Origin of the sequence: Antrihabitans stalactiti (genome assembly GCF_012932915.1) — a bacterium.
GTDB classification, from domain to species: domain Bacteria; phylum Actinomycetota; class Actinomycetes; order Mycobacteriales; family Mycobacteriaceae; genus Antrihabitans; species Antrihabitans stalactiti.
In genome coordinates this window covers 735,563-850,905 of record NZ_VCQU01000001.1, presented here as the reverse complement: position 1 = coordinate 850,905, position 115,343 = coordinate 735,563, and the positions used below count along the sequence as shown (strand labels likewise).

The following is a 115,343-nucleotide window of genomic DNA, read 5'->3' as shown; positions in this document are numbered from 1 at the left end:
CGCGCAGCCCCCGACTCCGGTCAGCCGCACCGCCCGCGACGAGGCCAAGCAGGACGACCTGTACAACCGCAGCGTCGCGCTCACCGGGATCGAGGGTTTGCCAATTCGTTAGAGCACCCTCGTGAGTCTTTTAGGAGTCCCTGGACTCCTAAAAGACTCACGAGGGGTGGGGGTCAGGCGCCGAAGATCACCAGATGCGCGAGTCCGACGACGAAGCCGAGGACTCCGCCGTGGAGGTAGAGCAGCCAGGCGTCCTGCTCGACAGCGCAGTAGAGCAGGTCGACGAATTCGGTGGGTGGCAGGTCACGCAGTTTCTGTGCGCAGAGACGATCGATCTTGTCTGCTTGGGTTCGACTGAAGTCGAGGTTGTCCGCGAGGGTCGGGACCAAGGCGATGGCACTCGTCGTCGACCCTTGGTGTATCGCAGTCAGGCGCCGACCACCGACGGCGACCTTGACCATCGGTCTCATTCGCCCGAGGATTCGATCGATTTCCTCGCGCAGGGCGATGTGGATTACTCGCTGTGTCTTGTCGGCGTTGGGACCGTGCACGAGGTGGTTGACGATCGTTTCCATCGTGACGATCTGGTGCGCAATCGCGTGGCCGAGGTCGGTGGCCGCTTCGTCTTGCCGTTTCGCGAAAAGTGCTTGGCGCCACAGACATAGGAACCATGGCTTCGCTATGGCCGGAGTGAACACCACCCGGACGGCAATGATGTTGACTGCGACGCCGATTGCCGCCGTCCCGAGCAGAACCATCACTGCCGCAGGGATCTGGCCGAGGAACGGCACAGCGTGGTGCACCTGCAGATAGAGAGCCAGCACGAGACCGAATGGGAATCCGAGCAATCCACTCCAGACCATGAACCGCAACTCCGGACCGCCGAGGTTGTAGATGATGTCTTTCATCATTTCCGGACGTTCTCGGAGGTAGTCGATGATCATGGTCTTGACGTTCATCAACTCGTCGATGTGCTCGCCGATGGCCGCGAACGACCGATCGGCGATTGTCGGAAGCTCTTCTGCAACACGGGCATACAACATCTCCCGCCATTGCGGCGGGAGGTCGTTCCACAGCTGCGGATAGCCTTGGGCCATCACGAAATCGATGGTCGGACGCAGATCGTCAGCGATCACGGCGGCGAATTGTGCTGCGATCGCTTCGGGTTCGAGTTGTCGATAGAAGTCGGCCGGACCGCCGATTTTGGCAATCGCTTTGTCGACGGTCAGCGATGCCATCTTCTCTGTCCGCGCCGGAATGAAGCCCTGGAACCCGAACTGCGTGCCTTCGGCGAAGATCGGCAGCACCTGGACCCTGCGGGGAAGGTAGGGGTAGATCATCTGCAGGCCGGGAAGGCGGAATCCTTTGAACGTCACCGGAGCGAACAACATCCAGACGCCGGTCCAGTTGGTGATCAGGCCCGCGACGGCGGAGAAGATCGGGATGGTCACCAGTTCGATGACCAGTTTCGATTGCCCGGTGACGTGCTCCCAGTCGATGAACATTCCGGACGACATCAGGTCGCGTCTTCGTCGGATTGCTCGAGCACGAACTTGGCGAGAAAGTCGCCGACGACGGATTCGATGGTCGTCTCGATCGACGCGGCGAGCGTCTCGGTGACCGACGTAAGGGCGAGTGAGCGGAATTGGACCAGCATCGTGACCAGTTCGGCGATGTCGGTGTTGTCGGGCAGTCCGCCCTTCGGGTCGAATCGTCCGGCGACATGGAGGGCGCCGGCCTCGACGAGAATGCGGCTGATCTCTTCCAGGCGCGGGGTGACTTTTTCGTGGACGTCGAGGACGAGGTCCGTGCTCAAGCCGTACTCGCGCATCTCACGAAACGCGTCGAGCAGTTTCGGCCGCGTGACCGTTGCGCTGGTGCCATCGATTCGCACGAGGCCGAGTGCGACGAGCCGATCGAGTGCATGCTGATCACCGGCCAGCCCGCGTACGTCGTCGACTGTCATGGTTACGGGCCGGTCCTCGGTCCACTTGCCGACCAACGCCTTTTCGATCCCGAGGACGTCGCCGAGTTCCTTGCCTTCTTCCCAAGCGGTAAGCATTTCGCGGACGTGGGAGATGCTGTATCCGCGGTCGAGCATCGACGCGATCAGAGTTAAGCGCGCCACGTGGGACTCGTCGTAGAAGGCGACTCTGCCGACCCGTCGCGGCGGCGGCAACAGGCCGCGTTCGCGATATGCGCGGACGTTTCGGGTCGTGGTGCCTGCCCGTCTGGCGAGGTCGTCGATGCGGTACTCGCCGCTACCGCCGACCGCCGACGGCTGCTGCGCTGCGGCGTCGACAAGTTGGCGCACCGCGGCGCGGATCGCGTCGCGTGATTGTCGACGAACTCGACGCGGTGCCTTCCGCACACTCTCGAGAGCGGCTGCCACCGGATTGAGATGCGACGGGTTGCTCGCACCCGATCCTCTTCGTGCCACGGCACTTAGTACAGCGTCAAATGTGCCAGTTGTCAATGGGTACAGTTAGCACTGCGCCTTTAGCCGAACGACGAGGTCGAGGCGAGATAGGCGAGCTTGCGGCGGATTCCGTTGATCTCGCGACCGACACCACGCAGAAGGGCACGGTCGTGCGGGGGCAGATCCGACAGGGTCAACTCCTCACGGAACGGCTGCTTGTCGAGCCAGGCGGGCGCGCGGTGATGCCACCGGATTCGAGTGGCTATCGTGTAGCACTCGCGTAGCACTTTGGCGTCGTCGGCGTCGAGGAACTTGGTACCCGACGCGTCCGTCAGCCGATCGACCGTCCTGAGAGCGGTCGAGCCACAGCTCAGCGCAGCCCACCGCGCGATCTGCACGACCGGTTCGATCGCGGCCGCTTTCAGGTCCATCACGTCGTCGCCACCTGCGAAGATTCGCAGCCGCCACGACGTCGGCGCACGGACCGCCAACGCATCGCTCAGCATGACCGGCAGCGCACGGTCGTGCTTTCGGATGTTGTCGCCGAGGCGAAGCGCGAGCACGTCGTCGCCGTCGGTGACGGCGCGTGAATCGGCAAGCAGACCGGCCATCACGACTCCGCGGTCGGCGTGCGGCGCGGTCGTCCAGGCTTTTATGCCCTCTGACCACTGTGTATAGGTCCGACAGAACCGTGCGCGCGAACCGATGGCGCCTTTGTCGTCGCCGCGCAGTCGGCAGCGGTCCAGAATCGCATGCACCGATGCGGCGTGCGCCATCGCTGTCGCCGGGTCGGTGTGGTCGTCGATTGCGAGCAAGGATTCGACGTCCGAACCGGGCAATGCTTCGTCGCGCGCTGTGCTGCCGGACACGAACCAGGTGATGTCGCTGCCGCCCGCAGGCACGCCGAACTGGGTCGCAGAGGCGATCGCGGTCCGGGCGATCGCGGACCAGGACGCTGCCAACCGCGTCGCAGGTATGCCGTCCCGACGAGCTTCGACAACGACTCGGCGAGCGCTTCCGACCGCCGCCACCAGTGCAGCGTCGTCGGATGCGTCGGCTATCCTGTCGCACACATCCACGACGCTCGCTGGCAATGCCATGAGGCGATTGTGGCATCGTCATGCCCCGATGCGAATTCGGTCGTTGCGCGCGACGCGCGTTTCGTCCGCTTTGCGCTCGGGTGTAACGGATTTGGCGCAAAAGGCGAAACAATGCATGGATATGTGAGCTGTGACGTCGTGCTGGGCTCGTGTGACTCCAGGCACTGTTGTTACTTAGGCCTCTTCGGGGAGGGGTCGTCAATCGGGAGTGTCGCGTCGTGAAGTCGGGTGTGGTTTGGTAGGCGAAACAGGTCGGTCGTTCCGGCTGTCGCCTGCGCAACTCGGGCTCTGGCACGCTCAACAACTCGCTGGCGATGTCCCGATCACTATCTCGCAGTATGTCGAGATCCGTGGCGACTTCGACGCCGACCTGCTCGCCGCCGTCGGACCGATCGCAGGCGCCGAGTTCGGAACGGCGACGCTGCGAATAATCGAGGAAGGCGGCGAGCCTCGGCAGATCTTCGACCCGAGCCTCGACATGACGGTCAGCCAGCACGATCTTCGCGCTGCCGCGGACCCCGAAAAGGCTGCGCAGGCGTGGTTGCGCGATGCAGCCGCCGCGCCGCTCGACCTCCTGACCGACCGGCTCGGCTCAGTGGCCATTCTTCGTCTCGCCGACGACCACTACTACTGGTTCGCGCGCATCCACCACATCGGCATCGACGGTCTCGGTGCGATGAACCTGATGCATCGCGTTGCCGAGCTCTACACGGCGGCCAAGACCGGCAGCCCCGCCCCGCCGAGTCGCGCGCTGCCGCAGTCGGCGATCGCCGAGAGCGAGCACAAGTACCGAATCTCGGACCGCTTCCTCAAAGACCAGCAGTACTGGATCGGGCAGACCGAGGGATTCCCGTCGCCCCCGAGCCTGTCACGACGTCCACCGGCCGGGCTGTCCGCCGAGTCCCTCGTCTGCACCGACGCGCTGTCCGCAGCTGCGTCGGAGTTGTTCGACCAAGTCGCCAAACGGTCCAGCGCGGCGCCGCTCGCGGTGGCCGGCTTTGCCGCGTATCTGGCGCGGATGACGGCGTCCGACGACATCGTCCTCGGCCTGCCCGTCACGGCCCGGAATTCGATCGCGTTGCGAAACTCGGGCGGGATGATGTCGAACATCGTGCCCTTGCGACTGCACGTGACGGAGTCCACGACCGTCGCTGAATTGATTACGGCAGCGCAGACGGCGCTGGTCGGGGCGCTGCGGCACCAGCGCTACCGGCACGAGGACATCCGAAACGACAGCGGCTACCCGCCCGCCGAGCGCGGCTTTTTCGGTCCGGTCGTAAACATCATGCTGTTTCACAGCGAGATCCGGCTCGGCGACGTCATCGGCGAATTCCATGTCCTGTCGACCGGCCCCGTCGAAGACTTCGCGGTCAACCTGTATCCGTCCGTCGCAGGCCAACGCACGCACATCGATTTCGAAGCCAATCCGCATCGGTACGACGTCGACGAGCTGACCGAACATCATTCGCGGTTCGTGCGGTTCTTCGAACAGTTCATGTCGGCCGACGAGACCGTCCGGGTCGCCGACCTGGACCTGATCGACGACACAGAGAGCGCACGCCTCGCGCCGCGGCTGGGTCGGCCCGGCGGTTCGACGCTGACTCTGCCCGAGCTCTTCGCCGCCGCTGCAGCCGAGCACGCCGATTCGATCGCAGTCACCAGTGCAGGCACATCGCTGACTTATCGCGAGCTCGACGACCGGTCGAATCGACTGGCCGCGCTCTTGGTCGAGCGCGGTGTGCGACCGGAAACCTATGTCGCGGTAGCACTTCGACGTTCCATCGAATCGATTGTGGCAATCTGGGCCGTCGCGAAATCCGGCGGCGCATTCGTTCCGGTCGATCCCGACTATCCCTCGCAGCGCGTCGCGCACATGCTCGACGACTCCGGGGCGATCATCGGCATCACGACCGCGGCCGACCATGACCTCCTGCCTGCGACCCTCGACTGGTTGGTCATCGATGACGGCGAAGGCTCAGGGGAGCCCAGCGCAGTCTCCGTCGATGTACACATGGACGCCGTCGCCTACCTCATCTTCACCTCGGGATCGACGGGTCGCCCGAAAGGTGTAGCGGTCACGCATTCGGGACTGCACAATTTCGCGATCGAGCAACGCGAGCGGTACGCGACGAGCAGCGAATCGCGCGTCCTGCATGTGTCCTCGCCCAGCTTCGACGCGTCCGTCTTCGAATACCTCCTGGCTTTCGGAGCAGGCGCGACGCTGGTGATCGCGCCGCCCGGTGTGTTCGGCGGCCACGAATTGCACGCTGTCATCACCGAGCACCAGGTGACCCATTCGTTCATGACGCCGTCCGCGCTCGCGTCTGTCGATCCGACGGGGCTCGACTGCCTGACTCATCTCCTGGTCGGTGGCGAAACGGTGCCGACGCACCTCATCGATCGGTGGGCGGGCGCGAGACGATTCTTCAACGCCTATGGGCCGACGGAGACGACGATCATGTCGGCGATCAGCGATGCCGTCGCTCCGGGTGATGGCGCCGCGATCGGCGGACCGATCGGCGGAACGGGCATGGTCGTGCTCGACTCGCGCTTGCGGCCCGTGCCGGTCGGTGCGGTCGGTGAAGTTTTCATTTCCGGCGCCGGACTGGCACGCGGCTACCACCGCCGTGCTGGATTGACTGCTGCGCGATTCGTGGCAAACCCGTGGGGTGCACCGGGGGAGCGGATGTACCGAACGGGTGACGCGGTCAGCTGGACCCGTGGCGCCGAATCGTTCGAATTCATCGGTCGCACAGACTCGCAGGTCAAGGTGCGTGGTTTCCGCATCGAACTCGGTGAGATCGACGCAGCGCTCGTAACACATCCCACGATCGGATTCGCGGCGACGGTGCTGCACACGCCGACGCGTGGGGCCGCCGGTCTGGTGTCCTACGTCGTCGCTGCCGACGGGTGCACGGTCGACGTCGGTGAATTGGGCGCCCATATCGCCGGTTCACTTGCGCCGCATATGGTTCCTGCGCACATCATCGAGATCGACCGAATTCCACTCACGCCGGTCGGCAAGCTCGACCGAAAAGCGTTGCCCGAGCCGGTCTTCACCACCGACGCACCGTATCGCGCGCCGCGCACCGTCACCGAGCGACTGATCGCAGACACGATGGCCGACATCGTGGGTGCGAGCGCCGTCGGTATCGACGACGACTTCTTCGAGCTCGGCGGAAACTCTTTGACCGCAACGCAGTTGGCTGCTCGCGCAAGCGCGGCACTGTCGGCCGACGTGGTCGTCCGTGACGTGTTCGAGGCGCCGACGGTTGCCGGTCTGGCGTCGCGCGTGGACGCGCAACTCGCATTGGGCGGCAGCTCCGCACGCCGGTTGGCGGTCGGTCCGCGCCCGAGCATCGTTCCGCTCTCACCTGCCCAGCGTCGGCTGTGGTTCCTGAACAGGCTCGATCCGTCGTCCGCCGCAGCCAATATTCCTTTCGCCGTGCGGCTGACCGGAGCGCTCGACGTATCGGCGCTCGCCACTGCGATGCGTGATGTCGTCGCTCGGCACGAATCGCTGCGGACGCTGTATCCGGATTCCGATGCTGGACCGCACCAGGTCGTCGTCGACGACATCGACCTCGCGCTGCCAGTCGTCACGGCAAGCGGCCCCGCGGAACTATCCGAAATCCTCCGTGAATTCGCTTCTCGCGGCTTCGATCTCGTGCACGAGGTACCGGTCCGAGCGCTGCTCGTCGCGTCAGGCCCCGACGAAAATGTCCTTGCGATCGTGGTCCACCACGTCAGTGCCGACGGCTGGTCGATGGGTCCGCTGGCCAAAGATGTCGTGGCTGCGTATGTCGCGAGATGTGCTGGTGTCGAACCGGTGTGGGCTCCACTTCCTGTGCAGTACGCGGATTACTCACTGTGGCACCATGACCTGCTCGGCAGCGACGAGGATGTCGACTCGCTCGCGGGTAGTCAGCTCGAGTATTGGAAGGCAACCTTGGCCGGGCTGCCCGACAGCATCGAATTGCCGACGGACCGGCCTCGGCCACCGGTCGCGTCGTACCGTGGCGCGAGCATCGAATTCGACATCGATCCGCATGCCCACCAGCTCATCAAAGTGCTTGCACAACAGCATGAGTCGACCGTATTCATGGTCATGCACGCTGCGTTGACGGTGCTGTTGAACAGGCTCGGCGCAGGTCGCGACATCGCAGTCGGCACGCCTGTCGCCGGCCGCGGCCAACGCGAATTGGACGATCTCGTCGGCATGTTCGTCAACACCCTGGTGCTGCGCACGCAGGTCGATCCCGGCGAGTCGTTTGCCACTCTGCTGTCTACGTGCCGCGAGGTCGCGCTCGGTGCTTTCGGGCACAACGATATCCCGTTCGAGCGACTGGTCGAGGTGTTGAATCCGGCTCGCTCGACTGCGCATCACCCGCTGTTTCAAGTGATGCTCGCTGCCGCGAACGTCGATACGACGGCGGTCGAATTGCCTGGATTGAGTGCCCAGACCGAGGAGATCGACACCGGACTCGCGCTGTTCGACCTGCGCGTCACAGTGACCGAACGGCCCGAGGTCGGCGGAATCGGTGTCGTGTTCAACTACGCCACCGATCTTTTCGATGAGCAGACCGTGCGTGGGTTCGTGCGGCGGTTCGGCCTGATCCTCGATTCGGTTGTCCAACAGCCACTTACCCCGATCGGTGACATCGCTGTCCTCGGAAGTGAGGAGCCCTCGGCGCTCGTCGGCGCTGCAGTCGAGGTGCCGGGCCTGACAATCCTGGACCTGTTCGACGAGCAGGTGCTGCGCAGTCCGGATGCCGTCGCCATCGTTGCCGAGGACGCGACCCTTACCTATGCCGAATTCGACAGCCGGGCAAACCAGCTGGCACGGCTGTTGATTGCGAACAGCATCGGTCCGGAGTCGACGGTCGCGGTTGCCATGGACCGTTCCGTCGAACTCCTCGTGGCAATCTACGCCGTCGTCAAGGCGGGCGCGGCGTACGTTCCGATCGACCCCGACCAGCCGGTCGAGCGGACGCGTTACGTTCTCGAATCGGCCACATGCGCTTGTGTATTGACGACGGCGGGCCGGTTCGCGGTCGACGGTTACGTCTCGCTCGAGGTCGACACTCTTGACCTATCGCAGGTCGACTCGACGCCGGTCCGCGATGTCGACAGAGTCGCGCGACTGCACGCGTCTAACGCGGCGTACGTGATCTTCACGTCGGGATCGACCGGTCGGCCGAAGGGTGTCGAAGTCTCCCATCGCGCGGCCGTCAACTTGCTGGGCTGGATGCAGACCGACCTGCCGATCACCGCAGCCGATCGCGTGCTGCTCAAAGCGCCGGTGACGTTCGACGTGTCGGTGTGGGAAGTATTCGCCGTGCTCGGGGTCGGCGGTCGGCTGGTTGTCCTGCGCCCCGACGGTCACCTCGATGCCGCCCACGTGATCGACGTGATCGACCGCGAGCGCGTCACGATCGCCGAGTTCGTCCCGTCGATGTTGGACATCGTGCTGACGACGCCGGAACTCACGCTGCCCGACAGCCTGAGCATGATCTACGTCGGTGGTGAGGCGATTTCGCCCACCACTGCCCGCAGCGCGACCGAACGGGGCCTTCGGCTCGGCAACTTCTACGGTCCGACCGAGGTCACCGTCACCGCGACTTACTTCGAAATAGCCGCTGACACAACCTATGCCACGATTCCGATCGGCGGGCCGGTCTGGAACACCGACGCGTACGTCCTCGACGAGCGGCTGCACCCCGTGCCGGTCGGCGTTGCCGGTGAACTGTATTTGGCAGGTGAGCAACTGGCGCGCGGCTACAAGGGCCGACCGGGCATCACCGCCGACCGTTTCGTCGCCGACCCAGCCGGACCTGCGGGTGAGCGCATGTACCGGACCGGTGACCTAGTTCGGCGTAACCGCGATGGCGCCCTGGAATACCTGGGCCGCACGGACTTTCAGGTCAAGCTTCGCGGTCTCCGGATCGAACTCGGTGAGATCGAAGCGGCATTGCTCGATCAGTACGAGATCGGTCAGGCCGTCGCGCTTGTTCGAGAGGACGCGCCGGGCCAGGCCAGGTTGGTCGCGTACGTCACGAGAGCGGGCGACGACATCGTCGTGGATGTCGGTGTGCTCCGCCAGCGCCTCACTGCGCGCTTGCCCAGCTACATGGTGCCGCCGGACATCGTTGTCTTGGAGCAGTTTCCGCTCGGAGCGACCGGCAAACTCGACCGCAAGGCACTGCCGGTTCCGCACTACTCGGCGCCGGAATACCGTGCGCCAACCAACGCGGTCGAGGAGGCCGTCGTCGCGACACTGGCCGAGGTGCTCGGTCGCGACCGCGTGGGTCTCGACGACAACTTCTTCGCAATCGGTGGAAATTCGCTGATCGCAACGAGAGTCGCCTCGCGGATCGGGGCGGCACTCGACATAGATGTGCCATTGCGGCTGTTGTTCGAATCGCCGACCCCAGGCGAACTCGCCCTTCGGCTTGCCGACGTTGCCAAGTCGGGCCGAAAGCGGCCGGTGCTCGGTCCGCGCGTACGGCCGGATCGCGTGCCGCTTTCGCCTGCGCAGCAGCGGATCTGGTTCCTCAACCGATACGACCCGGAATCTCCTGCGTACAACTTGCCGTTCGCCGTCCGGTTCGTCGGCGAACTGGATGTGGCTGCCCTGCGAGCGGGATTGGCCGACGTCGTCGCCAGGCACGAATCGCTGCGGACGACCTATCCTGAGACGGCGCAGGGTCCGTACCAGCTAATTCATGCTGCCGACGGCACTGTCGCCGACCTGGCCGTCCGGCCGGTCACTGCCGGCGAATTGCCGAGCCGGCTAACTGAATTCGCAATGCGTGGGTTCGACATCACCACCGACATGCCGTTGCGGCTGGCGCTGTTCCGCCTCGACTCGAACGAGCACGTCCTCGCTGTCGTGTTGCATCACATCGCATCGGACGGCGGTTCGATACCGCCCATGGCCATCGACGTCATGCGGGCGTTCAGCGCACGCGCGAGCCATGAAGCGCCGCAATGGGACCCGATCCCGTTGCAGTATGCCGACTACACGTTGTGGCAGTTGGAGCTACTCGGCAGTGAAGGCGAAGCCGGATCGGCGATGGCCGAGCAGTTGGCGTACTGGCGTCGGACCCTGGCCGGACTGCCGGACCGGACAGCCCTCCCGACGGACCGGCCACGTCCCGCCGAGCCGTCGCACCGCGGTGGCACAGTCGATTTCGCGATCTCGGCAGAACTCCATCGCGGCATGCGCGATCTCGCGCGCGACAACAACGCCAGCGTCTTCATGGTCGCGCATGCACTGCTCGCGGTGTTGCTGCGCCGCTTCTCCGACAGTGACGACATCGTCATCGGGACGGCAGTCGACGGTCGTGGCGATCCCGCACTCGATCAACTCATCGGCATGTTCGTCAATACTCTCGTCCTGCGGACCGAAATCGGTTTGGCAGCAGGATTTTCCGAGATAGTGGCACGAACGCGGGACGTCGATCTCGCTGCGTTGGGCAACAGCGCCGTGCCATTCGAGAAGTTGGTCGACGTCCTCGGAATGCCACGTGACCGTGGTCGGCACGCGCTGTTCCAGGTCGCACTCCTGCTGGACGAGGCGGCGCTCACAGAGTTCGATCTACCTGGGCTGCGTACACAGATCGAGCTGATCGATCCGCACGTCGCAAAGTTCGATCTGCAACTCACGCTGGTTCCGCACCGAACCGGTGACGGCTATCGCGGCGTCTTCACCTACGCAACAGACCTTTTCGACGACTCGACGGTCCAGTCCTTTGCCGCGATGTTCGTCCGGATTCTTGCTGCGGTCGTCGCCGAGCCCACAGTGCCGGTGGGTGACATCGACATCCTCGAAACTGCTGACCGCATGGCCCTCGCGCCGGTGCGCGGGGCGCCGTGTCTGGACGAGCGAACGTTGCCTGAGGTGTTTGCGGCTGCCGCGAACCGCGATCCCGACGCGATCGCATTGTGGGCCGACGGTGTGGAGACGACCTACCGTGAACTGGACGAGCGCTCGAACAGGCTCGCTCGCTGGCTGATCGGGTTGGGCGTCGGCTCCGACATGTGTGTGGCCCTCGGACTTGGACGCTCGGTCGAATTCGTCGTCGCGATGTGGGCCGTTACCAAGACGGGCGCGGCGTTCCTGCCGGTCGACGCGAGGTTGCCACAGGAGCGGATCGTTCGGATTCTCGCCGATTCCGCCGCGGCATTCGGACTCACGGAGGCGGGCGTAGACCTGCCGAGCGCCGTGCACTGGTCGACTTTCGACGAGGCCGACAATGCTTCGTCGAGCGAGTCGGCCGCACCGCTCACCGACAGCGAGCGCCGCGCGCCCGTGCTGCCCGGCAACCTGGCGTACGTGATCTTCACGTCGGGATCGACGGGGCTCCCCAAAGGCGTCGGCGTCACCCAACGCGGACTGGCGAACCTCGTCGACGAGCAACGCACCCGGTTCGCGGTCACGTCCGATTCCCGTGTCCTGCACGCGGCATCGCCCAGTTTCGATGCGACGGTTTTCGAGAATCTGATGGCGTTCGGTGTGGGAGCGACGGTCGTCTTCGCTCCGCAGGACGTGATCGGTGGGGCGCAACTCGGCTCGTTACTCGTCGACGCCGCGGTGACGCATGTTGTCGTCACGCCCGCCGTACTGGGGTCGGTCGACCATCGGGGCATCGACACGGTGACGACAGTCATCGTCGCCGGGGATGTCTGCCCGCCCGAACTGGTCGCCCGCTGGGCGCCCGGCAGGCACATGTTCAACGGGTACGGTCCGACCGAGACGACGGTGTGGGCGACCTGCACAGACCCGTTGGTCGCTGGCGCGCCCGTGTCGATCGGTCGTCCGGTCCGCGGATTCGGTGTTGCAGTACTGGATTCGCGGCTGCACCCGGTACCGGTGGGCGTCGTCGGCGAGCTGTACCTGGCCGGTCCGGCGTTGGCGCGAGGCTATTTGTCGCGAGCGGCGCTGTCCGCGGAACGATTCGTCGCCAGCGGCCTCGGCGACCCGGGCGACCGCATGTACCGAACGGGCGACATGGTGCGCTGGTCGGCGAGCGGCGAGCTGCAGTTCGTCGGACGCCGCGATTTCCAGGTGAAGGTCCGTGGCCTGCGCATCGAGCTCGGCGAGATCGATGCCGCGCTCTGCGCGCATCCGGGCGTGGAATTCGCGGTCACGGTCGGGCACGAGGTTGCGGGACAGACTGTGCTGGTGTCCTACATTCGCCCGTTCCCAGGTGCGACGGTCGACCCTGGTGCCGCACTCGAGGAGCTTCGCCGGGTGTTGCCCGCGTACATGGTGCCGGTGCAAATCATTCCTATTGCCGATGTCCCGCTGACCGCGACCGGCAAGCTAGACCGAAAGGCGCTGCCCGAACCCGTCTTCGGTTCGGCGACCCACAGTTTCCGGCTGCCGACCACCGACACCGAAATTGTCGTTGCCGGCGTGTTCGGCGATGTCACGGGAGCCGAGCGGGTCGGCTTGGACGACAGCTTCTTCGCCCTCGGCGGTAACTCGCTTTCGGCGACCCAGGTCGTTGCGCGCGTCGGAGCCGAACTGGGCCGCCATGTTTCGGTGCGGGTGTTGTTCGACGCACCGACCGTGCAGGCGTTCGCCGTCGCCGTGCACGAGGTCGCGCGCACCGATCGACCACGACTCGTCGCAGGGGAGCGGCCTGCTGAAATTCCGTTATCGCCTGCACAGCAACGGATCTGGTTCCTGGGCCGGCTCGACCCGACGTCGGGGGCCAACAACCTCCCGCTCGCGCTTCGCCTGACCGGCGCACTTGATGTGGCCGCACTGCAGGCGGCGTTCGCCGATGTGGTCGACCGGCACGAATCGCTGCGGACCGTCTATCCCGAGTCCGGGCACGGACCGCATCAGGTGATCAGGCCCGCAGCGGACGTGGTCCCGACCCTGACGCCGATCACGGCCGACGAGTCCCGGATTCGCCGTGCCACAGCCGAACTCGCGATGGCCGGGTTCGACCTCACCGAGCAAGTGCCGCTGCGTGCGGCGCTGTTCCAGGTTGCCGGTTCACCGGACGAGCACGTCCTGGTGATCGTCGTCCATCACATCTGTGCGGACGGCTGGTCGCTCGCGCCCCTCGCGACCGACGTCATGGCGTCGTACTTTGCGCGGTCGGCAGGCACCGCGCCGACCTGGCAACCGCTACCCGTCCAATACGCCGACTACAGCTTGTGGCAGCGACGCATTCTGGGCCGCGAAGACGACCCGGAGTCGCTCGCAGCCGAGCAGATCGCCTACTGGACAAAGCAACTCGCCGACCTTCCCGACCAGCTCGACCTGCCGACGGACCGCTCGCGACCGGCGTTGCAGAGCTATGCCGGCGCTACGGTGAACTTCGCCATCGACGCCGACCGGCACAACTCACTCCTCGCGCTGGCGTCGCAGCACAACTCTTCGTTGTTCATGGTTCTGCATTCGGCTCTCGCGGTGTTGCTCTCGCGGCTGACGGCCAGCACGGATGTGGCGATCGGTGCACCGGTCGCAGGGCGCGGCGAGCCCGAACTCGACCAGCTCATCGGCATGTTCGTCAACACGCTCGTGTTGCGGACCACGCTGGATCCCGCCGCGGGGTTCGCGGCAACGCTCGATCACGCCCGCGATGTCGACCTCGCAGCGTTCGGGCACAGCGATATTCCGTTCGAGCGGCTGGTCGAAGTCCTCAACCCGACCAGGTCGACGGCGCGACACCCGTTGTTCCAGGTGGCGTTGACCCTGCAGAACCTTCCCGTGGTCGCTGGCGAACTACACGGTCTTGCCGTCGCTCCCATCGAATTCGAGCTTCCCGTAGCCAAATTCGATCTGCACCTCACCGTGAGCAGCCGATTCGACGAGGACGGCAACCCGGGCCTGCTCGATGCTTCGTTCACCTACGCCACCGACCTGTTCGACGAGTCCACGGTGCGCAGATTCGCCGACATGTACGCGCGAATTCTCGACCAGGTCGGCACCGATGCGGCAACTCCGATCGGTGACCTCGAACTCACATCCGACGATGAGCGCTCGCACATTCTGTTGGACCGCAATGCGACCGACCACGCCGTGCCGGTGGCGACGCTGGTGGATCTGTTCGACGAACAGGTCAGCGCTGCACCGGATTCCGTGGCATTGGTGTGTGGTAGCACGTCGTTGACCTACGGCGAGTTCGACGCGCGTGTGAATCGCTTGGCGCGGCAGCTGATCGGGTCAGGGGCAGGCCCTGGAGAGTTGGTCGGCATCGCGATCGGTCGGTCCGTGGAGTTGCTGGTGGCCGTCTATGCGGTGATCAAGACGGGTGCCGCCTACGTGCCGATCGACGAGGATCAGCCGCACGAGCGAACAGCGTTGCTGCTCGAATCCGCGGAACCGATTGTCGTGCTTCATGCCTCGGACGTCGTTGGTCTCGATTCCTACGCCGGCTCGCCGATCACCGACGCAGACCGACGCAGTCCACTGCGGCCGGGCAATGCGGCGTACGTGCTGTTCACGTCAGGGTCGACGGGTCGGCCGAAGGGCGTCACCGTCAGCCATAGCGCTGTCGTGAACCGGCTCGCGTGGATGCAGCACGAGTACCCGATCGATCGCGACGATGCGGTGCTCTTCAAGACGCCCGCGACGTTCGACGTATCGGTGTGGGAGTTGTTCTGGCCGTTGCACACTGGCGCGCGCCTGGTGATCGCTGCCCCCGACGGGCATCGCGATCCCGCGTATCTGGTTCGTTTGATCGTCGACGAGCGCGTCAGTGTCGCGCATTTCGTGCCGTCGATGTTGGGTGCATTCCTGGCGGAACCGGCCGTGCTGGACTGCGTGTCGTTGCGGCACGTCGTCGCGTCCGGGGAGGCATTGCCGACGCACACGGCCGACGTGTTCGGCGCGGTGCTGCCGAATGCGGCTCTGCACAACCTCTACGGACCGACCGAGGCGGCAATCGACGTCACCTATTTCGAGCCGAACGGCACAGGCAGATCGTCGGTGCCGATCGGTGTACCCGTCTGGAACACACAGGTTTTCGTGCTGGACCAGCGATTGCGCCCAGTCCCGATCGGCGTGCCAGGAGAGTTGTATCTCGCCGGTGCGCAACTGGCGCAGGGGTACGTGGGCCGTCCTGATCTGACGGCTGATCGGTTCGTCGCAAGCCCGTTCCACGTCGGTGAACGCATGTATCGCACAGGCGATCTGGCCTTCTGGACGGCGAACGGTGTGCTCGAGTACGTGGGACGCACCGACTTCCAGGTGAAGCTGCGAGGGCAGCGAGTCGAATTGGGTGAGGTCGAATCGGCAATGAGTCGATTCGCAGGAGTGGTCCGCGCCGTCGCTGTGGTGCGCGACGATCCGAGACTCGGTCAGCAACTGGTCGGGTACGTCGGGGGGACCGACATCGACAAGGACGCTGTGACAGTCTGGCTGCGATCGGTGTTGCCGAGTTACATGGTGCCGTCGACGGTCGTCGTGCTGGACGAGCTGCCGGTGTCGTCGACCGGCAAGCTGGACCGAAAAGCCCTGCCGGAGCCGTATTTCGCCGTTGCGATCCATCGGGGTGCGCGCACCCCGCTCGAACATTCCGTCGCCTCGGCGTTCGGTGTGCTGCTCGGCGTCGAATCCGTCGGCCTCGACGACAACTTCTTCGCCCTAGGCGGGAATTCCTTGCTTGCAACGCGCCTCGTCGCGCAGCTTCGCGACGACGCTGGGATCGATGTGCCGCTGCTGTGGCTGTTCACCGACCCGACGCCGGCCTCGATCGCGCGCCGCATCAGCGAGGCCGACCAGACCGGTCGCGACTCGTCCCTGGATGTGGTGCTGCCGATGCGCGTCGGTGCGTCGGCTGCGGGTCCCTTGTTCTGTATCCATCCGGTCGTCGGACTGTCGTGGTGCTACACGGGTCTCATTCCGCATCTGAACCACGACCGGCCGATCTACGGGCTGCAGTCGCCGTCGGTGACCGAGGACGTCGTGAGCGCGCCGACGATCGATGAGTCGGCCGATCGCTATGTCCGCGAAATCCTCTCGATCCAACCCGCCGGACCCTATCGCTTGCTGGGTTGGTCGCTCGGTGGCGTGATCGCTCATGCGATCGCGGTCCGGTTGCAGGTGCTGGGGCACCAGGTGGCGTTCCTCGGGTTGCTCGACAGCGGGTTCGGCGTGGAGCTCGACGACATGTCCGCGGCAGCACCCGCGCCGACCGACCTGCTCGGCGGTCTCGGCATCGAGCTGGACGGTCTGGAGATCGACACGGCCGAGCTGCAACCGGAAACGGCTGCCGCGTTCCTCGCCCAGTTGCCCGGTCCGTTCGCAGCACTGACCGCGGGACGAATCGAGCGGATGTTGCGCACCGCGATCGGCACATCGGACGTACTTCGGCGGCATCAGCCGACCGTCTTCGAAGGAGACCTTGTGTTCTTCACGGCGGTCGAGGACGATCCGACGGGAACAAGATTGGCAGATCTTTGGCGTCCGTTCGTCAGCGGCGACGTTCGCAACCACGCGGTCGAGGCGACACACTGGCGGATGACGACGGTGGCGGCGTTGGCAACGATCGGTCCGATCGTCGACGCTTCGCTCGAACTCAGCAGTACAAGCAGTCCTGGCAACATCGGATCGAAGGTGGGTACCAACCTTGCATCGCGCTGATTTCACCCGCGCACTGAAGCGTGGCGCGCAGACCGCAGTGCTCGTCGCTGCCCTCGTGGCGCCGGTCGCTGCCGCTGGTGGTGCGTCCGCCGACCCGGCGCCCAACGTCATGGACGTGTCGGTCTATTCGCCCGCCATGGGTAGAGATATCCGTCTCAACATCATTCGGCCGAACGATGCGAGTGTGCCGCGGCCGACGCTCTACCTGCTCAACGGTGCAGCAGGCGGCGAAGAACCGCCGTGGGACTGGTTGGTGCATACCGACGTCGCGAGCTTCGTTGCCGACAAAAAGGTCAACGTCGTGATCCCGATCGGCGGCAAGCAGAGCTATTACACCGATTGGCTGCGCGACGACCCGGTTCTCGGCCGGAACAAGTGGACGACCTTCTTCACGCAGGAACTCCCGCCTGCCATCAATTCCATGCTCGGGACGAACGGTCTCAACGCGATCGCCGGCATCTCCATGTCGGCCAGCGCGTTGCTCTCGCTCGCCGAGCAGGCGCCCGGTCTCTATCGCAGCGCATCGGCGTACAGCGGGTGCGCCGGCACCAGCGATCCCCTCGGCTCCGCGTTCGTGCGTGCTGTCGTCGAGGTCCGTGGCGGTGGCAACACGATGAACATGTGGGGCCCCGAAGGAAGTCCGGAATGGCTACGGAACGACGCGCTGCTCAATGCCGACAAGTTGCGCGGTACGGCGCTCTACATCTCGGCTGGCAACGGGTTGCCTGGTCAGTTCGACAATCTCGGTGGCCGCAACGTCGAGGGCAGTCCAGGGATGCTGTTGAGCCAGATGCTCGTCGGCGGCAGCATCGAGACGATCGTCAACGCGTGCACCCGGGCGTTGCAAGCCAAGCTCGACTCGCTCGGCATCCCGGCGACCTACAACTTCCGGCCTGCAGGAACGCACTCGTGGGATTACTGGCAGGACGATCTCCATCGCTCCTGGCCGATCATCGCGGCGTCGCTGGGCGTTTAGCCTCGGCGGGTTGCGGATAGTCTGGTAGCCATGTCTGCTCCGACTGCCCGCAAACCGCTGGTCCCGGGCACGCCCACGCCGATACGTGAGGTACCCAAACGCATCGCGCGGCCCGAATATGTCTGGAAGCCGAAGGCTGTCGAAGGCAGCGAGCCTTGGGTACAAACGCCTGAGACGATCGCAGCAATGCGGGTCGCGAGCAAGATTGCGGCAGGGGCGCTCCAGGAAGCGGGTAAGGCGGTCGCGCCGGGAGTGACGACCGACGAGCTGGACCGCATCGCGCACGAGTTCATGCTCGATCACGGTGCCTACCCGTCGACGCTGGGTTATCGGGGCTTCCCGAAGTCGTGCTGCACGTCGCTCAACGAGGTGATCTGCCACGGGATCCCCGACTCGACGGTGATCGAAGACGGCGACATAGTCAACATCGACGTCACTGCCTACATCGATGGCGTGCACGGCGATACCAATGCAACCTTCCTCGCCGGCAACGTGTCCGAAGAGAACCGCCTGCTCGTCGAACGCACCCATGAGGCGACGATGCGGGCGATCAAGGCGGTCAAACCGGGTCGCGCGCTCAACGTCGTCGGTCGGGTCATCGAAGCGTACGCGAATCGGTTCGGCTACGGCGTGGTCCGGGACTTCACCGGTCACGGCATCGGAACGACATTCCACAACGGTCTGGTGATCTTGCACTACGACGAGCCGTCGGTAGAGACGATCATCGAGCCAGGGATGACGTTCACTATCGAGCCGATGATCAACCTCGGGAATATCGACTACACCATCTGGCCCGACCGCTGGACCGTCGTCACCAAAGACCGCAAATGGACTGCGCAGTTCGAACACACGCTGGTCGTCACCGATACGGGCGCTGAGATCCTGACCCTTCCATGATCGGTGGCGCCCTGCTCGTCGCCGGCTGCACGTCGGATGCGGGCAAGAGTGTCGTCGTCGCCGGGCTGTGCCGGTTGCTCGCGCGGCGGGGCTTTTCCGTCGCGCCGTTCAAGGCGCAGAACATGTCCAACAACTCTGTGGTGACGCTCGACGGCGGCGAGATCGGCCGCGCGCAGGCGCTGCAGGCGCAGGCCTGCGGTCTGGAACCGAGCGTCCGGTTCAATCCCGTGCTGTTGAAACCGGGCAGTGACCGCACGTCTCAGTTGGTGGTCCGCGGTCGGGCCGTGGGGTCGGTCGGTGCGCGCGACTACTTCACCCGTCGCGAGGAGCTGCGGTCCGTCGTAGCGGCTGAATTGGCTTCGCTGCGAGCGGAATTCGACATCGTGATCTGTGAGGGTGCCGGTTCGCCTGCCGAGATCAATTTGCGCGCAACCGATCTCGCGAACATGGGGCTGGCGCAGGAGGCATCGTTGCCCGTGATCGTGGTCGGCGATATCGACCGCGGGGGAGTGCTGGCCCACTTGTTCGGCACAGTTGCGATTCTCGACGAAGCAGACCAAGCGCTGATCGCCGGATTTGTGATCAACAAGTTCCGCGGCGATGTGTCGCTGCTGGAGCCGGGCTTGGTGCGCCTACGCGAGCTCACCGGTCGGCCCACGTATGGCGTCATTCCGTTCAGCAACGACCTGTGGCTCGACGCGGAGGACTCGTTGGGCACGGTCGCCGACACTGCCGTCGGTCGGCCCGGAAAGCCGTACGGGAGCGAGTGGCTGACCGTCGCTGCGATTCGGCTGCCACGGATTTCGAATTCGACCGATATCGAGGCCCTGGCGTGTGAGCCGGGAGTCTCGGTCCGTTGGGTGAGCGAAGCGTCTCGGTTGGCCGGTGCGGACCTTGTCGTGGTGCCTGGCAGCAAGTCGACCGTGGCCGACCTGGCATGGTTGCGCGCCAACGGGATTGCGGATGTGCTGGTCGATCGGGCGGCTGCGGGAAAGCCGATCCTCGGCATCTGCGGCGGGTACCAGATGCTGGGTCGCACGATCGTCGACGACGTCGAATCCGGTGCCGGTGAGGTGGCAGGCCTGGATGCGCTCGACCTGGCGGTCAAGTTCGAGGATGCGAAAGTCCTGGCCCGCGTCGAGGGGCACGCGGCCGGAACTCCGGTGCACGGCTACGAGATTCACCACGGTCGCGTGACGCACAACGGCGACACGGCCTTGCTCGAGTCCGACGGTCAGCCCGAAGGCAGTGTGCGCGGGGCGGTCGTCGGAACTCATTGGCACGGCCTTTTCGAGAGCGACGACTTTCGTCGCACCTTCCTCACCGACGTTGCACGGCACAGTGGCAGAACGGGTTTCACCGTCGCGCCGGATACCTCGGTCGCTGCGGTTCGCGAAGCCCAGCTCGATCTGCTCGCCGACCTGGTGGAGCAGCACGTCGACATCGACGCAATCCTCGGCCTGATCCACAACGGCCCGCCCGCCGACCTACCCACCCTCGTGAGTCTTTTAGGAGTCCAGGGACTCCTAAAAGACTCACGACTATGAGAGGCGCACCTCGGCAGTCGCGCGGCCGAACAGCTTTCGGCCACCGGCGGTTGCGCCCAACGCAATGACGGCGCTGCGTTGATCGGCGTCGAGGGATTTGACTCGCCCGCTGAATTCGAACGACACCGCCTCCTCCGCCTCGACCGGTGCAAATCCCGCGAACCTGACGCTGTACTTCGTCACCGCCGCGGGATCGCCCAACCATGAGGTGAGGTAGCCCGCAGCGAGGCCGGCGGTGAACATGCCATGCGCCACGACGGTCGGCAGGCCGACGAGAGCGGCAACGCTGTCGTGCCAGTGAATGGGGTTGGGGTCGCCGGATACGCCCGCGTAATTGACCAGGTCACCACGCGTAACCCTCGCAATCTGGCGTGGGAGTTCGTCGCCGACCGCGAGGTCGTCGAAGCGATGATCGGTGCGTGGCTCGTGCGGCGGCGGCTCGTGCGGCGGTCCGGGGTCGGCTCGCTCGGCGATCGGGACCGCACCTAGTGCCGCCTTGCGCCGGTCGTCGTGGGAGACGCCGGACATGATCACGTTCGCCGCTCTGCGCGAAATCGCAGGATCGACGATGTCACCGGTCCGGGCGACGATCGTCGTATAGGTCGTCTGAACGAGTTCGTTGTCCTGGGTGGTGACGACGTTCTTCGTCACGAAGAAATCGTTGCCCGCGTATTGCCGGTAGGACTCCATGGACACATCGCAGACCAGTCGATCGCCCGCCATGATCGGCCGATGCAATTCGAGGACCGCGTCTGCTTGCAGGAACTGACTGAAGTCGTAGCCGACCATCGCGTCGAGCAGCTTGCGATGGGCCAGCATGCTGACGATCGACAGGAAGGTCAGCGGCGCGAGTAGGGCGTCGTAGCCGAGTATTTTCGCATCGGCTTCGCGCCAGTGCGCCGGATGAAGGTCCTGGATTGCGCGCGCGAATTCGCGGATCTTTTCGCGCCCGACCTCGTAATAGTCATCGGACCGGTAGTGCTGGCCCACCAACGCTGCAGGATCGAACGCCGAATCTTCCACGAATTCAGTATCGCGCACGCACCGTCACCGGAGGCGTACCTCGGCTGTTGCTCGACCGAACAGCTTTCGCTCTTCGTAGTGCGCGGCGAGTGCGACGACGGCGGTACGTTTGTCGGCATCGAGCGACTTGATTCGGCCGGTGAATTCGATCGCTTGCGGCTTGTGCGGATCGATCGGTGCGATGCCGGTGAAGCGGACGCTGAATTTGGTCAGCGCTGCCGGATCGCCGAGCCAGGATGTGACGAAACCCGCCGCCATGCCCATGGTGAGCATGCCGTGCGCTACGACGTTCGGCAGCCCGACCAGCGCAGCAAGTCCGTCGTTCCAGTGGATCGGATTCGGGTCGCCCGCCACTCCGGCGTAGTTGACGAGGTCGCCGCGCGACACGCGGAGCGGTTTCGACGGCAACACATCGCCGACCGACAGGTCTTCGAAACGCATGCTCGTTCTCGGGATGTGCGTGGCAGGCGCGATCTGGGGTGCCTCGACTGTCTCGATCAGCTTCGCGCCGTCGGTGGCGCTGAGTCGATCGGCGAGCGAGACCCCATGCATGACAACGCTTTCGGCTGCTTCAGCGATCGCCGGGTCGACTTCGTCGCCGGTGCGCGCGACGACGGTGGTGTGCGAGACCTGCACGAGTTCGTTGTCTTGGGTGGCCAGGACGTTCTTGACGACGATGAAGTCGTTGTCGGCGACCCGCCGAAACGACGACAGTTCGACGCTGCAGACCAGACGGTCACCAGCGGCGACGGGTCGGTGCAGTTCGAGGATCTGATCGGCTTGCAGGAGTTGGCTCATGTCGTAGCCCGCCAAACCGTCGAAGAGTGCACGGTTGACGATCATGAAAATGATCGAGCCGAAGGTGACGGGTGCGATCAGCCGGTCGTAACCGAGGTCGGCAGCGGCGTCTTCGCTCCAGTGTGCAGGCTGGAAATCTTGCACTGCACGGGCGAATTCGCGAATCTTTTCCCGGCCTACCTCGTAGTAGTCCACCATCCGATAGCCCCGGCCCACCAGAGCCGCGGAATCGATCGTCAGGTTCTCCATCGGCGCGACAGTACTCGACCATGAAAAGGCCGACTTTCGCGTACCTTCGAATGTCATGGAACGTGTCCGGGTCGGGGCCGGTGAAGCTGGGATCGATGTTCGTCTGAACGGTCCGGAGAGCAGCCATGTGGTGTTGCTGCTCCCCGGTGCGGGGGATCCCGCCGATGTTTACGACGCAGTCGCCGCGCGACTGCACAACTCCGGGCTACGGACCGTGGCGCCCGAGTCGATCGAGGGCCTCGACGAGGCCGCCGTCCTGGCGATGCTCGATCAGCTCAAGGTCGGCTGGGCGAATCTCGTCGGCGCACGGGAAGGGGCGGAGCTCGCCTGGTTGCTCGCCGCCCGCAGCTTCGGCCGGTTCGCGAGCCTCGTCGTCACCGACCGGCCCCATCCCAAGGTCCTCGGTTCCGATTGTGCGCCAGTCGAACTGCCGACGACGGTCATGGTCGGCCACGCCGATGCCCGCCAGCAGGCGGACCAGAGCGGGCGGTACGTGTACTCCGATTTTCGCGTCGTCGCACTCGACGGGATAGCGAACATCCCGGCCGAGGCGAGCCACGAGATGGCGACCGAGATCGTGCTGCGGACTAGTTCCTGGTAGGCGGTCGTGAGTCTTTTAGGAGTCCCTGGACTCCTAAAAGACTCACGAGCGTTAATGCTTCAGTGCGCCCAGCAACGCGTTCTCGACCACCTCGGGAAGCGCGGGATGGATCCAGTACTGACCTCGTGCCATCGACCGCGCGTCGAGCCCGAACTGCATCGCCTGGATCAACGGCTGAATCACGGTCGGTGCCTGCGCACCCATGACGTGAGCGCCCAAGATCTTGCCGGTTCCGCGTTCGATGATCACCTTGCAGACGCCTTCGTGGTCTTCCATCGCCCAGCCGTATGCCACATCGGAGTAGTCCTGCACGTAGGTCGCGATGTCGAGACCAGCGTCGCGGGCCTGCTCCTCGGTCATGCCGACGTCGGCGATCTGAGGGTCGGTGAAGACGGCGGACGGGATGAAGCGGTGGTCGGCCCGGACCAAGCCGTCGGTGGAAGCCCACGCGTCGCGCAGCAAGTTGTCGCGCACCACCCGCGCCTCGTGATTGGCGACGTGCTTGAGCTGCTTCGGCGAGCACACGTCGCCGAGAGCGAAAATGCCTTTTGCCGTGGTCCTTTGGTACTCGTCGACGACGACACGACCGGCATCGTCGACGTCGACGCCCGTTGCCTGCAGGTCCAGCCGATCACCGTTCGGGACGCGGCCTACCGCAACGAGCAGAGCGTCGCCGTCGACTCGCGTGCCGTCGGTGAGTTCGACCGAAATGCCGCCGCCCTCGACCTTGTGTACGGTCCGCACCGTGTTGCCCAGATGGACATCCCACTTCTCTTGCGCGAGCGCAGTGAATCGGTCGGCGATGTCGTGATCGAGATGGCGCAGCAACTTCTCGCCGCGGGCGATGATCGAGACCGATACCCCGAACGCCGAGAACACGTGCGCGAACTCGGCTGCGATGTAGCCACCGCCGATGATCACCAGTCGCTCGGGCAATTCGGGCAACCGCATGATGTCGTCGCTGGTGTGGAAAGGCACACCGCTGTCGGCGATTTCGGGTGGGACGATCGCTCGTGAGCCTGCCGCGATGACGACCTGATCGGCAGTGATGATCTCGCCGGTGGCCAACGCGAGTTTCCGTGGCCCGACGAAACGCGCGTGAGCTGTGAACAGCGTCGTCCCAGGCGTTCCTGTGCTCCGGAACTGGGCACCGTTGACCGAGATCGGATCGATCCGGCCGAAGACGCGGTCGATGATGTCGGTCCATCGGACCTTGTCGAGACTGGAATCGATGCCGTAGCGCGCCGAGTGCCGAATGGTTTGTGCGACTTCGGCGGCGTAGACGAACATCTTCGTCGGAATGCAGCCGACATTGATGCAGGTGCCGCCGAACGTGCCTTCCTCGATCAGTGCGACCTTCTTGCCCGCGAACTGCTTCGTCAGGATCGTGTTGCCAGAACCCGTCCCGATGATCGCGAGCTCGAAGTGCTGATCGTCGGTCATGTATCCGCCTCGTCCAGATAGGTGTGCAGCCAGTCGAGCCAATTGCCGATCTCCGCGAACGCCTTGGCCCGCGGTTTTGCGGCGGACAGGAGCACGTCGTGGCGGGCGCCGGTGATCGGTACGACAGTAGTTCGATCACCGAGGCACCCCGCCCACCGCTGGATCTGCGTCACGTCGAGTACAGCATCGACGACGTCGATTTCGTCGCCGAACTGCTTCGCGCGGCTACTCAGCTTGGAGCGCAAGATCAACGTCGGTACGCCCACATCGAGACCACGCTGGACCGCCTTGTGCGCCCGCCGGACCGCGCGTAGCCAGCCGAACTGGACCGGGTAGCCGCCGAGCGGCTTCCAATCCAAGTCGTAATCCCATTCACCGCGCAGGCTGGAATGGATGCTCGCCCCGTAGGCGTCGTCGCCGCTGGTCCTGGGAATTTCGCTGTGGCTGCGCAGCCAACCGGCTCCTTCGATGAATGCGGTGAGCACAATGCTGCGCAGATATGCCGGACCCGGCAGATCGAAGAATGGACTGTTGAGAATCATCCCGGAAACGCCGTGCCCCGCGCTCGATCGGTTCTTCCGGTTCATCCACAGCGACACGGTCAGCGCTCCGGTGGAATGCGCGACGAGCAATACGGGTGCGCCTGCCGATTCGCCGCGAATGATACGCATCGCCTCATCGAGTTCGCGGTCGTAATACGCGAAGTTGGTCACATAGTGCGGCGTCTGACCCGGCCGCGTCGACCGGCCGCATTTGCGCAGGTCCAGGGCATAGAACGCATATCCACGCTCGGCGAAGTATTCCGCGACGTGGCGCTGGAAGAAGTAGTCGGATCTGCCGTGGATGTAGAGGACTGGACCGGCGCTCGCCGGCCGTGAATTGGCTGGCCGAAATCGGACCAGAGTTGCTTCGATCTGACCTTCGCCGTCCGGGTCTGTGCCGAGTGGAATGGTCGTTCGCTGATAGTCGTCGCCGAGAACGTCAGGAACCCATTCGGCTCGACCGGATGCGGATCGGACCGTTGACCCTGTGTCAGGGGTTTGCGTCACAATTCCAATCTAGCGGGCGGTGATACCGCATAGCGAGGTGCACAATAACGGGTGTATTGCCGCCGGGTACCGTAGCGCGTGCGCCCTAGACAACCCACGCACGAGGACGAGGATCGAAATTCCAGTGTCGAATGCAGCCGCAGTCCAGAAGACCGATGTTGTGCTCGTGGGGGCGGGCATTATGAGCGCGACCCTCGGAGCAATGCTGCGGCTATTGCAGCCTGACTGGGACGTGATGCTCTTCGAGCGGCTCGACGCCGCTGCTGCCGAGAGCACCGACCCCTGGAACAACGCAGGCACCGGCCACTCGGCGCTGTGCGAGCTCAACTACACGCCGCAGAACGCCGACGGATCGGTCGACGTGTCGAAGGCCATCACGGTCAACGAGCAGTTCCAGGTCTCGCGGCAATTCTGGGCCCACGCGGTCGAGAACGGCGTGCTCGACGACCCGAAGGACTTCGTCAACCCGATTCCGCACGTGAGCTTCGTGCATGGGAAAGACAATGTGACCTACCTGCGCAAGCGCTACGAAGCGCTGCGCGACAACCCGTTGTTTCCCGGCATGGAGTACATCGACGACCCCGCCGAGTTCACCCGCAGGCTTCCGCTGATGGGCAAAGGCCGCGATTTCAGCGATCCCATCGCGTTGAACTGGTCCGAGGGGGGCACGGACGTCGACTTCGGCGCACTCACCAAGCAGTACCTCAACTACCTGTCGTCGTCCGGTGCGAAGGTGTACTTCGGCCACGACGTGCGAAGCCTGAAGAAGCAGTCCGACGGCAGCTGGAATCTCAAGGTCGTCAACAACCGCACCGGTGCCAAGAAGCACATCAACGCGAAGTTCGTCTTCGTCGGGGCCGGCGGCGGCGCGCTACCGCTCCTGCAGAAGGCAGGCATCAAGGAAGCCAAGGGCTTCGGCGGCTTCCCGGTCAGCGGTGCGTTCTTCCGGAGCACCAATCCCGAACTCATCGCGCAGCATGGCGCGAAGGTGTACGGCAAGGCTGCAGTCGGCGCACCGCCGATGTCGGTTCCTCACCTCGACACCCGCGTGATCGGCAAGAAGCCTGGCCTGCTGTTCGGTCCGTATGCGGGTTGGTCGCCGAAGTTCCTCAAGGAAGGCAGCAACACAGACCTCTTCCGGTCAATTCGTGCGAACAACCTGACGTCGCTCATCGGCGTCGGACTCACCGAACTCGGCTTGACCAAGTATCTGGTGAGCGAATTGCTGGCGTCGAACGCGAAGAAGGTCCGCACGCTGTCGGAGTTCGTTCCCGAGGCGGTTGCCGAGGATTGGGAGCTGATCACCGCCGGTCAGCGCGTTCAGGTCATCCGCAAGAAGGGCGTCGGCGGTGTCCTCGAATTCGGCACGGCGGTCATCACGGCAGAAGACGGCAGCATCGCCGGCCTGCTCGGCGCATCGCCGGGTGCGTCCACCGCGGTCACCGCAATGCTCGATGTATTGAAGAGCTGCTTCTCGAAGGAGTACAGCGGCTGGGAGCCCAAGCTCAAGGAAATGATTCCTTCGCTGGGCGTGAAACTGGCGACGAATCCCGCGCTGTTCGACGAGGTGTGGGCCTGGACGTCGAAGACGCTTCAGCTTCGTGACGAGCCGGTCGCGGAACCACAGCCGGAGCCTGAGGCGGATGCCCAAGTCGCCGACTCTGCTCCGGTGTGATAGTCAAAGGCCATGATGGCTGATCTCGTAGCTCCGAAGGCAACCCTCAAGCGTTCGTGGGCATTCGACCTGAGTACGGAGACTTTGTACCGGCTGCTGAAGCTTCGTGTCGAAGTCTTCGTGGTCGAGCAGAAGTGCGCGTATCCGGAGTTGGACGGTCGCGACCTGCTGGTCGAAACACGTCACTTCTGGCTGGAGGAACAGGGCGAGATCATAGGCACCCTCCGGCTGCTGGAAGAGCACGACGACGGCGTGAAATCGTTCCGGATCGGTCGGCTGTGCACGGCCGCGACAGCGCGCGGACGCGGTCACACGACCCGGCTGCTGCAGGCCGCATTGGCCGAGGTCGGCTCGACGAACTGTCGCATCAACGCGCAGACCTACCTTGTCGACATGTACTCCCGGCACGGGTTCAAGCTCGACGGTCCCGAATTCATCGAAGACGGCATTCCGCACGTCCCGATGCGTCGGGGTGGTTTCTAATCGCCGGGGCGAGCGAAGCGACGGGGGATGTCGTCGGGGCGAGCGAAGCGACGGGGGATGTCGCCGGGGCTGAGTTTCCGTTCAGCGCGGTGGTCGGTCAGGATCGGCTGCGGTTGGCGCTGGTGCTGTGCGCCGTGCACCCAGGCATCGGTGGTGTTCTCGTGCGGGGCGAGAAGGGGACCGCCAAATCCACGATCGTCCGCGCATTGGCTGCGCTGTTGCCACCCGTCGCCGACGAGGCCGGTCCGCGTCGGTCGCGGCTGGTCGAGCTACCGATCGGCGCCACCGAAGACCGTGTGATCGGGTCGTTGGATCTCGAGAAGGTGTTGCGCGACGGCGAGCAGGCATTTCAGCCTGGTTTGCTCGCGGCCGCCCATGAGGGCGTCCTGTACGTGGACGAAGTGAACCTGTTGCACGACCATCTCGTCGACGTGTTGCTCGACGCCGCGGCGATGGGCCGAGTCCACATCGAACGCGACGGCGTCTCCCACTCGCATCCGTCGCGTTTCGTGCTGGTGGGAACCATGAACCCCGAAGAAGGGGAGTTGCGGCCACAACTGCTGGACCGCTTCGGCTTGGCCGTGGACGTCACTGCGTCGCGAGATGTGGACGTGCGAATGCAGGTGGTTCGACGTCGGCTGGACTACGAACGCGACCCCGACGCCTTCGCCGCCCGCTACGCCGAGGACGACCGTCTCCTAGCCAAGAAGATCGCAGCGGCGCGCGACGCACTCGACGAGGTCGAGTTGAGCGACATCGAACTGCGCCGCATCGCGTCGGTGTGTGCGGCGTTCGACGTCGACGGCATGCGTGCGGACCTCGTCATCTCTCGCACCGCGACCGCCCACGCTGCTTGGCGTGGTGCGACTGCAGTGGAGGAGGAAGACGTCCGCGTCGCCTGTGAACTTGCCCTCCCGCACCGTCGTCGCCGTGACCCCTTCGACGAGCCCGGCTTGGACCCCGAAGCTCTCGACGAGGCGTTGCGTGATGCAGACGAGCAACCACAGCCGCCTGAGCCGGAAGGCGACGGTGACGGTCCGGATGGCGGAGACGGTCCAGATGACGGTGGCCCCGACGGGGGCGGCCAGCCCCCCGTGCGCGCGTCTAACCCTCCCAAGGGTGAAAATCGCGCACAGTCTGTGAAGCCGCCGCGGCTGGAAGTGCCTGGCGTCGGGGAAGGTGCGCCCGGTCGTCGTTCGCGTGCCCAGGGGCGGCATGGTCGCGTCGTTCGCCCGACGACCGAGCGAGACAAAGGACTGCACCTCCTCGGCACTGTGTTCGCGGCTGCGTCGCACCAGCACGCGCGCGGACGTGTGCAGGGCCGGCTGGTGCTCGAACCCCAGGACCTCCGCGGTGCCCATCGAGAAGGCCGGGAAGGCAATCTCGTGATCTTCGTCGTCGACGCTTCCGGCTCGATGGCCGCGCGTGACCGCCTCAGTGCGGTCACCGGTGCGGTCGTGTCGTTGCTTCGCGACGCCTACCAACGCCGGGACAAGGTCGCGGTAATCACCATCAGAGGTCAGAAAGCGGCGCTTGTGCTGCCTCCGACCTCGTCGGTCGAGATCGCCGTGCGGCGGCTGGCCTCGATGCAGACGGGCGGGAAAACCCCGCTGGCACAAGGACTGTTGCGTGCGCGTGCGGTCGTCCTGCGAGAGCGTGTTCGCGATCCGCTTCGTCGCGCCCTCGTGGTGACGCTGACCGACGGCCGCGCCACGGGTGGGGTCGACCCTGTCCACCGCGCGAAGGTCGCCGGTCGACTGCTCGCGCGGGAGAACGTCGCGAGTGTGGTCGTCGACTGCGAACGCGGCATGATCCGGCTCGGCCTCGCGCGCGAACTCGCCACCGAACTGCGCGGCACCTACCTTCGACTGGACGAGTTGACGCCGCAGGCCGTCGTGAGCGCAACCAAGGCGGTCGCCTGACATGCCGAAGGGCGTACCGGAATCGGTCCCTGACGACGGCTTGACCACCCGGCAGCGGCGCAACCTGCCGATCCTCGCGGTCCATACCGGCCCAGGCAAAGGCAAGTCCACTGCGGCGTTCGGCATGGCCCTTCGAGCGTGGAATCAGGGCTTCGACGTGGGCGTCTTTCAGTTCGTGAAGAGCGCGAAATGGAAGGTGGGGGAGGAAGCCGCCTTTCGTGCCCTCGGTCGTCTGCACGGCGAAACCGGCGTCGGCGGTGCCGTCGAATGGCACAAGATGGGCGAAGGCTGGTCGTGGACCAGGAAGAAGGGCTCCGACGACGACCACGCGAGCGCGGCCCTGGAGGGCTGGCACGAAATCAAGCGGCGCATCGGCGAGGAAACGCATCGGTTCTATGTCCTCGACGAGTTCACGTATCCGCTGAAGTGGGGCTGGATCGATGTCGCAGACGTCGTCGCAACGCTGACCGATCGCCCCGGCAATCAGCATGTTGTGATCACCGGCCGCGACGCCCCGCAAGCTTTGCTCGACGCCGCCGATCTCGTGACCGAGATGACCAAGCTCAAGCATCCGATGGATGCGGGCCGCAAAGGGCAGCGGGGCATCGAGTGGTGACGAAGGCAGTTGTCATCGCCGCACCGGCATCCGGCAGCGGAAAGACCACTGTGGCAACGGGTTTGATGGGCGCGTTGCGTCGCGCCGGACACGTTGTCGCGCCCTTCAAGGTGGGTCCGGATTACATCGATCCCGGCTACCACGGACTCGCGGCCGGTCGTCCCGGGCGAAACCTGGACCCGGTTCTCGTCGGTGCGGACCGCATTGGACCGCTCTACCGGCATGGTTGCGAAGGCTGCGACATCGCGGTCGTCGAAGGTGTGATGGGGCTGTTCGACGGACGGATCTCCGATGCGAATCCGGCCCCTGCTGCCGAAGGCTCGACCGCGCAGGTCGCGGCGCTGCTCGGCGCACCAGTTGTCCTCGTCGTCGACGTGCGGGGGCACAGCCAGAGCCTGGCGGCAGTTCTGCACGGCTTCACGACATTCGACCCGGAGGTCCGCATTGGCGGGGTGATCCTCAACCGGGTTGGTAGCGCGCGCCACGAGCAAGTGCTTCGTGATGCTGCCGCACGCGTCGGGCTGCCCGTGCTGGGTGCCGTGCCGCGGATCGCCGAACTCGCTGTGCCGTCGCGGCATCTCGGGCTGATCCCCGCCGTCGAGCATGGTGCCGCGGCGGTCGCAGCAGTGGATGCGATGACGACGCTGATCGCCGAGCACGTCGATGTCGCCGCGATTGTCGAGTTGGCGACGGCGAACGTGACAGTCCCGGCGTGGGATCCGGGTGACGCGGAAGCAACGGAAAGTAAGCCGACGATCGCCATCGCAGGCGGCTCTGCCTTCACCTTCGGTTATGCCGAGCATCGTGAACTACTGGCTGCCGCCGGTGCGGAGGTCGTGTCGTTCGACCCGCTGCACGACGAATTGCCTTCTGGTACAGCCGGGCTCGTGCTGCCAGGCGGGTTTCCGGAGGAGTATGCGGAGCATTTGTCGGCCAACCGGTCGCTGCTGACGCACGTCGCAGACCTCGCCCGCCACGGTCTGCCGATCCACGCCGAATGCGCCGGGCTGCTATACCTCGCGCGGTCACTCGACGGTCATCCGATGGCGGGCGTCGTCGACGTCGACGCAGAATTCGGCCCCCACCTGACGCTGGGCTATCGCGACGCGGTCGCGTTGACCGACTCGCCGCTGTGGTCCGTCGGTGACCGCGTGACCGGCCACGAGTTCCATCGCACCCGAATCACCGGACCCGCGGCGTCGACCCCTGCGTGGGGTTGGCGCGGTCCGGCTGGTGGCTCGGCGCGCGAGGGTGTCGTCAGCGGCTCGGTCCATGCGTCGTACCTGCACACCCATCCGGCGGGAAACCCGGCGACGGTCCGCCGATTCGTCCGTGCTGCAGCGACATTCGCGACGGAGGCAGCTGGTGTCTGACCTCGTCATCGGAGTGGGTATGCGGCCAGGCGTCGACACGGCGGCGATCCTCGATGCGATACGCGACGCCGTCGACGGCCAGCGAATCGAGTGTCTCGCAACGATCGACAAGCGAAGCGCCGAGTGCGGCTTGATCCGCGCAGCCGAGTCGCTCGGCGTCGCGATCGTGTCGTTCACAGCAGCCGAATTGGCGACCGTGGAGGTCCCGAATCCCTCACCCCGCGTCGCCCAAGCCCTCGACACCGCCAGCGTCGCCGAGGCCGCAGCGATCCTCGCGGCCGGCGGCGGCGAGCTGGTTGTGCCGAAATGTGTGACCCGCGACGTCGTCGTCGCTGCTGCTCGGCGGGTGCGCTGACGCAGCCGAGCGCTCCCGTAATGTCTCTCCGGTGTCGGACGAATCGTCGAATTACCTGGTCGGGCTGAACCTTGCCGGTCGCCGCGTCGTCGTCGTCGGCGGCGGGACCGTCGCCCAACGCCGCCTCGGCCTGCTGATTTCCTCTGGTGCTCGCGTGCGAGTGGTAAGCCGGGTGGTGACGCCCGCGGTCGAGGGGATGGCGACCGCCGGTCAGATCGATGTGGTGCTGCGGCCATACCAAGACGGCGACCTCTCCGATGCCTGGTACGCGATCGCCTGCACGGACGAGCCGGAGACCAATGCCGCGATCGTCGCGGAGGCCGAACGCAACCGCATCTTCTGCGTCCGCGCAGACATCGCCCGCTTGGGGACCGCCGTCACACCGGCGACCGGGCGCTACGACGGACTGTCGGTCGGCGTCTTGGCGCAGGGTGAGCATCGACGGTCCGCAGCGGTCCGTACGGCGTTGCTGGAGGCGTTGCAGTCGGGAACAGTGGTAGCCGAGTCGGAACCAGTAGTGCCTGGGGTCGCCCTGGTCGGTGGCGGTCCGGGCGATCCGGACCTGATCACGGTCCGGGGTCGTCGTCTGCTCGCACGCGCGGACGTCGTCGTCGCCGACCGTTTGGCGCCGCCCGAACTCCTCGCCGAATTGGGTCCACACGTCGAGGTCATCGACGCGGCCAAGATTCCTTACGGCAGGGCGATGGCGCAAGAGGCCATCAACAACGCGCTCATCGACGGCGTCAAGGCGGGCAAGTTCGTCGTCCGCCTCAAAGGTGGCGACCCGTACGTCTTCGGTCGTGGCTACGAAGAGCTCGAAGCATGCGCCGCCGCGGGCATCGCGGTGACCGTTGTGCCGGGAATCACCAGCGCGATTTCCGTGCCCGCCGCCGCCGGGATTCCGGTGACTCATCGCGGCGTGACCCACGAGTTCGTCGTCGTCAGCGGTCACGTCGCTCCTGATCACCCGGATTCGCTCGTCGACTGGCCCGCCCTCGCCCGGCTGCGCGGCACAATTGTGCTGCTCATGGCAGTGGAGCGGATCGAACAGTTCGCAACCGCACTCGTTGCGGGGGGCCGCGACGCGCAGACTCCCGCGACCGTGATTCAAGAAGGCACGCTGCGTGGGCAGCGCGTTGTTCGGGCTGATTTGGCCACCGTTGCGGCACGAGTTCGCGAGGAGAACATCCGCCCGCCTGCCATCATCGTTATCGGGGCAGTAGCGGCTTTTTCGTGAACGCTCGGTAACGTAAACACCCGTGTCTGACCACAGTGCAGTGACTCATCCAGCGACAACGCGCGTCCTCGGCCTCGCGATCATCGTGTTGAGCGGTCTGCAGTTGATGGTGGTGCTCGACGGCACCGTCGCCAACCTCGCGCTCGCTCGGCTGCAAGACGACCTCGGTCTCTCCGATGCCGGTCGCAACTGGGTAGTCACTTCCTACGCACTGGCATTCGGTGGCTTGATGCTGCTCGGTGGCCGCATCGGCGACGCATGGGGCCGCAAAAAGATGTTCATCGTCGGCGTCGCCATGTTCACCGTGTCGTCGCTGCTGTGCGGTCTGGCTTTCAACGAAGCGACACTGGTCGCCGCGCGGGCACTCCAGGGCACTGGCGCCGCGATCGCTGCACCGACCGCGCTGGCCCTGGTTGCCACGACGTTCGCGCCGGGTCCGGCACGAAATCAAGCCTTTGCGATCTTTGCCGCCATGACGGGAATCGGCTCGATTGCCGGCCTGATCGTCGGCGGCGCGCTGACTCAAGTCTCGTGGCGCTGGATCTTCCTGATCAACGTGCCCATCGGCTTCGTCATCGTCGGCCTGGCCTTCTTGGCTTTGCGCGAGACCGATCACGAACGGCTGTCGCTTGACGTGCAGGGCGCAGTTCTTGCGACTCTCGGCTGCACGGCGATTGTCTTCGGCATTTCCGAAGGTCCCGAACTCGGTTGGCGAAGCGGCTGGGTGCTCGGCGCACTCGTCGCCGGCCTGGTCCTGCTCGCTGTGTTCCTCGTCGTCGAGCGCAACGCCGACAATCCACTGGTTCCCTTCTCGCTGTTCGCCAACCGCGACCGCGTCGCTACGTTCATCGCAATCTTCTTCGCCAGCGCGGTCATGTTCTGCATGGCGATCTACGTCGCTCAATTCGTGCAGAACATCCTCGGCTACAGCCCGTTGAAAGCCGGTTTGGCCTTCATCCCCTTCGCGTTCGGCATGGGTGCGTCCGCGTTCGTGGCGTCCAAGCTGGCGGTCCATATCCAGGCACGCTGGTTGGTGATCACGGGCGGCGCCATCATGGTGGCCGGACTGCTGTACGGGTCGACCCTGGACGGCACCGCCACCTACCTCGGCAACCTCTTCGTACCCATCGTCGCGATTGGTTTCGGCGTCGGCATGGCGGTCGTTCCGTTGCCGCTGTGTGCTGTCGCGGGCGTCGGACCTGCGGAAATCGGTCCGTTGACGGCCATCACGCAGGTTGCGCAGACCCTCGGCGGCCCGCTCGCCCTCGCCGTCATCGGAGCGGCTGCAACGTCGCGAACGTTGTCTTTGGGCGGGACGAACGGTCCGGCGTCGGATATGGACCCGCATCAACTCTGGGCACTCGGCGAGGGCTACACCTTCGCTCTCGTCGGTTGCGCGGGCTGCGCGGTCATTGCCGGTGCGGTCGCGCTGTTCATCCGATTCACTCCGCAGCAGGTCGCCCTGGCGCACGAGGCGCAGGAGGCGGCGCACCGCGGCTGACCCGTGCGCGCGTCTCACCCTCCCGGGGGTGAAAATCGCGCACAGTTGTGGCTCCCTCAGCGAACGCCTGCGACTCCGAGCAGTGTGCCTTCGGGGTCGGTGAAGTGGCCTACGACAAGGCCACTCGGTGACCGCGCCGGACCCATGACCCGCGTACCGCCGAGTTCTTCGGCCTTCTGCAACGCCGCCTCGACATCGTCGACGCCCACGTAGAACACCGCGTGGGGTTCATAGCTACTCCCACCGCCCACCCCGCCGCGAATTCCCGTGCCGTCTTCTGTCGCGACGAGGTCCAGGAACCCGTAGCTGTCGGGATCGGAGACCTCTTGCGCCACCGGAGACGGAACGTCGAACTCCCAGCCGAACAGTTCGCCGAAGTACTGGCGGAGCCGCGCGGGATCTTTGCCTATGACCTCGAAATGGACGACTGGATTCGGCATCTCACAAACCTAGCGTTTCGCGCCCGTGCGTGAGTTTGGCCCTCCTGGGGGCCAAACTCACGCACAGTTCTAGGTCAGCACGACCAATTCCGAGGCCGAGACGACCTCGACGCGCAGACCGGCTTTCGCGGCGATGCGTGCGACGCCGCGCACGTCGACCGGGTCGGCGCGGGTAAGGACGAGTGCGCGAGCGAGCAATCCCTTGTGGTGCTTGTTGAAATGGCTGACGACCGTGCGGGTTCCGTCGGGCGTCTCGGTAAGCACGGTGGCAGTGACCGCACCAGGGACCCGACCCAGCTGTTGGTACGTCCCGGACCGTAGGTCGACGACGAGCTGACCGTCGGCCTCGTCGAGCAGTGCGGCAGCGAGGTCGTCGCGCCAGACCGAGCTCAACGTTCCAAACCCTGGCAGCTTCGAGCCGCCGGACAAGCGGTAGGCGGGAATCGGGTCGTCCGCACGGACCGCACCGAACAACGCGGACCCGATTGCCAATCGGGCATAGGCCTTGGACCGTTGCACCCGGGTGAACGACTTCGCCGCCAGCGCGTCGTACAGGACGCCGGTGTAGCGCTCCAGCGCCGGTCGTGTCGCGCTGGTCCGCAGGGTGGCGTTGCGTTGCAGTTCGGCGAGCTGACTGGGGCCGATGCCCAACGCCTTCGTTGATGCGTCGACGTCGGCGGCCAATTCGACCAACGCAGCAACCAGCCGTTCGCGCGTCGGCGTCAGCTTCGGCATCGACAGCGCGTCGAGGTCCAAGGGGGCCTGTTTTCCGCCATCGGACTTGGTCTCCGAAGGAGGCAGCAGCACCAGCACAAGCGACTACGGTACCGGCGACTACTCTGGCTGTCCGTGATCACCCGTCTGTCCCAGCTGTTCCTGCGTACGCTTCGCGACGATCCTGCCGATGCCGAGGTACCGAGCCACAAGCTCTTGGTCCGCGCCGGCTACGTCCGTCGCATAGCCCCCGGCGTGTACTCGTGGTTGCCGCTCGGGCTCCGAGTACTGCGCCAGATCGAGCGCGTCGTCCGCGAAGAGATGGACGCGATCGGGGCGCAAGAGATCTCCCTGCCTGCCTTGCTGCCACGCGAACCGTACGAAGCCACCAACCGCTGGACCGAGTACGGACCAGGGCTGTTCCGCCTCAAGGACCGCAAAGGCGCCGACTACCTGCTCGGACCGACGCACGAGGAACTGTTCGCGCTGACCGTGAAGGGCGAATACAACTCGTACAAGGACCTTCCGGTCACGCTGTATCAAATTCAGACCAAATACCGCGACGAGGAACGTCCACGCGCTGGCATTCTGCGCGGCCGCGAATTCGTCATGAAGGATTCGTACTCCTTCGACCTCGACGAGGACGGGCTGAAGAAGAGCTACCACGATCACCGCGAGGCCTACCAGCGCATTTTCGCTCGTTTGGGCATCAAGTACGTCATCGTCGCGGCCACGTCTGGCGCGATGGGCGGCAGCGCGTCCGAGGAGTTCCTCGCCGAGAGCCCGGTCGGTGAGGACACCTACGTCCGGTGCATCGAGTCCGGGTACGCGGCGAACGTCGAAGCAGTGAGGACGACTCCGCCGAACGCGATTCCGATCGAAGGTCAGCCCGAAGCCGTCGCGCACGACACTCCGAACACGCCGACCATCGCGACGTTGGTCGAGTGGGCCAATCAGAATCTGGGCCGCACGGTCACTGCTGCGGACACGCTCAAGAACATCCTCGTCCAGCTGCGCCATCCCGACGGTGCGACGGAGATCCTCGGTATCGGCATCCCAGGTGACCGCGAGGTCGACGAGAAGCGCCTCGGTGCGTCCTTGGAGCCCGCCGAGTTCACGATGCTGACCGACGAGGATTTCGCCAAGAACCCGTTCCTCGTCAAGGGCTACATCGGTCCGAAGGCATTGCTGGCCAACAAGGTCCGCTATCTCGTGGATCCGCGAGTCGTCGACGGGACCTCGTGGATCACCGGCGCGGACGAGCCTGGCAAGCATTACGTCGACCTCGTCGCCGGTCGCGACTTCACTCCGGACGGCACCATCGAGGCCGCGGAAGTTCGCGACGGCGACATGTCGCCGGACGGTCGCGGTCCGCTGGTGTCTGCGCGCGGCATCGAGATCGGGCACATCTTCCAGCTCGGCTACAAGTACACCGACACGTTCTCGGTCGACGTGCTCGGGGAGAACGGCAAGCCGGTCCGGCTAATCCAGGGGTCCTACGGTGTCGGTGTCTCCAGGCTCGTCGCCGTCATCGCCGAACAGCAGCACGACGAGAAAGGTTTGCGCTGGCCGCGCGAGGTCTCGCCGTTCGACGTCTACGTCGTCATCGCGAACAAGGACGACTCGGCGCGCGCAGGTGCGGAACAACTCGCTGCACAGTTCGACTCGCATGGGCTGTCGGTTCTGCTCGACGACCGCAAGGCTTCACCGGGCGTGAAGTTCAAGGATTCGGAGCTGATCGGAGTGCCGCTGATCGTGGTGGTCGGGCGCGGTTGGGCAGACGGCAAGGTCGAGGTGCGCGACCGCTTCACCGGCGACAGCACCGAGGTCGGCGGGGACCAAGCGCTAGAGGCAGTGCTCGCAGCGGTCCGGGGCAAATAGCAACTGTGCGTGAGTTTGGCCCCTCTGGGGGCCAGACTCACGCACGGGCCGGAGGCGTTCCTACCCGCTGGTAAGGTCGTGCGCGATTTCCTACGAAAGGGCGAGACCCGTGGCAAGTGCTGGCGATCTGCTGCTGAATCCGAACACCTACGACCCGCAACAGTTCGACGAGGAGACTCGCCGCCAACTGCGCGCGCTGATCGACTGGTTCGAGAATCGCGGCAAACGTCAACTCTTGCAAGACGATCTCGATGCCGTGTGGGTCTCGGACTTCCTCGAATTCATCAAGAGCGAGAAGATCTTCGCGACGTTCCTGACGCCGTCCGCCTACGCCGACGGCAATCCGAACAAGCGTTGGGATACTTCGCGCAACGCCGCGCTCAGTGAGATCTTCGGCTTCTACGGTCTCGCATATTGGTACGCCGAGCAGGTCACCATTCTCGGTCTGGGCCCTGTCTGGATGAGCGACAACGACGCCGCAAAGAAGGAAGCCGCGCAGCAGCTCGAAGACGGCGGCGTCATGGCGTTCGGACTCTCCGAGCGCGACCACGGTGCAGACGTCTACTCCACCGACCTCATCCTCACCCCGTCGGACGAAGAGGGCATCGCCTTCCGTGCGAGCGGCACCAAGTACTACATCGGCAACGGCAACATTGCGAGCACGGTCTCGGTGTTCGGTCGCCGCAACGACATCGAGGGCGCGGACGGCTACATCTGGTTCGCCGCGGACAGCCAGCACGAAAACTACGAGCTGATCGACAACGTCATTCATGGGCAGATGTACGTCAGCACCTTCCGGCTCGACAACTACCCGGTGCGACAGGAAGACATCCTCAACACCGGACCCGACGCGTTCTCGTCGGCGCTGAACACGGTCAACGTCGGCAAGTTCAACCTGTGTTCGGGCTCGGTCGGCATGTGCGAGCACTCGTTCTACGAAGCGATCACGCACGCCCAGAACCGAATCCTGTACGGCAACCCGGTGACCGATTTCCCGCACGTGCGCGGCAACTTCGTCGACGCCTACAGCCGCCTGATCGCGATGAAGCTGTTCAGCACCCGCGCAATCGACTACTTCCGCAGCGCCAGCCTCGACGATCGCCGTTACTTGCTGTTCAACCCGGTCACGAAGTCGAAGGTGACGTCCGAGGGTGAGGTCGTGATGACCCTGCTGCAGGACGTCCTCGCGGCGAAAAGCTTCGAGAAGAACACCTACTTCTGCGAGGCTGCGCGCTACATCGGCACGCTCCCGCGCTTGGAGGGCACGGTGCACGTCAATGTCGCCCAGGTTCTCAAGTTCATGCCCAACTACCTGTTCAACCCGGCGGAATATCCCGAGATCGGCACCCGTACCGACCCGGCGGACGACGTCTTCTTCTGGGCGCAGGGTCCCGCGCGTGGTGCAGGCAAGGTGCAATTCGCCGACTGGACTCCGGCATACGAGCGCAACATCGAGGTGCCCAACGTCGCGGTCTTCTACGAGCAGGCGAAGGCGCTCAAGACCTTGCTCGCCACCGCCGGACCTGACGCAGAGCAGCAGAAGGACCTCGACTTTCTGCTCAACGTCGGTCACCTGTTCTCGCTGATCGTGTACGGCCAGCTCATCCTCGAGCAGGCCGAGATCATCGGCCTGGACCGGGACCTTCTCGATTCGATCTTCGACTTCCAGGTCCGCGACTTCTCGTCGTACGCGGTTGCGCTGCACGGCAAGCCGTCGTCGACGCAAGCGCAGCAGGACTGGGCGCTCGGAGTTATCCGCAAGCCCGCCGTCGACGCGGACCGCTTCGGTCGCGTGTGGGAACAGGTCCGCAGCTACGACGGTGCATACGAAATGAGGCCATGATGTCTTTTTCCGCTCTGGTTGCCCGCGAAAGCGACGGCGCCATCACTCTTTCCGCTGAGACGGTCGAGGAGTCGTTCCTCACCGACGGTGCGGTCACCATCCGTGTCGAGTACTCCAGCGTCAACTACAAGGACGCGCTTGCCGTGACGCCGAAAGGCGGAGTGGTACGCGAGTACCCGATCATTCCTGGCATCGATATCGCTGGTGTGGTCGAGGCGTCAGAGGATCCGCAATTCAAGCCGGGCGACCGGGTCGTCGCCCACGGCTACGACATCGGGACCGCGCAGCACGGCGGCTACGGCGAACTCGCCCGCGTGCCCGCCGAATGGGTTGTCGCGCTTGGCGATCTGACGACCCGCCAGGCCGCGACCATCGGGACCGCCGGCTTCACCGCGGCGCTGAGCGTTGAAGCCCTGTTGAACCGCGGGCTCACGCCCAGCGACGGTCCGGTGCTGGTCACCGGAGCGAGCGGTGGCGTCGGCAGCGTCAGCGTCGACCTGCTCGCCGCGGCCGGGTTCGAGGTCGTGGCGTCGACCGGCAAGGCCGACGCAAAGGAGCTGCTCGAATCGCTCGGCGCATCGTCGATCATCGGTCGGCTTCCGGAGGACCCCGACGCCAAGCCGCGACCGCTCGGCAAAGCCCAGTGGGCCGCCGCCGTCGACTGCGTCGGTGGCAAAACCCTTGCGCACGTGCTCAGCACCGTGAAATACGGCGGCGCTGTCGCGGCCAGCGGGCTCACCGGTGGAGCGGCATTGCCGACCACCGTGCTCCCGTTCATCCTTCGTGGCGTGTCGTTGATCGGGATCGACTCGGTCCTGCTGCCGATCGAACACCGTCGGGCGCTGTGGTCGCGGATCGAGAGCGACCTGCTGCCGCCGCACCTCGAGGCGGTTACCAACGAGGTGCCGGTCCGCGATGTGGTGGGCGTGCTCGATCGCATTCGTGCGGGGGAGCAGTCGGGCCGTGGCGTCGTAGCGGTCGCGGGCGGATTCTGACCTGACGGCACAATCGATGTCATGACGACACCGACTTGGCAAGAGACCGACCAATACATCGTCGACACGGTCGTCGGCGAGGACGCGACCCTCACCGATGCGCTCGGCGCGAACGCGGCGGGCGGCCTGCCGGCCATCGACGTCTCCGCCGCGCAAGGCAAGTTCCTGCATCTGCTGGCGAAGTCGGTAGGGGCGAAACGGGTGCTGGAAATCGGCACGCTCGGTGGCTACAGCACGATCTGGTTGGCGCGCGCCGTGGGGGAACAGGGTCGCGTCGTGACTCTCGAGTACAGCCCCAAGCATGCTGCTGTGGCGCGCACCAACCTGGACCGCGCAGGCGTCGGCGGCTGGGTCGACATCGTCGTCGGTGCCGCACTCGAATCGCTGCCAGGCCTCGAGACAGAGGGCGAGCCGTTCGACGTTGTCTTCATCGACGCCGACAAGGAGAACAACTCGAACTACGTCCAGTGGGCGTTACGACTGACCCGTCCAGGCTCGGTGATCATCGTCGACAACGTCGTCCGTGGTGGAGCGGTGGCCGATCCGGAGACGACGAATCCGCAAGCACGCGCGAGCCGTGATTTGCTCGAATTACTGCGCGACGAACCACGATTGGATGCGACCGTACTGCAGACGGTCGGTGCGAAGGGGTGGGACGGTCTCGCTTTCGCGCTTGTGACCGGCTAGAGCGTGGCGAGGAAGCCGAGCAGTCGTTCGACGAATTCGGCTTCGCCTTCACGATGCGGCCAGTGGCCGGCGCGGTCGACAATGAGCGATTCGGCGCCGTCGCCGAGCTTGGCCGCGCTCTGCTCGAAGTACTTGGCTGCCACGATGTCGACCGTGCCGCCGACGACAAGTGCTCGCGTCTTCGGAACTTTGGGCAGTCCGGCAGGCGGTTTTGGACTCAACGCCCGGTAGTAGTCGAGTGCTCCGTTCAGCGAGCGGTCGTCGGTGAAGCAGGCTGTGACGTCGGCGATCGCCTGCTCACGTGCCGGACCATTCCAGTTGGGAGCCCAGCGGCGGTAGATCATGTCGAGGTAGGCGAAGTCGTTGCGCCGTACTTCCCACGTCGCCCACGGCAACTTCAATCCGACGAAGTGGCGTGCGCGCCACAGCACTATCGGTTCGCGGGGGAGCAGCGCGGGGTGGGGGATTGCGATCGGAACGATGGCGCGGACCCGATCGGGCGTCAATGCCGCTGCGCCCCAGGTGAGCAGCGCACCCCAATCGTGGCCGACGACGACGGCATCCTTCTCATCCAACGCGTCCAGCAGCGCCGAGGTGTCCTTGGCGAGGGTGAGCGAGTCGTAGCCGCGTCCTTCGACGATCGTGTCCGGATGGTAGCCGCGCAGCCAGGGTGCGACGGTGCGGTAGCCGGCATCCGCTAGCTTGTCCGCAATATTGGACCAGCCGTGCGGGGTGTCGGGGAATCCGTGCCACAGCACAACCAGCGGCCCGGAGCCTTTCTCCGCATAGACGAAGGTCTGGCCGTCGTCGGTGGTTGCGCGTGACCACTGTTCGGACATGTCGCTCGCTAGGTCGTCGGGTCGGTGAGGGCTGCATCCAGCGTCGGTCCGAACGCGCAGACCGACAGCTCCGCGAGAGCGGGATCCTCCGCGGCGTAGTCGGGGGCGTTCATGGCAAGAAGGATGTTCAGGAGCATTCCATGCGAGATGAAGCCGCGGGCTTGTTCCGGCGTGCAACCCGTGCGGTCGCGCAGTTGCTTGTAGGTTGCTGACATGCACTTACGAGCTGCCGCGCCGATCTCGGGCGTCGAAGCGGCGCTGAAGCCGTGCATCATGACCAGGAGTAGGTCGCGGTCGCTGATCAGCTCGCTGTAGGCCGCGCCGAGTGAGTCCCAGAACGCTTGACTCTCGGGCTCGATGTCCAGTTCGTCGAGCGCCGCGTCGAACGTCGCCATGACCATGTCGGAAGAGCGGACGTACACCTCGCGGAACAATTCGACCTTCGTTCCGAACATCCGGACCACGTAGGGCTGGGAGACGCCCGCTTCTCGCGCGACCGCATCGGTGCTGGTCCCGGCATATCCGCCTTTGGCGAATGCGCGAGTAGCGGCCTGCAGAATCAGCTCGCGCCGATCGGCTGCCGCCATCCTCGTCGCGGGCTTCTCCAAAGTTTCTTCGACTGACATGTTGACATGTTATCAGTCGATTACTTACATTGAAAGCGTTAGTTATCATTCGATGCTTACAAGGAGCCACGATGACCATCGTTGCCGATCCACCCGAACTTCCCGCCGTCGTTGCGGCGCCTGTAACTGCATCCGAGCAGCGCCACTCGCGGACCGTCCCTATCTGGCTAGCCATGATTGCGGCGTCGTTGCCGATGTTCATGGCGACTCTCGACAATCTCGTGATGACCAGCGCACTGCCGGTCATTCGTGCCGACCTGAACGCCTCCGTCGGCCAGCTGCAGTGGTTCGTCAACGCCTACACACTCGCGTTCGCAACCTTGATGCTCACCGCCGCCACCCTCGGTGACCGACTCGGTCGCCGACGGGTGTTCATCGGCGGGATCACGCTCTTCACTCTCGCGTCCGCCGCCTCCGCACTGTCGACCACGCCAGGGATGCTGATCGCTGCCAGGGCCATTCAAGGTGTCGGCGCCGCGGGCATCATGCCGCTCTCCCTCGCTCTGCTCGCCGGAGCGGTCCCTGCGTCGAAGCGCGCGTTGGCCATCGGCGTCTGGGGTGGCGTGTCCGGCCTCGGCGTCGCGCTCGGTCCGGTGGTCGGCGGCGCGGTCGTCGACGGCGTCTCCTGGCAGGCGATCTTCTGGCTGAACGTGCCCGTCGCCTTGGCTGCAATCCCGTTGGTGCTGTTCGCACTTCGTGAGTCGGTCGGGCAGCCCAAGCCGCTCGACGTCATCGGTACCCTGCTCGCGGGCGCTGCGATCTTCTCCGCAGTCTGGGGCATCGTGCACGGCAACGACGACGGTTGGACCTCGCTGTCGGTCCTCGGATCGCTGGCGGCAGGAGCTGTGTTGCTCGCGGTCTTCGTTGCTCGTGAACTGCGCGTCGAGTTCCCGGTTCTCCCGCTGCGGCTCTTCCGTTCGCGAAGCTTCTCCATCGCCAACATCGTCGGCTTCGGCTTCTCGCTCGGAATGTTCGGCGCGGTCTTCCTGCTTTCGCAGTTCATGCAGATCGAAATGGGCTACACGCCTTTGGAAGCCGGCATTCGTACGCTGCCCTGGACCGCGGCGCCGATGATCGTCGCTCCGATTGCCGGAATGCTCCTACCACGTCTCGGCGTTCGTCCGCTGCTACTCGCAGGTCTTGTGCTGCAAACGCTTTCGCTCGGCTGGATGGCCCTGATCGTCGTGCCCGGCGTCCACTACCTCGACACCGTTCCCGCGTTCGTCATGGCAGGTGTGGGCATGGGCTTGACCTTCGCCCCAAGTGCCACTGCGGTTCTCGCCGACATGGCCGACGTGGACCACGCAACGGCCAGCTCTGCGAACTCGACCATCCGTGAGATCGGCATCGCAGTCGGAATCGCGTTGTTGACCGCGGTCTTCCTCGGCTTCGACGGCACCCTCGCACCCGGCGGCTACGCCGACGCGCTCCGCCCGGCGCTGCTGGTCGGGATGGGTGCGGTCGGAATTGCCGCAATCGCCGCGGCGCGGATGCCGAAGAAGTAACCCCGAACCGTGCGCGAGTTTCACCCCTGGCGGGGTGAGACTCGCGCACGGGTGTTCAGGAACCCGGGAACGGCACCGTCGACGGTGTCGTTCCCAATATCTGTTTCCAGTTCGCCAGGCGCACAGACGTTTCGGTCAGGGCGTCGATGCCGGTTTTGCGTGTGGCCTCGGACTGGGCCCGTTCGATCAGCGACCGCCACGCGACCGCGCAATCGTTTTCTACCGCGATCGCGAACTGTGCGGCGGGAATAGGATCGTTCACCGGGAACGGCGGGGCATAGGCGGGCGCGGCCGGGGGCGCGTCCACGTCTGCGGCCACCAAGGCGTCGATGGTCGAATTACGTCGAGCACGATGGGCGGCCGCGGCAGTCGCAATCAGTTGTGCGCGCTGGGGATTCGAGAACGCAGCGATCACGCCGTAGGCATACACGGCGGCGTACTCGGCAGCCAGGGCGTCGACGAGGGCCTGTTGTTCGGTACCGAGGCTCATCGCAACAGAACTTCCACGTGCACGCCACATGCGGCGCTGATCGAACCCAACAAGCCAGCGCGGTAATCGGATTCGGTGGTCGCCAGCGCAGCGGAACCGCGTTGGGAATCAGCGATGCGCGTCCGCAACTGCTCCAGGGTCGGCGGTGAGACCGTCTCGGTCGTCGACGAGCTCGCTGTGGCGGCAGCACTCGGCGGCGAACCGTCGGAATAAACCCCTATGGCCCTTGCGATCTCGGTATCGAGGGCTTTCGCGTGTTCGGTTCGCTCGGAGGCGATCAACCCCAGTGCAGGTGCCCGATCGGGGATCGTTGCCACGGCCGCAGTCGCGGCAGCCGCGTCGGTCCGTGCCCGATCAGCTTGCGCGATAAGCGGATCGATCTTGGCCGGTCCGTCCGCTCCGTCGTCGGGTGCGCACGCCGACAATGCCGTGACCGCGACGACGCCGACCGCGCCGTAGCCGGCCAGCCGGAGCGTCGACCGGCGCGAGAGCAGTATTGTCGTCGTCGGAGTGGGCACGCCTACATCGTGCCAGCCAGTTGGGGAGATTGCGCACAGCGGCTCGGCACCGAGCCGTCCAATTGCGCGTTACGCTTGTTATCCCAGCTGATGGCTGGGTTGCCCATGCAAAATGCCAGAACACAGGTCCAGATCCAGCAACACGAGACAATTGAACCGGGAGCGAAGACCAATGCCGATTCCGTCCACGGAGAGGGTTACCGAGCTCGTCGCAGAGCCCGTTACCCGGCGCGGCTTGGATCTAGAAGACCTCGCGATAGTCCCCGCGGGTAAGCACTCGGTCATTCGGGTGGTCGTGGACGGCGACGGCGGCATCAGCCTCGACGACGTCGCCGATCTCAGTCGCGAGCTCTCCGAGATTCTCGACGGCGAAGACTTCGGCGAGACCCCGTACACCTTGGAGGTCACGACCCGGGGAGTCGACCGACCACTCACGGCCGAACGCCACTGGCGCCGGGCGCGCGGTCGCAAGGTGGCGATCTCGACGGAAGCCGAAGAGATCGAGGGCCGCATCGGCGAACTCAGCGCCGGATCGGTCGTGATCGTCGTCGCAGGAAAGCGCGAGCCGTCCGTACGGACCGTGGCGCTCGCCGACATCGTGAAGGCTGTCGTGCTTGTCGAGTTCTCGCGGCCGAGCCCACGGGAGCTCGAGCTCACCGGCCTTGCTCCGGGCACTCCGGCGCCTGCCGGTCCCGTATCGATCGATTTAGAGGAAGCAGACAAATGAATATCGACATTGCGGCGCTGCGCGCTATCGAAGCCGAGAAGGGGATCACGATCGAGACGGTGATCGCGACGATCCAGTCGGCGCTGCTCACCGCCTATCGGCACACCGACGGTCATCAGCCGAACGCGCGAATCGACGTCAACCGCAAGACGGGCGTGGTTCGCGTGATGGCCACCGAGACCGACGCGGACGGAAACGTGATCTCCGAGTGGGACGACACCCCCGAGGGCTTCGGTCGTATCGCCGCGACGACGGCACGGCAGGTGATCCTGCAGCGCCTGCGCGACGCCGAGCACGAAAAGACTTTCGGTGAGTTCTCGACGCACGAGGGTGAGATTGTCGGCGGCGTGATTCAGCGGGACACGCGGGCCAATGCGCGTGGCACCGTCGTGGTGCGGATCGGGAGCGAGGCCAACGGAGCCGACGGACTGATTCCGCCGGCCGAGCAAGTGCCGGGCGAGAACTACGAGCACGGTGAGCGCATCAAGTGCTACGTCGTCGGTGTCTCGCGCGGTCAGCGCGGACCGCAGATCACGCTCTCGCGCACGCACCCCAACTTGGTCCGCAAGTTGTTCGCCCTGGAGGTTCCGGAGATCGCCGACGGATCGGTCGAGATCGTCGCGGTCGCTCGCGAGTCGGGCCACCGCAGCAAGATCGCCGTGAAGTCGAACGTCGCCGGGCTCAATGCCAAGGGCGCCTGTATCGGTCCGATGGGCCAGCGGGTGCGCAACGTGATGAGCGAATTGGCCGGTGAGAAGATCGACATCATCGACTACGACCCGGACCCGGCGAAGTTCGTCGGGAATGCCCTGTCGCCTTCGAAAGTTGTATCGGTCACGGTCGTCGATGCCGAAGCCCGCGCAGCGCGCGTAGTCGTTCCCGACTTCCAGCTTTCCCTGGCAATCGGCAAAGAAGGTCAGAACGCTCGGCTTGCCGCGCGGCTGACCGGATGGCGTATCGATATCCGAAGCGACGCGGCACCGGCTCCCGAGCGAACGGTCGGACCCGGGGCGAACCGCGCCTAGGGCCGCGGTAGGGACTTTGGGTACAACAGCGGTAGAGTGGACGATGGTTCAGCACGAGCCTCCAATTTCTGCGCGCTCCCCATCCGGTATTCCGGTTCGGACGTGTGTGGGATGCCGGGAGCGAGGGCTGGCCGCCGATCTGCTCAGGGTCGTCGCAAGGGAGCGCGAAGCCGAAGGCTACGAGCTTCTGCCCGACCCGCGGCGAAGACTTCCCGGTAGGGGTGCTTGGTTGCATCCCGTGTCGAGCTGTCTAGCCATTGCGGAGAAGCGTCGAGCGTTCGGCAGAGCACTGAGAGTGTCCGGATTTCTGGACATCTCTGCGGTGGTACGGCTGATCGAGCCGGACCGCACAGAGAACGAGTACCTCGAGAAGAACAGGCACGAGCACTCATGAGCACAACGTGAAGCACCAACGATGAACGTCCGTCGGAGATAACCCGAGGTCGTGCGGGCCCCCTAGTGGGGACAACCACGCTCGACCTCTCAGTGAGGAGAGCAGTGGCAGGCAAGGCCCGCGTGCACGAGTTGGCAAAAGAGCTCGGTGTCACAAGCAAGGAACTACTCGCAAAGCTCAAGGAGCAAGGCGAGTTCGTTAAATCAGCGTCGTCGACGGTCGAAGCACCTGTCGCGCGACGGGTTCGTGAATCTTTCGCAGCCCCCAAAGCACCCGCAAACGGTGGCGCGCCCGCAAAGGCAGCACCCGCTTCGTCGGGTGCCAAGCCCGGCGGTCCGCGTCCGGGTCCCAAGCCCGCTGCTGCCCCGAAGCCAGCGGCTGCCCCTGCTCCTGCAGCAGCGGCCCCTGCGGCACCCGCAGCACCAGTAGCCAAGGCACCCGTCGACCCGACGCCTGCCGCACCCGCCCCGGCGCCCCCGAAGTTCGAGGCCCCGGCGACAAGTGCCAAGCCCGCGCCGGCCAGGCCGACCCCTGCTGCACCGGCAGCGCCAGCGGCTCCCGCGGCCGCGGCACCTGCCGCTCCTGCGGCACCGGCCGGTCCGGGTGGACCGAAGCCCGGTCCGAAGGCACCGCGCGTCGGCAACAACCCGTACTCGTCCGCGCCGACCGAGCGTCCGGTTCCACGTCCGGCACCGGGTGCTCCTCGCCCGGCCGCGACTGGTCGTCCGGCACCGGGTCAGAGCGGTCCGCGTCCGGCACCAGGCCAGGGCGGCCCGCGTCCGGCACCAGGTCAGGGCGGTCCTCGTCCGGCACCCGGTTCCAGCCGTCCGCCCGCAGGTCAGGGCGGTCCGCGGCCGAGCCCCGGCTCGATGCCGCCGCGCCCGAATCCAGGCGCGATGCCTACTCGTTCAGCTCGGCCCGCACCCGGTGCCGGTAGGCCCGGCGGTCGTCCCGGTGGCGCACCGGGTCGTCCCAGCGGTCCCGGTGGCGGTGGCGGTGGTTACCGCGGCGGTGCCGGTGGTGGCGGTGGCGCTCCCGGTGCACCCGCTTCGGGTGCCCCGGCTCCCGGTGGTTTCCGCGGTCGCCCAGGTGGCGGCGGCGGTGGCGGCGGTCGTCCCGGCGCCCGTGGTGGAGCGGCCGGCGCGTTCGGTCGTCCCGGTGGCGCGCCTCGTCGTGGCCGTAAGTCGAAGCGGGCGAAACGCGCCGAGTACGAGAACATGCAGGCGCCCGCCGTCGGTGGCGTTCGGCTGCCGCGCGGCAACGGCGAGACCATCAGGCTCGCTCGCGGCGCATCGCTCGTCGATTTCGCAGACAAGATCGATGCGAACCCGGCTGCGCTGGTCCAGGCGTTGTTCAACCTCGGTGAGATGGTCACGGCAACTCAGTCGGTAGGCGACGAGACGCTGGAACTGCTCGGCAGCGAGATGAACTACGTCGTGCAGGTCGTCAGCCCGGAGGACGAGGATCGCGAGCTGCTCGAAGGCTTCGACCTCACCTACGGCGAGGACGAGGGCGACGAGTCGGATCTCGAAATCCGTCCGCCGGTTGTGACCGTCATGGGCCACGTCGACCACGGTAAAACTCGACTGCTCGACTCGATCCGTAAGGCCAACGTCCGCGAGGGCGAGGCCGGCGGTATCACGCAGCACATCGGTGCATACCAGGTCCTCACGGAGCTGGAAGGCAACGAGCGTCTCGTCACCTTCATCGACACCCCTGGTCACGAGGCCTTCACGGCCATGCGTGCTCGTGGTGCGAAGGCCACCGACCTCGCGATCCTGGTTGTCGCAGCCGACGACGGCGTCATGCCGCAGACGGTGGAAGCGATCAACCACGCCCAGGCGGCCGACGTGCCGATCGTGGTCGCGGTGAACAAGATCGACAAGGAAGGCGCGAACCCGGACAAGATCCGGCAGCAGCTGACCGAATACGGTCTGGTCGCCGAGGAGTATGGCGGCGACACGATGTTCGTCGACATCTCGGCCAAGCAGGGCACCAACATCGACGCGCTGCTCGAAGCAGTGCTGTTGACTGCGGATGCCTCGCTGGACCTGCGGGCCAACCCGGACATGGACGCTCAGGGTGTTGCCATCGAGGCGCACCTCGACCGTGGCCGCGGCCCCGTCGCCACCGTGCTCATCGCACGCGGAACCCTGCGGGTCGGCGACTCGATCGTCGCCGGTGACGCATACGGACGTGTGCGTCGCATGGTCGACGAGCACGGCGAGGACGTCGCGGAGGCATTGCCATCGCGTCCCGTCCAGGTCATCGGCTTCACGTCGGTGCCCGGCGCTGGTGACAACCTGCTCGTTGTCGACGAAGACCGGATCGCCCGCCAGATCGCGGACCGTCGCAATGCGCGTAAGCGCAACGCGATGCAGGCCCGCAGTCGTAAGCGGATCAGCCTGGAAGATCTGGATTCGGCACTGAAGGAAACTTCGCAGCTGAACCTGATCCTGAAGGGCGACAACTCCGGAACGGTCGAGGCGCTGGAAGAAGCGTTGCTCGGGATCGAGATCGACGACGAGGTCGAGTTGCGTGTCATCGACCGTGGCGTCGGTGGCGTCACCGAGACCAACGTGAACCTGGCGTCGGCGTCCAACGCGATCATCATCGGCTTCAACGTTCGCGCGGAGGGCAAGGCGACTGAGCTTGCCAACCGTGAGGGCGTCGACATCCGGTACTACTCGGTGATCTACCAGGCCATCGACGAGATCGAGAAGGCCCTCAAGGGCATGCTCAAGCCGGTGTACGAGGAGATCGAGCTCGGCCGCGCAGAGATCCGGGCGTTGTTCCGGTCGTCGAAGGTCGGCACCATCGCCGGTTGCATGGTCACGTCGGGATCGATTCGTCGCAACGCGAAGGCGCGGCTGCTGCGCGACAACATGGTTGTCGCGGAGACCGTCACCATCTCCTCGCTGAAGCGGGAGAAGGACGACGTCACCGAGGTGCGCGAAGGCTTCGAGTGTGGTCTGACCTTGACGTACAACGACATCAAGGAAGGCGACGTCATCGAGGCGTACGAGCTGCGCGAGAAGGCTAGAGACTAGGTCGTGGAGTGTCTTTCGCAGCGGGTTCGCCCGCTGCGAAAGACACTCAGCCTGCCGGATGGAGGAGGCCAGTGTGTATCTCGGTGCGCTCGAATTCGACATCTTGCTCGGCGACGTTCATTCGCTGAAAGAAAAGCGCTCGATCGTGAAGCCGGTGCTCGCGGAACTCCACAAGTTCGGAGTCTCCGCAGCAGAAACAGGCGAGCAGGACCGCCATCGGCGGACGATACTCGGGGTCGCGATTGCGTCATCCGGCGTCGACTACCTCAACCAGGTCCTCGACAACTGTGAGCGGTCGGTCGCACGGCGGCCGGAACTCGAGTTGCTCACGGTGCGACGTCGTATTTTCGGCCCGGAAGACTAGTCCCACAACACGGGTAAGCGGCACAACAAGAAGGGGGCTGACCATGGTCGATCAGGCCAGGGCACGTCGACTTGCGAAACGAATCGCCGCGATCGTTGCGACGGCGATCGAGTACGAAATCAAGGATCCACGGCTACAGTTCGTCACGATCACCGACGCGAAGGTGACGGGAGACCTGCGTGAGGCGACTGTGTACTACACCGTGATGGGCGAAGATCTGAACACCGAGCCCGATGTGATGGCTGCAGCGGCTGGCCTGGAGAAGGCCAAGGGTGTGCTGCGGAGCAAGGTCGGCGCCGGGACAGGAATCAAGTTCACGCCTACGCTGGCGTTCGTCGAGGATCGGGTGCCCGACACCGCGCGGCAGATGGAAGAGCTGCTCGCGAAGGCCCGTGCTGCGGACGAGGAAGTTGCGCGCGCGAGGGCAGGTGCGAAGCATGCAGGGGAACCCGACCCCTACAAGACCGAGGGTGGTGCCACCGATGGTGACTGATCGGGCCGCGCAATGACGGTTGCCGAACACGCGACGGCGCAACGTTCCGGCGATGTCGATCTGGCTCCAGCCGTCAACGCGTTGGTCGCTGCGAAGTCGGTCACGGTGCTATGTCATGTGCAGCCCGACGCGGACACTCTCGGGAGCGGTCTGGCTCTTGCGCTCGCTATCGACCGTCGCGGTGTTCCAGTGCAGGTTGCGTTCGCCGAACCGTCGACGTTGCCGACATCGATGCGACAACTGCCGGGCGTCGAGTTCGTCGTCGAGCCCGAAGCTGTCGCCCGCGAGGTCGACCTACTCGTGACCGTCGATTGCGGTAGCCGAGGCAGGCTGGGCCGGCTGGGCGACCGGCTCGACGGTGCTCGGTCGAGCTTGGTGCTCGATCATCATCGCTCCAACACGATGTTCGGCTCGATCAACGTCGTCGATCCGAGCGCGGAATCGACGGCGAGCGTGATCGCACGCATCCTCGATCTGCTCGGCACGGAGATCGACAGCGACATCGCGCATTGCCTTTACGCCGGGCTTGTCACCGACACCGGATCGTTCCGGTGGGTGCGCCCGGGTACCCATCTTCTCGCCGAACGGTTGCTTGCGACCGGAATCGACGGCGCGCTCATCGCCCGTCGACTGCTCGACACTCATCCGTTCGGTTGGCTTCCGATGCTGTCGAAGGTGCTCGGCTCGGCAGTTCTCGTGCCGGACGCGGCTGAAGGGCGTGGTCTGGTGCATGCGGTCATTCGCAGGTCCGACCGCGAAGGGCTGAATTCCGAAGAGGTCGAGAGCGTCATCGATATCGTCCGAACGACGGCGGAGGCCGAGTTGGCTGCGGTGTTCAAGGAGACGGTTACGCCCGAGGTGTGGTCGGTGTCGTTGCGGTCCAAGAACACGATCGACGTTGCAGCCTTGGCCACCCGGCTTGGTGGTGGCGGTCATCGCTACGCCGCCGGTTACACCGCGAAAGGCCCGATCGCCGACGTCGTGGCGGAGTTGCGAAGCGCACTCGGGTGAACTCACCCGGTCCGCGCCGGATCCTCGCGTTGGCGCTGCCTGCGTTCGGCGTGCTCGTTGCCGAGCCGATCTACTTGTTGTTCGATTTCGCCGTGGTCGGCAGGCTGGGTGCGTTGGCGCTGGCCGGGCTTGCCGTCGGCGGTTTGATCCTCACCCAGGTCAGTACCCAGTTGACTTTTCTGTCGTATGGCACGACGTCCCGGTCGGCGCGCATGCATGGTGCGGGGGATCGTCGCGACGCGGTCGGCGAAGGAGTGGCAGCCACCTGGCTGGCGGTGGTCATCGGGGTGGTGATCATCGCGGTGATGCAGGTGCTCGCCCGGCCGATAGCGCAGGTGATTGCCGGTGGTGACGACATCGCCCGCGAGGCCGAAAGCTGGTTACGAATAGCACTTTTCGGTGCGCCTTTGATTCTCATCAGCATCGCTGGCAACGGCTGGATGCGCGGCGTGCAAGATACGATGCGGCCTTTTCGCTATGTGGTTGTGGGCTTGATTGTTTCGGGTGTGCTGTGCCCGTTTCTGGTGCACGGGTTGGCGTTTGCGCCGCATATGGGTCTGCCTGGTTCTGCCGTCGCGAATGTTGCGGGGCAAGCATGTGCGGCGACGTTGTTCGCTCGCACGCTGCTGCGGGAGAAGGTGGCGCTTCGGCCGAGGCTGTCGGTCATGCGAGCGCAGTTGGTGCTCGGCAGGGACTTGATCGCGCGGAGCCTGGCGTTCCAGGCATGCTTCCTTTCGGCTGCTGCGGTCGCGTCGCGGTTCGGCGCGGCATCGGTGGCTGCGCACCAACTCGTCCTGCAATTGTGGAACTTCGTCGCACTCGCGCTCGATTCGCTGGCGATCGCGGCGCAGTCTTTGATCGGCGCCGCGTTGGGTGCGCGCCGCACCGAGGATGCGCGTGATTTGGCATGGCGGATCACGCGGTGGTCCACGGTCTTCGGGCTGGGCCTGGCCGTGTTGTTCGCGGCGGGCTATCGCATCCTTCCCGGCGTCTTCACAAACGATCTTGCGGTGGTCGAGCGGACCCATGGTGCGTGGTGGTTCTTTGTCACGATCGTTCCGATCGGCGGAATCGTCTTCGCACTCGATGGTGTCCTGCTCGGTGCTGGCGACGCGAAGTTCCTGCGTACGGCGACCCTCGCCGCGGCAATCGTCGGATTTCTACCGCTGATCTGGTGCTCGCTCGCGTTCGACTGGGGGTTGCCGGGAATCTGGGCAGGGCTGACGGCGTTCATGCTGCTACGGCTGGGTGCGGTCGTGATCCGGACGCGATCCGGCCGGTGGGCGGTGCCCGGGTCGGACCTGCAGGTCGTCGATAAGGAAAGGTAGCCAGTGTGACCCCCAAGTTGATGGCAGTCAGTGACATCCATGTCGGGCACCGAGGAAACCGGCCGATCACCGAGCAGATCTTTCCGGATTCGCCGGACGACTGGTTGATCGTCGCCGGCGACGTCTCGGAGAAAACCGACGACATTCGGTGGGCGCTGAAACTGCTTCGCAGTCGGTTCGCGAAGGTCATCTGGGTGCCGGGCAACCACGAACTGTGGACGACGGCGAAGGACCCGGTGCAGATCCACGGTGCACCGCGTTATGACTACCTGGTCAACATGTGCCGTGAGATCGACGTCATCACCCCCGAGGACCCATACCCGGTGTGGGACGGAGTCGGAGGTCCGGTCACTTTGGTACCGATGTTCTTGCTCTACGACTACTCGTTCCTGCCCGCCGGCACGACGACGAAGGTCGACGGGTTGGCGCTCGCTCGCGAGCGCAATGTGGTTGCGACAGACGAATTTCTGCTCTCACCCCAGCCCTACGTCACGCGCGACGCGTGGTGCCATGTACGGGTGGCGTCGACGCAGCGCAGGCTCGACGAACTGCATCCGGACATGCCACTGGTGCTGATCAATCACTTTCCGTTGGTCCGGGAACCAACCGAAGTGCTGTTCTACCCGGAATTCTCGCTGTGGTGCGGGACCACTCTGACGAAGAACTGGCACAAGGAGTACAACGTCATCTGCTCGGTGTACGGGCATCTCCACATCCCGCGAACGACCTGGTACGACGGCGTCAGGTTCGAAGAGGTGTCGTTGGGCTATCCGCGCGAATGGCAACGACGAGGCTTGCCCGACAAGCTACTTCGGCAGATCCTGCCCGTTCCGGAGTACCCACCGGGCGCGCTCAACAAATGGGGCGGGCATTTCAAGGTGACTCCCGAGATGGAGGCAGCGGCAGAAAAGATGAGGGCGGAGCGCAGTTGATCGAGGAAATCCTCCCACCGGGAGTCGAGTCGGCCGACTTGTTCGTCGACCCACCGGGACTGGTGCCGCACCCGCTCGAAGAATCGTTGATCGCGCGTGCCGTCGACAAGCGCAAACGGGAATTCGTCAGTGCCCGCCACTGTGCTCGGTTGGCGATGGGCAAGCTCGGTGTCGATCCCGCACCGATCCTTCGCGGCGAGCGCGGAATGCCGTTGTGGCCCAAGGGAGTCGTCGGCAGCTTGACACACTGCGACGGCTACCGTGGTGCGGCGCTGGCATTTTCGATGCAGCATCGGTCGGTCGGTATCGATGCCGAGCCGCACGGTCCGTTGCCGGATGGCGTGCTCGACCATGTGAGTCTGGCGGCCGAGCGGGAGTGGCTCGCGGCGACCCCGTCCAGTTTGCACCTGGACCGACTGTTGTTCTGCGCCAAGGAAGCCACCTACAAGGCATGGTTCCCGCTGACCAATCGGTGGCTCGGTTTCGAGGAAGCCCATATCACTTTCTCGATCGACGGCCGAGGTGGAACGTTCCGCAGCGAGCTACTGGTGCCAGGCCACACGATTGATGGCGGCGCGCCGTTGACCTCGTTCGACGGTCGTTGGCTGATCACTGACCGCCACGTCTTCACGGCGATCACCGTATGAAGGCAATCGATACCGCCGGCCTCCTGATCATCGACAAGGACGGCGGGCTGACGAGCCACGACGTCGTCGCCCGTTGCCGGAAACTGTTGAAGACGAAGAAGATCGGTCATGCAGGAACGCTCGACCCGATGGCGACCGGCGTGTTGGTCCTCGGCGTCGAGCGGGCAACGAAAATGCTCGGTCTGCTTGCGCTGACGACCAAGGCGTATTCCGCCACCATCCGGCTGGGGGAGTCGACCTCGACCGACGATGCCGAGGGTGAGGTGCTCTCGACGGTGGACGCCTCGAGCGTCACTGATGCGGAGATCGCCGACCAGGTCGCACAGTTGACCGGCGACATTTCGCAAGTGCCCGCCAGCGTCAGCGCGATCAAGGTCGACGGCAAGCGCGCCCACGCGTTGATCCGGGCTGGCGAGGAGGTCATTCTCGAGTCGCGGCCGGTCACTGTGTCGAAGTTCGATGTGCTCGCGCGCCGTGACACGGACACGTTCGTCGACCTGGACGTCGACGTCGAATGCTCGTCGGGCACCTACGTCCGCGCGTTGGCACGTGATCTCGGCGCGGCCTTGGGGGTCGGCGGCCATCTGACTGCGTTGCGCCGCACAAGAGTCGGTCCGTTCGACATCGCGAATGCCAGGACGTTGGACGACCTGGCCTTGGACCCCACAGTCAGCCTCGACATCGACGCTGCTGCCCAAATCGCCTTCCCCCACAGGCAGATCGACGCCGACGAAGCCGAATCCCTCAGTCAGGGGCGGTGGTTGGAACCCATCGGCATCGACGGCATCTACGTCGCCATCGACCCCGACGGTCGGGCGATCGCCCTCCTCACCGAACGCGGCAAACGCGCCGCCTCGGTCATGGTCGTCCGCCCGGCGAACATGCGCTGAGAACACGTGCGAACTGTGAGTGCGTTTGGCCCCTGGGAGGGCCAAACTCACTCACGGGCGGTCGCTAAGGGTCGGGTGGGCTCGACCGGCCATGAGGGGCAGGTCGAGGTAGCTTTTGATCCCCGGGGCGGCGTCGCAGACGTAGGGAATCGAGTTGACCAGGTGATTCGCCGTCGCGACGATGCCAGGGTTGCGGAGCCACCCGGCTTCCGGCGTCTCGGGCTGCAGGCCTTTGATGGTGACGAGCATGTCGGGGTCGCCTTTGATCTCGACTTCGAACCGTTCGCCCGCGGCCCCGAGATCCCAAGCTGGTTCGAGATTTTCATCGCCCATCAGCCAGTTCACGGCGATGCGCGCGACGGTCTTGTCGCCGATGGCGGCGTCCCATTGGAACCGCTGCGCTGCGACCAAGCCAGGCTCGATCACGCCGATGGGGGAGTCGATGGGCGCCGTCGCGACGGCCACGTCTTGATGTGTGCGGATCTCGGCGCTCCGGTCGAAGCCCATGCCTTGCAGGATCATTCGCAACGACTGAGTGAAGCCGCCGGTGAGCAAGCCGAGCATCGGGCCGGCCATCGCCTCCGCGGGGGTAGCGCCGAATTGCATGATCCATCGCACGACGTCGGGTGCGTTGTAGCTGCGAATGTCGCTGAATTCCTCGGCACGAACGAATGTTGCAGCCGACGTCAGCGCCGAGAACATCAGCGGGAACAGATCGGTGATGCCGCCGGGATCGATACCGGTGCCGTGCAGAGTGACTCCCGCCTCCTGTGCGACGGCTTCGAGGCGAGCGTCTCGATCGGTGGGCAGAAACCAGCCCAGCGGTGTCACGACGTTCTTCCCGCACCCGAGCAGGTCCGCGACGACCTTCTTGTCCGGCATCAGCGGTGCATAGACGACGCAGTCCGCATCCATCGCGAGGAGTGCTGCCGCGTCGGTGGTGGCATTGATCCCGATCGGCTCGGTCCCGATGATCTCGCCGACGTCCCTACCGTTCTTGTCGTCGCTGTGGACCCAGCAGCCGACGAGTTCGAGGTCGGGATGCCGCAGCACCGCGCGCACAGCCGCCGCCCCGACACCACCGGTCGCCCACTGAATCACGCGGTAGGTCACGACGTCACCGAGGCATGCCAGACCACGGCCGCGGCGAGGGCACCCGCGCCGTTGAGCGACCAATGCAGCGCGATCGGCGCCAGCAAGCTGCCGCTCCGCCGACGAAGCCAGGTGAAGACGAATCCGGCAGCAGCGGTCGCCACGACTGCGCAGCCGATGCCCGCGACCTGACCGGTCGTCCCGCCGCCGAAGATGGAGCTCAAGCCGCGGTTGCTCGCCGTCAGACCCAGCGAGGACGCGATGTGCCACAGACCGAACAACAGCGAGCCTGCCATCGCGACGCCGCGAAAGCTGTAGACCCGCGACAACGTGCCGTGCAGGACGCCACGGAAGGCGAGTTCTTCGGGGATCGCGGTCTGCAGGGGGATCACGATCATCGACGCGATCAGGGCGCCCGAGATCGTCGCGTATCGGTCCGCCATGAACATCGGCCTCGTCATCGGCAGCGCTGCACCGATCGCCACGACGGAGACCACAAGACCAACGGCGCCGAGCGCGTACAGGGCGCCGGTACGGAGTTGCCTGCGTCCGAGACCGAGTTCCTCCCAGCCGAGACCCCGGCGTCTGGTCAGCGCGACCAGCACCAACGCGGCAACGGGGACGGCGCCGAGGCTGGCCCATACGGTCGTGAAGTGCGCGATCAGGTTCGTGCAGACGAGAACCACCACGACGACGGCGACGTCGACAAAGGCGCCGGTCGATTTGGTGGTCGTCAGCACTGGCGAACCTTTGCTCCTCGAGAAGTGTGGATTTCCACTCGCTAGGCGGGTGGAAATCCACACTATGCGCGGTCGGCTACTTCGGCCAGCCACCGTAAGGGACGGTGATGATCTCGAGGAAGTGACCTGCGGGGTCGAGGAAGTACACGCCGCGACCGCCGTCGTTGTTGTTGATGACGTTCTCGGCCGATTGGAACGGATCCGGCCAATGCTTGATCCCGCGTTCGACAATTCGACCGTAGATAGCGTCGAAGTCGTCCTCGCTGACGAGGAACGCGTAGTGCTGAGGCTGAATGTTCTCGGTCGGTCCAGCGAAATCGAGTGACACGCCGTGCTCGAGCTCCACGGCGAGAAACGGACCGGCAGGGACCGCTTCAGGAAGCCCGAACAGATAAGTGAAGAAAGCAGCCGATGCTTGTCGGTCCTGCGCATGGACGATGGTGTGGTTGAAACTGATGCTCACGATGAACCTCGTGGGGTACGGCGCCTCCATGCCTGACGCGGTCCGCCACCGGCACGCGACGCTGATCCGAGTCAAACATGATCGGCGTCGCGTCCGCAAACTAGATGATCGCGCCCGGGTTGAGGATTGCGTTCGGGTCGAGCGCGTTCTTGATCTTGCGGGTGAGCTCCATGACGTCTTCGCCGACGTAGTCCGGCAGCCATGCCTTCTTCAACCTGCCGACGCCGTGCTCTCCAGTGATGGTGCCGCCCAACGAGATTGCGAGGTCCATGATTTCGCCGAAGGCGATGTGAGCGCGCTCGGTCATCGCCTTGTCGGCTGCGTTGTACACGATCAGCGGGTGGGTGTTCCCGTCGCCGGCGTGGGCGATCACGGAGACCATCACCTCGCGTTTGGCGGCGATGTTGGCGATCCCGTTCACCAACGCAGCGAGCTGGGGGAGTGGCACGCCGACGTCCTCGAGCAGCAGATCGCCTTTCAGCTCGACCGCCGGAATTGCGAAACGTCGTGCCACGGTGAACGCTTCGCCCTCCTCAGGATCGTCGGTGCTGAAGACCTCGGTCGCGTTGTTGTCGCGGCAGACATTCGCCATCGTCTCGGCTTCGTTCGCCGCATACGGACCAGGTGCGTCCGACCGTGCGACGAGCAACGCGGCAGCGTTGCGGTCGAGTCCCATCTTCAGCTCGTCTTCGACGGCGTTGATTGCCACCGAATCCATGAACTCCAGCATCGACGGCCGCAGCAACCGGGTGATCGCGAGGATTGCGTCGGCGGCATCCTGTAGCGAGGAGAACGAGGCGACGACGGTGCTCTGCACGGGCTGTGCGGGTATCAGCCGCAGCGTGAGTTCGGTGATGATGCCGAGCGTTCCTTCGCTGCCGACGAAGAGCTTCGTCAGTGAAAGCCCCGCAACATCTTTCAGGCGCGGCCCGCCCAGCCGGACCGCGGTGCCGTCGGCCAGCACTACTTGCAGTCCGAGGACGTAATCGGTTGTGACGCCGTACTTCACGCAACACAGTCCGCCCGCGTTCGTGGCGGCGTTGCCGCCGATCGAGCACATTTCGAACGACGACGGGTCGGGCGGGTACCAGAGCCCGTGCGCCGCAACGGCCTTCTTCACGTCGGCGTTCAGTAGACCTGGTTGGACGACTGCCGTGCGCGTCACCGGATCCACTTCGATGCCGCGCATGCGCTCGGTGGTCAACACGATGCCGCCGTCGACAGCGGTCGCCCCGCCGGACAGTCCGGAACCAGCGCCGCGGGGTACCACGGGGACGCGATGCGCGGTCGCCCACCGCATGACCGCCTGCACGTCTTCGGTGGAGTTGGCGCGCACGACGGCGAGCGGAACGCCGGCATCGGGGTCGCGTGCGTAGTCCTGGCGGTAGGACTCGATGAGGTCCCGGTCGGTGATGACGGACCCCTCGGGCAAGCCGTCCACAAGTGCTTCGAGCAGTTCGCCACTGGTGATAGTTGACACGGTCATACGGTACTGCCCCCGCATGACTGTGCGTGATTTTCACCCCTGGAGGGGTGAGACGCGCGCACGGAGTGGGGGGTGAGCTAGCTGTGGGTCAGCCAAATCGCCTGTGCCGCGGGGCTTCCGAGATCGATGGCGTCGGCGGATTCGGTGCCGATCCGGATCGAGACCGTACCGGCGTAATCCCGGCGTTCGACGACGCTGATCACGGTATCGAGCGCGATCCCGACCGAATCGAAGTAGCGCAACATTGCGGGGTCCGAATCCGAAATCCGTGCGACCCGCCCTGCCTCTCCGTCGGCGAAGTCGCTGAGTTGGCGGGCGGGCGGCGTCGGGACCGCGCCATCCACCGACGGAATCGGATCACCGTGGGGGTCGCGCGCGGGGAAACCCAGCTTGGCATCGATGCGCGACATCAGCAGGTCCGAGACGGCATGCTCGAGGATTTCGGCTTCGTCGTGCACCTCGTCCCACCCGTAGCCCAGCTCGTGGACCAGGAAGGTCTCCAACAGTCGATGGCGCCGGACCATGGCGACGGCCGCCAGGCGGCCCGCCTCGGTCAGGGTGATCGAACCGTACTTCGCATGATCGACGAGACCTTGATCGGCGAGTTTCCGGATCGCCTCCGACACGGTCGACGCCGAGACGCCGATGCGCTCGGACAGCAGCTTCGTCGAGACCTTCTCTTGCGACCACTCTTGGGCGGTCCAGATGACCTTCAGGTAGTCCTGCGCTACGGACGACAGCGATTGCTGAGGATGCCCGTTGTCGCGGGCCTCGGACCCTTCTTGTTTGGACACCACGCGCTAGAGCTTAGGCAAACCATGCTCGTTTCACACGTTATGGTGGCCGACATGGCCGTCTCGGGGATCCGCCGCTGCGTTGTGATCGCCTTATCGTTGCTGCTCGTCGGGTCGATTCCAGCCAACGCCGCGCCGCCATCGGTGGCACCGCTCGGGCCCGGATTCATGTGGGGTGTGAGCTCGTCAGGCTTCCAGTCGGAAGGGTTTGCTCCGGACAGCAACTGGCGGCGCTACGTCGATTCGGGAAAGACGGACGATCGGTACGGCAACTCCGTCGATTTCCTTCATCGCTACGTCGACGACATCGCGCTGGCGAAGGATCTCGGAACGACCGTTTACCGGACCGGCGTCGAGTGGGCGCGCGTGCAGCCGCAGCCGGGGGTGTGGGACGAGAATGGATTCGCGTTCTACGACAACGTGATTCGTGCAATCCGAGCCGCCGGCATGCGGCCGATGATCACTCTCGACCACTGGGTGTATCCGGGCTGGGCGGCCGATCGTGGCGGTTGGCGCGACCCGCGCATGCTCGAAGACTGGTTGGCCAACGCGCGTCGCGTCGTCGACCGTTACGCGCAATACGACCCGATGTGGGTGACGATCAACGAACCGTCGGCGTATGTCTTGCAGGAGTTGCGGTTCGGCGGCATCGGCCCGCTCGATGCGCCGACGATGCTCGACCGCCTCGTGCAGGCGAGCAACACGATTTACGGCCACATCCACGCCGTCCAACCGAACGCGATGGTGACGAGCAACGTCGCCTACGTTCCGGGTGGCGCGGAAGCCGCACTCGACCAGCAATTTCTGGACCGAGCCAAATTCGACTTCGTCGGTATCGACTATTACTACGGCCTGTCGCCGTCGTCGCAATTACCCGCTTCTGCAAACTTCTGGGACTTCCCGATCGAAGCGGACGGGCTTTACTACACGCTGCGTCACTACGCCCGGAAGTTCCCTGGTCGTCCGCTCTACATCGTCGAGGCCGGAATGCCGACCGAGAACGGGCTGCCGCGACGCGACGGCTACACCCGCGCGGCGCATCTGCGCGATCACGTCTACTGGCTGCAGCGCGCCGCAGCGGATGGCATGAACGTCATCGGCTACAACTATTGGAGCCTCACCGACAATTACGAATGGGGCTCCTACGCGCCGCGTTTCGGGTTGTATACAGTCGATGTGAAGACCGACCCGTCGCTGACTCGGCGCCCGACCGACGCAGTCGCCGCATACCAGGAGATCATCCGTGACGGCGGTGTGCCGAGCGGCTTTGTGCCGTCCAGGCCGGCCGTGACCTGCTCGCTCGTCGACGCGCCGTCGAGCTGCACAGAACCGGTCCGGTAGCTCAGCCTGTGACGGTCAGGTAGATCAACGCGACATTGAGCACGATGATCACAGCCGCGACGAGCCAAGCCAGGCCCGTGGTGACTCGATGGTTCACGTCGTCGCCCATGAGCGTGCGGTTACTGGTGAACCGGACCAGAGGAATCAGCGCGAAGGGAATGCCGAACGACAGCACGACCTGCGAGACGACCAGCGCGCGGCTCGGATCGAAGCCCAGAGCGAGGATGGCGATTGCTGGAACGAGGGTGATCAAGCGGCGCAACAACAGCGGGATCTTGCGTCGCAGCAGGCCCTGCATGATCATCGCACCCGCATAGGCACCGACCGAGGTCGACGCAAATCCAGACGCTAGCAGGCCGATCGCGAACAGCAAGGCCACGATAGGTCCGAGGATGTCGCCGATCGCGGCGTGTGCGCCTTCGATCGAATCGACACCTTCACGTCCGCGCAAAACCTTCGCCGCGACGAGCAGCATGGACAGGTTCACCGCGCCCGCGAGAATCATGGCGAGAACGACATCGATGCGCGTAGCCCCGAGCAATCGCTTGCGGGCGGGGCCGGCCTCGGGGTGGCCGTGGCGGTCACGCGCGAGCCCAGAGTGCAGGTACACCGCGTGCGGCATGACCGTCGCGCCCAACATTGCCGCCGCGATCAATACGCTCTCCGCGCCGTCGAACCGTGGCACCAGGCCCGCCGCGACACCGGAGGGTGAAGGGGGAGCGACGAAGACGCTGGTCAGGAAGCCGATCGCGATGACGGCGAGCAAACCGGTGATGACCCGCTCGAACGGGCGCTGACCGTATCGGTCCTGCACGAGGAGCAGACACATCGACACTGCGCCGGTGATGACGCCACCGATCAGCATCGGCAGGTCGAACAACAGATAGAGCGCGATCGCACCGCCGACGACCTCGGCCAGGTCGGTGGCCATCGCGACCAGTTCCGCCTGGCACCAGTACGCGAGCCGAACGCGACGGCTGGAGCTTTCTCGCACGGCCTCGGGGAGTGACATGCCGGTGACGAGGCCCAGCTTGGCGGACAGGAACTGGACCAGGCCGGCCATGACGTTGGCGCACACGATCACCCAGACCAGCAGGTAGCCGAACTGTGCACCTGCGCTGATATTCGATGCGACGTTGCCGGGGTCGACGTACGCGATGGCCGCGACGAACGCCGGACCGAGTAGCAAGGTTCGGGACCGTGCGCGTGCCAGTGTGGGTCGGACAGTATCGGCCAATGTCATTCGGGCAAACCTTACGAGGAGGTTATGGGTGTCCGAACAATATAGTTCGGAGCGGCTTTAATCAACCATTCCGACCACGTGAAGCGGCTCCCGAGGTGACCGCCCAATGCTGTTTCCGTAGGCTGCCATGTGTGCAGAGATGGCGAGGTCTCGACGAGATTCCAGCAGACTGGGGTCGTTGCGTTCTCACGATCGGTGTATTCGATGGAGTACATCGCGGACATCGGGAATTGATCACGCGCGCAGTCGAATCGGCGCGGCGTCGCGGTATCGCCGCGGTTCTGATGACTTTCGACCCGCATCCGATGGAAGTTGTGCGTCCCGGCAGCCACCCCGCGCAGCTCACGACGCTGACGCGGCGAGCCGAACTCGCCGAGGAACTCGACGTCGACGTGTTCTGCGTGATGCCTTTCACGCAGGACTTCATGAAATTGACGCCGGCGCGCTACGCCCACGAGATTCTGGTCGAGCGGCTGCACGTCGCCGCGGTCGTCGTCGGCGAGAACTTCACCTACGGCAAGAAGGCCGCGGGCACGATCGAGACCCTCGAAGAAGCAGGTCACCGCTTCGGATTCGAGGTCGACGCGGTCAAGCTGCTCGGCGAGCACGCAGTCACGTTCTCCTCGACCTATATTCGCGCCTGCGTCGATGCTGGGGATGTCGCCGCCGCTGCCGAGGCACTAGGGCGGCCCCATCGAGTCGAAGGCGTCGTCGTCCACGGCGACGGCCGGGGGCGGGCGTTGGGCTTCCCGACCGCAAACGTCGCGCCGCCGATGTACTCCGCGATCCCTGCCGACGGTGTTTATGCGGGGTGGTTCACGGTGCTCGGACCAGGTCCGACGATCGGCACGGTCACCCCGGGGACGCGCGCGAGGGCGGCCATTTCGGTCGGTACCAATCCCACGTTTTCGGGCCGCACCAGGACGGTCGAGGCGTTCGTGCTCGACGGCGAAGCGGATCTGTACGGCCAGCATGTTGCCGTCGATTTCGTCCAGCATCTTCGTGGCATGGAGAAGTTCTCCTCGGTCGACGAGCTGATCGTCGCGATGGGTCGAGATGCCGAGCAAGCCCGCACGGTGCTCGACGCTGGTCTCTGACCCTCGTTTCCCCTGGTATTGTGGACCGCTGGTGTCTGCTGCGGTCCGCGGTGGCGGCGCCATTTGTTTCTTGCACGCGGTACATACACATTCAGGAGTAAACGAGTGGCACTGACCACCGAGCAGAAGTCCGCAGTTCTCGCCGAGTACGGCTTGCACGAGAAGGACACGGGTTCGCCCGAGGCTCAGGTTGCGATGCTCACCAAGCGCATCGTCGACCTCACCGAGCACCTCAAGACACACAAGCACGATCACCACTCCCGCCGCGGCTTGCTGCTGCTGGTCGGGCGTCGTCGTCGCCTGCTGAAGTACGTCCAGAAGGTCGACATCCAGCGTTACCGCACACTGATCGAGCGACTCGGACTGCGCCGCTGATCGATCTGACGCACACAACAGATTTGCGATCATCCCAGGTAGCCAACAGGGCAATGCTTACTATTGACCCTGTTGGCTACCTGTGTTTGTCGATTGTGTAGTCAGCGCAGTACAAGAAGAAGAAGAACAAGAAAAAGAACCGTGGATCGAGATATCCACAAAGGGCCGTATGCACCTGCCACTCGTGGCGTCGGTCTTCGGTAGTGGCTTTTCGGAAGCGCAAAACGAGCGCTCGCCCGGAGAGCTTCGATCGATGACCGCCACCGCGCAGCCACGTCCAAGGGGACGCGCGCCAGGTGTACGTACCGCAGCCAGGAGGGTTGTGGCACGTCCGCGCGGGTACGGCGAAGACGAGAGGCACTGAAGATGACAACCACTGAAACAGCAATATCCACCAGCACAGCAATCGAGGTCGAAGAGGGCGTATTCGAATCCGCCGCCGTAATCGACAACGGCGCATTCGGAACTCGCACCATCCGTTTCGAGACCGGTCGGCTCGCCCGTCAGGCCGCCGGCGCCGTCGTTGCGTACCTCGACGACGAGACGATGCTGCTGTCGGCAACCACGGCCAGCAAGCACCCGAAAGATCACTTCGACTTCTTCCCGCTCACCATCGATGTCGAAGAGCGCATGTACGCGGCGGGCCGCATCCCCGGATCGTTCTTCCGACGTGAGGGCCGCCCGTCGACGGACGCGATCCTCACCTGTCGCCTGATCGACCGGCCGCTTCGTCCGACGTTCGTCGACGGCCTTCGCAACGAGATCCAGGTCGTCATCACGGTCCTGAGCCTCGATCCGAAGGACATGTACGACGTCGTCGCCATCAACGCCGCTTCGGCATCGACTCAGATCGCCGGCCTGCCCTTCGCCGGTCCGGTCGGTGGCGTTCGCGTCGCACTGATCGAAGGCACCTGGGTCGCGTTCCCGACCACCGAGCAGCTCGAAAAGGCCGTGTTCGACATGGTCGTGGCAGGTCGCGTCACCGATACCGGTGACGTCGCGATCATGATGGTCGAAGCAGAAGCCACCGAGGACGTCATCGCGTTGATCGAGGGCGGCGCCCAGGCGCCGACCGAGGCAATCGTCGCCGAAGGCCTCGAAGCTGCCAAGCCGTTCATTGCCGGACTGTGCAAGGCCCAGCAGGACCTCGCCGAGAAGGCCGCCAAGCCCACCGGTGACTACCCGGTGTTCCCGGCCTACCAGGACGATGCGTTCTCCGCAGTCGAAGGTGCCGCAAGCGCAGCACTGACTGAGGCGCTGACCATCGCTGACAAGCACGCCCGCGAAGACAAGATCGACGAGGTCAAGGTCGACGTGCTCGAGCGCCTCGGCGGCGACTTCGAAGGCCGCGAGAAGGAGATCGGTGCAGCATTCCGATCGCTGACCAAAAAGCTTGTGCGCCAGCGCATCCTGCGCGACCAGTTCCGCATCGACGGCCGTGGCATCACCGACATCCGGTCGCTCTCGGCCGAGGTCGCCGTCGTCCCGCGTGCACACGGCTCCGCGCTGTTCGAGCGTGGCGAGACCCAGATCATGGGCGTCACCACCCTCGACATGGTCAAGATGGCGCAGCAGGTCGACTCGCTCGGTCCCGAGACCAGCAAGCGCTACATGCACCACTACAACTTCCCGCCGTATTCGACCGGTGAGACGGGTCGCGTCGGTTCGCCGAAGCGTCGCGAGATCGGTCACGGCGCTCTCGCCGAGCGCGCCCTGATTCCGGTGCTGCCGAGCCAGGACGAGTTCCCGTACGCCATCCGTCAGGTCTCCGAAGCGCTGAGCTCGAACGGTTCGACGTCCATGGGCTCGGTTTGTGCGTCGACGTTGTCGCTGCTCAACGCCGGTGTTCCGCTGCGCGCGCCGGTTGCCGGTATCGCGATGGGTCTGGTCTCCGACGAGGTCGACGGTGAGACGCGCTACGTCGCACTGACCGACATCCTCGGCGCCGAAGACGCCTTCGGCGACATGGACTTCAAGGTTGCCGGCACCAAGGACTTCGTCACGGCGCTGCAGTTGGACACGAAGCTCGACGGCATCCCGTCGCAGGTGCTGGCCGGTGCGTTGTCGCAGGCGCACGACGCCCGCGTCACGATCCTCGAAGTCATGGCCGAGGCCATCGATTCGCCCGACGAGATGAGCCCGTTCGCCCCGCGCGTCACGGCCATCAAGGTTCCGGTCGACAAGATCGGCGAGGTCATCGGACCCAAGGGCAAGATGATCAACTCGATCACCGAGCAAACCGGTGCGAACATCTCCATCGAAGACGACGGCACCGTGTTCGTCGGCGCCACCGATGGTCCGTCTGCCCAGGCCGCGATCGACATGATCAACGCCATCGCCAACCCGCAGCTGCCCAAGGTGGGCGAGCGTTTCCTCGGCACGGTCGTCAAGACCACTGCCTTCGGCGCGTTCGTCTCGCTGCTCCCGGGCCGCGATGGACTGGTGCACATCTCGAAGTTGGGTAACGGCAAGCGGATTGCCAAGGTCGAAGACGTGGTCAGCGTCGGCAGCAAGCTGCGCGTCGAGATCGCGGACATCGACAACCGCGGCAAGATCTCGCTCGTCCCGGTCCCCGAGGAAGAAGCTGCCGAGGCGCCAGCCGCCGACACAGCACCTGCCGAGGCACCGGCCGTCGACGCCGCTCCCGAGGCGGCTTCGGCTGAGTAAGAAACCCGAAACAGTGGCCCCCTTGCGTCGTTCTGCGGCGCGAGGGGGTCGTTCGGTTGCGCAGAAGGCGCCCGATTCCGGGGTCCGGCGGTCGGTGCTCCCGGGCGGCCTGCGCGTCGTGACCGAGTACGTGCCCGGCGTTCGGTCGGCATCGGTCGGAGTGTGGGTCGGCGTCGGATCGCGTGACGAGGCTCGCTCGGTCGCAGGCGCTGCGCACTTTCTCGAGCATCTGCTGTTCAAATCGACGCCGACGCGGTCCGCGCTCGATATTGCGCAGGTCATGGACTTCGCGGGCGGCGAGCTCAACGCGTTCACGTCGAAGGAACTCACCTGCTTCTACGCCCACGTCATCGACGACGATCTGCCACTTGCGGTCGATCTGGTGTCCGATGTCGTGCTGCGCGGTCAGTGCAGAAGTGCAGACGTCGACGTCGAGCGGCAAGTCGTGCTCGAAGAGATCTCGATGCGCGACGACGACCCCGAAGATCTACTCGGTGACGTCTTTCTCGGGGCCCTCTTCGGCGATCATCCGATCGGGCGGCCGGTGATCGGCACGGTCGACTCGATCGAGGGGATCAACCGGCGGCAGCTGCATTCGTTCCACGTGCGCCGCTATACGCCCGACCGCATGGTCGTCGCTGTGGCGGGCAACGTCGAGCACGACCACACGGTCGAGTTGGTCCGGCGCGCGTTCGACGGTCATCTGGATCAGGCGGCGACACCCGCGCCGAGGCGCGAGGGAACGATTCGCCTCGCGACGGGTCCTTCGTTGAGCGTGATGACGCGTGACAGCGAACAGGTCCACATGTCGCTCGGCGTCAGAGCGTTCGGCAGGCACGAGGGCACCCACCGTTGGCCGTTGTCGGTGCTCAACACCGCGATCGGCGGCGGACTCAGTTCTCGTTTGTTCCAACAGATTCGGGAAGAACGCGGGCTGGCCTACTCGGTCTACTCGAGTGTCGATACGTTCGCCGACACCGGTGCGTTCTCGGTCTACGCCGCGTGCCAGCCGGAGAACCTGAAAGACGTCGCGACGCTGGCCCGAGCGGTCTTGGCCGATGTTGCCGCCGAAGGCATCACCGACGCCGAATGCGCCCGCGCCAAAGGTTCGTTGCGTGGGGGATTGGTTCTCGGACTGGAAGATTCAGGTTCGCGGATGAATCGCATCGGCCGCAGCGAGCTCAGCTACGGCAACCATCGCAGCATCTCCGAAACCTTGGCAAAGATCGACTCGGTCACCACTGAGCAGGTCCGTGCCGTGGCGGCCGAGCTGTTGAACCGTCCTTTCGCTGCCGCCGTCGTCGGTCCGTACAAACGTCAGCGCGACCTCCCCGCCGCGGTCCGGGGGATCGTCTCCTGAGCGCTGGTCATTTTCTTCGCCCCTCGTGAGTCTTTTAGGAGTCCATAGACTCCAAAAAGACTCACGAGCGGTTAGTGAATCGGCGGCGGCTAGGCTCTTCGGGAGATGTTGACGAACAGTGGAGGGCAAGTGGCTATTCGGGTCGGCGTGCTGGGGGCGAACGGCAAGGTCGGTAAAGCGATCTGCGACGCGGTGAACGCAGCGGACGATCTGGAACTGGTGGCGACCGTCGATCAGGGCGATCCGATCGAGCAGTTCGTCGAGTCCGACGCCGAGGTGGTGGTGGATTTCACGCACCCCGATGTTGTGATGGACAACCTGAAGTTCTTGGTCGCCAACGGGATTCACGCCGTTGTCGGGACGACGGGATTCGACGACGACCGCCTCGACGAGGTTCGTTCCTGGTTGGCGGACAGCCCGAAGACCGGCGTGTTGATCGCGCCCAACTTCGCGATCGGCGCAGTTCTCACGATGCGGTTCGCCGAGCAGGCGGCTCGGTTCTTCGACTCGGTCGAGGTGATCGAGCTGCATCACCCGAACAAGGCCGACGCTCCGTCGGGCACGGCTTATCGGACTGCTGCGCTGATCGCCGACGCGCGCGCCGCTGCGGGTGTCGGCAAGAGCCCCGACGCGACGACGACCGAGTTGGAAGGCTCGCGTGGCGCCGATGTCGCCGGTGTACGTGTGCACTCCATCCGACTCGCGGGCCTCGTTGCTCATCAGGAAGTGCTGTTCGGCACACAGGGTGAGACATTGACCATCCGGCACGATTCGATCGACCGTTCATCCTTCGCGCCGGGCGTGCTGCTCGGTGTCCGACAGATCGCGAGCCGGCCCGGGCTGACCGTCGGCCTCGACCCTCTGCTGGACCTGTGACAAGCGAAGTCACCAAGAAGGTCGCACTCATTGCGGCGCTCGTCATCGCGCTGGCGTTCTACTTCGTCCTGCTCGGCCAGCGAGGTATTCAGCTGATTTCCGACGGTCGACCTGCGGCGATCGGGCTCGGCATCGGCGTGCTGATCCTCCCGCTGCTCGGCGTCTGGATCGTGACCGCCACGGTCAGGGCGGGACTGCAACATCAGCATCTGGCGCGCCGCATCCACGACGAGGGCCGCGAGCTCGACGTGTCCGCTCTGCCGAGGCGAGCGTCCGGGCGTATCGAACGCGCTGCCGCCGACGAGGTGTTCGCGCAGGTCAAAGCCGAGTGGGAAGCCGACCCGGACAATTGGCGCAGCTCGTACCGGCTCGCACGCGCTTACGACTACGCCGGCGACCGCGGACGCGCCCGCGACACGATGCGCCGCGCAGTCCGGTTGGAGCGGCTCGAGCGAGGCGAGTAGCAATGGCCAGACTGCTGATCGTTCATCACACGCCGTCTCCGTTCCTGCATGAGATGTTCGACGCAGTCCTGTCCGGCGCCACCGATCCCGAGATCATGGGTGTCGAGATCGTCCGGCGGCCGGCCCTCGCCGTCACACCGACGGACGTGCTGGAGGCCGACGGGTACATCCTCGGCACACCAGCAAACCTCGGCTACATGAGCGGGGCGCTCAAGCACGCGTTCGACGTCATCTACTACCCCTGCCTGGACTCGACGCGCGGACGGCCGTTCGGGCTGTACGTCCACGGCAACGAAGGTACCGAGGGCGCAGAACGCGGCGTCAGCGCGATTACGACCGGGCTGGGTTGGGTGAAGGCCGCTGATTACGTCGTGGTCTCCGGCAAGCCGACGAAGGAGAGCCTCGAGGCGTGCTGGGAACTGGGTGCGACGGTCGCAGCGCAATTGATGGATTGACGCCTCAGGCGCCTGCCCGATGAGTCGAAGCGGCGGCCGCGGCGTCTGCGTCGATCACGTCGATCAGTAGTTCGCTGACCTCGTCGGCCCTCTCGAACGTCACGATATGACCACTGCCCTCGATGACGATGTGTTCTGCGCCAGGGATTTCCGCGGCAACCGCTTCGGATAGTTGGAGCGGGACCACGAGGTCGCGCTCGCCGGTCACGATGACGGTACGAGCGTTTCCCAGCGCGGGCAATGAGGTGAGCTCGTCGTGCGCGGCTAGGGCTGTGAGGTATTCGCTCATCACATCGAGGTGAGCCGCAGAAATGACGGCAAGGAACTCGCGTCGCGCCTGAGCGGGGGACCTTCGGTCGACGAAGAGGAACCCGAACGGCCGGTACATGCCCAAACCGAACGCTCGGACCAGGAACGGGCGCAACGTCGCCACGATGTCGAGGACCGATGCGGTCGGGCTCATCACCTTGCCCGCGAACGGTAGCTCGCGCAGCAACGTCCGAACGAGCACCGATCCTTCCGCGGCGGTACTTATCAGCACGCTCGTCACGATCCGAGGACCGAACAGCTCCGGGTGGAGCCCTGCGAGCGCCTGAATGGTGAACGAACCCATCGAATGGCCCACCACCACGACCGGTCCGGTAGGCGCAACGGCCTCGATGACCTCGTACATGTCTTCTGCGAGCTGACGGATGCTTGCCACACCGGGTGGTCCCGGTTCGGATTTACCATAGCCGCGGTGGTCGTAATACACGATCTTGGCAGGGGAGTCCGACAACGCCGTCCGCTGGTATCGCCATGTAGTCAGATCCATGAAGAATCCATGTGCGACGACGACTGTGAGAGGAGCAGTCGGCGGACCGTCGATCTCGACGTGCAGTTTGGTGCCGTCGGCAGTGACGACTTTCCCTTCGCCACCACCGCGACCAACTGCGCGAATGTCCCGGACGGCTTTGCGTCGACGCTGGTAGAGCGATCTGCCTGTGATACCGCCCGCTACCAGCGCACCGGATGCCAGTGCCGCCTCGCCGACGCGTCGCAGGGGTCCACTCATACTGCACACTCCCGTTCGGGCTGATCGGATCCGGTGAAACCTATCGAACCAGTCCGTACGAAATGGCGTGCCAGAATCGGGCGGTTGCGAGGGGCTCCGGCCCCGGTCGCCGGCGTGCCCCTATTTCTTGTGGGTTCTTCGAAGCACGTTTGTCCGGTAAAACTTACTTCGGGTCGGGCGAGCGCCGCGTGGATGGTCGTGCACCATCCGCGCGGCGTTGACCGCCCGACAGCAGGGCTTGGCGGCAACGGATCGGAAGACGTGACGGACGGCGAGAAGCGACGGATCGGGTTGGTCGAAGACCACGAATCCGTCGCGATCGGCCTATCGGCGATGCTGTCCGTGGAGCCGGACCTCGAGGTCGTCGCGTCTGCGACGACGGTCGCGCTGCTGCTCGACCAGACCGACGACCTGGACCTGGTAATCCTCGACCTCCGGCTCGCGGACGGTTCGACGCCGGAAGGCAACGTGCGCCGGCTGCGTGAGCACAACATCGAGGTTCTGGTGTTCACCGGTGCCGAAAATGCCTTCTTGGTGCGGTCTGCGGCCCGTGCGGGAGTTCTCGGCGTCGTCCGGAAATCGCAGGATGCGGCGTCGGTCATCGACGCGGTCCGGCTCGCTGCGTCCGGTGGTCAGGTGGTGACGACCGATTGGGCGGCAGCAATCGACGGCGACCCGAGTTTGTCCGACGTCGGTTTGAGCCCGCGCCAAGAGGAGGTGCTCACGCTGTACGCCTCGGGGGAGAAGGCTTCGCGCGTCGCGCGACTGACGGGGCTCTCGGAGCAGACGGTCAACGACTATCTGGGGCGGATCCGGCAGAAGTACGCCGATGCAGGCCGACCAGCACCGACGAAGACCGACCTCTATATCCGCGCCGTCGAAGATGGATGGCTGCCTGGCCCCGAGGGGCCGTATTGACCACAATCAGGCCATGACACCGGCCGTGGTTGCGACGCCCGCAGCCCGGAAGGTTGCGGTCCGGGCAACCGAGCACGTCACCCGTTCCCTCGCCGCGACGATCGGACTCGGCGGCGTCGCGTACGCGCTTCTGGACGCGCCGGAGATCTACCACCAGTCCACCTTGATCGAGGGGTGGTGGACACCGCTCACCGTTGTGGCGATGTACGGCACCGGGTTGGCGATGGCGTACGCGGCGCTTCGAAAAAGTCTGCGTTCGGTCCGTCGGCTGGCGGCCACCATGGCGATTGCGTTCGTCGTCTGTAATGCGTTGCATCCGTTGGCCACCGAGTACGGCGCGCTCGACGGGCAGGCCGCGTGGCTCTGGCGGACGTCGACGATCGGTGCTGTTGCTGCTGCGCTGGTGTGGCGTCCGGCCGCCGCGATCGGCTACACCGTGTTCGCCGTCGCCGTCGCATCGTTGGCCAACGCCCACGGGCTCGGGCAGTCGGACATCTTCGACTACGTCCAATACTTCGTCCGCGGCTTGGGGTCGTCGACGGTATTCGCGTGGGTCGTGATCAGCGCGCTCACCGCGACCGCGTTGCTCGACTCCGAATCCAGCATCGCCGAGCGGAGCGCAGTCATCGCTGCAGCAGCGGAAGCGCGCGCTCGCGAGCGCGCCCGATTCGCCGCACTCATCCACGACGGGGTGCTTTCGACGTTGCTGGATGCCTCGCGCGGTCGGGAGTCGACCGTGCTGTCGGCGCAGGCCGAGCGCACGCTCCGGGAGATCAACGAATTCCGTTCGACGACGACCGCGCGCAACACCTTCGATGCCGCCGCTGCCATCGGCTTCCTGCGCGCTGCCGCGCTTGCGGTGAACAACAAGATCGTCTTCTCGGCCCGCAGGCAAGCCGGGTTCGACGACTTGCGGCTGCCCGTCGCCGCTGCGGAAGCGCTGGCAGCAGCAGTGACCGAGGCAATCAGAAACAGCCTCAGGCACGCCGACGAGCCAGGGCGCACTGTGCTCCGCCGTGTCGGCGTTGCCGTCGGAGCGGGCGGCATCAGGGTCGAGATTTCCGACGACGGCAGGGGTTTCGACCCTGCGCAGGTCCCTTCGCATCGGCTGGGTGTTGCCCTCAGCATCTTGGGTCGCATGCGTGAATTACCGGGTGGCGCAGCATTTGTGGAATCTGCGCCGGGCGTCGGAACGAAGGTCACGCTGGTATGGGGGTCCACGGGTGATCGATAGGGATCGCGATCTTCGGTCGCTGCTCGGCCTCCGCGGCAAGCCGATGGTGATGCTGTTGGGCTTGCTCTGGCTCATGATCGGCACCGTCATGGTTCGCAATGTCGAGATCGCGACGAACGCGGGCGTCATCGTCGGTTGTTACGTGTTCATCGGGGTCGCGGCGACGGCCGTCATCGTCATCGACGGTGATCCTTTTCCCTTGCGGGAAGCGTGGTTCGTCGTCGCAGTCGGACCGATCACCACCTGCATCGCCGCTCGCGACGCCGGACCGCGGCTGGCGGGTAGCTACACCTTCTGGACCGCACTCCCGTACGCCCTTGTGGTGAGCATGGTGATTGTTCGGGGCCGGCCGGTCCTTGCGTGGGCCGGGGTCGGCGCAACCGCGCTCGTGATCGCAGACGCCGTCCAGGATTCCGACATCAACGGCGCCGCGATCGTTGCCACCCTTGCGCCGGTCGGCACGGTCGCGGCGGTGACGGTCTTTCGGATGATCATGCGACCGACGATGACGTCGCTCTACGCGTTGCAGGAGGACGCGACGATCCGCGCAGCGGCGGAGGCGACCATGCGGGCGCAGAACGAGGAGCGCGACCGCCAACTCGAGCGGCTCGACGAACTGGCCCGGCCGATGCTGGACCTGATTGCGAGCGGCGAGGTATTGACCTTCGCCCAGCGTGAGGAGTGTCGGCTGCTGGAGGCGGAACTGCGCGACGGACTTCGGGCGCCCCAGCTGTCGTCGAAAGCGCTGGTCGCGGCAGCGCGGGGTGCGCGACGGCGTGGTGTCGAGGTGGTTTTGCTCGACGATGGCGGTTTCGCGGACGCGACGCCGGACGTGCATGTCGCGGTCCTGGACTACGCGACGCAGGCATTGGATGCGGCCAACGTCGGGTCGGTCACGGTCCGGGTACTGCCGGTCGGTCGTCGCTACCTCGCGTCCGTGCTGGTCAGCGTGCCGACCGAAGACCGGCGGACCGAGATCGGCCGCGATGGCGTGGTACGCACGGTCGTCGAGGCGCACTGATCCGCTGTGTGTCGGTGGGGTAGGGCATCGTAGGGAGCATGCGACAGATCTCTGCTGCGACCGCGCGTCGCATAGCTCTGGCAGCGCAAGGGTTCGCTGAGCGGCAGCGCTCAGCCGAGCCGAATCGCGCGGCAGTGCTACGCGTCCTCGACCGGATTCAGTTGTTGCAGATCGATTCGGTATCCGCAGTGGTCAGGGCGCACTACTCGCCAATCTTCAGTCGAATCGGCGGTTACGACAGGGACCTGGTCGATGACGCTGCTTGGACGCATTCGGCGCGCAGGCCGCGCGCGCTCGTCGAGTACTGGGCGCACGAGGCTGCGTTGATTCCGGTCGAGGATTGGCCACTGATGCGGTGGCGGATGCGCAAGTTCGCCGACGGTCGGTGGGGCGGCGCGAGTCGGGTGCTCGATCGCAATCCGCGACTGGCCAAGGACATCTTGGACGCGATTGCCGAAATCGGTGCGGCAAGCACCGCCGATGTCGAACGCCACCTCGAGGTCGAGCGTCCGGAGCGCAAGGGGTCGTGGTGGAACCGAAGCGACGCCAAGATCATCTGCGAGCAACTGTTCGCGGCGGGGGAGCTGTCCGTCGGCAAGAGGGTCGGCTTCACCCGCCATTACGACCTCGCCGACCGGGTGCTCCCGCCGCAGGTCAGGGCCCGTGAGGTCAGCGAAGCCGATGCGGTGCGGGAGTTGGTCCGTCGGTCTGCGGTGGCGCTCGGCATCGGCACAGAACCTGATCTGCGCGACTACTACCGGCTGCATCGCTCGCAAACCGAACCTGCGATCGCGGATCTCGTGGAGGAGGGGTTCCTGGAGCCGGTCGAGGTGGCTGGCTGGGCGCACAAGGCCTATCTGCACGTCGATGCGCGTGTGCCGCGACGGATCACCGGCGCGGCCCTGCTGTGCCCGTTCGACCCGCTGGTGTTCTGCCGGCCGCGCACCGAACGGATCTTCGACTTTCACTACCGCATCGAGATCTATACCCCCGAGCCGAAGCGGGTTCACGGTTACTACGTCTTCCCGTTCCTACTCGACGGAGTGTTGGTCGGTCGGGTCGATCTGCGGGCCGAGCGAGGGTCCGGGAGGCTGCTGGTGCCAGGCGCGTTCGCGGAACCTGGGCACGAGACCCCCCGAGTGGCGACCGAGTTGGCTGCGTCGTTGCGACAGCTGGCGGACTGGCTCGAACTCGACGACATCGTGGTCGGAGAACGCGGAAATCTTGCGGAACTCGTTGCGCCCCTGGCGAACCGCTAGCAGGTGAGGTTGACGACCGCGGACGGCGCAAACGACAGGTGGACGTGGTCCATGTGGTTCGCGGTGGGGCTGCCTCGATCTTCCATGCCCGACCAGCCGCCGCCGTCGTTATAGCGCTGCTGCCAGATCACGTATGTGACACCGAGCGCGGTTCGATTGGCCAGCACGTAGTCGGCGAGCATGGTTCCGACCTCGGCGTTCGGGACCATGAAGTCGAGCGCGAGGCCCATGCCATGGTCGTCGCCGGAGCCGGCACGGCCGTCGCGGCCCCCGACATTGTTGACCTGGAACATCGCCTTGAGGAAGTTGCCGACCATCGCCACGTGCGGCTGCGTGCCAGACAACTCCGTCGAGCATGGGACGGGAATCTTGCCCATCAGTTTGACGGGGTCCGGGTCCACGACGGGCGCCGCGATGGCGACCGGTGGCGGCGGTGCCGCAATATTTGCCGCGGCTGTGGGTGCGGTCCGGGGTGCGGTGACGACCAACGCTGCCTGCTGCGCGGGCTCTGGATGGCCGTTCACAATCCAGACGCCGGTCACGATCGTGAGTGCGGTCCCTGAAGCGACCGCAGCCTGGAGCTTCCAAGCCGAAGTCTTCTTGCGATGGCCACCACTCACTCGTTATCACCGTCAAAGTCGGAAACAGATTGACGTTACATTACGAAACGGTCGCGCCAATGTCACGCCCGAGTGATCATTGTCATCGCCGCTAGTAGCGGTGCCACTGACTGTTGCGCTTCCACTGATCCTTGAGTGCACCCTGAACTGCTTGGGAGAGCCAGGAATTCAAAGACTGGCCGCTCTCCGCGGCCGCTTCCTCGGCGCGAGCCTTCATTTGCTCGACCAACCGCAACGTCACTCTGCTGATGTCGCCGGTGAGTTCCTCGAAGGTCTGCTGGTGCTCTTCGGCACGCTCGTCGCCGGGCTCGGCCGGTGTAGCGCGAACGTCGACGACGGCGTCGGTGCCGTCCAACCGCACGGTGACCGTGCGGTCCGGAAGTGCGGCGCTGACTTCTTCGGCGAACTTCGACAGGGCGGACAGCAACATCAAACGGGCCGACGTTTCGGCTGCTCCGCCGAGCGCTTTGGCAACGGCTTGGGTCTTTTCGCCACCGAGGGCGGCCGCGGCCTCCAGGTCGGTCCGAAACTGGGCGGTGAATTCAGAAAGTTCCATGACGCCAGTGTGGCGTCACATCTGACGTCGGTCAAGCAACTCTTCGACGTCACGCAGACGTCAGCGGAGTCAACGGCTGTACCAGCGGCGATCTTGCTGCGGACTTGCAGTGCGACCGCGAAACGCGGACCGGGTAGCCTTCTGACCATGTCCAATGCTGAATCCGCGTCATCGACGGCGCATCCCTTCGGAACGGTCGGCGTCGCGATGGTGACGCCGTTCACAGCCGAGGGAAAGCTCGACATCGATGCCGGTGTGCGTCTGGCGAACCATTTGGTTGAGCAGGGTTGCGACGGACTGATCCTCGCAGGTACGACGGGCGAGTCCCCGACGACGACGGAACACGAGAAGTTGGAGTTGCTGCGCGCGGTTGTCGCAGCGATCGGTGGCCGCGCGAAAATCGTCGCGGGAGCGGGCAGCAACGACACAGCACACAGCGTCGAACTGGCGCGTGACGCCGCCTCGGCCGGTGCAGATGGCCTTTTGGTGGTCACGCCCTACTACTCCAAGCCGCCGCAATCGGGCCTGTACGCGCACTTCACCACGGTCGCGAATGCGACCGACCTTCCCGTCGCGCTGTACGACATTCCGTCGCGGTCGAGCGTTCCGATCGAGACCGAGACGATCCGCCGCCTCGCCGAGCACCCTCGAATCGTTGCTATGAAAGACGCCAAGGGTGATCTGGTGGCCGGTGCGGACCTGATCGGCACTACCGACCTCATCTTCTATTCCGGTGACGACGCGCTGAACCTGCCGTGGTTATCGGTCGGTGCGGTCGGGTTCATCAGTGTCATCGGTCATCTCGCGGCCAGTCGGCTCGCCGACATGCGCATTGCGTATCAAAGTGGGGACGTCGTGCGGGCACGAGCGATCAATCTCAGTCTGCTGCCGCTGATCAGCGCGCAAGGTCGGCTCGGCGGCGTGGCACTCAGTAAGGCTGGCCTGCGATTGCAGGGAATCGACGTAGGGGAGCCCAGGTTGCCGCAAGTTGCACCGACCACCGAGCAAATCGATGCGCTTGCAGCGGATCTCCACGCGGCGGGCGTGCTGGCATGACCCGGCCAGAACGGGGCGAGCGTAGCGACGGGGGATCTCGGAGGGGACGTCAGCGTGTCACCCGGAACGCGGGCCCGCCGCAGAACCGCCCGAAGCAGGTCCCGCAGAACTCGGCCGCGCAGCAGCGGCCCGATAGTCGGCGTGCGGGTACCGACCCGACGGCTGGGCTCGGCACTCCGCCGAAGGCTCCGAAAGACGGTTTGCGCGTCGTAGCGCTCGGCGGCATCGGCGAAATCGGCCGCAACATGACCGTTTTCGAGCACAAGGGCAAGTTGCTGATCGTCGACTGCGGCGTGCTGTTCCCCGAGGACCAGCAACCGGGCGTCGACCTGATCCTGCCCGACTTCCGCCATATCGAGAACCGCATGGGTGACGTCGAAGCGGTCGTGCTGACGCACGGCCACGAGGACCACATCGGTGCCGTGCCGTTCTTGCTGCGCCTGCGTCCGGACGTACCGGTCATCGGGTCGAAGTTCACGTTGGCGCTGCTCGCGGCGAAATGCAAAGAGCACCATCAGCGGCCGAAGCTCATCGAGGTCGTCGAAGGCGAGCGCACCAACCACGGACCGTTCGAGTGCGAGTACTTCGCGGTCAACCACTCGATCCCGGATGCACTGGCGGTCGCGATCCGTACGTCGGCCGGAATCGCCTTGCACACAGGCGATATCAAGCTCGACCAGTTGCCGCTCGACGGACGACTGACCGACCTTGCCGGCTTCTCCCGGCTCGGCGACGAAGGTGTCGACCTGTTCCTCGTCGACTCCACGAACGCCGAAGTGCCGGGGTTCGTGACGCCGGAGCGCGAAATCGGCGGCGTCCTCGACACCGTGATCGGCAAAGCTCGCCAGCGCGTGATCGTCGCGTCGTTCGCCAGCCATGTGCACCGCATCCAGCAGGTCGTCGATGTTGCTGCCCGCTACGACCGTCGCATCTGCTTCGTCGGCCGGTCGATGGTGCGCAACATGGCAATTGCGCAGGAACTCGGTTACCTGAGCGTGCCCGACGGCATCGAGGTCGATCTCGCGACCGCCGCGAGCCTGCCCGATGCCAAGCTCGTCCTGATCTCGACCGGCTCGCAGGGTGAGCCGCTGTCGGCGTTGTCGCGCATGGCGCGCGGCGAGCACCAGCAGATCAACATCCGGGCCGACGACCTGGTCGTCCTGGCGTCGTCGCTGATTCCAGGCAACGAGAACTCCGTGTTCGCCGTCGTCAACGGCCTCGCCCGTCGCGGTGCGACGGTGATCACCCAGCAGAACGCGAAAGTCCACGTGTCGGGCCACGCGTCGGCGGGAGAGTTGCTCTACCTCTACAACGCGGTCCGGCCGACGAACGCGATGCCGGTGCACGGCGAGTGGCGTCACCTGCGGGCGAACGCCGCATTGGCGGTCGCAACGGGTGTGCCCGAAGATCGCGTGATGCTGGCAGAAGACGGTGTGGTGGTCGACCTGGTCGACGGCGTCGCGAAGATCGTCGGCAAAGTGCCGGTGGGCTATGTCTACGTCGACGGACTGTCGGTCGGCGATGTCGGCGAATCGACGCTCTCCGATCGCCTCGTGCTGGGTGAAGGTGGGTTCATCGCCATCACCGTCGTCGTCGACAACAAGGGCAAGGCGGTCAGTACGCCAGAAGTCAGCGGCCGCGGTTTCTCCGACGACCCCGCTGCGCTCAAGGAAGCCGCTCAGCTCGTCGAAGCGGAGATCATCCGCCTGGCGGGCGAAGGGATCACCGATACGCACCGAATTGCCCAGGGCGTCAGGCGAATTGTCGGTCGATGGGTGGCGGAGAAGTACCGTCGTCGACCGATGATCGTCCCGACGGTCATCGGCGTCTGAGCTACATAGGCGGATTTCAGGCTAGTAGCCGCCAGAGGCCGATGAGGCCGAGGACGACGATGGCACCGCGCAGCGCGGTGGGGGAGAGGCGGCGACCGTACTTCGCGCCGACGGAGCCGCCGACCAGCGACCCGACTGCGATGAGTCCGGCCGCGCCCCAGCTGATTCGATCGAACGCGACGATGGTGTAGGCCACGGCGGCGACGACGTTGACCAGCAACGAAAGCAGGTTCTTCGCTGCATTCATTCGTTGCATCGACTCGGGGAGCAACGCCCCCATCACCCCGACCAGCAGAATGCCCTGCGCGGCAGTGAAGTAGCCGCCGTACACGCCGACGGCGAACGTGCCGACCACAAGAGTCGCCATTCTGCCTGGACCGACGTGGGTAGCAGAGCGCCCCGCGTCCTCCGCGCGCCGCTGTGCCCACGCCTGAATCCGCGGTCCGGTGACGACGAGGATCAGTGCGCCCACCAGCAGGACGGGCACGACCGTCGTGAAGGCTTTCTCCGGAAGATGCAGCAGAAGAAACGAACCGAGTACGGCTCCCGTCAGGGACGCGGGGATCTGCCACCGCAATCGATCGGTTTGCCCCTTCAGTTCACGGCGATAGCCCCAGGTCCCCGAGACGCCGCCTGCGACCAGTCCGACGGCGTTCGACATCGTCGCAACAACCGGCGGATAGCCGAACGCCACGAGCGTGGGAAACGTGACCAGGGTCCCGGACCCGACGATGGCATTGATCGCTCCAGCCGCGAAACCTGCCAACGCGATCACGATCATCTCGATGATGGACACTGCTCGAACCCTACAAGTTCCGCTGAACGCGCCGCCGAGGCCGTGATTGAGCCGTGTGTAGGTTGGCGTTATGAGCTTCGCGCAGCGGGAACGCCATGAACTTGTCGCGTCGATGGCAGAGAAGGGTCCGAACGCGCCAACCCTGTGCGGTCAGTGGACGGTTCGTGACTTGGCAGCCCACTTGGTCGTGCGGGAACGCCGCCCGGATGCGTCGCCAGGAATCATGATCAGCCAGCTTGCCGGCTATACCGAAAGCGTCCGGAGCAAGGCGGCTCAGCGCTCCCTCGCGGACCTGCTCGAGGATGTCAGCACCGGTCCGCCGATCTGGTCGCCACTGCGGCCGTTCGACGCGTTGGTGAACACCACCGAGATGTTCATCCACCACGAGGACGTGCGTCGTGGTTCGCCAGGGTGGGAACCGCGAACACTTGCCGACGCCGACGAGGCGAAACTGTGGGCGGCGTGCAAACAGATGGCGCGCCGCGCGTATCGAAAGTCACCGGTGACGGTGGTCCTCGCGACCCCGGACGGCAAGCGAGCGACGGTCCGCAGCAAGGGTGATCGCCAGGTGGTACTGACCGGAAAGCCGTCCGAGCTGCTGTTACACGCGTTCGGTCGCAACGAGGTCCGGCTGGAAGCGTCCGGGACCGCCGCCGACGTCGACGCAGTCATGCAACTGGACCGGAGCGTCTGACGCACGATCTCGCGACACGCAAGGGACCTGCCCTGCCTGCATAAACCGTGTGACTGCTGTTACGGATGGTCTTCGTGGGGCATTAGCGACTAACCTGACACTCATGCCAGCTAAGTCCGGAAGTACGGCCGCGTCGAAGCCGCGAAGTAGTACGCGCGCGTCTGCGACGGCGTCACGACCCGCGAGTTCGACGCCGCGTAAGCGCACCACCAGGACCGTGTCGACACCGCGCAAGCCTCCGCCGCGGCGGAACCCGCCGCGCAGGCAGAAGGCGTCGCCTTTCGCCACGATCGGCAAGGGGATCGGAGCGGGTTGGACGTTGGCAGCCAAAGGCCTCGGCGCAACCACCCGAACGATGGGCAAAGCGCGCGATATCGAGCACGGTCATCGGCGTGACGGCATCGCGCTGGGGCTGATCGCGGTCAGCGTCGTGATTGCGGCGAGTGTCTGGGTCGGCGCAGGCGGACCGATCGGCCGCTGGATCGATGCGGGAGTCAGCGCCGTGTTCGGCCTTGCCGCAGCGGGAATCCCGTTGCTCGGCACCGTGATCGGTGTCATCTTGATGCGCACCGAACCACACCCGGAGATCAGGCCACGCCTGGTTCTCGGCTCACTTCTCGTCGGCCTGCCGTTCCTCGGCCTGTGGCACCTCGCTGCCGGTTCGCCTTCCGACGCTCATGGTCGCGCGAACGGCGCTGGCTTCGTCGGCTACGTCGCAGGCGGACCCCTCACCGACGGCCTGACTGTCTGGCTTTCCGTACCGCTGATGCTGCTGGCGATTCTATTCGGCGTCCTGCTGCTGACCGGCACAACGGTCCGCGAGGTGCCCGAAAAGCTGCGGACGCTCTTCTCGACGGAGAGTGCAGGCGACGAGTACGACGATTACTACCCCGACGTGGAAGACGTGCGGATCGACGACGACGAACTCGACGTCCCGCACGGCCGCCCCGTCGACAATTACCCGGCCGACGAATTCGCGTCCGCCGCGCAGGTCACGGAGGCCATTCCAGTCGCAGCGCCGCCCGCGCCGCCGGTCGAGAAGCCCAAGGCACGCAGGCCGATTCCGCCGGTCAAGGAGAACGAGCCGGTCAAGGAGAAGCACGAGTTCGTCGCGGACCGGGTGATCGAAGGCGACTACACGCTGCCGTCGATGACGTTGCTCGTCGCGGGCGACCCGCCGAAGAAGCGCAGCAAGGCGAACGACTCGATGATCGAGGCGATCACCGAGGTGTTGGAGCAGTTCAAGATCGATGCCGCGGTCACCGGGTTCACGCGTGGGCCGACGGTCACGCGGTACGAGGTCGAGCTCGGCCCCGGCGTCAAGGTCGAGAAGATCACGGCGCTCGCTCGCAACATCGCCTATGCCGTCGCCACCGACAACGTCCGACTCCTCGCGCCGATCCCCGGCAAATCCGCGGTCGGTATCGAGGTGCCGAACTCCGACCGTGAGATGGTCCGTCTCGCCGACGTCCTCAACGCGCCGTCGACCCGAAAAGACCACCACCCGTTGGTGATCGGCCTCGGCAAGGACATCGAGGGGCATTTCGTCAGCGCCAACCTCGCGAAGATGCCGCACCTGCTGGTGGCCGGTTCGACGGGCTCGGGTAAGTCGAGCTTCGTCAACTCCATGCTGGTGTCGCTGCTCGCGCGGGCGACGCCCGACGAGGTCCGGATGATCCTGATCGACCCGAAGATGGTGGAACTGACGCCGTACGAAGGCATTCCGCACCTCATCACGCCGATCATCACACAGCCGAAGAAGGCTGCTGCCGCGCTCGCGTGGCTGGTCGAGGAGATGGAACAGCGCTACCAGGACATGCAGGTCAACAAGGTCCGCCATATCGACGACTTCAATACGAAGGTCCGGTCCGGCGAGATCACGGCACCGTTGGGCAGCGAGCGGGTCTACCGCCCGTACCCCTACATCCTGGCCATCGTCGACGAGCTCGCCGACTTGATGATGACCGCGCCGCGCGATGTGGAAGAGGCGATCGTCCGCATCACCCAGAAGGCTCGCGCCGCCGGTATTCACTTGGTGCTCGCCACGCAGCGACCGTCCGTCGACGTCGTCACCGGCCTGATCAAGACCAATGTGCCGTCGCGGTTGTCCTTCGCGACGTCGTCGCTGACCGACTCTCGCGTCATCCTCGACCAGCCCGGTGCCGAGAAGCTGATCGGTATGGGCGACGCGTTGTACCTGCCGATGGGCGCGGGGAAGCCGACGCGTCTGCAGGGTGCCTACATCTCCGACGAGGAGATCCAGGCGGTCGTCGACTTCGCCAAGAACCAGGCTGAGCCGGAGTACACCGAAGGCGTCACCGCACAGAAGGTCGGCGAGAAGAAGGACGTCGATCCCGATATCGGCGACGATCTCGACGTGTTCCTGCAAGCGGTCGAACTCGTGGTGACCAGCCAATTCGGTTCGACGTCGATGCTGCAGCGCAAGCTGCGGGTCGGCTTCGCCAAGGCCGGTCGTCTGATGGATCTCATGGAGACACGAGGCGTCGTGGGCCCCAGCGAGGGCTCGAAAGCACGCGACGTTCTGATCAAGCCCGACGAGCTGGATGGGCTTCTCTGGTCCATCAAGGGCGGGGATCCAACGCCTGACGACGACGAGTAGATGTCCGGTTTGCCCGACTATTCGCTAGGTTGGAAGATATGAATGTCTCCGCGGTCGGGTGGCTCGTCACATGTTTGGTGATTCTGGGCCTGTTCGTATTCGATTTCGTCACCCATGCGAGGACTCCGCAAGCGCCGACGTTTCGTGAGTCTGCGATCTGGTCGGCGGTCTATATCGCCATCGCGATCATCTTCGGGTTCGTGGTCATGTGGCTGTGGGGTGGGACGTACGGCGGCGAGTACTTCGCCGGTTACGTGACCGAGAAGGCGCTCTCGGTCGACAACCTGTTCGTCTTCGTCATCATCATGTCGTCGTTCGCAGTGCCGAGAGAGAACCAGCAGAAGGTCCTGCTGATCGGCATCGTGTTGGCGCTGGTCATGCGCGGCGGATTCATCGCCGTCGGTGCCGCTGCGATCAACGCCTACAGCTGGGTTTTCTACCTGTTCGGGTTCTTCCTCGTGTACACGGCGTACAAGTTGGTCGCCGAGCACGGTCACGAGGAAGAAGTCGAAGAGAAGCGCGAATCGAGGATCATCGCGCTCACCCGCCGGTTCGTTCCGACGACCGACGAGTATCACGGTGGCAACCTCACCGTGAAGATCGACGGCAAGCGGTTCGTCACGCCGATGCTGCTGGCATTGCTGGCGATCGGGTTCACCGACATCCTGTTCGCGTTGGATTCGATTCCCGCGATCTACGGCCTCACCGAACAGGCGTACCTCGTCTTCACGGCAAACGCCTTCGCCCTCATGGGCCTACGGCAGTTGTTCTTCCTGATCGGCGGACTGCTCGATCGTCTCGTGTACCTCTCGTACGGCCTCTCGATCATCCTGGCGTTCATCGGTGTGAAGCTCGTGCTCCACGCGCTGCACGAGAACACGCTGTCGTTCATCAACGGTGGCGAGCACGTCAGCGTCCCGGAGATCTCGACCGGATTGTCGTTGTCGGTCATCCTCGGCGTGCTCGTCGTCACCGCTGGGGCGAGCTTGCTGAAGACGCGGGGAGATCAGCCGGTGGCCAAGGACTGATCAGTTCTTGCCGCCGGGAACGATCGACTCGATGAAGCTGATGGGCCACTGCCACCACGGGCGGTCGAGCAGCTCGCCGTTCAGCTTCTCGACCTCTTTTTCGAGCTCGTCGATCCGAGTGAGCGCGGCGGCGAGCCCGTCGACGAGCGTCCGGTTTCCGAGCTGTGGCCACCCGTCGAGATTCGGTCCGCGAAGCTGAGTCTGAATGTCGCGCAGGATCGCATCCTGTTCGGGGGTCACGTCGGGTTCCTCCTGAGTTGGGTAGTAGTCCCACTGGCCGAAATCGGCGGTGAAAGCTTCGTTCACATCACACGCGACGCCACCGACAACAACCTGGCGCACAAGTTGGTGCAAGTTCCGGCGGAACTCGATGTTGCCGCCGGACCAGGCATCGGTCTGCCACGTCCAGGCGGCTGTCTTGTTGTCCAGCGCGCGATGAATGGGCCAGTAGCCGCCGTAGATCCCGACGTTGTGCGCGCCGAGGATGCTCGCGGCGCCGCGCAGGTAATCGTCGATCGGGACCTGGTCGGCGGGAGTCGCGTCGAAATCGACCGAGAAATAGATCGGCCGGTCGAATCGACCACCGCACGCGAGGACCTGCCGCAACGCGATGGACGCGTCGTTCACGCCGGCGACGTACCCGTCGAGCATCCGATTTGCCGTGGTCTCCCAGTTGGACACGATCGAAATGCCGTACGCACGTAGGTCGACGGCTTCTGCGGGAGTCAGCAACTTGCCCGGCAGTGACGGACCGCCGTCGGACAGGTAGCGGACGACGAAGTCGTACCCCGCCGCGCGGATTGCCGCACCGCCTGGCCGTCCGCCTGCATAATCGAGTCCCTTGCGCACCGGCGCAACCTTAGTCGGCGGGTCCGACAGCTCGGCTAGTCGCCGGTGAAAGCGCCCATGACCGGCGACCATTCGGTGATGCGGACCGCTTCTACGAGGCCGGCCTGAGCGAACGGATCGTGTGTCTGCAACTCCACGATCGTGTCGCGGTCGGGGCCGCTGAACAGAATCAGCGCACCGGAACCATCCGCGTACGGACCTGTCGACAGGATGGTTCCTGCCTCGACCAGCCCGCCCAGCCATGTGCGATGGGCCGGACGATGCTCGTTGCGGCCCTCGATCGTGGTGTCGGAGTAGGTGTAGTCGACGGCGAAGATCGGCATGAATTCTCCTAAAAGTTAAAAAGCTAGAGCGTCAGCAACATTCGAGTGTTGCCGAGGGTGTTCGGTTTGACGTAGCTCAGGTCGAGGAACTCGGCGACACCGGTGTCGTACGAGCGACACATCTCGGCGTACACCTCGGCGGTCACCGGTGTGCCCTCGATTTCGACGAATCCGTGTTTGCCGAAGAAATCGACCTCGAAGGTCAGGACGAACACTCGACTCAGCTGCAGCTCGCGAGCGACTTCGATGAGCCCGCGGACGATCGTATGGCCGACGCCGTGACCCTTCACCTTCGGATCGACGGCCACGGTACGGATCTCGCCGAGGTCGGCCCACAGGACGTGCAGGGCTCCGCAGCCGACGACTTCGCCGCCGATTTCGGCCACCCAGAACTCCTGGACGGCCTCGTACAACGTCACCAGGTTCTTCTCCAAGAGGATCCGACCGGCGTAGATGTCGATGAGCCGCTTGATCTCTGGAACGTCCGAGGTTCGCGCGCGTCGGACCGTCAACTGGTCGTCGCCGTGTTGCGGCGGCCGAGATGTCATGGGTGGAAGAGTAATCACTTGCGTACCGATAGTCTTGGACCTGTGCCGGACCGTCCTTTCACTCGACTGCGGGGAGTTGCTGGGTGAGTGCGCAGCACGACAACCTGGCGCGTGGCGATCGCCCGAGTGAACCTATTGCCGAGACCGGTCCTGCCTCGTCGCACCATCCGCCGCCCGAACCGGCTGTGCCGCTGCTCAATATCGCCAACGTTCTGACCACCGCCCGCATCGCGATCGTCCCGGTTTTCCTCTGGGCGCTGTTCGAAGACGGCGGCCACAACGCCGGGTGGCGGATCACTGCCTTCGTGCTGTTCGCGATCGCCGCTGTCACCGATCGCGTCGATGGCCAGCTTGCGCGTCGCTACGGTCTGGTCACCGATTTCGGCAAACTGGCAGACCCGATTGCCGACAAGGCGCTCATCGGCGCTGCGTTGATCGGGCTGTCGATGCTCGGCGATCTCAGTTGGTGGGTCACGCTGATCATCGCGGTGCGCGAATTGGGCATCACTGCGCTGCGGTTCAGTGTGCTCCGGCACGGTGTGATTCCCGCGAGTCGAGGCGGGAAGCTCAAGACGCTGGTTCAGACGTTTGCCATCGGCTTCTACGTCTTGCCGCTGCCGTCTTCGCTGAGCTTCTTGTGCGCGGCGTTGATGGGCGTCGCCGTACTCCTGACCGTCGTCACCGGGCTGGACTACGTGATTCAGGCTGTCCGGACGCACACTCGGCTGCACCCGGGCTCGTGAGGGATCCGCTGACGGCTGCCACGCCGGCCGAAGAACTGGTCGCAGCGCTGATCGCAGCGGGGGAGACGGTTGCCACCGCAGAGTCGTTGACCGCAGGTTTGCTCGCCGCGACGATGGCGGGCGTGCCGGGTGCGAGCAACGTCCTGCGCGGCGGTCTGGTCGTCTACGCCACCGACCTGAAGGGCACCCTCGCCGGTGTGAGCGAACAGGTTCTCGCAGCGCACGGGCCGGTGTCCGCCGCCACCGCCGAACAGCTCGCGGTGGGGGCGCGCACCCGCTGCGGTTCGGACTGGGGAGTGTCGCTGACCGGCGTTGCCGGTCCTGACGAGCAAGATGGGCATCCGGTGGGCACCGTGTACCTCGGGATCGCAGGCACTTCGGGTACCGAAGTGGTGCGGCTCGCACTGGCCGGCGATCGGTGGGAAATACGATTAGGCGCCGTCGATTCGGCGGTTCGCGAACTGATTCGCCGCGTCGAGGGCGACCGATCGCGATAGTGTCGGGAACCATTCGTGGCGGCGCGAGCGTTCACCTAGCGAATATCTGTAGATTTGATGTTGAGACACCGGACGTTGTAGGAGGAACGAGATGGCGCTGTTATTGCGTGAGGCAATCGGTGACAGCTTGCGGCGCACCCGCGTGTCACAGAGCCGCACCCTCCGCGAGGTATCGAACTCCGCGAGCGTGAGCCTCGGTTACCTTTCCGAGGTCGAGCGTGGCCGGAAGGAAGCGTCGAGCGAACTGCTGGCAGCGATCTGCGATGCGCTCGCCGTGCCGCTGTCGGATGTGCTGTTCGACGTCAGTGAATCGATGGCCGATTCGTCCGAGCGATCAGATCGCAAGGCCGCCGCGCAGAGCCAGGACGCTGTTCCGGCAATGTCGGCCTCGCCGCGAATCAGTGGCGACACACGCATTGTGATCCCCGCTCCCACAGCGCGGGCGCTCGCTGCGGCGTGACGATGTCTGGGAGGGCGAACATCCCGTTCGAGAACGGGCGGCCCTCCATGCTGTGGACTCGGGCAGAAACGGATAGATTCTGTGGTAGGCACCGAGGGCCTACGTTCCGATGCGCGATGGTCGCGTATCGGGTCGCGCAGAGCGCGGCGCATCAGATGGAGGCGGGATCAACCGATGGCTAATCCGTTCGTCAAGGCCTGGAAGTATTTGGCGGCCCTCTTCAATTCCAAAATCGACGAGTATGCCGATCCAAAGGTCCAGATTCAGCAGGCGATCGAGGATGCGCAGCGTCAGCATCAGGCACTCTCGCAGCAGGCTGCATCGGTGATCGGCAACCAGCGCCAGCTGGAAATGAAACTCAATCGTCAGCTCGACGAGGTCGAGAAGCTCAACGCCAACGCTCGCCAGGCGGTCAACCTGGCCGATCAGGCGCAGGCAGCTGGTGACACCGAGAAGGCGATCCAGTACGGCAACGCCGCCGAGGCGTTCGCTGCACAGCTCGTGACGGCCGAAGCCGGCGTCGAAGACCTCAAGGTGCTGCACGACCAGTCGCTGCAGGCCGCCGCCCAGGCCAAGAAGGCTGTCGAGCAGAACGCGATGGCACTGCAGGCCAAGGTCGCCGAGCGCACCAAGCTGCTCAGCCAGCTCGAGCAGGCCAAGATGCAGGAGCAGGTCAGCGCCTCGCTGCGGTCTATGGACAGCACCTTGTCCGCGCCGGGCAACACGCCCAGCCTGGACGCAGTCCGCGACAAGATCGAGCGTCGCTACGCCAACGCGCTGGGCTCCGCTGAGCTTGCATCGAACTCGGTGCAGGGCCGCATGATGGAAGTCCAGCAGGCGAGCATTCAGATGGCAGGCCACAGCCGCCTCGAGCAGATCCGTGCATCCATGAAAGGCGACGCGCTGCCATCCGGTGGCACCGCCGGTCCCGCAATCGCACCGAAGCTGCAGCCCGGCCAAGGCGAAGCCGCACGCTAGTCAGTTCTCAGACGGGTAGATCACGATGCTGCGGGGACTCGGCGAGTCGGCGTTGGTCGCTGTACGTCGGTGGGCGCACCCGCGCGAGCGGGAGATTCGGAAACGTCGGCGCGCCCGCCGCCGCAGCATTCGGTACAGCGCGGCGTCGGGCGCAACGGCCGTCGGCGCCGCAGGCTTGGCGATCGTCGCTGCGCCGGTGTGGGCGGTCGTCATCACCAGTAGTGGTGCCGTCGCACTCGTGGTCCCCGCTGCGCTCGCGACGCGAAAATACTTGCGCCTGAAGGCAAAACCGCTTCCGCCAGTCGGCGCGCAGGTCCGTGCGCTGCCCCCGGTCGGTTCGGCTGCGCGCGGTCCGATGGTCCGGCTGGCGAAGGTGGAGAAGAGCCTGTCGCACGTCCTTGCGGTCGTGGCTCGGTCGGCGCCGGTTCCTGCCGACGAGCTGGCCGAAACCGCCGCGGCCGCCGAATCAGCCGCCGAGGCCTTGCACGCGCTGTCGATCGACATCGTCTCGTTGGAGCAAGCCGCGAAGCTGGCGGGCCAAGCGGCATTCGAACTGCAGCAGTCGGTCATGGCAGCGCGGGCAGAACTCGACTCCGGCCTGCGTGAATATGAGCACCTTCTGCAGGCGGCCGCACGAATGACCGTGCCCCAGGGCGCATTGCCCACACCTTCGGAGCGAGCCAATCTCGAGCTGCGGGTAGCGGCGGACCGTCTCGACGGCTGGGCCGAGGCCCTCGCAGAACTCGCTGGAGCGCCCCGGGCGATCGGTCCTGGACCGACGTCACCCGCCGCTTGATCTTGGTCCGAGGATCACCACCGGGATCTCCCGGTCGGTCCAGGACTGGTAGCTGGCGAAGTCGGCGTAGAGATCGACCAGCTTGGGCCAGAGGTCGGCGCGCTCTTCGGCGTTCGCGGTGCGGGCCGTCACCGCTCGCCTCTCGGACTTGATCTGGACCGATGTGTCCGGCGTCGCCATCCGGTTGGCGTACCACTGCGGGTTCTTCGGCAGCCCGCCCTGCGAGGCCACGATCACCACGTCCGGTCCGTCGCGCAGGTACAGCAGCGGTGTGGTGAACTTACGGCCGCTCTTGCGGCCGACATGGTCGAGCAGCAGCGTCTGGACCGGCTTCTTCCAGCCGGCGCCGATCCGCCACTTGCCGCCGACCCGGCCGCCAGTCATTCGGTAGACCCGGACGTGCGCCTTGCCGGCGTACTTCATCACCTTCGGGATCAGCGGTGAATCGAGTCCGTTGGGCTTGGTGGCACTCATCGTGCTCCCTTCTCGGCAGCGAGCTTGCGCTGCTTGGCGATGAACCTGATGGAGGCCTTTTGCGTGACTGCCGGCAGGAACCGCTGCAAGCGCCACGCCATTCTTGCCTGCACGGGCTCGACGACCAGCGCCTGACCAGCAGCCACGGCCGCCAGCACCCGCTGGGCGAGGAGGTCCGGGTCCACCGGCTTGCGGATGCCTTGGCCCTTCAGGAAGTAGTCGCGCCCGCGAACCGTGCCGAACTCACCCTTGTCCAGGATCGGAGTGTTCACCGCAGCCGGGCAGATCGCGGTCACACCGACGCCGTACGCCGCGGCCTCGGAGCGTAACGCCAGGGAAAGTCCGACAACGGCGTGCTTGGTCATCACGTACGACGTCAGCAGCCCGGCCGCCATCAGTCCGCCCATCGATGCCGTGTTCACGATGTGCCCATTGCCCTGCCGGATGAACTGCGGGTACGCCGCAGCGACACCGTGCACGACGCCGCGGATTTTCACGTCGATGATCGAGTTCCACTGCGCGAGCGACAGATCCTGGGTCTCGCCGATCAGGCTGATCCCGGCGTTGTTGAACATCAAGTCGAGCCTTCCGTGCTCGTCGACGACCCTGTCCACCAACGCTTGCACCGCCGCCGCATGGGTCACGTCCAGCGCCACGTCATCGCCACCGGGCTGCAGGTCCGCGGAGATCACTGTGGCCCCTTCGCTGCGCAGGGCGCGGACGAGCGATGCCCCGATCCCTGACGCTCCGCCGGTCACGATCGCTACTTTGCCGGCGTACACCTTGCGCGTCTGACGTCTGTCTATAATGGTTGACACGTGTCAAAAGTAGCGCCTACCGTTGCGGATGTGAAGACAACGGCAATCATCGGCGCCGGCATCAGCGGCCTGACTACCGGCAAGATGCTCGCCGACTACGGGCTTCCATACACCTGCTTCGAGACCTCCGATCGGATCGGCGGCAACTGGGCGTTCGGCAACCCGAACGGTCACAGCAGCGCCTACCGCTCGCTGCACATCGACACCTCCAAGCAGAGGCTGTCTTTCCGGGACTTTCCTATGCCGGTCGACTACCCCGACTTCCCGCACCACACCCAGATCAAGGACTACTTGGAGTCCTACGCCGAGGCGTTCGACCTCAAGGACAACATCGAGTTCACCAACGGTGTGGTCAGCGCCCGCCGGCCCGACGGCGAGACCAGCGGCTGGGAGATCGTCGACCAGGCCGGCGCCACCCGATACTTCGACCACTTGGTCGTCGGGAACGGTCACCACTGGGACCCGCGCTTCGCCGACTTTCCCGGTGAGTTCAGCGGGGTCTCGATCCACTCGCATCACTACGTCGACCCGAAGGATCCGCTGGACTTCTTCGGTCAGCGAATCCTGGTGGTGGGAATCGGAAACAGCGCTGCGGACATCGCGGTGGAGCTGTCCAGCAAGTCGCTGCAGACCAAAGTCACGCTGTCCACCCGGTCGGGTGTCTGGATCGTGCCCAAGTACATCGGCGGCAAGCCCGCCGACACGATGTACCGCACCACCCCGCACCTGCCACTGGCCTGGCAGCGCAAGATCATGCAGTGGGGACAGGTCTTGAACGGCAGCAACGGTGCGCTCTACGGCCTTCCCGAGCCCAACCACAAATTCTTCGAGGCGCACCCGACCCAGTCGGTAGAGCTGCCGCTTCGGCTCGGTTCTGGTGACGTGGTACCGAAGCCGAACGTCTCGCTGCTCGACGGCGCAACCGTTCATTTTGCCGACGGAACCAGCGACGAATTCGACGTAATCGTTTACGCCACTGGCTATAACATCACCTTCCCGTTCTTCGATCCTGACTTCATCAGCGCTCCGGAGAACCGGCTGCCTCTCTACAAGCGGATGTTCAAGCCCGGCATCGACGACCTCACCTTCGTCGGATTCGCCCAGGCGACGCCGACGCTCTTCCCGTTCGTCGAGAGCCAGGCCCGGCTCGCGGCGGCCCATCTGGTCGGTGCCTACGCGCTGCCCGACGTCGCCGAGATGGAGCGGGTGATCGTGGCCGACGAGCAGCAGTACATCGGGCACGTGTTGCACACGCCCCGGCACACCCAGCAAGTCGACTATTTCATCTACGAGCACGACATCCGTGCCCGCGAAATTCCGGCCGGTCGCCGGCGAGCGCAAGCGAGATGACCGAAGAGAGCGGCGCCTGGAACCGGCTGGTCGACCGGCGCAACCCGAACCGCGGTGATGCCCGCCGCGACGCACTCCTGCGCGCCTTCGACGAACTGCTCCGCGAGCAGACCCTCGACGCGGTCAACGTTGCCGATATCTCCGGCCGCGCCGGCGTGACGCGGTCAGCGTTCTACTTCTACTTCGAGAGCAAGGCGGTCGCGGTGCTCGCCCTGATGCAGGGCCTGTACGACGCGGCCGCCGAGGCGAACGAGATCCTGGTCAAGGCCGAGGGCGACCCCGCGCAGCGGATCAGCCAGGCTGTCACGCTGCTTTTCGACTCCGTCGACGACAGTCCGCACACCTACCGGGCGCTGCTGGAGGCACGAGCCTCCAGCGCAGGCGTACGACAGATGTGGGACGCCGGCCGGGCCGACTTCGCCGCGGTGATCGGCTGCATGATCGACACCGAACGTGCGGCGGGTCGTGCTGTCGAGGGTCCGGATGCTGCTGCGGTCGCCTCGGTATTGCTCGACGTCAACGACCATGCGCTGGAACGGCACTCGCTCGGCACCGGCCCGCCACGAGCAAAACACATCGAGGCCATCACCTTTATCTGGCTGAGCACCATCTACGGAACACGGAGCCCGGAATGACCCGCCACGACCGGACCTTCTCCTCGGACGGCACCACCTGTGCGGCCTGGCATTTCCCGGCCGTAGACGATCGGCTGGCAGGCCCGGCCGGTCGGCCGGCGGTCGTGCTGGCGCACGGACTCGGCGGCACCAAGGACTCCGGACTGGCACCGTTCGCCGAGGCATTTGCGGCGGCCGGACTCGACGCGCTGGTCTTCGACTACCGGGGCTTCGGCGAGAGTGAGGGCAGCGCGCGGCAGCGAGTCTCGCTGACTGGCCAGGCCGACGACTATCGGGCGGCCATCGCGGCAGCTGGACGACTTCCTGGCGTGGATCCGCAACGCATCGTGCTCTGGGGGGTCTCGCTGGCCGGCGGGCACGTCCTGACGGTCGCGGCCGATCGCAACGACATTGCCGCGGTCGTCGCATTGGTGCCGATGGTCGACGGGATGGCGGCAGCCGTGCACGCCACGAAGTCACACCGACCCAGCGAGCTGGCCCGGGCCGCCGCCCTCGGCCTCACCAGCAAGCTGTCCGCAGCCAGTGGCCGCGGTCCGAGGATGATGCCGATCGTCGCCCGTCCCGGTGAAGTCGGTGCTCTTACCCTGGCGGGCACTCTCGAGGACTACCTGAGCATCGCCGGGCCGAGTTGGCGCAACGAGATCGCCGCAGACGTCAGTCTCGAGCTCGGGAGTCGGGCACCGGCCAAGGCGGCCAAGCGGATCACGGCCCCGGTGCTGGTGCAGATCGCCGACTTCGACCGGAGCGCGCCCCCGTACCCCGCGGCGAAGGCTGCGTTCGCTGCGCGGGCCGAGGTCCGGCACTACCCCGGCGACCACTTCGACCTCTTTCCGGGCAAGCCGTTCCACGAGGCAGCCGTCAAGCACGCGGTGCGGTTCCTGACCAGGCATCTGAGCGCGGACGTCACGCCGAGCTCTCGGGCTCAGGGTGAACCCTGATCTTTCCCTGATTTCGGCTCTGACCTGCTGATTTGCATACTCACCCGTGCCAGCATTGAGGCACGGAGATCAAGATCTGATGCTCCGGATAGGCAAACGGAGGCGGGTTACGTGTTCTGGAAAATCATTGGGATCGTCGCATTGATCTGGATTGCGCTGGCGGTGATCGGCGCGCTCCTGAAGGGCTTGTTCCCGATTCTCGTGGTCAGCGCGATCATCTTCGGGTTGTACCTGCTGTTCAAGGCGGTCTCCAGCGGCGACCGCGGCGACCTGACGCGTGTGCCCTGACGCAACCGTGCGCGAGTCTTACCCCTGGGCGGGTAAGACTCGCGCACAGTCGGCTGTGGCACCCTGAGGCGATGCGAGTAGCTGTTGTCGCTGGACCAGATCCGGGGCATGCGTTCCCCGCCATTGCGCTGTGTAAGCGGTTTCTCGCCGCAGGCGATCAGCCGACGCTCTTCACCGGCAGCAGATGGCTGGAGGCGGCGAAGCGCGAGGGAATCATCGCGCTGAAGTTGAAGGGCCTGGCTCCTCGAATCGAGGACGACGACTCCGATGCCGGTCGACGGATCCACGAGCGGGCGGCCTACATTGCGACCGAGCTACTGCCCGACCTGAGCGCGACCTTGCCAGAACTCGTCGTCTCCGACATCTTGACCGCGGGCGGCGGGCTGGCCGCTGAGCGACTGGACGTTCCATGGGTCGAGTTGTCGCCGCACCCGCTGTATTCCCCGTCGAAGGCGTTGCCGCCCATCGGAAGTGGACTCGCCCCGGGAGAGGGCGTGCTGGGCGGACTACGGGACGGGCTGATGCGCGCGGCGACCGGGCGATCGATCAAGCAAGGTCTGCGCCAGCGGAGCCAGGCCCGAATCGGTATCGGTTTACCCGAGGTAGACCCAGGGCCTGCCGCGCAGTTGATCGCAACGCTGCCGGCTCTGGAGGTACCGCGCCCTGATTGGCCCGAGCACGCTCATGTCATCGGACCGCTGCACTGGGAGCCGACGGACGAGGTTCTCGACCTGCCACCTGGTGACGAGCCGTTGGTCATGGTGGCTCCGTCGACCGCGTTCACGGGCGCGGTCGGGATGGTCGAAGCGACGCTGGAAGGTCTTGCGGGCGCCGGCGTTCGCGTCGCGTTGTCGATGCTGGAGGAGCCTCCGGCCAACCTGCCGACTTGGGCGACCGCTGGGCTGGGTCGCCAGGACGAACTGCTTGCCCACGCCTCGGTCGTGGTGTGCGGTGCCGGGCACGGCCTGCTGTCGAAGGCCTTGCTCGCCGGCGTCCCCGTCGTGGCCGTCCCAGGTGGCGGCGATCAATGGGAATTGGCGAATCGGGCTGCGCGGCAGGGGAGTGCGGTCGTGGTCCGGCCGCTGACCGCTGAGGCCGTGCGCGACGCTGTGGCGCGCGTGCTCGGCGAATCGAGTTTCCGCGAGGCTGCGGCTGCGGCCGCGCGGTCCGTCGCCGATGTGGTGGATCCGATTGCTGTGTGTCACGCCGTCCTGAAAACCTGACTACGCTGGCCGGGTGCGCCTGACCGATTTCACCGAGCTTCTCCACACCGAGTTCGGTGCTGCGCGAGGCGATTCGATTCTCGCCGACCACATGATCCCGGCACTGGGGAAGACCGGTGCGCAGGCCATCGAGGATGGGGTCGACCCGCGAGATATCTGGCGGGCGCTGTGCGCAGAGTTCGACGTACCGCGGTCGCGCTGGTAATTCGACGGGTCACTCGTCGGTCTTGTCGGTTCGCGCGACAGTCAGACCGACGACGCGCGACACCAACATGACGACGTAGCCCAATCCCACGATCTGTTCGATCATGACGATCGCACGCGCGACCGGGCGGATCGGCACGATGTCGGACAAGCCCGTCGACGTCAGCGTGGTGACGCTCAGAAACAACAACTCGACCCACGAACGCGGCTGATCCGGCGTGACCGCTGCGGTGAAACTCATCGGTTGCAGCGCTTGGCAGACAGTGAAGATGTGCGCGAATGCCCACGCCAGCAGCGTGAACGTTGCTCCGACAGCCCACAATTCGTCGCGGGTGATGACGTGGTCGGCCAAAATGTAGGCGAGCATGCACCCAGCCGCGTACAGGTACAGGAGCGCTTCGAACGATGAAGACCACCCGGACAAGACGGGGAGGTCGAACACGACTTGAACCAGCAGCAAGCTTGCTGCTGGCAGTGCGAGCAAGACGCCGACCCAGGTCAGGCCGGGTGAATAGCGCACCGACCAGAGCGCGAGCAGGACGACGGCGAGCCCTAGTGCGTTGAAGGTGGCGCGTCCGATGCCGGACCCCTCCAACGCGGGATAGACCATGATCTCCAGAATCTGAACCGCAAATAGGATCGCGGAGGGGTGCTCGCGCGCCGCGCGTAGCCAAGACATTCGACCACTGTGCCATGAGGGCGTGAGCGGTGATGCTGGTTGACCAAGTCCGTCGGCGTGTCGAACACGGATGTATTTGACTCGAACAGGTGTTCCCCTATGCTTGAACGAACACCCGGACAATTGGATAGTTTCCGCAGGTCAAGCCCGAGATTTACGAACTTGTCGGTGGCTGGTTCTAACGTAACCGCCGACACGCAGAACGCGAACCACGAAGACAGGGGAACACGATGGCACCAAAGGCGCACGATCGCGACAAGGCACTCGAACTGGCCTTGGCGCAGATCGACAAGAACTTCGGTAAGGGCTCGGTGATGCGCCTGGGCGACGAGGTTCGTCAGCCGATCGGGGTAATACCTACTGGGTCGATCGCGCTCGACGTCGCTCTGGGGATCGGTGGTCTGCCACGCGGGCGAGTTGTCGAGATCTATGGACCGGAGTCGTCGGGTAAGACGACCGTTGCGTTGCACGCGGTCGCGAGTGCGCAGGCAGCCGGCGGAATCGCGGCGTTCATCGACGCGGAGCACGCGCTCGATCCGGACTACGCCCAGAAGCTCGGTGTCGATACCGATGCTCTGCTGGTCTCGCAGCCGGATACCGGTGAGCAGGCGCTGGAAATCGCCGACATGCTGGTCCGCTCGGGCGCCATCGACATCATCGTGATCGACTCGGTGGCCGCACTCGTACCGCGCGCCGAGATCGAGGGCGAAATGGGTGACAGTCACGTCGGTCTGCAGGCTCGCCTGATGAGCCAGGCGCTCCGGAAGATGACCGGTGCGCTGAGCAACTCGAACACCACCGCCATTTTCATCAACCAGCTACGCGAGAAAATCGGCGTCATGTTCGGATCGCCTGAAACCACCACCGGTGGTAAGGCTTTGAAGTTCTACGCCTCGATTCGGCTGGACGTGCGGCGGATCGAAACCCTCAAAGACGGCACCGACGCAGTCGGTAACCGCACTCGCGTGAAGGTCGTCAAGAACAAGGTGTCTCCGCCCTTCAAGCAGGCCGAGTTCGACATCCTCTACGGCGCCGGCATCAGCAAAGAGGGCTCGATCATCGACATGGGCGTCGAGCACGGCTTCATCCGCAAGTCCGGCTCTTGGTACACCTACGAGGGTGATCAGCTCGGGCAGGGCAAGGAAAATGCCCGGAAGTTCTTGCTGGAGAACGCCGATATCCGTGACGAGATCGAGAAGAAGATCAAGGAGAAGTTGGGTATCGGCGCGGTCCTCAATGCCGACGAGATCGCCCCGGCTCCGGTCGAGTTCTAGGGCGGATGGACGTGAGCGGGCGCGGCGACCTCTGGACTGAGGAGTCGGAGGGTGCGAGGAACGAGCGCCCGGAGCGAAGAGGGAAGAGGTCGTCACGAAGCGCCCGCGAGCCCGCCCGGAGCGAAGCGGAGGGCAAAAAACCCAGCGGGACTGAAGCGCAGGCGAAGGATGCGTGCCTGCGCTTGCTCACCGACCGTGCCCGCAGCCGCACGGAACTGTCGCAGAGCCTCGCGAAAAAGGGCTTCGATTCCGACATCGCGGAACGAGTTCTGGACCGATTGGCAGAGGTAGGGCTCGTCGACGACGCTTCGTTTGCCGAGCAGTGGGTGCATTCGCGCCACAACTACTCGGGCAAGGGGCGGCAGGCACTGTCGATGGAGTTGCGGCGCAAGGGAATCGGTCAGGAAGACGCGTCAAGAGCCTTGGCGCAAGTCACCCACGACGACGAGCGCGAGCGAGCGGCTGAGTTGGTGCGCAAGAAGTTACGGACCGTCTCGGTGCCGAGCGATCGGACCGAGCGGGACAAGGCGGTCCGCAAGTTGGTCGGAATGCTCGCTCGCCGTGGCTATGGGCAGTCCATGGCCTTCGAGGTAGTGAAAGCCGAGCTCGCACAGCAGGGCGCCGATGCAGACGGGCTGTTCGAGGAGTAGCTGACGAATCCGCATTTGCCGCCGAGCGCATAGAAATGGTCGAAATATCCGCGCTCGGAGCCACCATATCTATGCGCTCGATGCTGCACAGCCGTTGGCGGCCCGAGGGGCAGAACTCAGCCCTTGCCGACCGTGACGGGGACCGTCGCTCCGATCGGGGCCGGTCCGATGCCCGTTTTGGAGTGTCGGGTGCGAATCTCGATCACCTTCGCGATGCCTGCGACGGCGAGGTTGATCGAGATGTAGATCGTCGCGCCGACGATGAAGGCGGGCAGCAGGTTGAAATACTGCGAGCCGATCTGCTGCACAGACCGCAGCAACTCGGGGTAGGCGATTATGAAGCCCAGGGACGAATCCTTCAGCAGCACAACGATCTGGGCGACGATCGATGGCGCCATCGCCCGGACCGCCTGTGGGATCAGGATGAGCCGCATCGTCTGGTTCTTGCGGAAGCCGATCGAGTACGCGGCCTCTGCTTGACCGCGCGGCAACGAGTTGATGCCCGCGCGGAACACCTCGGCAAGCACCGCTCCGTTGTGTAGTGACAGGCCGATCACGACTGCCATGAACGGCGAGATTGAGCCGTCTCCAAGTTCGAACGCGAAGAAGATGAGGAGGAGCAAGGGCAACGCTCGGAACAGTTCGATGATTGTCGTGGCGAGCCACCGAATCGGTCCGTGGTCGCTGAGCCGCCCGACGGCGAGCACGGCGCCCATCAGCAAGGCAAACACTGTGCCTACTGCAGCTGCCTTGAGCGTCGCGACCATGCCTTTGATGAGTTCGCGCTGGATGTCGGCGTAGGTGAACGGCTCCCATTTCGCGGCGGTGAGCTGGTCGGCGTCGTTGAGCCGCAACACGATCCACGCGATGATCGCGGCGACGAGGAGGATGCCGACGACAGAAAGGCCGAAGTTGATCTTCTTTGCCCGCGGACCGGGGATGTCGAAGAGAACGGTTTGCTGGCTCATCTCGCAATCGCCACCTTTCGCTCGAGAACGCCCACGAGGTAGCCCGTCGGCAAGGTGATGACCATGTAGGCGAGTGCGGTAGCGATCAGGATCCACAGGACCGCGTTGCCGTTGTTCTCGATGTTTTGCCGCATTGCGGAGATGAGTTCGCGGTTGTTGAACGCTGACGCGATGGACGTGTTCTTCGTCATCGCGATCAGCACGCTGCCCAGCGGAGGTACAACGGTTCGCAGCGCCTGCGGAAGGACGATGTAGCGCAACGTCTGCGAGAAGGTGAGGCCGATGGAGCGTGCGGCTTCGGCTTGGCCGACCGGAATCGTCTGAATGCCAGACCGTATCGCTTCACAAACGAAGCACGCCGTGTAGGCGGAGAGCGCCAGGATCGCGTAGATGCGGAACTGGGTGCTCGACGACCCGCCGAACTTGATTTGCAGAATGGGCAGCCCGAAGGCGGTGAAGAACATGACCAACGTCAGCGGGGTGTTGCGAATGACGTTGACGTACGTCGTTGCCGCGCCACGCAAGGCGATCGACGGCGACACCCGCATGGCGGCCAAGATCGTGCCGAAGATCATGGCGCCGATCGCCGACCAGAAGGTCAACACGAGTGTTCCCCAGAAGCCGTCGAGGAACACGTCGAAATTGTCTATTACTGCCTTCACCGCATCCTCCTAGCGATCTCGGTGGAGCGTTCGGCACCCGCCGGGCAGCACGCCTGGCGGATGCCGAACGAGGAACTCAGTACCGATCTACAGGGGGAGGCGTCACACCGTCGGTGCTGCCGAGCGTGTACTCGAACGCCTTGTTCCAATCGCCGTTTTGCTCGTGCTTCTCGAGCGCGTCGTTGAGGAAGGCGCGAAGAGCGTTGTCGCCCTTGGGCAATCCGATGCCGTAGGGCTCCTTGCTGAACGGCTTGCCGACGACCTTGAAGACACCCGGCTGCGCGGCCGCGTAGCCGCGAAGGATCGCGTCATCGGTGGTAACCGCGTCGACCTGGCCGCTCGACAGCTGCTCGACGCACTTGGAGTAGGTGTCGAACGTAATCAGATCTGCGGTCGGATAGTCGGTCTTGATGCGCTGCGCCGGCGTCGAGCCGTCGACAGAGCAGACTTTCTTACCACCGAGGGAGTCCGGACCCGTGATGTCGGTGTTGCTCTCCTTGACCAGGAGATCTTGGCCGGCAATGTAGTACGGACCGGCGAAGTCGACGACGGCTTTGCGCTTGTCGTTGATCGTGTAGGTCGCGACGACGAGATCGACGGTGCCGTTCTGGAGGAACGGTTCGCGGTTGGCCGAGACGGTTTCGGTGAACTTGATCTGTTCGGGCTTCAGGCCGAGCGACGCGGCGAGCATTTCCGCGATCTCGATGTCGAAGCCACGCGGCGTGTTCGAGCCAGCCGGCTTCTGCCCAAGCCCGGGCTGGTCGAACTTGACGCCGACGTTGATCGTCCCGGCCTGCTTGATCTTGTCGAACGTGGGGCTTCCTGCGAGTGCGACATCGGACGCGACGGTGTAGGTCGGCTCCGTCCCACTGCCGGTTCCCTTGTCCGAATCCGGGCTGCCCTCTTTGCCGCAGGCCGACAATGCCAGCGCTGCGACAGCTACTCCGATCACGGCTGATCGAAAGCGGTACTTCATGTGGATCCCTTCATTGAATGTTTAGTGAAGATGTTCAGTGGGCGAGAATCTTGGAGAGGAAATCCTTGGCGCGGTCGCTGCGGGGATTGGTGAAAAATTCTTCGGGTGTTGCCTGCTCGACGATCTGACCGTCGGCCATGAAGATCACGCGGTCCGCGGCGCGACGGGCGAAGCCCATTTCATGGGTCACCACCACCATCGTCATCCCGCTTTTGGCAAGCGAGATCATGACGTCGAGAACCTCATTGATCATTTCGGGATCGAGCGCTGAGGTCGGCTCGTCGAACAGCATGACTTTCGGATCCATCGCCAACGATCGCGCGATCGCCACACGCTGCTGCTGACCCCCGGAGAGCTGGGCGGGCAGCTTGTTCGATTGCTCCCCGATGCCGACCCGCTCGAGCAATTCCTTGGCACGCTCGTTTGCCTTGGCCTTGTCGATGCCGCGCACCTTGATTGGTCCGAGGGTCACGTTCTCCGCAACCGTCATGTGCGAGAAGAGGTTGAACGACTGGAAGACCATGCCGACGTCCGCGCGAAGCTTCGCGAGCGCCTTGCCTTCGGCGGGCAGCGGTACCCCGTCGATGGTGATCGAGCCGGAGTCGATGCTTTCGAGCCGGTTGATGGTCCGACACAACGTCGACTTGCCCGACCCCGAAGGTCCGATGACGACCACCACCTCACCCTTGTGAATGGTGAGGTCGATGTCTCGAAGCACATGCAGGGCACCGAAGTGTTTGTTGACGTCGGTAAGGACAACCAAGGGCTCCGAGGCTCGGGTCATGGGAACGACCATAGGGGTAGAGCGTTGCGAGTGCGTACCTTCTGGCTCCGGGTCGGCGAATTCGGTCGAATTGGAGCCACACGGGCATTTGTCCCGGACTGAGCAGATGTGATCGGTGTCGGCGGCGTGGGCTACTCTGAAGCGTGTCAACCAAGGTCGATGAAGCCACTGCCCAGGTGTCTCGCAGCTACGAAGTGCGCACCTACGGCTGTCAGATGAACGTGCACGATTCGGAGCGTCTCGCCGGTCTCCTCGAAGAGGCGGGCTACGAAAAGGCCGACCCTGGAACCACTGCTGACCTGGTTGTTTTCAATACGTGCGCGGTCCGCGAGAACGCCGACAACAAGCTGTACGGCAACCTCAGCCACCTGGCGCCGATCAAGCAGGAGCGCCCTGGCATGCAGATCGCGGTCGGTGGGTGCCTCGCACAGAAGGACAAAGACACCGTCGTCAAGAAGGCGCCGTGGGTCGACGTTGTGTTCGGCACGCACAACCTCGGTTCCTTGCCTGCCTTGCTGGAACGGGCCCGGCACAATCACGAAGCCGAAGTGGAGATTCTCGAATCGCTCGAAGCATTCCCGTCGACTCTGCCCGCACGGCGGGAATCTGCGTACGCCGGTTGGGTGTCGATCTCGGTGGGTTGCAACAACACCTGCACCTTCTGCATCGTTCCAGCGTTGCGCGGCAAGGAAGTCGACCGGCGGCCCGGCGATGTTTTGGCCGAGGTGCAGGCGCTGGTCGACGAAGGCGTTGTCGAAGTCACGCTGCTCGGGCAGAACGTCAATGCCTATGGCGCGTCGTTCGCCGACCCGGACCTGGGGCGTGATCGCGGTGCGTTCGCCGCGTTGTTGAGCGCGTGCGGCGGCATCGACGGGTTGGAGCGGGTCCGGTTCACATCACCACATCCGGCCGAATTCACCGACGACGTCATCGAGGCGATGGCGGCCACACCGAACGTCTGCCCGCAGTTGCACATGCCGTTGCAATCGGGCTCGGACCGCGTGTTGCGCGCAATGCGCCGGTCGTACCGCAAGGCGAAGTTCCTCGGCATCATCGAGCGGGTGCGGGCTGCCATGCCGCACGCGTCGATCACGACCGACATCATCGTGGGCTTCCCTGGCGAGACCGAGGAAGATTTCGCCGAGACTCTCGATGTGGTCGAAAAGGCGCGGTTCACCAGTGCGTACACGTTTCAGTACTCCAAACGACCGGGTACTCCCGCAGCAGAAATGCCCGGCCAGTTACCAAAATCGGTTGTGCAGGAGCGTTTCGAGCGGTTGATCGCATTGCAGGAACGAATCTCGTTGGAGGAGAACCAGAAGTTGATCGGGACCGAGGTGGAACTGCTGGTCGTCGACGCAGCAGGAAAGAGGAACGCCGAGATGGCACGGATGAGCGGTCGAGCCCGAGACGGACGGCTGGTGCATTTCCGGCCGATCGGTGCCGTCGACGGTGTTGTGCGGCCGGGGGACATCGTCACGCTCGACGTCACCGCCGCTGCGCCGCATTTCCTCATCGCCGACGGTGCGGTCCGTAGTCATCGGCGTACGCGAGCAGGCGATGCGCACGAAGCCGGAATCACACCGAAGACGCCACCAGTGGGCGTCGGTCTCGGGCTGCCACAGATCGGCATTCCCGCGCCCCTGCCCGCAGCAATGGGGTGTGGGGCATGAGCGACTTCGATCAGATTCGCAACGACGTCGATGCCGTCGAGCGAAAGATGGCCGGCGAGATCGATCCCGGTGTGCGCGCAGTCGTCGTCGCAGTCCTCGTCTTCGTCCTGCTCGGCTCCTTCGCCCTCCCGCATACGGGCACGGCGAAAGGGTACGACGTGCTTGTGGGCGACGACATTGCGCTCGGCGAGTCGATCGCTCTACCGTCACGTGTATTCGTCTGGCTTGCAATTGTTTTCGGTGTCGGCGTGTCCATGCTGGCGTTGTCGACCCGGCGCTGGGTGCTCGCCTGGATTGCGCTCGCAGGGTCGGCAGTCGCGAGCGTCGCGGGCATGCTGGCAATTTGGACCCGACAGACGCTGGAGCCGAACGTCCACGCGGGCGGTCCGGGTATCGGGCTGATCATTGGGTGGATTGCGATCATCCTGTTGACCTTCCACTGGATACGCGTGGTCTGGAGTCGCACCGCGGTCCAACTCGCGGCCGAGGAACAGCGACGAAAAGAGGCGCGCGACGCCGAACACGATTGGCGGCAGCCGAAATAGGCGGGATTTCTTGATTGGACGACCGCTCGACGTGACCGTCGAGAAGGTGTAGTCAGCCCGCGACGTCCTGGGCGCCACGCTCGGGCTCGACGCGGTGATGCTGGGCGACGACCGCACATGCCGGGCACAGTGTTGCAGCGCCGACGATCCATCCGTTTGCCTTCGCCATCGCCATGGCCTTTGCTTCACGATCGAGAGCCGTCCACATGCGGCGATCGCAGACATCGCAACCGAATCGCCATGTCTGCCACCCCGTGGCCGTGGCCGCGAACTCTGCCCCCATGTAAACCATTGTGCCGCAAGGTCTGCTGGCTCGCGCATGTCGGTGCAGTGCGGGAGTGTCGAGAGTCCTTGGACTCTATTGCTTGATTCAATGTTGAACGACACTCGATCGCATGTGCAAAGGGGCGCTGCGAAGGATGTGTTTCTGGTGAACGGTCTGCACGGGAAGCTGATCGTCACTACTGCGATCGCACTCGGCCTGCTCGGTGGCCGGACGAACGCGATCGACCTGCCCGACAGAACACCGAGCGATGATTCACCTCCGGTATGCGAGGCTCCGAGTGGGTGGCGGGCCGCTACGAACGGTCATGGCATGTTTGCGATCGTCTACGCGAATGGACCGGGCACGGTGCAGGTCACCGCTGTCACGACGGCGGGAGCCGCGCAGCAAACCGTCGCACTCGAGTCGACCGACAGCAAGGCATTCATCGACTTCCCCGAGATCTACCCGCTGTCGGTCCATGTCATCTTCGCCACCGTCGGGCGTATCGGCGAGCAACCTGTGCGGTGTCAGTTGGTCCGCACAGATGTCGAACGACGGTGAATCAGAGATAGACCTTCGACAGCATCTCCGCGACCGCAACAGGTCGGTCCTGGCCCTCGGTTTCGAACGTCCACGTCCAGCGGACCAGCACGCTGCCGTCGGGCTTGCCGTCGACTCCGGCTAGGACCACCCGCAGCCTGAGCTTGCTACCGCTGCGGAGCGGCGACGTGAAACGGAGCCGGTCGAGCCCGTAGTTGATGCCCATCTTGACGCCGCCGATCGCGACGACGTCGTATGCCAACCTCGGTCCGAGCGACAAGATCAGGAAGCCATGCGCGATCGTGCCGCCGAACGGCGATTCACGTGCGCAGCGTTCGGTGTCGACATGGATCCACTGGTGATCGCCGGTCGTCTCAGCGAAAGCGTCGATCATCGGTTGATCGGCGTCGATCCAATTCGAGACGCCGATCTCGGACCCGACGCGCGCCTCGAGCCCGGCGAGCCCGTCGATCCGAGTGGCGGTCACCGGTTGCTCACCGCGCCTTCCGCCGCTTCGGCCCATTCGCGCCACTGCTTGGCTTGTGCGAGTGCGCGTTCGGCGTCTCGGCGTTTGCCTGCTGCCTCGGCTTTCGCTGCCTGCTCTTCGAACGCCGTCACGCGTTCGCGGAACTGCGCCGCACGCGCGACCGCTTCGGGATCGGTCCTGCGCCACTGCGAGTCAGCCGCTTCGCGCACCTTCTTCTCGATCGTGCGGAGCTTGCCTTCGAGGTCGGCCATCCGTTCGCGCGGGACCTTGCCGATCGCGTCCCACTTCTCGATGAGTTCCCGCAATGCGGCCCGGGCAGCATCGATGTCGTTGGCCGGATCGATATGGGCGTACTTCTGCAGCAGCGATTCCTTCGCTTTTGCGTTCTCCTCGAATTCCGCGTCGCTCTTGGATGCGTCGGCATTACGGGCGGCGAAGAATACGTCCTGGGCGCCTTTGAAGTCCTTCCACAACGCATCGTCGGCCTCGCGCGGGGCGCGGCCGGCCGACTTCCATTCGACGAGCAACTCCCGGAAAACTGCGGACGTCGCGGCCCAATCGGTGGACGTCGAAAGTTCCTTCGCCTTTGCGACGAGTTCTTCCTTCTTCGCCTTCGCATTGGCCCGGTCACGGTCCATCTCGGCGAAATGAGCGCCGCGACGCCGGTTGAACGCCTCGCGCGCCTTCGAGTAGCGCTTCCAGAGCGCGTCGTCGACCTTCCGATCGACGCCACGAATGGACTTCCATTCGTCGAGGATCTCCCGCAGCCGATCGCCGGCTACCTTCCACTGCGTCGCTTCGCTGCTGATCTTCTCGGCCTCGGCACAGAGCTGTTCCTTGCGCTCGGTGCTTTCGTGGCGGATGCGATCCTTTTCCTCTTTCGCGTGCGCCGCGGCTTCGTCGGAGTGTTCCACGATCGCCGCGAGCCTGCGGGCCAGGGATTCGAGATCGCCGATGACCGCCGCGGTCGGCAACGTCTCCGCGAGCTGCGTTGCGGCAATTTTCGTTTTCCGCGCGTCACCGGAGCCCGACGCGAGTCGAGCCTCCAGCAGCGTGACCTCGGTTGCGAGATCGTCGAACCTTCGCCCGAAATGGGCGAGGCCTTCGGCGGCATCACCTGCTTGCCACGAGCCGACCTGGCGTTCGCCGTCCGCTGTCTTGACCCAGGCCGTGCCGTCTTCGTCGACGCGCCCGAAATGGCTCGGGTCGCTGTGCGCCGGGATCACGACCGTATGCGATTGTGCCGGACCCGGTTTGGGGGGAGACGGCTTGAATCCGCCCGGTTTGGGTGCGCCCGGCTTCGGTGCTCCGGGGACTGGTCGCGTGTCGTCGGTCATGATTTTCCTCGTTCTGCCGCGCGTCACGGCTGCCTGGATACGTCCTGCTCATCCCATTGAACCCGGTACAAGCGCCACAGACCATTGAATCAGCCGAGAACGTGCAGCTCGAGCACCCACTACGGTTACGGGCGTGCTTACTGCCGCGGCGTTGGTTCCGTCGCCCCTCATTCTCGTTCCCGAACTCAACGGCGCTTCGGCCGGTCCCACCGAACCGCTGCGGACCGCAGCGGTCGCGGCCGCGACGCGACTCGGCGAGCTCGCCGACCAGTGGACCGTAGTCGGCGTCGGGGCGTTCGAGCAGACTGTCGCACCCGAGAGCGTCGGCACCTTTGCAGGCTTCGGGGTCGACGTGCGCGTCGGTTTGTCCGCCGATGCCTTGGGGGATCCGGACCCGACGATGCCGATCGCCGCGCTCGTCGCCGGCTGGCTGCGCGGGCAGGCAGCGCCGGACGCCGTCGTCGACGTACGGATCCTGGCGGTCGATTCGTCACCGATCTATTGCGCCGATTTCGGCGCCCAGCTGCGCGCCGAACTCGATGCCGACGACACAGCCCGCGGACTGCTGATCGTCGCGGACGGAGCGACCACACTGACCGCCAAGGCTCCCGGTGCATTCCATCCGGCTGCGGCGGAGTTTCAAGACGCGTTGAATCGCGCGCTGGATCAAGGGGATTGCAACACGCTCGCGCAGCTGGACCCCGTTGTGTGCCTCGAGCTCGGCGCCGTCGGACGTCCCGCGTTGCAGGTGCTTGCCGCTGTTTTCAGCGACACGACACCGCAGGTCACGACGCTCTACCAAGCCGCGCCCTACGGCGTCGGCTATCACGTCGGGTTGTGGGTGCCTTGACCACGCCGATCGCCATCGTCGGTCCGACTGCGACCGGAAAGTCGGATCTCGGGCTCGCTATTGCGGAACGGCTGGGCGGCGAGATCATCAACATCGACGCCATGCAGCAATACCGCGGCATGGACATCGGAACCGCGAAGCTGGCGCCCGCAGATCGGCGCGGAATCCCGCACCACCGCCTCGACGTACTCGACATCACCGAAACGGCGACCGTCGCCAACTATCAGCGCGACGCGACGGCGGACGTCGAGCAGATCCGAGCGCGCGGCAACGTGCCGATCATCGTCGGCGGGTCGATGATGTACATCCAGGCACTGCTCGACGAGTGGGAGTTTCCGGCGACGGACCCGCAGGTCCGGGCCAAATGGGAGGCAGTGCTTGCGGACGGGGGAGTCGAGGCGATTCATCGCGCGCTGACCGAGGCGGACCCACAGGCTGCCGCGACGATTCTGCCGTCGGACGGTCGCCGCATGGTCCGTGCGCTCGAAGTGGTCGAGCTCACAGGCAAGCCGTTCGCGGCGTCTGCGCCGACGATCGGTGAGCCACGCTGGGGGACCGTCATCGTCGGCGTCGACCGCGACACCGCGGAGTTGGACGAACGGATCGGGAGGCGCACAGATCGCATGTTCGACCTGGGCCTTGTCGATGAGGTCGAGCGATTGGTCGAATTGGGGCTGCGCGATGGCGTGACCGCACGGCGAGCGATCGGTTACGCACATGTCCTGGATTTTCTGGACGGGACCTATGACCTAGCGGAGGCCCGAGAGCGCACACTGATCGGGACGCGACGGTATGTGCGTCGGCAGCGCTCATGGTTCCGTCGGGACCGTCGGGTTAGATGGATCGACGCGGCGGACCGGCAGGCGTTGTCGGTTCTGCTGGATGAACTAGGAGTGCAGTGATAGTCGAAGGCGCGCGCAGCCGCCGAGTGAGTGCCCGCAATGCTGGGTTCCAGCAATGGCAGTCGTACTTGAACAACCGCAACAAGCGGACGAAGGCCGGTCGTTTCCTGGTTCAGGGCGTGCGGCCGATCACGCAGGCCGTCGATCACGACTGGCCGCTCGAATCGCTGCTCTATCGAGTCGGCGGTCCGCATCTGTCCGACTGGGCGCGCAGCGTGCTCGATACGACGCCGATTCCCACGATCGGCCTGGTGCCGGACCTGATTGCCGAGCTCGGTGAGAAGTCTGCTGCTGCACCCGAGTTGATTGCCGTGGCCAAGGTCCGTACGCCGGACCTCGCGACCTGGAATCCGGCCGGTCAAGCGCCGGTGATCGTCGTGTTCGACCGGCCGACCTCGCCCGGCAACCTCGGCACGCTGATTCGATCCGCCAATGCGTTCGGCGCCGCCGCTGTGGTGGTCTCGGGACATGCCGCCGACCAGTTCGATCCGCAATGCGTCCGCGCCTCCACGGGCTCGCTGTTCGCGATCCCGGTGATGCGCATCTCCGACACATCCGACATGGTCACGTTCCGCGATCGGCAGCGGGCACTCGGTGTCGATTTGGCCATAGTCGGCACCGACGAGAGCGGTCCGAAGGTCGTGTACGACCACGATTTCACGGGCGGCACGATCTTGGTCGTCGGCAACGAAACGCGCGGGATGAGCGCGGGCTGGCGAGACAGCTGTGACGCTGTTGTCCAGATTCCGATCGGTGGAGCGGCAAGTTCGCTGGGTGCGCCGTCGGCCGGTGGCATCTGCCTCTACGAAATCGCCCGTCAGCGCGCCTCGCTAAACTCCTAGGTATGCGATTCGCGAAGGGACACGGCACGGAGAACGATTTCGTCGTTCTGCCCGACCCTGACGCCGAGTTGACGCTGCACACTGCAGGTGTGTCGGCGCTGTGCGATCGGAGCAGAGGCCTCGGCGCCGACGGCGTGCTGCGGGTGGCGAAAGCCGGTGCACTGACGGCGACGGGTGTGCTCGACGTGCTGCCCGACGGTGTCGCTGTCGATGACTGGTTCATGGACTACCGCAACGCGGACGGTTCGGCCGCCGAGATGTGCGGCAACGGGGTCCGTGTGTTCGCGCACTACCTGCTGTCGAGCGGGCTCGAAACTCGGTCAGCGTTCGTTGTAGGCAGTCGCGCGGGTGCACGGCCGGTCACGGTCCACAGCGTCGACGGCTTCCGTGGCGACGTCACTGTGGGCATGGGGAAGGTCCGCGAGCTTGGCACGTCGTCGGCGACCATCGGCGGCCGCGTGTTCGAGGGCATCGGTATAGACGTGGGTAACCCGCACCTGGCGTGCGTGGATTCGGACGTGACCCCCGCGGTCCTCGCTGCGCTCGACCTTTCCGCTGCTCCTGGCTTCGATCCCGGTTTCTTTCCGCACGGTGTGAACGTCGAGATCGTGACCCCGCTGTCGGGCGGCGCAGTCGAGATGCGCGTACACGAACGCGGCGTCGGCGAAACACGTTCGTGCGGGACTGGGACCGTCGCAGCGGCTGCCGCGGCGTTGCGATTCGACGGTGCCGACGCTGGCGAAGTCGTGGTCAGGGTGCTGGGCGGCGAGGTCCGGGTGCGGATCGACGCAGGTGAAGCCGATCTGCGCGGTCCGTCGGTGCTGGTCGCATCGGGCGACATCGACGACGCGTGGTGGGCTGCGCAATAAAGAAATGCGACCCGGGTCCGATTCGTGGGACCATGGATACCGTATGACGAACTCAGAATCTTTTGACACACCCGCGTGGACCGTCGGCGAGATGCAACTCGACGACCGGAGCGCGCTTCGTCGAGTCGCCGGGCTTTCCACCGAACTCACCGACATCACCGAAGTCGAATACCGCCAGCTGCGGCTGGAACGGGTCGTGCTCGTCGGCGTCTGGACCGATGGCACCGCGGCGCAGGCCGAAGCGAGCATGACCGAATTGGCCGCGCTGGCCGAAACGGCCGGTTCCGAAGTCCTCGAAGGCTTGGTGCAGCGCCGCGACCGCCCTGACGCGTCCACCTACATCGGATCCGGCAAGGCGATCGAATTGCGTGACGTCGTGCTCGCGACCGGCGCAGACACGGTGATCTGCGACGGCGAGCTCACACCAGCCCAGCTCACGGCGCTGGAGAAGGTGGTCAAGGTCAAGGTCATCGACCGGACCGCGCTGATCCTCGATATCTTCGCCCAGCACGCGACGTCTCGCGAAGGTAAGGCGCAGGTCGCCTTGGCGCAGATGGAGTACATGCTGCCGCGGCTGCGTGGCTGGGGTGAATCGATGTCCCGGCAGGCCGGTGGCCGGGCGGGCAGCAACGGCGGCGTGGGCCTGCGCGGCCCAGGTGAGACGAAGATCGAGACCGATCGTCGCCGCATTCGCGAACGCATGGCGAAGTTGCGCCGCGAGATCAAAGACATGAAGAAGGCCCGCGACACCAAGCGCTCGCGGCGGCTCGACAACGCGATCCCGTCGGTCGCGATCGTCGGCTACACCAACGCAGGCAAGTCGAGCCTGCTCAATGCGTTGACGGACGCGGGCGTGCTGGTCGAAAACGCACTGTTCGCGACCCTCGACCCGACGACCCGTCGAGCCGGACTCCCCGACGGTCGCGAATACGTGCTGACCGACACGGTCGGGTTCGTTCGCCACCTGCCGACCCAGCTGGTCGAGGCGTTCCGCTCGACGCTGGAGGAGGTCACCGACGCGGACCTGCTCGTTCATGTCGTCGACGGGTCCGATCCGTTGCCTGCCGAGCAGATCAAAGCGGTCCGTGAGGTCGTGACCCAGGTATTGCGCGAGACCAATGCGCCAGCCCCGCAGGAGTTGCTGGTGGTCAACAAGATCGACGCTGCGGACCCGGTGACGTTGACCCAGCTGCGCGGAATGTTGCCCGGCGCCGTCTTCATCTCGGCGCACACGGGCGAGGGACTCGACGAGCTACGCGCTCGCCTCGCCGATATTCTCGGTCGCCTCGATATCGAGGTCAGCGTGCTGCTGCCGTACAACCGCGGTGATCTCGTCGCGCGGATCCACGCGGACGGCCGGATTCTGCGGTCCACGCACGACGAAGACGGCACTCGCGTGCATGCTCGGGTGCCGAAATCGCTGGCATCGGCGCTGCACGAGTACGCCCACGGTGGGTAGAGCGCTAGCCATAGCGGTCTGCGCGCTCGTTCTGTTGTGCGCCCCTGCCGCAGCCGACCCGCGCCCGCAGTTCGACAACTTCTGCACGCCTGCCATTCCGGGTCTGGAGGAGTTGTCGGGCATGGCCGCGATAGGCGACAAGTACTACGCGCTGGGCGACAGCGGCACCGACGACAAACTGGCTGTCCTCGACGGCAATTGCGGCCTCGTGCGGTGGCTGAACGTGCCTGTCGACCCCTATGACACCGAGGACGTCGCCGCCTTCGAGGGACAACTCTGGCTGTCCGATACCGGCGACAACCTGCGCCGACGCGACACCGTCTCGCTCACGAGCATGAGCCCGGACGACGGATCGGGCGAACTTCATCGCTTGACCTATCCCGACGGCAAACACGACGCCGAGGCGCTGCTCATCGAGCCCGCCGGCCGCCCGTTGATCGTGACGAAAGAGTTCTCGGGGCCAGCGGGGATCTACGTCCCGACCGGTGACACTCGAATCACCGATCTGCCGAGTCCCGGGCCGGCCCCACTGCAACGCGTCGGCCAGGTCGACCTCCGCAAGCCCACTGCAACGGGGCAGACCGGACCCAGTCCGCTGGTCACGGGTGGCGCGGTCAGTGCCGACGGCACGGTCATCGCGCTGCGCACCTACTCCGACGTCTTCCTGTTCGCAGTGCCCGGAGGGGATTTCGTGAAGGCGCTGACGACGGGCACACCGGTCGTGGTGACGCCGCGTCCGCAGCCGCAGGGGGAGTCGGTCACCTTCACGCCGGCAGGCGATCTGCTGGTGGGTTCGGAGACCGGCGGCGACGGTAAACCGTTTCCGCCACTACAGATTCTGCGTGGAGCGACGGCGCTGGTAGCTCCGGTCGCTGCGCCACACGAGCGCGAAATTGACACCGGTCCGCACACGTGGATATGGGTGGCGGGAGTGGGATCTGCCGTGGTCATAGGCGGGGTCGTTGGGGCATTCGCACTGCGACGACGACGCAAACTGTAACGCGTTTCAATTCTGAGATTCGGCTCACAATGCGGCTTCAGGAGCGCTCCGGGCCACAATCCGCGTATACCATCGTCCGTGCACCCCCGCTGCATATTCGTACGGCCAGATGTTAGGAATTGTTTTGGTGGATCACACCCTCAGTGACGGCGCCCCGCTCCACGTCGACATCACCGACACGGACAAATGGGCGATTCGTACCTTCCTGGCCCCGCTGCGCGCATGGACGAGTCCGAAGTTCTACGGCCTCGACAACATTCCCGAAGGCGCTGCTCTGCTCGTCGGCAACCACACGCTGTACGGCGGCATCGACGTGCCACTTCTGGCCGAAGAGGTGCTGCGCACGCGCGGGCGAATCATGCGCGGACTCGCCGAGAACGTCCTCATCGGCACGCCGGGCGTCCGGCATCTGATTCAGCGCTTCGGCTCGGTCCGCGGCACTCGCGCCAATTGCCGTGCGCTGTTCGCCAACGACGATCTCGTCCTGGTGTTTCCCGGCGGCGGTCGCGAAGCGGTCCGTCGCAAGAACGAGAAGTACGTCCTGAAGTGGGACGGTCGGACCGGGTTCGCGCGGATGGCGATCGAGGCAGGCGTTCCGATTCTGCCCACCGCAATGATCGGCATCGATGATGCGCTCGACATCGTGATGGACGCCGACCACCCAGTTCTGAAGCCGGTCAAGGCGATCGCCGAGCGTCTCGGCGCACGGTGGGAGCTGGCTCCGCCGCTCGTTCGTGGCGTCGGACCGACCGCCATCCCGCGCCCCGAGCGCTTCTACTTCTCGATCGGTGAGCCGATCGAGACGAAGGCGTGGCAGGACAATCCGAACATCGATGCGGCCGCGGCCGAGCTGAGTTTGCTGGTCCGCAAGGCCGTCGAGGAAGAGATCAACTTCCTCCTCGCTGAGCGCGACCGCGACCCGGGCCGCACCTTGTGGGGACGCCTCCGCGGCTTGTGAGCCCTTCCTGCTTGTGAGTCTTTTAGGAGTCCAGAGACTCCGAAAAGACTCACGAGGGGTGGGCGGCGATCGGGACGATGTAGCGGCGCGCGAAAGCGTCCAGTTGGTCGTCGGTGGTGAGGTCGACGTGTACGCGCCGCGTCATCATGAACGAATGGATCAGCCGCACGATCACCTCGGCACGTTCGGCGAAATCGTCGGCGGCGTCCAGTAGTCCGTCTCGCACAGCCTGATCGAACATCGCGACAGTTGCCGCGACCGATGCTGCCAGAACGGGTGAGCCATTGGTGGTCAAGCGCGGTAACGCGCTCTCGGGTTCGAGCGCGATGAGTCGGTTCGCCAACGTGTGATTCCACAGAAAGCGCACGATTGTGGTGAAGCCCGCAGCAAGGCGGTCTTCGAACGACGTGCTGATTGCCGCCGCCAGACCGAGACTCGCGATAGCGCGCTGCGCCTCCCTATTGATGACTGCCGAGACAACGTCGTCTTTCGAACCCACCCGGCGATAGACCGTGACGCGCTCGACGCCGGCTTGCTTGGCGATGTCCTCGATCGTGGTCCGGCGCATTCCGACTTCCTCGAATTGTCGTAGTGCGGCGTCGAGGATGCGTTCGGTCGCTGGATCCGGAGCGTCAGGCACGTGGCGACGGTATCAAGAAACGTCATCCCGACCGATGTAGATGCAACATTGTCATATAATATGTAACAGTGTACGGTCGGAACATGACAACGAAACGGACTGCAACGGCGCAGCCTAGGTTTGACGAAGCGCATGCCATCAATGCGCGCAACGTCGTATTCGATTGGTCGGGCGTTCCGCTCCAGTACGTGCCCGGCGAACCGCTGGTCACCCAGATCTGGAACTTCATGCACCTCGTGCTCCCCGAAGGCGAGCGTGCGATGGCCGGCGCGCTCGCGGATGCGCTGCCTTACATCGAGGACGAGCGTCTGCGCGAGGAGGCTGTCGGCTTCATCGGTCAAGAAGCCATGCACGCGTCGTCTCACGAGGCAGTCCGTCGCCACCTCATCGAGCAGGGCCTCGACGTCGATCCGATGATCGATCGCGTGAACTACTTGATCGACAGA

At 65.0% G+C, this 115,343-nt stretch carries 108 protein-coding genes (2 of these 108 running past the window's edge); 71 read left to right on the top strand and 37 right to left on the bottom strand.

Annotated elements, in window-relative coordinates; translation table 11 throughout:
• Positions 1 to 112, top strand: partial view of an SDR family NAD(P)-dependent oxidoreductase gene (locus FGL95_RS04155; RefSeq protein WP_169584896.1) — the end only. The gene continues 740 nt to the left of window position 1, outside the view; 112 of the gene's 852 nt are visible here — the last part of the coding sequence; its start codon lies beyond the left edge, outside the window; the stop codon is at positions 110 to 112.
• Positions 113 to 173: 61 nt separating this feature from the next.
• On the opposite strand, the gene FGL95_RS04150 is transcribed toward FGL95_RS04155, so the two are convergent.
• Genes FGL95_RS04150 through FGL95_RS04140 form a run of 3 tightly spaced genes read right to left on the bottom strand, consistent with a single transcriptional unit; the run spans position 174 to position 3,519 of the window.
• Positions 174 to 1,517, bottom strand: a complete 1,344-nt coding sequence (locus FGL95_RS04150) for a DUF445 domain-containing protein (protein ID WP_169584895.1) — start codon at positions 1,515 to 1,517, stop codon at positions 174 to 176.
• Positions 1,517 to 2,440, bottom strand: coding sequence for a MerR family transcriptional regulator (locus FGL95_RS04145; RefSeq protein WP_169584894.1), 924 nt, complete (start codon positions 2,438 to 2,440; stop codon positions 1,517 to 1,519). Before FGL95_RS04145 ends, FGL95_RS04150 begins: the two co-directional genes overlap by 1 nt.
• Before the next feature lie 59 nt (positions 2,441 to 2,499).
• Entirely contained in the window at positions 2,500 to 3,519 is a 1,020-nt protein-coding gene (locus FGL95_RS04140) for a putative nucleotidyltransferase substrate binding domain-containing protein (RefSeq protein WP_169584893.1), read from the bottom strand.
• Between the two features lie 208 nt (positions 3,520 to 3,727).
• On the opposite strand from FGL95_RS04140, the gene FGL95_RS04135 reads away from it, so the two are divergent.
• From FGL95_RS04135 to FGL95_RS04120, 4 genes are read left to right on the top strand one after another with little or no spacing between them, the layout of a single operon-like run.
• Positions 3,728 to 17,128: a non-ribosomal peptide synthetase gene (locus tag FGL95_RS04135; RefSeq protein ID WP_338079703.1), complete on the top strand. Its 13,401-nt coding sequence runs from the start codon at positions 3,728 to 3,730 to the stop codon at positions 17,126 to 17,128.
• On the top strand, positions 17,115 to 18,104 hold the full coding sequence (locus FGL95_RS04130; RefSeq protein ID WP_240962650.1) for an alpha/beta hydrolase: 990 nt from the start codon (positions 17,115 to 17,117) through the stop codon (positions 18,102 to 18,104). The genes FGL95_RS04135 and FGL95_RS04130 overlap by 14 nt, the downstream gene beginning before the upstream one ends.
• 30 nt (positions 18,105 to 18,134) lie before the next feature.
• Positions 18,135 to 19,001: a type I methionyl aminopeptidase gene (map, locus tag FGL95_RS04125; RefSeq protein WP_169584892.1), complete on the top strand. Its 867-nt coding sequence runs from the start codon at positions 18,135 to 18,137 to the stop codon at positions 18,999 to 19,001.
• Entirely contained in the window at positions 18,998 to 20,548 is a 1,551-nt protein-coding gene (locus FGL95_RS04120) for a cobyric acid synthase (RefSeq protein WP_169584891.1), read from the top strand. The genes map and FGL95_RS04120 overlap by 4 nt, the downstream gene beginning before the upstream one ends.
• On the opposite strand, the gene FGL95_RS04115 is transcribed toward FGL95_RS04120, so the two are convergent.
• The gene (locus FGL95_RS04115; protein WP_338079702.1) at positions 20,543 to 21,589 is read right to left on the bottom strand and encodes a fused (3R)-hydroxyacyl-ACP dehydratase subunits HadA/HadB; all 1,047 of its coding nucleotides are present in this window, start codon (positions 21,587 to 21,589) and stop codon (positions 20,543 to 20,545) included. The two genes, FGL95_RS04120 and FGL95_RS04115, sit on opposite strands and share 6 nt — an antisense overlap.
• Positions 21,590 to 21,595: 6 nt before the next feature.
• On the bottom strand, positions 21,596 to 22,618 hold the full coding sequence (locus tag FGL95_RS04110) for a fused (3R)-hydroxyacyl-ACP dehydratase subunits HadA/HadB (RefSeq protein ID WP_169584890.1): 1,023 nt from the start codon (positions 22,616 to 22,618) through the stop codon (positions 21,596 to 21,598).
• Positions 22,619 to 22,673: 55 nt separating this feature from the next.
• On the opposite strand from FGL95_RS04110, the gene FGL95_RS04105 reads away from it, so the two are divergent.
• Complete coding sequence (locus tag FGL95_RS04105) at positions 22,674 to 23,219, top strand: alpha/beta fold hydrolase (RefSeq protein WP_169584889.1); 546 nt, start codon at positions 22,674 to 22,676, stop codon at positions 23,217 to 23,219.
• Between the two features lie 51 nt (positions 23,220 to 23,270).
• Here the strand turns inward: FGL95_RS04105 and mtr are convergent, their stop codons facing one another.
• Both mtr and FGL95_RS04095 read right to left on the bottom strand, forming a co-directional pair.
• Positions 23,271 to 24,662, bottom strand: a complete 1,392-nt coding sequence (gene mtr, locus FGL95_RS04100; RefSeq protein WP_169584888.1) for a mycothione reductase — start codon at positions 24,660 to 24,662, stop codon at positions 23,271 to 23,273.
• Entirely contained in the window at positions 24,659 to 25,711 is a 1,053-nt protein-coding gene (locus tag FGL95_RS04095; protein WP_420838012.1) for an alpha/beta hydrolase, read from the bottom strand. Before FGL95_RS04095 ends, mtr begins: the two co-directional genes overlap by 4 nt.
• Before the next feature lie 124 nt (positions 25,712 to 25,835).
• Here FGL95_RS04095 and mqo point away from each other — a divergent pair, with 124 nt between their 5' ends.
• The 8 genes from mqo (at position 25,836) to FGL95_RS04055 (ending at position 34,873) form a co-directional block, all read left to right on the top strand.
• On the top strand, positions 25,836 to 27,386 hold the full coding sequence (mqo, locus tag FGL95_RS04090) for a malate dehydrogenase (quinone) (protein WP_169584887.1): 1,551 nt from the start codon (positions 25,836 to 25,838) through the stop codon (positions 27,384 to 27,386).
• A 15-nt stretch (positions 27,387 to 27,401) separates the two neighbouring features.
• Complete coding sequence (locus FGL95_RS04085; RefSeq protein WP_240962773.1) at positions 27,402 to 27,869, top strand: GNAT family N-acetyltransferase; 468 nt, start codon at positions 27,402 to 27,404, stop codon at positions 27,867 to 27,869.
• An 89-nt stretch (positions 27,870 to 27,958) separates the two neighbouring features.
• Positions 27,959 to 29,791, top strand: coding sequence for a magnesium chelatase subunit D family protein (locus FGL95_RS04080; protein WP_338079701.1), 1,833 nt, complete (start codon positions 27,959 to 27,961; stop codon positions 29,789 to 29,791).
• Between the two features lies 1 nt (position 29,792).
• A complete protein-coding gene (gene cobO, locus FGL95_RS32185; RefSeq protein WP_169584885.1) occupies positions 29,793 to 30,407 on the top strand; it encodes a cob(I)yrinic acid a,c-diamide adenosyltransferase in 615 nt (204 codons plus the stop codon).
• Positions 30,401 to 31,780: a cobyrinic acid a,c-diamide synthase CobB gene (locus FGL95_RS04070; protein ID WP_169584884.1), complete on the top strand. Its 1,380-nt coding sequence runs from the start codon at positions 30,401 to 30,403 to the stop codon at positions 31,778 to 31,780. The genes cobO and FGL95_RS04070 overlap by 7 nt, the downstream gene beginning before the upstream one ends.
• Entirely contained in the window at positions 31,773 to 32,135 is a 363-nt protein-coding gene (locus tag FGL95_RS04065; protein WP_338079700.1) for a cobalamin biosynthesis protein, read from the top strand. The genes FGL95_RS04070 and FGL95_RS04065 overlap by 8 nt, the downstream gene beginning before the upstream one ends.
• Positions 32,136 to 32,166: 31 nt before the next feature.
• Positions 32,167 to 33,372, top strand: coding sequence for a uroporphyrinogen-III C-methyltransferase (gene cobA, locus FGL95_RS04060; protein WP_338079699.1), 1,206 nt, complete (start codon positions 32,167 to 32,169; stop codon positions 33,370 to 33,372).
• 40 nt (positions 33,373 to 33,412) lie between these two features.
• The gene (locus tag FGL95_RS04055) at positions 33,413 to 34,873 is read left to right on the top strand and encodes an MFS transporter (protein WP_338079725.1); all 1,461 of its coding nucleotides are present in this window, start codon (positions 33,413 to 33,415) and stop codon (positions 34,871 to 34,873) included.
• Positions 34,874 to 34,929: 56 nt separating this feature from the next.
• Here the strand turns inward: FGL95_RS04055 and FGL95_RS04050 are convergent, their stop codons facing one another.
• Entirely contained in the window at positions 34,930 to 35,313 is a 384-nt protein-coding gene (locus tag FGL95_RS04050) for a VOC family protein (RefSeq protein WP_169584882.1), read from the bottom strand.
• A 69-nt stretch (positions 35,314 to 35,382) separates the two neighbouring features.
• A complete protein-coding gene (gene yaaA / locus FGL95_RS04045) occupies positions 35,383 to 36,126 on the bottom strand; it encodes a peroxide stress protein YaaA (protein ID WP_169584881.1) in 744 nt (247 codons plus the stop codon).
• 36 nt (positions 36,127 to 36,162) lie between these two features.
• Here yaaA and FGL95_RS04040 point away from each other — a divergent pair, with 36 nt between their 5' ends.
• The 4 genes from FGL95_RS04040 to FGL95_RS04025 all read left to right on the top strand — a co-directional run bounded on the left by FGL95_RS04040 (position 36,163) and on the right by FGL95_RS04025 (position 41,433).
• Positions 36,163 to 37,908 (top strand): proline--tRNA ligase, encoded by a 1,746-nt coding sequence (locus FGL95_RS04040; RefSeq protein WP_169584880.1) that lies wholly within the window; start codon positions 36,163 to 36,165, stop codon positions 37,906 to 37,908.
• Positions 37,909 to 38,017: 109 nt separating this feature from the next.
• Positions 38,018 to 39,751 (top strand): acyl-CoA dehydrogenase family protein, encoded by a 1,734-nt coding sequence (locus tag FGL95_RS04035; RefSeq protein WP_169584879.1) that lies wholly within the window; start codon positions 38,018 to 38,020, stop codon positions 39,749 to 39,751.
• The gene (locus FGL95_RS04030) at positions 39,748 to 40,746 is read left to right on the top strand and encodes an oxidoreductase (RefSeq protein WP_169584878.1); all 999 of its coding nucleotides are present in this window, start codon (positions 39,748 to 39,750) and stop codon (positions 40,744 to 40,746) included. The genes FGL95_RS04035 and FGL95_RS04030 overlap by 4 nt, the downstream gene beginning before the upstream one ends.
• Positions 40,747 to 40,767: 21 nt before the next feature.
• Positions 40,768 to 41,433, top strand: coding sequence for an O-methyltransferase (locus FGL95_RS04025; protein WP_169584877.1), 666 nt, complete (start codon positions 40,768 to 40,770; stop codon positions 41,431 to 41,433).
• On the opposite strand, the gene FGL95_RS04020 is transcribed toward FGL95_RS04025, so the two are convergent.
• Positions 41,430 to 42,272, bottom strand: coding sequence for an alpha/beta fold hydrolase (locus FGL95_RS04020; RefSeq protein WP_169584876.1), 843 nt, complete (start codon positions 42,270 to 42,272; stop codon positions 41,430 to 41,432). The two genes, FGL95_RS04025 and FGL95_RS04020, sit on opposite strands and share 4 nt — an antisense overlap.
• An 8-nt stretch (positions 42,273 to 42,280) precedes the next feature.
• Positions 42,281 to 42,898 (bottom strand): TetR/AcrR family transcriptional regulator, encoded by a 618-nt coding sequence (locus tag FGL95_RS04015; protein ID WP_240962649.1) that lies wholly within the window; start codon positions 42,896 to 42,898, stop codon positions 42,281 to 42,283.
• 71 nt (positions 42,899 to 42,969) lie between these two features.
• On the opposite strand from FGL95_RS04015, the gene FGL95_RS04010 reads away from it, so the two are divergent.
• Complete coding sequence (locus FGL95_RS04010; RefSeq protein WP_169584875.1) at positions 42,970 to 44,403, top strand: DHA2 family efflux MFS transporter permease subunit; 1,434 nt, start codon at positions 42,970 to 42,972, stop codon at positions 44,401 to 44,403.
• A gap of 55 nt (positions 44,404 to 44,458) precedes the next feature.
• On the opposite strand, the gene FGL95_RS04005 is transcribed toward FGL95_RS04010, so the two are convergent.
• Positions 44,459 to 44,893 carry a DUF4439 domain-containing protein gene (locus FGL95_RS04005; RefSeq protein WP_169584874.1) on the bottom strand — a complete coding sequence of 145 codons (435 nt, stop codon included), beginning with the start codon at positions 44,891 to 44,893 and terminating at the stop codon, positions 44,459 to 44,461.
• Positions 44,890 to 45,411, bottom strand: a complete 522-nt coding sequence (locus tag FGL95_RS04000; RefSeq protein ID WP_338079698.1) for a hypothetical protein — start codon at positions 45,409 to 45,411, stop codon at positions 44,890 to 44,892. Before FGL95_RS04000 ends, FGL95_RS04005 begins: the two co-directional genes overlap by 4 nt.
• 172 nt (positions 45,412 to 45,583) lie before the next feature.
• Between FGL95_RS04000 and rimP the strand changes: the two genes are divergently transcribed.
• From rimP to truB, 11 genes are all read left to right on the top strand, one after another.
• A complete protein-coding gene (gene rimP, locus FGL95_RS03995; RefSeq protein ID WP_169584873.1) occupies positions 45,584 to 46,138 on the top strand; it encodes a ribosome maturation factor RimP in 555 nt (184 codons plus the stop codon).
• Positions 46,135 to 47,163, top strand: a complete 1,029-nt coding sequence (gene nusA, locus FGL95_RS03990; RefSeq protein ID WP_169584872.1) for a transcription termination factor NusA — start codon at positions 46,135 to 46,137, stop codon at positions 47,161 to 47,163. Before rimP ends, nusA begins: the two co-directional genes overlap by 4 nt.
• Positions 47,164 to 47,206: 43 nt before the next feature.
• Positions 47,207 to 47,557 (top strand): YlxR family protein, encoded by a 351-nt coding sequence (locus FGL95_RS03985; RefSeq protein WP_169584871.1) that lies wholly within the window; start codon positions 47,207 to 47,209, stop codon positions 47,555 to 47,557.
• 104 nt (positions 47,558 to 47,661) lie between these two features.
• Positions 47,662 to 50,607 carry a translation initiation factor IF-2 gene (infB, locus tag FGL95_RS03980; RefSeq protein WP_169584870.1) on the top strand — a complete coding sequence of 982 codons (2,946 nt, stop codon included), beginning with the start codon at positions 47,662 to 47,664 and terminating at the stop codon, positions 50,605 to 50,607.
• Between the two features lie 73 nt (positions 50,608 to 50,680).
• Entirely contained in the window at positions 50,681 to 50,971 is a 291-nt protein-coding gene (locus FGL95_RS03975) for a DUF503 family protein (protein WP_169585226.1), read from the top strand.
• A 43-nt stretch (positions 50,972 to 51,014) separates the two neighbouring features.
• Positions 51,015 to 51,464: a 30S ribosome-binding factor RbfA gene (rbfA, locus tag FGL95_RS03970; protein ID WP_169584869.1), complete on the top strand. Its 450-nt coding sequence runs from the start codon at positions 51,015 to 51,017 to the stop codon at positions 51,462 to 51,464.
• Between the two features lie 12 nt (positions 51,465 to 51,476).
• Complete coding sequence (locus FGL95_RS03965) at positions 51,477 to 52,475, top strand: DHH family phosphoesterase (protein ID WP_169584868.1); 999 nt, start codon at positions 51,477 to 51,479, stop codon at positions 52,473 to 52,475.
• Positions 52,472 to 53,803: an MATE family efflux transporter gene (locus tag FGL95_RS03960; RefSeq protein WP_169584867.1), complete on the top strand. Its 1,332-nt coding sequence runs from the start codon at positions 52,472 to 52,474 to the stop codon at positions 53,801 to 53,803. The genes FGL95_RS03965 and FGL95_RS03960 overlap by 4 nt, the downstream gene beginning before the upstream one ends.
• Positions 53,804 to 53,808: 5 nt before the next feature.
• Positions 53,809 to 54,735: a metallophosphoesterase gene (locus FGL95_RS03955; RefSeq protein WP_169584866.1), complete on the top strand. Its 927-nt coding sequence runs from the start codon at positions 53,809 to 53,811 to the stop codon at positions 54,733 to 54,735.
• Positions 54,732 to 55,382, top strand: coding sequence for a 4'-phosphopantetheinyl transferase Npt (gene npt / locus FGL95_RS03950; protein ID WP_169584865.1), 651 nt, complete (start codon positions 54,732 to 54,734; stop codon positions 55,380 to 55,382). Before FGL95_RS03955 ends, npt begins: the two co-directional genes overlap by 4 nt.
• Entirely contained in the window at positions 55,379 to 56,272 is an 894-nt protein-coding gene (truB, locus tag FGL95_RS03945) for a tRNA pseudouridine(55) synthase TruB (RefSeq protein ID WP_169584864.1), read from the top strand. Before npt ends, truB begins: the two co-directional genes overlap by 4 nt.
• 51 nt (positions 56,273 to 56,323) lie before the next feature.
• Here truB and FGL95_RS03940 read toward each other — a convergent pair whose 3' ends face one another.
• From FGL95_RS03940 to FGL95_RS03920, 5 genes are all read right to left on the bottom strand, one after another.
• Positions 56,324 to 57,385, bottom strand: coding sequence for a dihydrodipicolinate reductase (locus tag FGL95_RS03940; protein WP_169584863.1), 1,062 nt, complete (start codon positions 57,383 to 57,385; stop codon positions 56,324 to 56,326).
• The gene (locus tag FGL95_RS03935; protein WP_338079697.1) at positions 57,382 to 58,104 is read right to left on the bottom strand and encodes a CPBP family intramembrane glutamic endopeptidase; all 723 of its coding nucleotides are present in this window, start codon (positions 58,102 to 58,104) and stop codon (positions 57,382 to 57,384) included. The genes FGL95_RS03940 and FGL95_RS03935 overlap by 4 nt, the downstream gene beginning before the upstream one ends.
• Positions 58,105 to 58,180: 76 nt before the next feature.
• Positions 58,181 to 58,567, bottom strand: coding sequence for a VOC family protein (locus FGL95_RS03930; RefSeq protein ID WP_169584862.1), 387 nt, complete (start codon positions 58,565 to 58,567; stop codon positions 58,181 to 58,183).
• Between the two features lie 100 nt (positions 58,568 to 58,667).
• Complete coding sequence (locus tag FGL95_RS03925) at positions 58,668 to 60,038, bottom strand: FAD-binding oxidoreductase (RefSeq protein ID WP_338079724.1); 1,371 nt, start codon at positions 60,036 to 60,038, stop codon at positions 58,668 to 58,670.
• Between the two features lie 92 nt (positions 60,039 to 60,130).
• Positions 60,131 to 60,847: a metal-dependent transcriptional regulator gene (locus tag FGL95_RS03920; protein ID WP_169585224.1), complete on the bottom strand. Its 717-nt coding sequence runs from the start codon at positions 60,845 to 60,847 to the stop codon at positions 60,131 to 60,133.
• A 54-nt stretch (positions 60,848 to 60,901) separates the two neighbouring features.
• On the opposite strand from FGL95_RS03920, the gene FGL95_RS03915 reads away from it, so the two are divergent.
• Positions 60,902 to 62,188, top strand: a complete 1,287-nt coding sequence (locus tag FGL95_RS03915) for a family 1 glycosylhydrolase (protein ID WP_206071419.1) — start codon at positions 60,902 to 60,904, stop codon at positions 62,186 to 62,188.
• Between the two features lies 1 nt (position 62,189).
• On the opposite strand, the gene FGL95_RS03910 is transcribed toward FGL95_RS03915, so the two are convergent.
• Complete coding sequence (locus tag FGL95_RS03910) at positions 62,190 to 63,431, bottom strand: Nramp family divalent metal transporter (protein ID WP_169584859.1); 1,242 nt, start codon at positions 63,429 to 63,431, stop codon at positions 62,190 to 62,192.
• 131 nt (positions 63,432 to 63,562) lie between these two features.
• On the opposite strand from FGL95_RS03910, the gene FGL95_RS03905 reads away from it, so the two are divergent.
• The 7 genes from FGL95_RS03905 to FGL95_RS03875 all read left to right on the top strand — a co-directional run bounded on the left by FGL95_RS03905 (position 63,563) and on the right by FGL95_RS03875 (position 70,725).
• Entirely contained in the window at positions 63,563 to 64,528 is a 966-nt protein-coding gene (locus tag FGL95_RS03905) for a bifunctional riboflavin kinase/FAD synthetase (protein ID WP_338079696.1), read from the top strand.
• A gap of 105 nt (positions 64,529 to 64,633) precedes the next feature.
• Entirely contained in the window at positions 64,634 to 64,903 is a 270-nt protein-coding gene (rpsO, locus tag FGL95_RS03900; RefSeq protein WP_169584857.1) for a 30S ribosomal protein S15, read from the top strand.
• A 366-nt stretch (positions 64,904 to 65,269) separates the two neighbouring features.
• Positions 65,270 to 67,570, top strand: a complete 2,301-nt coding sequence (locus FGL95_RS03895; protein ID WP_206071417.1) for a polyribonucleotide nucleotidyltransferase — start codon at positions 65,270 to 65,272, stop codon at positions 67,568 to 67,570.
• A gap of 13 nt (positions 67,571 to 67,583) precedes the next feature.
• Positions 67,584 to 68,930, top strand: a complete 1,347-nt coding sequence (locus FGL95_RS03890; protein ID WP_420838011.1) for a M16 family metallopeptidase — start codon at positions 67,584 to 67,586, stop codon at positions 68,928 to 68,930.
• A gap of 129 nt (positions 68,931 to 69,059) precedes the next feature.
• Positions 69,060 to 69,806, top strand: a complete 747-nt coding sequence (gene dapB, locus FGL95_RS03885; protein ID WP_338079695.1) for a 4-hydroxy-tetrahydrodipicolinate reductase — start codon at positions 69,060 to 69,062, stop codon at positions 69,804 to 69,806.
• Positions 69,803 to 70,270, top strand: a complete 468-nt coding sequence (locus FGL95_RS03880; protein WP_169584854.1) for a hypothetical protein — start codon at positions 69,803 to 69,805, stop codon at positions 70,268 to 70,270. Before dapB ends, FGL95_RS03880 begins: the two co-directional genes overlap by 4 nt.
• A 2-nt stretch (positions 70,271 to 70,272) precedes the next feature.
• Positions 70,273 to 70,725 carry a flavodoxin family protein gene (locus tag FGL95_RS03875; RefSeq protein WP_169584853.1) on the top strand — a complete coding sequence of 151 codons (453 nt, stop codon included), beginning with the start codon at positions 70,273 to 70,275 and terminating at the stop codon, positions 70,723 to 70,725.
• Between the two features lie 4 nt (positions 70,726 to 70,729).
• On the opposite strand, the gene FGL95_RS03870 is transcribed toward FGL95_RS03875, so the two are convergent.
• Positions 70,730 to 71,779, bottom strand: coding sequence for an alpha/beta fold hydrolase (locus FGL95_RS03870; protein WP_169584852.1), 1,050 nt, complete (start codon positions 71,777 to 71,779; stop codon positions 70,730 to 70,732).
• 261 nt (positions 71,780 to 72,040) lie between these two features.
• Here FGL95_RS03870 and FGL95_RS03865 point away from each other — a divergent pair, with 261 nt between their 5' ends.
• The 4 genes from FGL95_RS03865 to FGL95_RS03850 are packed head-to-tail and all read left to right on the top strand — an operon-like array spanning position 72,041 to position 76,211.
• Positions 72,041 to 72,697, top strand: a complete 657-nt coding sequence (locus FGL95_RS03865) for a response regulator transcription factor (RefSeq protein WP_338079723.1) — start codon at positions 72,041 to 72,043, stop codon at positions 72,695 to 72,697.
• Between the two features lie 13 nt (positions 72,698 to 72,710).
• The gene (locus FGL95_RS03860; RefSeq protein ID WP_169584850.1) at positions 72,711 to 73,931 is read left to right on the top strand and encodes an ATP-binding protein; all 1,221 of its coding nucleotides are present in this window, start codon (positions 72,711 to 72,713) and stop codon (positions 73,929 to 73,931) included.
• Entirely contained in the window at positions 73,921 to 74,952 is a 1,032-nt protein-coding gene (locus FGL95_RS03855) for a hypothetical protein (protein ID WP_169584849.1), read from the top strand. Before FGL95_RS03860 ends, FGL95_RS03855 begins: the two co-directional genes overlap by 11 nt.
• A 38-nt stretch (positions 74,953 to 74,990) precedes the next feature.
• A complete protein-coding gene (locus tag FGL95_RS03850) occupies positions 74,991 to 76,211 on the top strand; it encodes a winged helix-turn-helix domain-containing protein (RefSeq protein WP_169584848.1) in 1,221 nt (406 codons plus the stop codon).
• Here FGL95_RS03850 and FGL95_RS32845 read toward each other — a convergent pair.
• Both FGL95_RS32845 and FGL95_RS03840 read right to left on the bottom strand, forming a co-directional pair.
• Complete coding sequence (locus FGL95_RS32845) at positions 76,208 to 76,831, bottom strand: VldE C-terminal domain-containing protein (protein WP_169584847.1); 624 nt, start codon at positions 76,829 to 76,831, stop codon at positions 76,208 to 76,210. The two genes, FGL95_RS03850 and FGL95_RS32845, sit on opposite strands and share 4 nt — an antisense overlap.
• A 91-nt stretch (positions 76,832 to 76,922) precedes the next feature.
• The gene (locus tag FGL95_RS03840) at positions 76,923 to 77,387 is read right to left on the bottom strand and encodes a toxin-antitoxin system HicB family antitoxin (RefSeq protein ID WP_169584846.1); all 465 of its coding nucleotides are present in this window, start codon (positions 77,385 to 77,387) and stop codon (positions 76,923 to 76,925) included.
• A 147-nt stretch (positions 77,388 to 77,534) separates the two neighbouring features.
• Here FGL95_RS03840 and dapA point away from each other — a divergent pair, with 147 nt between their 5' ends.
• The gene (gene dapA, locus FGL95_RS03835) at positions 77,535 to 78,443 is read left to right on the top strand and encodes a 4-hydroxy-tetrahydrodipicolinate synthase (protein ID WP_169584845.1); all 909 of its coding nucleotides are present in this window, start codon (positions 77,535 to 77,537) and stop codon (positions 78,441 to 78,443) included.
• Entirely contained in the window at positions 78,440 to 80,275 is a 1,836-nt protein-coding gene (locus FGL95_RS03830; protein ID WP_169584844.1) for a ribonuclease J, read from the top strand. Before dapA ends, FGL95_RS03830 begins: the two co-directional genes overlap by 4 nt.
• A 16-nt stretch (positions 80,276 to 80,291) precedes the next feature.
• Here FGL95_RS03830 and FGL95_RS03825 read toward each other — a convergent pair whose 3' ends face one another.
• Positions 80,292 to 81,056, bottom strand: coding sequence for a sulfite exporter TauE/SafE family protein (locus tag FGL95_RS03825; protein WP_206071518.1), 765 nt, complete (start codon positions 81,054 to 81,056; stop codon positions 80,292 to 80,294).
• Between the two features lie 85 nt (positions 81,057 to 81,141).
• On the opposite strand from FGL95_RS03825, the gene FGL95_RS03820 reads away from it, so the two are divergent.
• From FGL95_RS03820 to FGL95_RS03810, 3 genes are all read left to right on the top strand, one after another.
• Positions 81,142 to 81,765, top strand: coding sequence for a TIGR03085 family metal-binding protein (locus FGL95_RS03820; RefSeq protein WP_169584842.1), 624 nt, complete (start codon positions 81,142 to 81,144; stop codon positions 81,763 to 81,765).
• Between the two features lie 103 nt (positions 81,766 to 81,868).
• The gene (locus tag FGL95_RS03815) at positions 81,869 to 84,385 is read left to right on the top strand and encodes an FtsK/SpoIIIE family DNA translocase (protein WP_206071415.1); all 2,517 of its coding nucleotides are present in this window, start codon (positions 81,869 to 81,871) and stop codon (positions 84,383 to 84,385) included.
• A 38-nt stretch (positions 84,386 to 84,423) separates the two neighbouring features.
• Positions 84,424 to 85,413 carry a TerC family protein gene (locus FGL95_RS03810; protein WP_169584840.1) on the top strand — a complete coding sequence of 330 codons (990 nt, stop codon included), beginning with the start codon at positions 84,424 to 84,426 and terminating at the stop codon, positions 85,411 to 85,413.
• Here FGL95_RS03810 and FGL95_RS03805 read toward each other — a convergent pair whose 3' ends face one another.
• The 3 genes from FGL95_RS03805 to FGL95_RS03795 are packed head-to-tail and all read right to left on the bottom strand — an operon-like array spanning position 85,414 to position 87,133.
• Entirely contained in the window at positions 85,414 to 86,262 is an 849-nt protein-coding gene (locus tag FGL95_RS03805) for a glycoside hydrolase domain-containing protein (RefSeq protein ID WP_169584839.1), read from the bottom strand.
• 35 nt (positions 86,263 to 86,297) lie between these two features.
• Positions 86,298 to 86,585 carry a YciI family protein gene (locus FGL95_RS03800; RefSeq protein WP_169584838.1) on the bottom strand — a complete coding sequence of 96 codons (288 nt, stop codon included), beginning with the start codon at positions 86,583 to 86,585 and terminating at the stop codon, positions 86,298 to 86,300.
• 23 nt (positions 86,586 to 86,608) lie between these two features.
• On the bottom strand, positions 86,609 to 87,133 hold the full coding sequence (locus FGL95_RS03795) for an amino-acid N-acetyltransferase (RefSeq protein ID WP_169584837.1): 525 nt from the start codon (positions 87,131 to 87,133) through the stop codon (positions 86,609 to 86,611).
• Positions 87,134 to 87,216: 83 nt separating this feature from the next.
• Here FGL95_RS03795 and pgsA point away from each other — a divergent pair, with 83 nt between their 5' ends.
• The 5 genes from pgsA (at position 87,217) to pspM (ending at position 90,607) form a co-directional block, all read left to right on the top strand.
• On the top strand, positions 87,217 to 87,876 hold the full coding sequence (gene pgsA / locus FGL95_RS03790; RefSeq protein ID WP_420838010.1) for a CDP-diacylglycerol--glycerol-3-phosphate 3-phosphatidyltransferase: 660 nt from the start codon (positions 87,217 to 87,219) through the stop codon (positions 87,874 to 87,876).
• Complete coding sequence (locus FGL95_RS03785; RefSeq protein ID WP_169584836.1) at positions 87,873 to 88,373, top strand: nicotinamide-nucleotide amidohydrolase family protein; 501 nt, start codon at positions 87,873 to 87,875, stop codon at positions 88,371 to 88,373. The genes pgsA and FGL95_RS03785 overlap by 4 nt, the downstream gene beginning before the upstream one ends.
• 91 nt (positions 88,374 to 88,464) lie before the next feature.
• Positions 88,465 to 88,833, top strand: coding sequence for a helix-turn-helix domain-containing protein (locus tag FGL95_RS03780; protein WP_169584835.1), 369 nt, complete (start codon positions 88,465 to 88,467; stop codon positions 88,831 to 88,833).
• 174 nt (positions 88,834 to 89,007) lie between these two features.
• Positions 89,008 to 89,811: a phage shock protein PspA gene (gene pspA / locus FGL95_RS03775; RefSeq protein ID WP_169584834.1), complete on the top strand. Its 804-nt coding sequence runs from the start codon at positions 89,008 to 89,010 to the stop codon at positions 89,809 to 89,811.
• A gap of 25 nt (positions 89,812 to 89,836) precedes the next feature.
• Positions 89,837 to 90,607, top strand: coding sequence for a phage shock envelope stress response protein PspM (pspM, locus tag FGL95_RS03770; RefSeq protein WP_169584833.1), 771 nt, complete (start codon positions 89,837 to 89,839; stop codon positions 90,605 to 90,607).
• On the opposite strand, the gene FGL95_RS03765 is transcribed toward pspM, so the two are convergent.
• Positions 90,593 to 91,081: a nitroreductase family deazaflavin-dependent oxidoreductase gene (locus FGL95_RS03765; protein WP_169584832.1), complete on the bottom strand. Its 489-nt coding sequence runs from the start codon at positions 91,079 to 91,081 to the stop codon at positions 90,593 to 90,595. The genes pspM and FGL95_RS03765 overlap by 15 nt on opposite strands.
• A complete protein-coding gene (locus FGL95_RS03760) occupies positions 91,078 to 91,890 on the bottom strand; it encodes an SDR family NAD(P)-dependent oxidoreductase (protein WP_169585221.1) in 813 nt (270 codons plus the stop codon). Before FGL95_RS03760 ends, FGL95_RS03765 begins: the two co-directional genes overlap by 4 nt.
• A 39-nt stretch (positions 91,891 to 91,929) precedes the next feature.
• Here FGL95_RS03760 and FGL95_RS03755 point away from each other — a divergent pair, with 39 nt between their 5' ends.
• From FGL95_RS03755 to FGL95_RS03730, 6 genes are all read left to right on the top strand, one after another.
• Positions 91,930 to 93,249: an NAD(P)-binding domain-containing protein gene (locus tag FGL95_RS03755; RefSeq protein ID WP_169584831.1), complete on the top strand. Its 1,320-nt coding sequence runs from the start codon at positions 91,930 to 91,932 to the stop codon at positions 93,247 to 93,249.
• The gene (locus FGL95_RS03750; protein ID WP_169584830.1) at positions 93,246 to 93,884 is read left to right on the top strand and encodes a TetR/AcrR family transcriptional regulator; all 639 of its coding nucleotides are present in this window, start codon (positions 93,246 to 93,248) and stop codon (positions 93,882 to 93,884) included. The genes FGL95_RS03755 and FGL95_RS03750 overlap by 4 nt, the downstream gene beginning before the upstream one ends.
• Positions 93,881 to 94,822, top strand: a complete 942-nt coding sequence (locus FGL95_RS03745) for an alpha/beta hydrolase (RefSeq protein ID WP_169584829.1) — start codon at positions 93,881 to 93,883, stop codon at positions 94,820 to 94,822. The genes FGL95_RS03750 and FGL95_RS03745 overlap by 4 nt, the downstream gene beginning before the upstream one ends.
• Before the next feature lie 111 nt (positions 94,823 to 94,933).
• Positions 94,934 to 95,110, top strand: a complete 177-nt coding sequence (locus tag FGL95_RS03740; RefSeq protein WP_169584828.1) for a hypothetical protein — start codon at positions 94,934 to 94,936, stop codon at positions 95,108 to 95,110.
• A gap of 71 nt (positions 95,111 to 95,181) precedes the next feature.
• Complete coding sequence (locus FGL95_RS03735) at positions 95,182 to 96,333, top strand: glycosyltransferase (RefSeq protein ID WP_169584827.1); 1,152 nt, start codon at positions 95,182 to 95,184, stop codon at positions 96,331 to 96,333.
• A 13-nt stretch (positions 96,334 to 96,346) separates the two neighbouring features.
• Complete coding sequence (locus FGL95_RS03730; RefSeq protein WP_169584826.1) at positions 96,347 to 96,538, top strand: DUF3046 domain-containing protein; 192 nt, start codon at positions 96,347 to 96,349, stop codon at positions 96,536 to 96,538.
• Positions 96,539 to 96,547: 9 nt separating this feature from the next.
• On the opposite strand, the gene FGL95_RS03725 is transcribed toward FGL95_RS03730, so the two are convergent.
• Complete coding sequence (locus FGL95_RS03725; protein WP_169584825.1) at positions 96,548 to 97,216, bottom strand: potassium channel family protein; 669 nt, start codon at positions 97,214 to 97,216, stop codon at positions 96,548 to 96,550.
• 230 nt (positions 97,217 to 97,446) lie between these two features.
• Here FGL95_RS03725 and recA point away from each other — a divergent pair, with 230 nt between their 5' ends.
• Positions 97,447 to 98,490, top strand: coding sequence for a recombinase RecA (gene recA, locus FGL95_RS03720; protein ID WP_169584824.1), 1,044 nt, complete (start codon positions 97,447 to 97,449; stop codon positions 98,488 to 98,490).
• A gap of 5 nt (positions 98,491 to 98,495) precedes the next feature.
• Positions 98,496 to 99,140, top strand: a complete 645-nt coding sequence (gene recX, locus FGL95_RS03715) for a recombination regulator RecX (protein WP_169584823.1) — start codon at positions 98,496 to 98,498, stop codon at positions 99,138 to 99,140.
• Positions 99,141 to 99,256: 116 nt separating this feature from the next.
• Here recX and FGL95_RS03710 read toward each other — a convergent pair whose 3' ends face one another.
• The 4 genes from FGL95_RS03710 to FGL95_RS03695 all read right to left on the bottom strand — a co-directional run bounded on the left by FGL95_RS03710 (position 99,257) and on the right by FGL95_RS03695 (position 102,530).
• Positions 99,257 to 100,108, bottom strand: a complete 852-nt coding sequence (locus tag FGL95_RS03710) for an amino acid ABC transporter permease (protein WP_169584822.1) — start codon at positions 100,106 to 100,108, stop codon at positions 99,257 to 99,259.
• A complete protein-coding gene (locus FGL95_RS03705) occupies positions 100,105 to 100,770 on the bottom strand; it encodes an ABC transporter permease subunit (RefSeq protein WP_169584821.1) in 666 nt (221 codons plus the stop codon). Before FGL95_RS03705 ends, FGL95_RS03710 begins: the two co-directional genes overlap by 4 nt.
• A gap of 76 nt (positions 100,771 to 100,846) precedes the next feature.
• Complete coding sequence (locus tag FGL95_RS03700) at positions 100,847 to 101,746, bottom strand: glutamate ABC transporter substrate-binding protein (protein ID WP_169584820.1); 900 nt, start codon at positions 101,744 to 101,746, stop codon at positions 100,847 to 100,849.
• Between the two features lie 34 nt (positions 101,747 to 101,780).
• The gene (locus tag FGL95_RS03695) at positions 101,781 to 102,530 is read right to left on the bottom strand and encodes an amino acid ABC transporter ATP-binding protein (protein WP_420838009.1); all 750 of its coding nucleotides are present in this window, start codon (positions 102,528 to 102,530) and stop codon (positions 101,781 to 101,783) included.
• A gap of 143 nt (positions 102,531 to 102,673) precedes the next feature.
• Here FGL95_RS03695 and miaB point away from each other — a divergent pair, with 143 nt between their 5' ends.
• Together miaB and FGL95_RS03685 are read left to right on the top strand one after the other, a co-directional pair.
• Positions 102,674 to 104,203, top strand: a complete 1,530-nt coding sequence (gene miaB / locus FGL95_RS03690; RefSeq protein ID WP_169584818.1) for a tRNA (N6-isopentenyl adenosine(37)-C2)-methylthiotransferase MiaB — start codon at positions 102,674 to 102,676, stop codon at positions 104,201 to 104,203.
• Positions 104,200 to 104,748 carry an Rv2732c family membrane protein gene (locus FGL95_RS03685; protein ID WP_206071413.1) on the top strand — a complete coding sequence of 183 codons (549 nt, stop codon included), beginning with the start codon at positions 104,200 to 104,202 and terminating at the stop codon, positions 104,746 to 104,748. Before miaB ends, FGL95_RS03685 begins: the two co-directional genes overlap by 4 nt.
• Positions 104,749 to 104,800: 52 nt before the next feature.
• On the opposite strand, the gene FGL95_RS03680 is transcribed toward FGL95_RS03685, so the two are convergent.
• Positions 104,801 to 105,031 carry a hypothetical protein gene (locus FGL95_RS03680; protein WP_169584816.1) on the bottom strand — a complete coding sequence of 77 codons (231 nt, stop codon included), beginning with the start codon at positions 105,029 to 105,031 and terminating at the stop codon, positions 104,801 to 104,803.
• 147 nt (positions 105,032 to 105,178) lie between these two features.
• Here FGL95_RS03680 and FGL95_RS03675 point away from each other — a divergent pair, with 147 nt between their 5' ends.
• Positions 105,179 to 105,574 (top strand): hypothetical protein, encoded by a 396-nt coding sequence (locus FGL95_RS03675; RefSeq protein ID WP_169584815.1) that lies wholly within the window; start codon positions 105,179 to 105,181, stop codon positions 105,572 to 105,574.
• Position 105,575: 1 nt separating this feature from the next.
• On the opposite strand, the gene FGL95_RS03670 is transcribed toward FGL95_RS03675, so the two are convergent.
• Together FGL95_RS03670 and FGL95_RS03665 are read right to left on the bottom strand one after the other, a co-directional pair.
• Complete coding sequence (locus FGL95_RS03670; RefSeq protein ID WP_338079694.1) at positions 105,576 to 106,040, bottom strand: MaoC family dehydratase; 465 nt, start codon at positions 106,038 to 106,040, stop codon at positions 105,576 to 105,578.
• The gene (locus FGL95_RS03665) at positions 106,037 to 107,377 is read right to left on the bottom strand and encodes a DUF349 domain-containing protein (RefSeq protein ID WP_169584813.1); all 1,341 of its coding nucleotides are present in this window, start codon (positions 107,375 to 107,377) and stop codon (positions 106,037 to 106,039) included. Before FGL95_RS03665 ends, FGL95_RS03670 begins: the two co-directional genes overlap by 4 nt.
• Before the next feature lie 133 nt (positions 107,378 to 107,510).
• On the opposite strand from FGL95_RS03665, the gene FGL95_RS03660 reads away from it, so the two are divergent.
• The 7 genes from FGL95_RS03660 to FGL95_RS03630 all read left to right on the top strand — a co-directional run bounded on the left by FGL95_RS03660 (position 107,511) and on the right by FGL95_RS03630 (position 114,257).
• Positions 107,511 to 108,227, top strand: a complete 717-nt coding sequence (locus tag FGL95_RS03660) for a class III extradiol ring-cleavage dioxygenase family protein (RefSeq protein ID WP_169584812.1) — start codon at positions 107,511 to 107,513, stop codon at positions 108,225 to 108,227.
• Positions 108,224 to 109,129, top strand: coding sequence for a tRNA (adenosine(37)-N6)-dimethylallyltransferase MiaA (gene miaA / locus FGL95_RS03655; protein WP_169585220.1), 906 nt, complete (start codon positions 108,224 to 108,226; stop codon positions 109,127 to 109,129). The genes FGL95_RS03660 and miaA overlap by 4 nt, the downstream gene beginning before the upstream one ends.
• Entirely contained in the window at positions 109,126 to 109,971 is an 846-nt protein-coding gene (locus FGL95_RS03650) for a TrmH family RNA methyltransferase (protein WP_338079693.1), read from the top strand. The genes miaA and FGL95_RS03650 overlap by 4 nt, the downstream gene beginning before the upstream one ends.
• Before the next feature lie 2 nt (positions 109,972 to 109,973).
• A complete protein-coding gene (gene dapF / locus FGL95_RS03645; RefSeq protein ID WP_169584811.1) occupies positions 109,974 to 110,840 on the top strand; it encodes a diaminopimelate epimerase in 867 nt (288 codons plus the stop codon).
• 43 nt (positions 110,841 to 110,883) lie between these two features.
• On the top strand, positions 110,884 to 112,299 hold the full coding sequence (hflX, locus tag FGL95_RS03640) for a GTPase HflX (RefSeq protein WP_240962647.1): 1,416 nt from the start codon (positions 110,884 to 110,886) through the stop codon (positions 112,297 to 112,299).
• Positions 112,292 to 113,299 carry a hypothetical protein gene (locus FGL95_RS03635; protein WP_338079692.1) on the top strand — a complete coding sequence of 336 codons (1,008 nt, stop codon included), beginning with the start codon at positions 112,292 to 112,294 and terminating at the stop codon, positions 113,297 to 113,299. The genes hflX and FGL95_RS03635 overlap by 8 nt, the downstream gene beginning before the upstream one ends.
• 127 nt (positions 113,300 to 113,426) lie before the next feature.
• On the top strand, positions 113,427 to 114,257 hold the full coding sequence (locus tag FGL95_RS03630; protein ID WP_338079691.1) for a lysophospholipid acyltransferase family protein: 831 nt from the start codon (positions 113,427 to 113,429) through the stop codon (positions 114,255 to 114,257).
• A 49-nt stretch (positions 114,258 to 114,306) separates the two neighbouring features.
• On the opposite strand, the gene FGL95_RS03625 is transcribed toward FGL95_RS03630, so the two are convergent.
• Complete coding sequence (locus FGL95_RS03625; protein ID WP_169584807.1) at positions 114,307 to 114,897, bottom strand: TetR family transcriptional regulator; 591 nt, start codon at positions 114,895 to 114,897, stop codon at positions 114,307 to 114,309.
• A gap of 83 nt (positions 114,898 to 114,980) precedes the next feature.
• On the opposite strand from FGL95_RS03625, the gene FGL95_RS03620 reads away from it, so the two are divergent.
• Positions 114,981 to 115,343 carry the beginning of a metal-dependent hydrolase gene (locus FGL95_RS03620; protein WP_169584806.1) on the top strand. Its footprint extends 528 nt past the window's final position, so the window shows 363 of its 891 coding nt (coding positions 1-363); the start codon lies at positions 114,981 to 114,983; its stop codon lies off the right edge, out of view.

Coding starts and splice junctions, on each gene's coding strand:
- FGL95_RS03795 (WP_169584837.1), bottom strand. CDS start 87,133: ATGACATCTCGGCCGCCGCAACACGGCGACGACCAGTTGACGGTCCGA.
- nusA (WP_169584872.1), top strand. CDS start 46,135: ATGAATATCGACATTGCGGCGCTGCGCGCTATCGAAGCCGAGAAGGGG.
- mtr (WP_169584888.1), bottom strand. CDS start 24,662: ATGACCGACGATCAGCACTTCGAGCTCGCGATCATCGGGACGGGTTCT.
- FGL95_RS03665 (WP_169584813.1), bottom strand. CDS start 107,377: ATGACCGACGACACGCGACCAGTCCCCGGAGCACCGAAGCCGGGCGCA.
- rimP (WP_169584873.1), top strand. CDS start 45,584: ATGCCGATTCCGTCCACGGAGAGGGTTACCGAGCTCGTCGCAGAGCCC.
- FGL95_RS03910 (WP_169584859.1), bottom strand. CDS start 63,431: ATGACATTGGCCGATACTGTCCGACCCACACTGGCACGCGCACGGTCC.
- FGL95_RS04030 (WP_169584878.1), top strand. CDS start 39,748: ATGATGTCTTTTTCCGCTCTGGTTGCCCGCGAAAGCGACGGCGCCATC.
- FGL95_RS03680 (WP_169584816.1), bottom strand. CDS start 105,031: ATGGGGGCAGAGTTCGCGGCCACGGCCACGGGGTGGCAGACATGGCGA.
- FGL95_RS04010 (WP_169584875.1), top strand. CDS start 42,970: ATGACCATCGTTGCCGATCCACCCGAACTTCCCGCCGTCGTTGCGGCG.
- FGL95_RS03810 (WP_169584840.1), top strand. CDS start 84,424: ATGAATGTCTCCGCGGTCGGGTGGCTCGTCACATGTTTGGTGATTCTG.
- FGL95_RS04140 (WP_169584893.1), bottom strand. CDS start 3,519: ATGGCATTGCCAGCGAGCGTCGTGGATGTGTGCGACAGGATAGCCGAC.
- FGL95_RS03860 (WP_169584850.1), top strand. CDS start 72,711: ATGACACCGGCCGTGGTTGCGACGCCCGCAGCCCGGAAGGTTGCGGTC.
- FGL95_RS03830 (WP_169584844.1), top strand. CDS start 78,440: ATGACCCGGCCAGAACGGGGCGAGCGTAGCGACGGGGGATCTCGGAGG.
- FGL95_RS04005 (WP_169584874.1), bottom strand. CDS start 44,893: ATGAGCCTCGGTACCGAACAACAGGCCCTCGTCGACGCCCTGGCTGCC.
- cobO (WP_169584885.1), top strand. CDS start 29,793: ATGCCGAAGGGCGTACCGGAATCGGTCCCTGACGACGGCTTGACCACC.
- FGL95_RS03840 (WP_169584846.1), bottom strand. CDS start 77,387: ATGGAACTTTCTGAATTCACCGCCCAGTTTCGGACCGACCTGGAGGCC.
- FGL95_RS03710 (WP_169584822.1), bottom strand. CDS start 100,108: ATGAGCCAGCAAACCGTTCTCTTCGACATCCCCGGTCCGCGGGCAAAG.
- recX (WP_169584823.1), top strand. CDS start 98,496: ATGGACGTGAGCGGGCGCGGCGACCTCTGGACTGAGGAGTCGGAGGGT.
- FGL95_RS04105 (WP_169584889.1), top strand. CDS start 22,674: ATGGAACGTGTCCGGGTCGGGGCCGGTGAAGCTGGGATCGATGTTCGT.
- FGL95_RS03745 (WP_169584829.1), top strand. CDS start 93,881: ATGACCCGCCACGACCGGACCTTCTCCTCGGACGGCACCACCTGTGCG.
- FGL95_RS03875 (WP_169584853.1), top strand. CDS start 70,273: ATGGCCAGACTGCTGATCGTTCATCACACGCCGTCTCCGTTCCTGCAT.
- FGL95_RS04015 (WP_240962649.1), bottom strand. CDS start 42,898: ATGTCAGTCGAAGAAACTTTGGAGAAGCCCGCGACGAGGATGGCGGCA.
- FGL95_RS04110 (WP_169584890.1), bottom strand. CDS start 22,618: ATGGAGAACCTGACGATCGATTCCGCGGCTCTGGTGGGCCGGGGCTAT.
- dapA (WP_169584845.1), top strand. CDS start 77,535: ATGTCCAATGCTGAATCCGCGTCATCGACGGCGCATCCCTTCGGAACG.
- FGL95_RS03815 (WP_206071415.1), top strand. CDS start 81,869: ATGCCAGCTAAGTCCGGAAGTACGGCCGCGTCGAAGCCGCGAAGTAGT.
- FGL95_RS03820 (WP_169584842.1), top strand. CDS start 81,142: ATGAGCTTCGCGCAGCGGGAACGCCATGAACTTGTCGCGTCGATGGCA.
- FGL95_RS04050 (WP_169584882.1), bottom strand. CDS start 35,313: ATGCCGAATCCAGTCGTCCATTTCGAGGTCATAGGCAAAGATCCCGCG.
- FGL95_RS03700 (WP_169584820.1), bottom strand. CDS start 101,746: ATGAAGTACCGCTTTCGATCAGCCGTGATCGGAGTAGCTGTCGCAGCG.
- FGL95_RS03735 (WP_169584827.1), top strand. CDS start 95,182: ATGCGAGTAGCTGTTGTCGCTGGACCAGATCCGGGGCATGCGTTCCCC.
- rbfA (WP_169584869.1), top strand. CDS start 51,015: ATGGTCGATCAGGCCAGGGCACGTCGACTTGCGAAACGAATCGCCGCG.
- FGL95_RS03695 (WP_420838009.1), bottom strand. CDS start 102,530: ATGACCCGAGCCTCGGAGCCCTTGGTTGTCCTTACCGACGTCAACAAA.
- FGL95_RS03765 (WP_169584832.1), bottom strand. CDS start 91,081: ATGAGTGCCACCAAGCCCAACGGACTCGATTCACCGCTGATCCCGAAG.
- FGL95_RS04150 (WP_169584895.1), bottom strand. CDS start 1,517: ATGTCGTCCGGAATGTTCATCGACTGGGAGCACGTCACCGGGCAATCG.
- FGL95_RS03870 (WP_169584852.1), bottom strand. CDS start 71,779: ATGAGTGGACCCCTGCGACGCGTCGGCGAGGCGGCACTGGCATCCGGT.
- recA (WP_169584824.1), top strand. CDS start 97,447: ATGGCACCAAAGGCGCACGATCGCGACAAGGCACTCGAACTGGCCTTG.
- FGL95_RS04085 (WP_240962773.1), top strand. CDS start 27,402: ATGGCTGATCTCGTAGCTCCGAAGGCAACCCTCAAGCGTTCGTGGGCA.
- truB (WP_169584864.1), top strand. CDS start 55,379: ATGAAGGCAATCGATACCGCCGGCCTCCTGATCATCGACAAGGACGGC.
- FGL95_RS03965 (WP_169584868.1), top strand. CDS start 51,477: ATGACGGTTGCCGAACACGCGACGGCGCAACGTTCCGGCGATGTCGAT.
- FGL95_RS03685 (WP_206071413.1), top strand. CDS start 104,200: ATGAGCGACTTCGATCAGATTCGCAACGACGTCGATGCCGTCGAGCGA.
- FGL95_RS03895 (WP_206071417.1), top strand. CDS start 65,270: ATGACAACCACTGAAACAGCAATATCCACCAGCACAGCAATCGAGGTC.
- hflX (WP_240962647.1), top strand. CDS start 110,884: ATGACGAACTCAGAATCTTTTGACACACCCGCGTGGACCGTCGGCGAG.
- FGL95_RS03725 (WP_169584825.1), bottom strand. CDS start 97,216: ATGTCTTGGCTACGCGCGGCGCGCGAGCACCCCTCCGCGATCCTATTT.
- FGL95_RS03780 (WP_169584835.1), top strand. CDS start 88,465: ATGGCGCTGTTATTGCGTGAGGCAATCGGTGACAGCTTGCGGCGCACC.
- FGL95_RS04025 (WP_169584877.1), top strand. CDS start 40,768: ATGACGACACCGACTTGGCAAGAGACCGACCAATACATCGTCGACACG.
- pspM (WP_169584833.1), top strand. CDS start 89,837: ATGCTGCGGGGACTCGGCGAGTCGGCGTTGGTCGCTGTACGTCGGTGG.
- FGL95_RS04020 (WP_169584876.1), bottom strand. CDS start 42,272: ATGTCCGAACAGTGGTCACGCGCAACCACCGACGACGGCCAGACCTTC.
- dapF (WP_169584811.1), top strand. CDS start 109,974: ATGCGATTCGCGAAGGGACACGGCACGGAGAACGATTTCGTCGTTCTG.
- pspA (WP_169584834.1), top strand. CDS start 89,008: ATGGCTAATCCGTTCGTCAAGGCCTGGAAGTATTTGGCGGCCCTCTTC.
- FGL95_RS04120 (WP_169584891.1), top strand. CDS start 18,998: ATGATCGGTGGCGCCCTGCTCGTCGCCGGCTGCACGTCGGATGCGGGC.
- FGL95_RS03985 (WP_169584871.1), top strand. CDS start 47,207: ATGGTTCAGCACGAGCCTCCAATTTCTGCGCGCTCCCCATCCGGTATT.
- FGL95_RS03825 (WP_206071518.1), bottom strand. CDS start 81,056: ATGATCGTGATCGCGTTGGCAGGTTTCGCGGCTGGAGCGATCAATGCC.
- FGL95_RS03750 (WP_169584830.1), top strand. CDS start 93,246: ATGACCGAAGAGAGCGGCGCCTGGAACCGGCTGGTCGACCGGCGCAAC.
- FGL95_RS03800 (WP_169584838.1), bottom strand. CDS start 86,585: ATGCCGATCTTCGCCGTCGACTACACCTACTCCGACACCACGATCGAG.
- FGL95_RS03850 (WP_169584848.1), top strand. CDS start 74,991: ATGCGACAGATCTCTGCTGCGACCGCGCGTCGCATAGCTCTGGCAGCG.
- FGL95_RS03915 (WP_206071419.1), top strand. CDS start 60,902: ATGGCCGTCTCGGGGATCCGCCGCTGCGTTGTGATCGCCTTATCGTTG.
- map (WP_169584892.1), top strand. CDS start 18,135: ATGTCTGCTCCGACTGCCCGCAAACCGCTGGTCCCGGGCACGCCCACG.